General features: G+C 34.4%; 110 protein-coding genes, 4 pseudogenes, 1 riboswitch and 1 other annotated feature (1 of these 116 only partly in view). Of the genes and pseudogenes, 20 read left to right on the top strand and 94 right to left on the bottom strand.

What is annotated here, in order from left to right; translation table 11 throughout:
* On the top strand, positions 1-434 hold the final stretch of the coding sequence (locus EB239_RS04380; protein WP_003870851.1) for an NADP-dependent isocitrate dehydrogenase. The gene continues 778 nt to the left of window position 1, outside the view; the window shows 434 of its 1,212 coding nt (coding positions 779-1,212); the start codon falls outside the window, past its left edge; the stop codon is at positions 432-434.
* Between the two features lie 30 nt (positions 435-464).
* Here the strand turns inward: EB239_RS04380 and EB239_RS04375 are convergent, their stop codons facing one another.
* Both EB239_RS04375 and EB239_RS04370 read right to left on the bottom strand, forming a co-directional pair.
* On the bottom strand, positions 465-983 hold the full coding sequence (locus EB239_RS04375; RefSeq protein WP_003870852.1) for a GrpB family protein: 519 nt from the start codon (positions 981-983) through the stop codon (positions 465-467).
* Between the two features lie 100 nt (positions 984-1,083).
* Positions 1,084-1,794 carry a YIP1 family protein gene (locus EB239_RS04370; protein ID WP_003870854.1) on the bottom strand — a complete coding sequence of 237 codons (711 nt, stop codon included), beginning with the start codon at positions 1,792-1,794 and terminating at the stop codon, positions 1,084-1,086.
* Positions 1,795-1,986: 192 nt separating this feature from the next.
* Between EB239_RS04370 and EB239_RS04365 the strand changes: the two genes are divergently transcribed.
* On the top strand, positions 1,987-3,315 hold the full coding sequence (locus tag EB239_RS04365; RefSeq protein ID WP_003870855.1) for an NfeD family protein: 1,329 nt from the start codon (positions 1,987-1,989) through the stop codon (positions 3,313-3,315).
* The gene (locus tag EB239_RS04360) at positions 3,308-4,081 is read left to right on the top strand and encodes a slipin family protein (protein ID WP_003870856.1); all 774 of its coding nucleotides are present in this window, start codon (positions 3,308-3,310) and stop codon (positions 4,079-4,081) included. Before EB239_RS04365 ends, EB239_RS04360 begins: the two co-directional genes overlap by 8 nt.
* A 328-nt stretch (positions 4,082-4,409) precedes the next feature.
* On the opposite strand, the gene hemL is transcribed toward EB239_RS04360, so the two are convergent.
* Complete coding sequence (gene hemL / locus EB239_RS04355; protein WP_003870857.1) at positions 4,410-5,699, bottom strand: glutamate-1-semialdehyde 2,1-aminomutase; 1,290 nt, start codon at positions 5,697-5,699, stop codon at positions 4,410-4,412.
* Positions 5,700-5,821: 122 nt separating this feature from the next.
* Here hemL and EB239_RS04350 point away from each other — a divergent pair, with 122 nt between their 5' ends.
* Together EB239_RS04350 and EB239_RS04345 are read left to right on the top strand one after the other, a co-directional pair.
* On the top strand, positions 5,822-6,106 hold the full coding sequence (locus EB239_RS04350) for an AbrB/MazE/SpoVT family DNA-binding domain-containing protein (RefSeq protein WP_003867142.1): 285 nt from the start codon (positions 5,822-5,824) through the stop codon (positions 6,104-6,106).
* Positions 6,087-6,488 (top strand): PIN domain-containing protein, encoded by a 402-nt coding sequence (locus tag EB239_RS04345; RefSeq protein ID WP_003870858.1) that lies wholly within the window; start codon positions 6,087-6,089, stop codon positions 6,486-6,488. Before EB239_RS04350 ends, EB239_RS04345 begins: the two co-directional genes overlap by 20 nt.
* Here the strand turns inward: EB239_RS04345 and EB239_RS04340 are convergent.
* From EB239_RS04340 to EB239_RS04225, 26 genes and pseudogenes are all read right to left on the bottom strand, one after another.
* Positions 6,480-7,052, bottom strand: coding sequence for a precorrin-2 dehydrogenase/sirohydrochlorin ferrochelatase family protein (locus tag EB239_RS04340; RefSeq protein WP_003870859.1), 573 nt, complete (start codon positions 7,050-7,052; stop codon positions 6,480-6,482). The genes EB239_RS04345 and EB239_RS04340 overlap by 9 nt on opposite strands.
* Positions 7,034-8,008, bottom strand: coding sequence for a porphobilinogen synthase (hemB, locus tag EB239_RS04335; RefSeq protein ID WP_003870860.1), 975 nt, complete (start codon positions 8,006-8,008; stop codon positions 7,034-7,036). Before hemB ends, EB239_RS04340 begins: the two co-directional genes overlap by 19 nt.
* A gap of 14 nt (positions 8,009-8,022) precedes the next feature.
* Positions 8,023-9,516, bottom strand: a complete 1,494-nt coding sequence (gene cobA / locus EB239_RS04330) for a uroporphyrinogen-III C-methyltransferase (protein WP_003870861.1) — start codon at positions 9,514-9,516, stop codon at positions 8,023-8,025.
* Positions 9,516-10,415 carry a hydroxymethylbilane synthase gene (hemC, locus tag EB239_RS04325; protein ID WP_003870862.1) on the bottom strand — a complete coding sequence of 300 codons (900 nt, stop codon included), beginning with the start codon at positions 10,413-10,415 and terminating at the stop codon, positions 9,516-9,518. Before hemC ends, cobA begins: the two co-directional genes overlap by 1 nt.
* A gap of 15 nt (positions 10,416-10,430) precedes the next feature.
* Positions 10,431-11,618 (bottom strand): glutamyl-tRNA reductase, encoded by a 1,188-nt coding sequence (gene hemA, locus EB239_RS04320; RefSeq protein ID WP_003870863.1) that lies wholly within the window; start codon positions 11,616-11,618, stop codon positions 10,431-10,433.
* The gene (locus EB239_RS14890) at positions 11,599-11,979 is read right to left on the bottom strand and encodes a precorrin-6A/cobalt-precorrin-6A reductase (protein ID WP_003870864.1); all 381 of its coding nucleotides are present in this window, start codon (positions 11,977-11,979) and stop codon (positions 11,599-11,601) included. The genes hemA and EB239_RS14890 overlap by 20 nt, the downstream gene beginning before the upstream one ends.
* Positions 11,976-12,176, bottom strand: coding sequence for a precorrin-6A/cobalt-precorrin-6A reductase (locus EB239_RS14885; RefSeq protein ID WP_318261459.1), 201 nt, complete (start codon positions 12,174-12,176; stop codon positions 11,976-11,978). The genes EB239_RS14890 and EB239_RS14885 overlap by 4 nt, the downstream gene beginning before the upstream one ends.
* Positions 12,177-12,190: 14 nt before the next feature.
* The gene (locus tag EB239_RS14880) at positions 12,191-12,439 is read right to left on the bottom strand and encodes a hypothetical protein (protein ID WP_244262782.1); all 249 of its coding nucleotides are present in this window, start codon (positions 12,437-12,439) and stop codon (positions 12,191-12,193) included.
* A 34-nt stretch (positions 12,440-12,473) separates the two neighbouring features.
* A pseudogene (locus EB239_RS14875) lies at positions 12,474-12,754 on the bottom strand (hypothetical protein).
* Between the two features lie 182 nt (positions 12,755-12,936).
* Positions 12,937-13,692, bottom strand: a complete 756-nt coding sequence (gene cobM, locus EB239_RS04305; protein WP_003870867.1) for a precorrin-4 C(11)-methyltransferase — start codon at positions 13,690-13,692, stop codon at positions 12,937-12,939.
* 2 nt (positions 13,693-13,694) lie between these two features.
* Entirely contained in the window at positions 13,695-14,219 is a 525-nt protein-coding gene (locus tag EB239_RS04300; RefSeq protein ID WP_318261458.1) for a precorrin-2 C(20)-methyltransferase, read from the bottom strand.
* Positions 14,216-14,602 carry a sirohydrochlorin chelatase gene (locus EB239_RS04295; RefSeq protein ID WP_003870869.1) on the bottom strand — a complete coding sequence of 129 codons (387 nt, stop codon included), beginning with the start codon at positions 14,600-14,602 and terminating at the stop codon, positions 14,216-14,218. Before EB239_RS04295 ends, EB239_RS04300 begins: the two co-directional genes overlap by 4 nt.
* Before the next feature lie 16 nt (positions 14,603-14,618).
* Positions 14,619-15,371, bottom strand: a complete 753-nt coding sequence (cobS, locus tag EB239_RS04290) for an adenosylcobinamide-GDP ribazoletransferase (RefSeq protein WP_003870870.1) — start codon at positions 15,369-15,371, stop codon at positions 14,619-14,621.
* A 22-nt stretch (positions 15,372-15,393) separates the two neighbouring features.
* Positions 15,394-15,948: a bifunctional adenosylcobinamide kinase/adenosylcobinamide-phosphate guanylyltransferase gene (gene cobU / locus EB239_RS04285; protein WP_003870871.1), complete on the bottom strand. Its 555-nt coding sequence runs from the start codon at positions 15,946-15,948 to the stop codon at positions 15,394-15,396.
* Positions 15,948-17,033 carry a threonine-phosphate decarboxylase CobD gene (cobD, locus tag EB239_RS04280; protein WP_003870872.1) on the bottom strand — a complete coding sequence of 362 codons (1,086 nt, stop codon included), beginning with the start codon at positions 17,031-17,033 and terminating at the stop codon, positions 15,948-15,950. The genes cobU and cobD overlap by 1 nt, the downstream gene beginning before the upstream one ends.
* Before the next feature lie 23 nt (positions 17,034-17,056).
* Complete coding sequence (locus EB239_RS04275; RefSeq protein ID WP_003870873.1) at positions 17,057-17,788, bottom strand: AIR synthase related protein; 732 nt, start codon at positions 17,786-17,788, stop codon at positions 17,057-17,059.
* A gap of 3 nt (positions 17,789-17,791) precedes the next feature.
* A complete protein-coding gene (locus EB239_RS04270) occupies positions 17,792-18,277 on the bottom strand; it encodes an ECF transporter S component (RefSeq protein ID WP_003870874.1) in 486 nt (161 codons plus the stop codon).
* A complete protein-coding gene (gene cbiB, locus EB239_RS04265; RefSeq protein ID WP_129545093.1) occupies positions 18,274-19,212 on the bottom strand; it encodes an adenosylcobinamide-phosphate synthase CbiB in 939 nt (312 codons plus the stop codon). Before cbiB ends, EB239_RS04270 begins: the two co-directional genes overlap by 4 nt.
* Positions 19,212-20,735: a cobyric acid synthase gene (locus EB239_RS04260; protein ID WP_003871446.1), complete on the bottom strand. Its 1,524-nt coding sequence runs from the start codon at positions 20,733-20,735 to the stop codon at positions 19,212-19,214. The genes cbiB and EB239_RS04260 overlap by 1 nt, the downstream gene beginning before the upstream one ends.
* Before the next feature lies 1 nt (position 20,736).
* On the bottom strand, positions 20,737-22,119 hold the full coding sequence (locus EB239_RS04255) for a cobyrinate a,c-diamide synthase (protein ID WP_129545092.1): 1,383 nt from the start codon (positions 22,117-22,119) through the stop codon (positions 20,737-20,739).
* On the bottom strand, positions 22,112-22,912 hold the full coding sequence (locus tag EB239_RS04250) for an ABC transporter ATP-binding protein (protein ID WP_003871448.1): 801 nt from the start codon (positions 22,910-22,912) through the stop codon (positions 22,112-22,114). Before EB239_RS04250 ends, EB239_RS04255 begins: the two co-directional genes overlap by 8 nt.
* A gap of 4 nt (positions 22,913-22,916) precedes the next feature.
* Positions 22,917-23,909 carry a FecCD family ABC transporter permease gene (locus tag EB239_RS04245; RefSeq protein ID WP_003871449.1) on the bottom strand — a complete coding sequence of 331 codons (993 nt, stop codon included), beginning with the start codon at positions 23,907-23,909 and terminating at the stop codon, positions 22,917-22,919.
* A 1-nt stretch (position 23,910) separates the two neighbouring features.
* Positions 23,911-24,858: an ABC transporter substrate-binding protein gene (locus tag EB239_RS04240; RefSeq protein ID WP_129545091.1), complete on the bottom strand. Its 948-nt coding sequence runs from the start codon at positions 24,856-24,858 to the stop codon at positions 23,911-23,913.
* A 116-nt stretch (positions 24,859-24,974) separates the two neighbouring features.
* Positions 24,975-25,167, bottom strand: a riboswitch (cobalamin riboswitch).
* A 62-nt stretch (positions 25,168-25,229) separates the two neighbouring features.
* Positions 25,230-25,598 carry a type II toxin-antitoxin system PemK/MazF family toxin gene (locus EB239_RS04235; RefSeq protein ID WP_003871620.1) on the bottom strand — a complete coding sequence of 123 codons (369 nt, stop codon included), beginning with the start codon at positions 25,596-25,598 and terminating at the stop codon, positions 25,230-25,232.
* Complete coding sequence (locus tag EB239_RS04230) at positions 25,585-25,854, bottom strand: DUF2281 domain-containing protein (RefSeq protein ID WP_003871621.1); 270 nt, start codon at positions 25,852-25,854, stop codon at positions 25,585-25,587. Before EB239_RS04230 ends, EB239_RS04235 begins: the two co-directional genes overlap by 14 nt.
* A 73-nt stretch (positions 25,855-25,927) precedes the next feature.
* Positions 25,928-26,152: pseudogene (locus tag EB239_RS04225) on the bottom strand (class I SAM-dependent RNA methyltransferase); the annotation flags it as partial.
* Between the two features lie 96 nt (positions 26,153-26,248).
* Here EB239_RS04225 and EB239_RS04220 point away from each other — a divergent pair.
* The 3 genes and pseudogenes from EB239_RS04220 to EB239_RS04205 all read left to right on the top strand — a co-directional run bounded on the left by EB239_RS04220 (position 26,249) and on the right by EB239_RS04205 (position 28,941).
* Positions 26,249-26,803 (top strand): IS607 family transposase, encoded by a 555-nt coding sequence (locus EB239_RS04220; RefSeq protein WP_318261457.1) that lies wholly within the window; start codon positions 26,249-26,251, stop codon positions 26,801-26,803.
* Positions 26,784-28,221, top strand: a pseudogene (locus tag EB239_RS04210) (IS200/IS605 family accessory protein TnpB-related protein). Before EB239_RS04220 ends, EB239_RS04210 begins: the two are co-directional and overlap by 20 nt.
* A gap of 147 nt (positions 28,222-28,368) precedes the next feature.
* A complete protein-coding gene (locus tag EB239_RS04205) occupies positions 28,369-28,941 on the top strand; it encodes a Uma2 family endonuclease (protein ID WP_003869852.1) in 573 nt (190 codons plus the stop codon).
* Positions 28,942-29,001: 60 nt separating this feature from the next.
* On the opposite strand, the gene EB239_RS04200 is transcribed toward EB239_RS04205, so the two are convergent.
* From EB239_RS04200 to asrA, 8 genes and pseudogenes are all read right to left on the bottom strand, one after another.
* On the bottom strand, positions 29,002-29,799 hold the full coding sequence (locus EB239_RS04200; RefSeq protein ID WP_003869853.1) for a TPM domain-containing protein: 798 nt from the start codon (positions 29,797-29,799) through the stop codon (positions 29,002-29,004).
* 276 nt (positions 29,800-30,075) lie between these two features.
* Positions 30,076-30,489 (bottom strand): Fe-S cluster assembly sulfur transfer protein SufU, encoded by a 414-nt coding sequence (gene sufU, locus EB239_RS04195; protein WP_003869854.1) that lies wholly within the window; start codon positions 30,487-30,489, stop codon positions 30,076-30,078.
* Complete coding sequence (locus tag EB239_RS04190; protein WP_003869855.1) at positions 30,486-31,715, bottom strand: cysteine desulfurase; 1,230 nt, start codon at positions 31,713-31,715, stop codon at positions 30,486-30,488. The genes sufU and EB239_RS04190 overlap by 4 nt, the downstream gene beginning before the upstream one ends.
* 170 nt (positions 31,716-31,885) lie before the next feature.
* A complete protein-coding gene (locus EB239_RS04185) occupies positions 31,886-32,212 on the bottom strand; it encodes a DUF2250 domain-containing protein (protein WP_003867166.1) in 327 nt (108 codons plus the stop codon).
* Between the two features lie 88 nt (positions 32,213-32,300).
* On the bottom strand, positions 32,301-33,062 hold the full coding sequence (locus EB239_RS04180) for a TatD family hydrolase (protein WP_003869856.1): 762 nt from the start codon (positions 33,060-33,062) through the stop codon (positions 32,301-32,303).
* A gap of 158 nt (positions 33,063-33,220) precedes the next feature.
* Complete coding sequence (asrC, locus tag EB239_RS04170) at positions 33,221-34,228, bottom strand: sulfite reductase subunit C (RefSeq protein ID WP_003869857.1); 1,008 nt, start codon at positions 34,226-34,228, stop codon at positions 33,221-33,223.
* A 16-nt stretch (positions 34,229-34,244) separates the two neighbouring features.
* Positions 34,245-35,036 carry an anaerobic sulfite reductase subunit AsrB gene (asrB, locus tag EB239_RS04165; RefSeq protein ID WP_003869858.1) on the bottom strand — a complete coding sequence of 264 codons (792 nt, stop codon included), beginning with the start codon at positions 35,034-35,036 and terminating at the stop codon, positions 34,245-34,247.
* 27 nt (positions 35,037-35,063) lie between these two features.
* A pseudogene (asrA, locus tag EB239_RS04160) lies at positions 35,064-36,115 on the bottom strand (anaerobic sulfite reductase subunit AsrA).
* Between the two features lie 395 nt (positions 36,116-36,510).
* On the opposite strand from asrA, the gene EB239_RS04155 reads away from it, so the two are divergent.
* Complete coding sequence (locus tag EB239_RS04155; protein WP_003869861.1) at positions 36,511-37,395, top strand: selenium metabolism-associated LysR family transcriptional regulator; 885 nt, start codon at positions 36,511-36,513, stop codon at positions 37,393-37,395.
* A 119-nt stretch (positions 37,396-37,514) separates the two neighbouring features.
* Here EB239_RS04155 and EB239_RS04150 read toward each other — a convergent pair whose 3' ends face one another.
* The 4 genes from EB239_RS04150 to EB239_RS04135 all read right to left on the bottom strand — a co-directional run bounded on the left by EB239_RS04150 (position 37,515) and on the right by EB239_RS04135 (position 41,572).
* A complete protein-coding gene (locus EB239_RS04150) occupies positions 37,515-38,087 on the bottom strand; it encodes a LemA family protein (RefSeq protein WP_003869862.1) in 573 nt (190 codons plus the stop codon).
* 75 nt (positions 38,088-38,162) lie between these two features.
* Positions 38,163-39,488, bottom strand: coding sequence for a DUF4129 domain-containing protein (locus EB239_RS04145; protein ID WP_003869863.1), 1,326 nt, complete (start codon positions 39,486-39,488; stop codon positions 38,163-38,165).
* Entirely contained in the window at positions 39,472-40,614 is a 1,143-nt protein-coding gene (locus tag EB239_RS04140) for a DUF58 domain-containing protein (RefSeq protein ID WP_003869864.1), read from the bottom strand. The genes EB239_RS04145 and EB239_RS04140 overlap by 17 nt, the downstream gene beginning before the upstream one ends.
* A gap of 19 nt (positions 40,615-40,633) precedes the next feature.
* Positions 40,634-41,572, bottom strand: coding sequence for an AAA family ATPase (locus tag EB239_RS04135; RefSeq protein WP_003869865.1), 939 nt, complete (start codon positions 41,570-41,572; stop codon positions 40,634-40,636).
* Between the two features lie 192 nt (positions 41,573-41,764).
* Here EB239_RS04135 and EB239_RS04130 point away from each other — a divergent pair, with 192 nt between their 5' ends.
* From EB239_RS04130 to EB239_RS04115, 4 genes are read left to right on the top strand one after another with little or no spacing between them, the layout of a single operon-like run.
* Positions 41,765-42,181 carry a Fur family transcriptional regulator gene (locus EB239_RS04130; protein ID WP_003869866.1) on the top strand — a complete coding sequence of 139 codons (417 nt, stop codon included), beginning with the start codon at positions 41,765-41,767 and terminating at the stop codon, positions 42,179-42,181.
* An 18-nt stretch (positions 42,182-42,199) separates the two neighbouring features.
* A complete protein-coding gene (locus EB239_RS04125) occupies positions 42,200-43,081 on the top strand; it encodes a metal ABC transporter substrate-binding protein (RefSeq protein ID WP_003869867.1) in 882 nt (293 codons plus the stop codon).
* Between the two features lie 6 nt (positions 43,082-43,087).
* Positions 43,088-43,852, top strand: a complete 765-nt coding sequence (locus EB239_RS04120; protein WP_003869868.1) for a metal ABC transporter ATP-binding protein — start codon at positions 43,088-43,090, stop codon at positions 43,850-43,852.
* Positions 43,845-44,639: a metal ABC transporter permease gene (locus EB239_RS04115; RefSeq protein ID WP_003869869.1), complete on the top strand. Its 795-nt coding sequence runs from the start codon at positions 43,845-43,847 to the stop codon at positions 44,637-44,639. The genes EB239_RS04120 and EB239_RS04115 overlap by 8 nt, the downstream gene beginning before the upstream one ends.
* 66 nt (positions 44,640-44,705) lie before the next feature.
* On the opposite strand, the gene EB239_RS04110 is transcribed toward EB239_RS04115, so the two are convergent.
* From EB239_RS04110 to EB239_RS03985, 26 genes are all read right to left on the bottom strand, one after another.
* A complete protein-coding gene (locus EB239_RS04110) occupies positions 44,706-46,046 on the bottom strand; it encodes a GH1 family beta-glucosidase (RefSeq protein WP_003869870.1) in 1,341 nt (446 codons plus the stop codon).
* 46 nt (positions 46,047-46,092) lie between these two features.
* A complete protein-coding gene (locus tag EB239_RS04105) occupies positions 46,093-48,564 on the bottom strand; it encodes a beta-mannosidase (protein ID WP_003869871.1) in 2,472 nt (823 codons plus the stop codon).
* A 67-nt stretch (positions 48,565-48,631) separates the two neighbouring features.
* Positions 48,632-49,570 (bottom strand): ABC transporter ATP-binding protein, encoded by a 939-nt coding sequence (locus tag EB239_RS04100; RefSeq protein ID WP_003869872.1) that lies wholly within the window; start codon positions 49,568-49,570, stop codon positions 48,632-48,634.
* Positions 49,567-50,520, bottom strand: a complete 954-nt coding sequence (locus EB239_RS04095; protein WP_003869873.1) for an ABC transporter ATP-binding protein — start codon at positions 50,518-50,520, stop codon at positions 49,567-49,569. Before EB239_RS04095 ends, EB239_RS04100 begins: the two co-directional genes overlap by 4 nt.
* A 5-nt stretch (positions 50,521-50,525) precedes the next feature.
* Positions 50,526-51,368, bottom strand: a complete 843-nt coding sequence (locus tag EB239_RS04090; RefSeq protein WP_003869874.1) for an ABC transporter permease — start codon at positions 51,366-51,368, stop codon at positions 50,526-50,528.
* A complete protein-coding gene (locus EB239_RS04085) occupies positions 51,365-52,357 on the bottom strand; it encodes an ABC transporter permease (protein ID WP_003869875.1) in 993 nt (330 codons plus the stop codon). Before EB239_RS04085 ends, EB239_RS04090 begins: the two co-directional genes overlap by 4 nt.
* A gap of 17 nt (positions 52,358-52,374) precedes the next feature.
* Positions 52,375-54,132 carry an ABC transporter substrate-binding protein gene (locus tag EB239_RS04080; protein WP_003869876.1) on the bottom strand — a complete coding sequence of 586 codons (1,758 nt, stop codon included), beginning with the start codon at positions 54,130-54,132 and terminating at the stop codon, positions 52,375-52,377.
* Positions 54,133-54,437: 305 nt separating this feature from the next.
* Positions 54,438-55,040, bottom strand: coding sequence for a substrate-binding domain-containing protein (locus EB239_RS04075; protein WP_003869877.1), 603 nt, complete (start codon positions 55,038-55,040; stop codon positions 54,438-54,440).
* 19 nt (positions 55,041-55,059) lie between these two features.
* Positions 55,060-56,145 (bottom strand): LacI family DNA-binding transcriptional regulator, encoded by a 1,086-nt coding sequence (locus EB239_RS04070; RefSeq protein WP_003869878.1) that lies wholly within the window; start codon positions 56,143-56,145, stop codon positions 55,060-55,062.
* Positions 56,146-56,623: 478 nt separating this feature from the next.
* The gene (locus EB239_RS04065; RefSeq protein WP_003869879.1) at positions 56,624-57,394 is read right to left on the bottom strand and encodes a hypothetical protein; all 771 of its coding nucleotides are present in this window, start codon (positions 57,392-57,394) and stop codon (positions 56,624-56,626) included.
* A 38-nt stretch (positions 57,395-57,432) separates the two neighbouring features.
* Positions 57,433-58,194 carry a TSUP family transporter gene (locus EB239_RS04060; protein ID WP_003869880.1) on the bottom strand — a complete coding sequence of 254 codons (762 nt, stop codon included), beginning with the start codon at positions 58,192-58,194 and terminating at the stop codon, positions 57,433-57,435.
* 274 nt (positions 58,195-58,468) lie between these two features.
* Entirely contained in the window at positions 58,469-59,434 is a 966-nt protein-coding gene (gene dusB / locus EB239_RS04055) for a tRNA dihydrouridine synthase DusB (RefSeq protein ID WP_042835457.1), read from the bottom strand.
* A gap of 61 nt (positions 59,435-59,495) precedes the next feature.
* Entirely contained in the window at positions 59,496-61,031 is a 1,536-nt protein-coding gene (locus EB239_RS04050) for an IS1182 family transposase (protein WP_003869882.1), read from the bottom strand.
* Between the two features lie 131 nt (positions 61,032-61,162).
* Positions 61,163-64,927: a 5'-nucleotidase C-terminal domain-containing protein gene (locus EB239_RS04045; RefSeq protein ID WP_003869883.1), complete on the bottom strand. Its 3,765-nt coding sequence runs from the start codon at positions 64,925-64,927 to the stop codon at positions 61,163-61,165.
* A gap of 543 nt (positions 64,928-65,470) precedes the next feature.
* Positions 65,471-66,748, bottom strand: coding sequence for a transposase (locus EB239_RS04040; protein WP_003869069.1), 1,278 nt, complete (start codon positions 66,746-66,748; stop codon positions 65,471-65,473).
* Between the two features lie 214 nt (positions 66,749-66,962).
* Positions 66,963-68,129 carry a mannitol-1-phosphate 5-dehydrogenase gene (locus tag EB239_RS04035; protein ID WP_003869884.1) on the bottom strand — a complete coding sequence of 389 codons (1,167 nt, stop codon included), beginning with the start codon at positions 68,127-68,129 and terminating at the stop codon, positions 66,963-66,965.
* Between the two features lies 1 nt (position 68,130).
* Positions 68,131-68,571, bottom strand: coding sequence for a PTS sugar transporter subunit IIA (locus tag EB239_RS04030; protein WP_003869885.1), 441 nt, complete (start codon positions 68,569-68,571; stop codon positions 68,131-68,133).
* The gene (locus EB239_RS04025) at positions 68,564-70,618 is read right to left on the bottom strand and encodes a BglG family transcription antiterminator (RefSeq protein WP_003869886.1); all 2,055 of its coding nucleotides are present in this window, start codon (positions 70,616-70,618) and stop codon (positions 68,564-68,566) included. The genes EB239_RS04030 and EB239_RS04025 overlap by 8 nt, the downstream gene beginning before the upstream one ends.
* An 11-nt stretch (positions 70,619-70,629) precedes the next feature.
* On the bottom strand, positions 70,630-72,066 hold the full coding sequence (locus EB239_RS04020) for a PTS mannitol transporter subunit IICB (RefSeq protein WP_003869887.1): 1,437 nt from the start codon (positions 72,064-72,066) through the stop codon (positions 70,630-70,632).
* A 148-nt stretch (positions 72,067-72,214) separates the two neighbouring features.
* Positions 72,215-73,609: a glycoside hydrolase family 1 protein gene (locus EB239_RS04015; RefSeq protein ID WP_003869888.1), complete on the bottom strand. Its 1,395-nt coding sequence runs from the start codon at positions 73,607-73,609 to the stop codon at positions 72,215-72,217.
* A gap of 97 nt (positions 73,610-73,706) precedes the next feature.
* Positions 73,707-75,017, bottom strand: coding sequence for a 6-phospho-beta-glucosidase (locus tag EB239_RS04010; RefSeq protein ID WP_003869889.1), 1,311 nt, complete (start codon positions 75,015-75,017; stop codon positions 73,707-73,709).
* Entirely contained in the window at positions 75,010-75,342 is a 333-nt protein-coding gene (locus EB239_RS04005; protein ID WP_003869890.1) for a PTS lactose/cellobiose transporter subunit IIA, read from the bottom strand. The genes EB239_RS04010 and EB239_RS04005 overlap by 8 nt, the downstream gene beginning before the upstream one ends.
* An 18-nt stretch (positions 75,343-75,360) precedes the next feature.
* Complete coding sequence (locus EB239_RS04000) at positions 75,361-75,672, bottom strand: PTS sugar transporter subunit IIB (protein WP_003869891.1); 312 nt, start codon at positions 75,670-75,672, stop codon at positions 75,361-75,363.
* A 27-nt stretch (positions 75,673-75,699) separates the two neighbouring features.
* Positions 75,700-76,449, bottom strand: coding sequence for a chitin disaccharide deacetylase (gene chbG / locus EB239_RS03995; protein WP_003869892.1), 750 nt, complete (start codon positions 76,447-76,449; stop codon positions 75,700-75,702).
* A gap of 61 nt (positions 76,450-76,510) precedes the next feature.
* A complete protein-coding gene (locus EB239_RS03990; RefSeq protein WP_003869893.1) occupies positions 76,511-77,800 on the bottom strand; it encodes a PTS sugar transporter subunit IIC in 1,290 nt (429 codons plus the stop codon).
* Between the two features lie 164 nt (positions 77,801-77,964).
* Entirely contained in the window at positions 77,965-80,670 is a 2,706-nt protein-coding gene (locus EB239_RS03985) for a sigma 54-interacting transcriptional regulator (RefSeq protein WP_003869894.1), read from the bottom strand.
* A 156-nt stretch (positions 80,671-80,826) separates the two neighbouring features.
* On the opposite strand from EB239_RS03985, the gene tlp reads away from it, so the two are divergent.
* Positions 80,827-81,084: a small acid-soluble spore protein Tlp gene (gene tlp / locus EB239_RS03980; RefSeq protein ID WP_003869895.1), complete on the top strand. Its 258-nt coding sequence runs from the start codon at positions 80,827-80,829 to the stop codon at positions 81,082-81,084.
* 14 nt (positions 81,085-81,098) lie between these two features.
* Here the strand turns inward: tlp and EB239_RS03975 are convergent, their stop codons facing one another.
* From EB239_RS03975 to leuS, 5 genes are all read right to left on the bottom strand, one after another.
* A complete protein-coding gene (locus EB239_RS03975; protein ID WP_003869896.1) occupies positions 81,099-82,022 on the bottom strand; it encodes a pseudouridine-5'-phosphate glycosidase in 924 nt (307 codons plus the stop codon).
* Positions 82,019-83,122: a PfkB family carbohydrate kinase gene (locus tag EB239_RS03970; RefSeq protein ID WP_003869897.1), complete on the bottom strand. Its 1,104-nt coding sequence runs from the start codon at positions 83,120-83,122 to the stop codon at positions 82,019-82,021. Before EB239_RS03970 ends, EB239_RS03975 begins: the two co-directional genes overlap by 4 nt.
* Before the next feature lie 130 nt (positions 83,123-83,252).
* Positions 83,253-83,576 carry an AzlD domain-containing protein gene (locus tag EB239_RS03965; RefSeq protein WP_003869898.1) on the bottom strand — a complete coding sequence of 108 codons (324 nt, stop codon included), beginning with the start codon at positions 83,574-83,576 and terminating at the stop codon, positions 83,253-83,255.
* The gene (locus EB239_RS03960; protein ID WP_003869899.1) at positions 83,558-84,259 is read right to left on the bottom strand and encodes an AzlC family ABC transporter permease; all 702 of its coding nucleotides are present in this window, start codon (positions 84,257-84,259) and stop codon (positions 83,558-83,560) included. The genes EB239_RS03965 and EB239_RS03960 overlap by 19 nt, the downstream gene beginning before the upstream one ends.
* 65 nt (positions 84,260-84,324) lie before the next feature.
* Complete coding sequence (gene leuS / locus EB239_RS03955) at positions 84,325-86,775, bottom strand: leucine--tRNA ligase (protein WP_003869900.1); 2,451 nt, start codon at positions 86,773-86,775, stop codon at positions 84,325-84,327.
* Positions 86,776-86,839: 64 nt separating this feature from the next.
* Positions 86,840-87,047 (bottom strand) — a binding site (T-box leader).
* Positions 87,048-87,245: 198 nt separating this feature from the next.
* Between leuS and EB239_RS03950 the strand changes: the two genes are divergently transcribed.
* Positions 87,246-87,734, top strand: a complete 489-nt coding sequence (locus tag EB239_RS03950; RefSeq protein WP_003869901.1) for an RNA polymerase sigma factor — start codon at positions 87,246-87,248, stop codon at positions 87,732-87,734.
* Between the two features lie 3 nt (positions 87,735-87,737).
* Positions 87,738-89,741: a TolB family protein gene (locus EB239_RS03945; RefSeq protein ID WP_003869902.1), complete on the top strand. Its 2,004-nt coding sequence runs from the start codon at positions 87,738-87,740 to the stop codon at positions 89,739-89,741.
* A gap of 41 nt (positions 89,742-89,782) precedes the next feature.
* Here the strand turns inward: EB239_RS03945 and EB239_RS03940 are convergent, their stop codons facing one another.
* A complete protein-coding gene (locus EB239_RS03940; protein ID WP_003869903.1) occupies positions 89,783-90,538 on the bottom strand; it encodes an ABC transporter permease in 756 nt (251 codons plus the stop codon).
* Entirely contained in the window at positions 90,535-91,260 is a 726-nt protein-coding gene (locus EB239_RS03935; protein ID WP_042835458.1) for an ABC transporter ATP-binding protein, read from the bottom strand. The genes EB239_RS03940 and EB239_RS03935 overlap by 4 nt, the downstream gene beginning before the upstream one ends.
* Before the next feature lie 169 nt (positions 91,261-91,429).
* Here EB239_RS03935 and EB239_RS03930 point away from each other — a divergent pair, with 169 nt between their 5' ends.
* Entirely contained in the window at positions 91,430-91,918 is a 489-nt protein-coding gene (locus tag EB239_RS03930; protein WP_003869905.1) for an ECF transporter S component, read from the top strand.
* Between the two features lie 68 nt (positions 91,919-91,986).
* On the opposite strand, the gene EB239_RS03925 is transcribed toward EB239_RS03930, so the two are convergent.
* The 14 genes from EB239_RS03925 to EB239_RS03860 all read right to left on the bottom strand — a co-directional run bounded on the left by EB239_RS03925 (position 91,987) and on the right by EB239_RS03860 (position 103,507).
* On the bottom strand, positions 91,987-92,889 hold the full coding sequence (locus EB239_RS03925; RefSeq protein ID WP_003869906.1) for a cation diffusion facilitator family transporter: 903 nt from the start codon (positions 92,887-92,889) through the stop codon (positions 91,987-91,989).
* 18 nt (positions 92,890-92,907) lie between these two features.
* Positions 92,908-93,870 (bottom strand): acyl-CoA dehydratase activase, encoded by a 963-nt coding sequence (locus EB239_RS03920; protein WP_003869907.1) that lies wholly within the window; start codon positions 93,868-93,870, stop codon positions 92,908-92,910.
* 6 nt (positions 93,871-93,876) lie between these two features.
* The gene (locus EB239_RS03915) at positions 93,877-94,974 is read right to left on the bottom strand and encodes an acyl-CoA dehydratase activase-related protein (RefSeq protein WP_003869908.1); all 1,098 of its coding nucleotides are present in this window, start codon (positions 94,972-94,974) and stop codon (positions 93,877-93,879) included.
* Positions 94,975-95,958 (bottom strand): acyl-CoA dehydratase activase-related protein, encoded by a 984-nt coding sequence (locus EB239_RS03910; RefSeq protein ID WP_003869909.1) that lies wholly within the window; start codon positions 95,956-95,958, stop codon positions 94,975-94,977. It lies immediately after the preceding gene.
* Between the two features lie 51 nt (positions 95,959-96,009).
* On the bottom strand, positions 96,010-96,594 hold the full coding sequence (locus tag EB239_RS03905; protein WP_003869910.1) for a TetR/AcrR family transcriptional regulator: 585 nt from the start codon (positions 96,592-96,594) through the stop codon (positions 96,010-96,012).
* Positions 96,595-96,676: 82 nt separating this feature from the next.
* On the bottom strand, positions 96,677-97,216 hold the full coding sequence (locus tag EB239_RS03900) for a flavodoxin family protein (protein WP_003869911.1): 540 nt from the start codon (positions 97,214-97,216) through the stop codon (positions 96,677-96,679).
* Positions 97,217-97,311: 95 nt separating this feature from the next.
* Complete coding sequence (gene lpdA / locus EB239_RS03895) at positions 97,312-98,700, bottom strand: dihydrolipoyl dehydrogenase (RefSeq protein ID WP_003869912.1); 1,389 nt, start codon at positions 98,698-98,700, stop codon at positions 97,312-97,314.
* 98 nt (positions 98,701-98,798) lie between these two features.
* Entirely contained in the window at positions 98,799-99,818 is a 1,020-nt protein-coding gene (locus tag EB239_RS03890; RefSeq protein ID WP_003869913.1) for an arsenic resistance protein, read from the bottom strand.
* Positions 99,819-99,915: 97 nt separating this feature from the next.
* Positions 99,916-101,010 (bottom strand): TDT family transporter, encoded by a 1,095-nt coding sequence (locus EB239_RS03885; protein ID WP_003869914.1) that lies wholly within the window; start codon positions 101,008-101,010, stop codon positions 99,916-99,918.
* Positions 101,011-101,260: 250 nt separating this feature from the next.
* On the bottom strand, positions 101,261-101,635 hold the full coding sequence (locus EB239_RS03880) for a hypothetical protein (RefSeq protein WP_003869915.1): 375 nt from the start codon (positions 101,633-101,635) through the stop codon (positions 101,261-101,263).
* Positions 101,636-101,640: 5 nt separating this feature from the next.
* Positions 101,641-101,847, bottom strand: a complete 207-nt coding sequence (locus EB239_RS03875; RefSeq protein WP_003869916.1) for a 4Fe-4S dicluster domain-containing protein — start codon at positions 101,845-101,847, stop codon at positions 101,641-101,643.
* Positions 101,848-101,870: 23 nt separating this feature from the next.
* Positions 101,871-102,191, bottom strand: coding sequence for a NifB/NifX family molybdenum-iron cluster-binding protein (locus EB239_RS03870; RefSeq protein WP_003869917.1), 321 nt, complete (start codon positions 102,189-102,191; stop codon positions 101,871-101,873).
* Between the two features lie 60 nt (positions 102,192-102,251).
* Positions 102,252-102,539, bottom strand: coding sequence for an ArsR/SmtB family transcription factor (locus EB239_RS03865; RefSeq protein ID WP_003869918.1), 288 nt, complete (start codon positions 102,537-102,539; stop codon positions 102,252-102,254).
* 89 nt (positions 102,540-102,628) lie between these two features.
* Entirely contained in the window at positions 102,629-103,507 is an 879-nt protein-coding gene (locus EB239_RS03860) for a damage-control phosphatase ARMT1 family protein (RefSeq protein ID WP_003869919.1), read from the bottom strand.
* A 196-nt stretch (positions 103,508-103,703) separates the two neighbouring features.
* Between EB239_RS03860 and EB239_RS03855 the strand changes: the two genes are divergently transcribed.
* Positions 103,704-104,981, top strand: a complete 1,278-nt coding sequence (locus tag EB239_RS03855; RefSeq protein ID WP_003869920.1) for a transposase — start codon at positions 103,704-103,706, stop codon at positions 104,979-104,981.
* Between the two features lie 204 nt (positions 104,982-105,185).
* Here the strand turns inward: EB239_RS03855 and EB239_RS03850 are convergent, their stop codons facing one another.
* Both EB239_RS03850 and EB239_RS03845 read right to left on the bottom strand, forming a co-directional pair.
* Positions 105,186-106,358 (bottom strand): M20/M25/M40 family metallo-hydrolase, encoded by a 1,173-nt coding sequence (locus EB239_RS03850; RefSeq protein WP_003869921.1) that lies wholly within the window; start codon positions 106,356-106,358, stop codon positions 105,186-105,188.
* Positions 106,359-106,382: 24 nt separating this feature from the next.
* On the bottom strand, positions 106,383-106,880 hold the full coding sequence (locus EB239_RS03845; RefSeq protein ID WP_318261435.1) for a WD40 repeat domain-containing protein: 498 nt from the start codon (positions 106,878-106,880) through the stop codon (positions 106,383-106,385).
* 19 nt (positions 106,881-106,899) lie between these two features.
* Here EB239_RS03845 and EB239_RS14870 point away from each other — a divergent pair, with 19 nt between their 5' ends.
* Entirely contained in the window at positions 106,900-107,031 is a 132-nt protein-coding gene (locus EB239_RS14870; protein WP_318261434.1) for a hypothetical protein, read from the top strand.
* A gap of 217 nt (positions 107,032-107,248) precedes the next feature.
* Positions 107,249-108,469 carry an IS110 family RNA-guided transposase gene (locus EB239_RS03840; protein WP_006570329.1) on the top strand — a complete coding sequence of 407 codons (1,221 nt, stop codon included), beginning with the start codon at positions 107,249-107,251 and terminating at the stop codon, positions 108,467-108,469.
* 58 nt (positions 108,470-108,527) lie between these two features.
* Here the strand turns inward: EB239_RS03840 and EB239_RS03835 are convergent, their stop codons facing one another.
* The 4 genes from EB239_RS03835 to EB239_RS03820 all read right to left on the bottom strand — a co-directional run bounded on the left by EB239_RS03835 (position 108,528) and on the right by EB239_RS03820 (position 115,253).
* The gene (locus EB239_RS03835) at positions 108,528-110,324 is read right to left on the bottom strand and encodes a WD40 repeat domain-containing protein (protein WP_003869924.1); all 1,797 of its coding nucleotides are present in this window, start codon (positions 110,322-110,324) and stop codon (positions 108,528-108,530) included.
* Positions 110,325-110,416: 92 nt separating this feature from the next.
* On the bottom strand, positions 110,417-112,891 hold the full coding sequence (locus EB239_RS03830; RefSeq protein ID WP_003869925.1) for a transglycosylase domain-containing protein: 2,475 nt from the start codon (positions 112,889-112,891) through the stop codon (positions 110,417-110,419).
* 175 nt (positions 112,892-113,066) lie between these two features.
* Positions 113,067-114,236, bottom strand: coding sequence for an iron-containing alcohol dehydrogenase (locus EB239_RS03825; protein WP_003869926.1), 1,170 nt, complete (start codon positions 114,234-114,236; stop codon positions 113,067-113,069).
* 189 nt (positions 114,237-114,425) lie between these two features.
* Positions 114,426-115,253: a BglG family transcription antiterminator gene (locus EB239_RS03820; RefSeq protein WP_003869927.1), complete on the bottom strand. Its 828-nt coding sequence runs from the start codon at positions 115,251-115,253 to the stop codon at positions 114,426-114,428.
* Between the last annotated feature and the right edge of the window lie 90 nt (positions 115,254-115,343).

Below are 115,343 nucleotides of genomic sequence, written 5' to 3'. Positions count from 1 at the left end.
CTGAAGGCGGAATGATTTGGGCATGCAAAAATTATGACGGCGATGTGATGTCAGATATGGTAGCAACAGCATTTGGAAGCCTCGCCATGATGACTTCTGTACTGGTATCTCCTGATGGTAAATACGAATTTGAAGCAGCTCATGGAACAGTTACAAGGCATTATTATAAATACCTTAAAGGAGAAGAAACTTCTACAAATTCTATTGCTACAATTTTCGCATGGACAGGTGCTTTGAAAAAGAGAGGAGAACTTGACGGAATAGAAGACCTTGTAAACTTCGCAGATAAACTTGAAAAAGCATCCCTTCAGACAATTGAAAAGGGCATAATGACAAAAGACTTAGCTATGCTTTCTGACTTGCCAAATAAAACTGTTGTAAATACAGAAAGTTTCCTCATTGAAATTAAAAAGACATTAGAAGAAATATTATAAAAAGGATAGACAAGGGAACCGTCCCCTTGTCTATCGTTCTTTCGTTGCCTTTTGATCAATCTCTTTGATAAAGTGATCCTTCCCTTTAATATATTCCTCAATATTATAGGGATACTTTTTGGCTAATTCGTCTTTCAAGTCAGAATAGGCTTTTGCCTCATCTGGATGATTTATTAGATAATCCCTAAATCGAATATGACGTGCAATTTCGGGATTTCCAGTTTGAAAAATATGAACATGATGTGTACGATTAATCTCATCCCCTTTTATGAAAAATCTCCGATTTGGGATTCCGTTTTCTCCTAAAGGAATATAGCCTTGTTGAATTAGCTTGTCATTAAATTGGTCTACTTTATCTATTTCTTTAACCTCAATTAAAATATCAATTATCGGTTTAGCTTTTATATTCGGAATAGCTGTACTACCAATATGGTGAATATCAACGATTATATCTTTCAATATTTCCCTTAATATTTCTGCTTCATCTTCAAATTTTTTCTTCCAATCTGATTGATAATCAATAACTTCTACTTTTCTCTTATTTTTCATTTAAGTTTCTTCACCCCTAAGAATAAATTTGTTAGCATGCTGCGTAAAAATAGGGCTTTTGTCAGTGATTTCGAGCTTTCCTCCTGTCATTTCTTGCATATCAATCCAGCAGTTTATAATAATCAATATTTATAAATATACTAATTAGAAACACAAAAACAGTTACCCAATATACATCACTTTTTTTAAGTTCACTTGTCATCTTGATTCCTATACCTATGATTATAAACTGCCACACCATGAAGGGATCAATACTTCTCAAAAAGCCATATATTGTAGTTCCTTTTAACGAAGGAAACAACAATGCAGGTGACATATCCACTAAAAGCTGTCCTGTAAAAAAGGATGCAATAAAGCATATTAGAAAATATATTAAAACAGGAGTATAGGCATAACCAGTAATTGAAAATAATTGTACTACATCCGCTTTTCCTCTAAATACCCATTTGATTACAGCATAAAGAGCTAACACGATAAAAATCCACGAAAGTGTATTATTTATAAGCGTAGAAGTTATTACAGATCTTGGCGCCAACTTAATAGCTAAATCTATTTCCTGTGGCGTAAATCCTGCGTCTGGTTGCGATAACCTCATTTTTAAAAGTTCACGTATATGTCTTTCATATACAGGATAACGTAAGATATAAAGAAACACTATCCCGACAATTTTAACTATAGCTGGATAAACTAATTTAGGTTGATACATTAAGTTTTTTATTGTAATAGAAGGTTTAAATAGAATTCCGTAAATTCTTTCGAGAAAATTTAAATTTTTTATGTCTTCTTCTGTTTCAACTCTAAAAAACGCCATTAAATTTCCTCCTTTTAGGTTAAAAATAAAAAAGGTTTTTGAGTTTTTTGTCGAATATATAAATCAATAAACACATAAATTAAATTCTACATTTTTATAAAAAATCCTTCAAAAAAATTTCTGCCAATCACATAAAATACTATATAAAATTTTTCAGTTATGTTAAAATGTTATTAAAGGGGGGAACAAAAAGTGTTTAAATTAAGGAAAATTTTACTATTTATAATCTTGTTAATTTTTGTTATACTGCCACTTTCTTCTTTAAAAGCAGTTCCGCCCCAAAGCCCCGTTTATGTACTATCCATTGATGGCCCTATTGTACCAGTTGTCGCAGATTACATTGAAAGTGGCTTGCAGGAAGCAGAAAAAAATGGTGCAAGTTGTATAGTCATAGAACTTTCTACTCCTGGCGGTTTGTATTCTACTACTCAAAAAATCGTCACAAAAATACTAAATTCTCATATTCCTGTGGTAGTATATGTCTCCCCCGCAGGAGCTTGGGCGGGCTCTGCTGGTACTTTCATAACACTTTCAGCAAATGTCGCTGCAATGGCTCCTGGAAGTAGAATAGGCGCCGCCCATCCTGTGTCAATGGAAGACGACTCTGCTTTATCAGATGTACAAAGGCAAAAACTCACTCATGACGCTGCTGCCTGGATAAGAAGCATCGCAGAAAACAGAGGGAGAGACCCCAAAAATGCTGAAATGGCAGTTATTGAAAGCAAATCTTTTACTGACACAGAAGCATTAAATGCCCATTTAGTCGATTTTAAAGCTACTAATTTAAATGACCTTCTAAAAAAAATAAACGGCCTTACAGTCAAAAATTTTGACGGCACAATTACAACTTTGCAAACTGATGGTCCAATCAAATACTTCCCAATGTCTTCAGCTCAAAAATTTCTCTTTGCAATAAGCGATCCAAATATTGCTTATCTTCTCATGAGCGCTGGTATCTTGGGCATTGTATTGGAGCTTTATCATCCTGGGGCTATCTTTCCCGGTGTGGCAGGAGGAATAAGCTTACTTTTAGGCCTCTACACACTTGGAACATTAAATGCTCAATTAAGTGGAATGCTTCTTGTCATATTAGGGCTTGTGCTTTTGGCATCTGAGGCCTTTGTGGTAAGCCATGGAATTTTAGCAGTGGGCGGTATAACTTCCTTCGTACTTGGCTCTTTAATGTTATTTAGTGGAAACCAAATGGGACTCACTATAAACAAAGGAGTAGTTTTCGCAACAGCCTTTTTCATGGCAGCTTTTGTTTCTTTCCTCTTAGCTGCTGTTATAAAAGCTCAAAAGAGAAAAGTAGTCACAGGAGTAGAAGGTCTAATTGGTGAAATAGGTATTGCAGTAAGTGATATTAATCCAAATGGCATAGTCTTGGTAGAAGGAGAAAGGTGGCAGGCAGAATCTAAAGAGTATATTGCAAAAGGCGAAAAGGTGGTCATTACAGCAGTAGAGGGTTTGACAGTTAAAGTTGAAAAAATAAAAGAGGGAGGCAGTAAAAAAAATGATTGAGAGTTTTGCATTTCTATTCACCTTATTAATAATCCTTATAAGTTTAATTTCCGCATCCATTAGAATAGTACAGGAATACGAAAGGGGCGTAATTTTTCGTCTCGGGCGCTACGTAGGTGTAAGAGGACCAGGAATATTTTTCTTGATTCCTATAATAGAGAGAATGCAAAAAGTAGATTTGAGAGTCATAACAATGGAAGTACCAACACAAGAGGCAATTACAAGAGACAACGTTACTGTTAAAGTAAATGCAGTAGTATACTTCAGAGTAATAGACCCTGCCAACGCTGTTATAAAAGTTTTAGACCACATAAGAGCAACATCTCAGCTGGCACAAACTACACTAAGAAGCGTTTTAGGTCAGTCTGACTTAGACGAATTATTATCTCACAGAGAAGAAATAAACAAGAGGCTTCGCGAGATTATAGATGAGGGAACAGAGCCATGGGGAGTAAAAGTGAATCTTGTGGAAATAAGGGATGTAGAACTACCACAAAGCATGCAAAGGGCCATGGCAGCACAAGCAGAAGCAGAAAGGGAACGCCGTGCTAAAATTATAAATGCTGATGGAGAATATCAAGCAGCGGCAAAACTTGCTGAAGCTGCCCGCATCATAGCCTCACAACCCGTTTCTCTGCAACTTAGGTATCTTCAAACTTTAAGAGAAATAGCTAATGACAGGTCAAACATAGTAGTTTTCCCAATGTCTTTAGATATTTTTCAGCAATTTTTCCCTCAAGGACAAAAAGAAAGTAAAAATGAATAGTTTTAAGCTGCTGAGTTTTCAGCAGCTTAAAACTGTAAACAAACTATTTTGCAAGATTGGCATTTTGTGAAGTAATGCGACTCGCGACAAAGCAGCCCGGCACTCAAGTAAGAAAGTTTATAAAGCAAAAATAGAAAAACAATCATACTTACTTGAGTGCCGGGAAACTTAGCAAGCTCGAAAGACGTAGGCGAGGCTGGAGCCACGGATGGCGGAAGCGGCCACCTGAGACAAGGATGTCGAATGTGGCCGGAACCCCGCCGGAGTCTGAGAGCGAGCATTTTGCAAATAGTTGTCAATAAATGTGAAGATGCCTTTATTCTAATTGCTAACTTATAATTTTCGCCACTTCAAAACTTGTTTCAATCGTTTTTTCAATGTCTTCATCTGTGTGAGCAGTTGACAAAAAGAAGGTTTCAAATTGCGAAGGCGGCATGTATATTCCCCTTTTAAGCATCTCTCTAAAATATTTAGCGTACAAAGTAGTATTTGATTTTAGCGCAGACTCATAGTCTTTTACTTCGTGTTTATTAAAAAACATGCACATCATGCTGCCTATTCTATTTATTGTAACATCAATTCCATTTTGAACCATGCTTTCTTTTAGCCCTTTACACAATTTTTCTGCTTTCTTGTCTAACTCTTCATAAATATCGGAAGTTTCAGATAATATTTTTAAAGTCTCAAAGCCTGCTATCATTGCTAGAGGATTGCCAGACAAAGTCCCTGCTTGATACACCGGTCCATCAGGAGAAACCATTCTCATAATCTCTTCTCTTCCTCCATAGGCACCAACAGGAAGACCTCCACCAATAATTTTACCAAGCGTAGTAATATCAGGCATAATGTTGTAAAGTCCTTGTGCCCCTGAATAAGACACTCTAAAACCTGTCATCACTTCATCAAAAATTAAAAGTGATTTATACTTTGTAGTAATCTCTCTCAATCCCTTTAAAAACTCTTCATCAGGCAAAACAGTACCCATGTTTCCGGCAACAGGTTCTACAATGACACCAGCGATATTTTCACCATAAACTTTAAAAATATCTTCTACCATTTTGATGTCATTGTATCTCGCTATAATTGTGTTTTTTGCTACCTCTTTTGTCACGCCCTTTGAATCAGGCATTCCAAAAGTAAGTGCCCCTGAGCCTGCTTTTATAAGTAAGCTGTCAGAATGTCCGTGATAACATCCTTCAAATTTTACAATGATGTCTCTGCCCGTATATCCCCTTGCCAATCTTATAGCACTCATAGTGGCTTCTGTGCCTGAATTTACCATTCTGACAACTTCTACAGATGGAACAGCCTCAATTACTTTTTCTGCCATCTTAACTTCTAACTCTGTGCAGGCTCCAAAACTGGTCCCAAGTTGTGCCTGCTTTTTAATAGCTTCTACCACCTGTGGATGTGAATGCCCAAGTATTAGCGGTCCCCATGAAAGAACGTAGTCTATGTATTCATTGCCATCTTCATCCCAAATATGACTTCCTTGCCCCTTTTTTATAAAAACAGGAGTAGCTCCTACTGATTTAAAAGCCCTTACAGGGCTATTGACACCACCCGGCATAAGTTTTTTAGCCTTTTCAAAAAGCTTTTGCGATTTATCAGTTTTCACAGAATCACCTCTTCCTAAATTTTTATCATTCTCTGTTTAAATTTCATGAATAAATCATAAGTAATTGAAAAATAATAAATCATGTATTATAATCTAAGTAAAAGATATGTGGAGGTGAAAAAATGATACATGCTACGTCTACAATTACAGGCAAAGGGCAAATTCAATTGCCTGCAGAAATCAGAAAAGCAATTGGCGCTGATATAGGAGATAACGTCATCTTTATAGTACAAGACAACAAAGAAATAGTGTTGAAATTAATAAAAAAGAAAAAACTTTCACAATTAGGTGGAACGTTAAAATCTCAAGTAAAATTCAAAAGCATTGATGAAGAAACAGAAAATACAAAAGAAATTTGGGTAAATAAAAGAGTAAGGAGAAATAACAATGGAGAAAATATGGATTGACGCCAATGTCATTTTGAGATACCTTTTAAAGGACAATGAAGAATTTTATGCAAAAGCGTATGAAATTATGAAAAAAGCGGACAGCGGAGAATTAAAACTTCTCGTATCTCCTCTCACTATTGCAGAAGTAGTATGGACACTTGAGTCTTTCTACAAGATATCAAAGGATCAAATATCTGATACGCTTATTACCTTTATATGTTCTGAAGCTGTGGAAGCAGAAGAACGGGACACATTAATTCTATCTCTAAACAGCTATAAAGAAAATAATGTTGATTTTATTGATGCGTATATAGCTGCCCATGCGATAAATTCAGGAGACAAAAAAGTATTTACTTTTGATAAAAAACATTTCTCAAGGCTTAACGTAAAATTATTTTAACAGCCCGCTTTTTTCAATAATTTTTCTGTAAATAGCCATTTTCTCTTCTTCAGCAAAATCTTTTTCCTTTAATTCCATCCTCTTCTGATATAGTTTTTGTAATAGTTTTTCATAGTCATCATTGAAAATTGACTCCAATTTTTCTTTTATCATTCTCGAAAGAAGTGGACTTTTGCCACTTGTAGATATAGAAATAATTAAGTCTCCCCTTTTTACAATGGCAGGTACAATAAAAGAAGAAAGGTCTTTATCATCAACCACATTTACAAGCACATTGTATTTTTCTCCATCTGACGCCACAAGTTTATTTACCTTCTCATCATCTGTAGCAGCAATCGCAACACAAAATCCCCTTACATCCCCTTGTTGATACTCACGTCTTATAAGTTCCACTTTTTCTTTTGCTGCAAGCTCAATTATTCCTTCATCAAAAGAAGGAGAAATGGCAGTAACTAAAGCTTCTCCTTCAACAAGAGATAAAATTTTTCTAAGAGCAACTTTGCCACCACCTACAACAAGGCATTTTTTGTTTTTTATATTAAGCATTACAGGGTAATAAGCCATTTTGCAACATCCTTTGCAAAGTAGGTTATAACTATGTCTGCCCCTGCTCTTTTAATTGAAGTGAGTATTTCTAAGACTGTAGATTTTTCATCAATCCAACCCATCTTAGCTGCCGCCTTTACCATTGAATATTCTCCACTTACATTATAAGCAGCAATAGGAATGTTGAAATTATCCTTTACCCGCCTTATAATGTCAAGATAAGAAAGTGCCGGCTTTACCATGACAATATCTGCTCCTTCTTCAATGTCAAGAGCTATTTCTCTTAAGGCTTCATTGGAGTTTCCATAGTCCATTTGATAAGACTTTCTGTCGCCAAATTGTGGAGCAGAATGGGCTGCTTCTCTAAAAGGTCCATAAAAAGAGGAAGCGTATTTAGCACTGTAAGCCATAATAGGTGTATTTACAAATCCTTTACTATCTAAAAGCTTTCTTATGGCAGCTACTCTTCCATCCATCATGTCAGAAGGCGCTACAATATCCGCCCCTGCCTCAACATGGGACAAGGCTATTTTAGCAATGTAGTCCACTGTTTTGTCATTTAGAACTTGGCCATTTTCAACAATGCCACAGTGTCCATGAATTGTATACCCACACATACATACATCTGTTATTACTACAATTTCTGGCACTTTTTCTTTTATTTCTCTTACGGCTTTTTGAACGATACCTTCCTCGCTGTAAGCCTCTGACCCCAATTCATCTTTATATGAAGGCACACCAAAAAGTAAAATAGCAGGAATTCCAACGTCACGCACTTCTTTAACTTCTTCTATAAGCAAATCTATAGAAAAATGGTAAACACCCGGCATTGAATCTATCTCTTCTTTTATATTATCTCCTGGCACAACAAAAAGAGGATATATAAGGTCACCTACATCTAAAGAAGTTTCTCTTATCATATCCCTTAAAATGCTGTTCATCCTAAGCCTTCTTGGCCTTTTTACCAAATCCATTTTATCTCCTCTTTCTATTGGTTTTGATAGTTTTTTAATATTTCTTCAATAAGTTTTTCCGTTGTGTATTCACTTGGCATTATGTCTACATTAAATCCTTTATCCTCTATAGCTTTCTTTGTTACAGGTCCTATTGCAGCTATTTTAGAGTTTTTTAGAAGATTTATTTCGTCTCCTATTAATTGATGCATATAATTAAAAGTAGAGGAACTTGTAAATACAGCAATATCTATTCCTTTGCGGAGTTTACTTATAAGATTTCCCTTTATTTCATAATTTGGTTCATTTTTATATGCGACAATTTTTTGTACGTTAGCACAATTTTCTAGACTTTCCATTAATATATCCCCGCCTATCTGAGAAGTCAAAAGCGCTATGTTTTTTCCTTCAACATGTTTTTTAAGTGCATTTGCTAAAGAGTATGAGGTGTACTCCTCAGGAATTATATCTGGATATATAAAAATATTTTCTAAAGCTTCCGCAGTCTTACTTCCTATCGCTACTACTTTAATACTTAAATTTCTTAAATCAAACCTTTTTTCTCGGGAAGCTTCAATAAAACTCCAAACGCCATTTACACTTGTAAATACAGCATAATCGAATTTATGTATTTCTTCTAAAAACTTTACTATATTATCTAAAAACGGCGTGATTTTAATAGTAGGACAAACAACAACATCTGCTCCCTCTTCACTCAAAATTTTTTTCATCTGCTGTGACTGTTCATAGGTCCTTGTAAGCAAAATCCTTTTTCCAAAAAGCTTTTTGTTTTCGTACCATTTTAATCTATCCCTTAATGCCACAACATCTCCTACAGCAAAAACTCCCGGATTTTTTATTCCTTCTTTTCGGACGAGACTTGGAATATCAATGAGTTTCCCAGTTACAACTTTTTGCTTTGGAGTAGTGCCTTCCATTACTACTGCTGCTGGTGTATGAGGATCTTTGCCGTAATTGAGAAGTTTTTGCACAATTTTTTCTATATTTTTTATCCCCATGAGAAATACAAGTGTCCCCTTGAGTTTTGATATAACCTCCCAATCGAGGTTTTTATCTTTCCCTTCCCATTCATGACCCGTTATTACGTGAAATGAAGAGCTTAAATCTCTATGAGTTACAGGAATTCCTGCATAGGATAGGACAGCCACTGCAGATGTTATGCCTGGCACTACCTCATAAGGTATTCTTTTTTGTGAAAGATATTCGGCCTCTTCGCCACCTCTTCCGAATACAAATGGGTCTCCTCCTTTAATTCTCGCTACTTTTTTGCCAGAAAGGGCCTTTTCCGCAATTATTTCGTTTATTTTACTTTGAGGTACTTTGTGATTATCCGGAAACTTCCCAACATCAATAAGCTCTGCATCCTTTTTTGCCATTTTTAAAATATCTTCATTAATGAGCCTATCATACACCAGCACATCTGCATTTTTTATTAGTTCGACTGCTCTCAATGTTAAAAGCCCAATATCTCCAGGTCCTGCTCCGATCAAATATACAATCCCTGACATCATATACCTCCAAATTCTTCAATAAGCTTTTCTATCATTTTATCGGTTTCTTCAATTAAGCCAGTCGCTTCACTTTTTAAAAGCTTATTCTCTTTTTGATAAGCAACTTTTATGTTTATTTTTTCTTCGTCTTCCTCTTTTCTGTATTGGGCATAGGCACCAAAAGGCTGTCTACAATTAACTCCAAAGGCTTTTAGAAGTTCCCTTTCAACAGAAGCCTCAAAAAATGTTTTTCTATCAACAATGTAGGGATAAAACTCTTGAAATATATTATCAAAACTTTCTGCAATTTCTACTGAAAGAATTCCCTGACAAGGTGCTGGTACAACTACATCAGGTGGAAAATACTCAGTAATAATATTCTCCAATCCTAACCTGTGCAAACCCGCCGCTGACAAAACAATGCCGTCAAGGTTTAGTTCTTCCATTTTTTTGAGCCTCGTCCTCACATTACCTCTTATTGGAACAATCTGTATGTCTGGCTTTAAAGCTTTAAGCTGCACTTGCCTTCTTAAACTGCTGGTCCCAATTTTAGCCCCTTCTTTTAAATCCATAAATTGCGTACCATCTCTTGAAACAAACACATCCTTTGGGTCTTCTCTTTTTAAAACTGCCATGAGTTTGAGCCCTTTAGGTATTTCATAAGGCATGTCCTTCATGCTGTGGACTGCCATGTCAATTTCGCCTTTGAGCAATGCACTTTCTATTTCTTTTACAAAAACCCCTTTTCCCCCTATTTCACTAACAGGTTTGTCAATTAATGCATCCCCTTGTGTGGTTATCTTTACTATTTCAAATTCAAAATCCTGCCTAAACTTTTTTATTTCATTTATAACCATTGCAGTTTGCTTTAAAGCCAATTCACTTGACCTTGTGCCGACTTTTATAACTTTTTTCATCTTTACCTCCAGATTCTAATAGGCGTTTTCTTTAAGGTACGTTATCATTTTATTAGCCATTTTATTTGCAACTCTTTTTAAAGCGATTTTTATATTTTCCTTGTCTTTTTCAGATACGTCAGTCAATTTATTTACAATTCTTTGAAATTCTGTGTTATAAACTTCATTGGCATATCTACTTACTTCTTTTATATAAGGCTCTATTTCAAGTGTTTTGTACCATTTTTCAAATTTATCCACTTCCTCTTTCACCATTTTTTCAATAACGGGAATGAGTAAAAGCCTCTCTTTTTTGTTTTCCTCCGCTGTCTTTTTTAAATCGTCAATAGTATAAAGACTTACCCCTTCTATTTGTCCTATTCTTGGGTCTATATCCCTAGGAAGAGCTATATCTACCATGCAAATTTTTCTTCCATTGTAAACTTCTTTGAACTTTTCATAACTTATCGTATAATGAGGAGCATTTGTGGCACTTATTACAATATCACTACTGGCAATGTAAAGATATTTTTGTTCATAAGGCACAACATGTATCTCTGGAATTTGCTCCTTTAATTGGATGGTTTTTGAAAAAGTCCTGTTTGTAACAAATACATCAGCACCCTTATCTATGAGATTTTTCATAGCATTTTGCCCCATCTCGCCAAGACCTATCACAAAAGCCTTTTTGCCTTTTATATCCTCAAATACTTCTTGAACAAATTTAACTGCAATATAGCTTATAGACAAAGCCAGATCTTTTATACCCGTATCTGTACGAGCTTTTTTCCCAAGAGTTACTGCATCTCTAAAGAGTTTAAAAAGTATCTTTCCGGAAGAGTTGAAAGTCTGTGCGGTATCTATAGCCTCCTTCACCTGTGACAATATTTGGTCTTCACCTACTACCATAGATTCAAGTCCACAGGCAACTCTAAAAATGTGTTCCACTGCATCAAGTCCGTAAATTTGCCTTAAATATTTTATGAAATCTTCTTTTAAGCCAAAGTAATTTATGAAAAAATCTTTTACTTCATCCGTGGATATTTTTTGTGAATAGAAGTAAATTTCACTTCTGTGACAGGTGGAAAGTATTACAACCTCCTCCAGTCCCAACTCTTTTAATTTTATTAATGCCTCTCCAATATCTTTAAAAGAAACTTTTTCTCTCAATTCTAAAGGAGTATCCTTATCTACTCCCACCATTTTAATATTGTTTATGTCCACTTTTTGTCACCTCATTTATGAGACTATCAACATCTGTTACTACAACAGGATAATTTATATCAGGCCTTTTTATTAAAATTACAGGAATACCCAGCATTTTAGCAGCTTCAAATTTTTCTAATACTCCTTCCACAATGCCACTTTCTTTTGCCACAACCACTTCCGCATTTCTTTCTTTAAACATTTGATAATTAAGCTCTTTGGTAAAAGGGCCTTCCATCGCTATTATATCTTTGGGTTTTAATCCCAAATCTTCACACTTTTTTATGACGCTACTTAAAGGAAGCACTCTTGCCGTCACCTTTTTTCCTATTTCCCAGAGAACCCTAAATTTTTCGAGGTTTTTACTACCTACAGTCAAAAAAATGCTGCCGTATTTTCTTCTGCTGCCTCTTCAAAACTTTCAACTACAATGGCATTGTAGTAATATAGGTTTTTTCTTTCATACCTTATATACTTGATGCCAGTTTTGTTATAGGCATTTATAGCATTTATGCTTATATCTTTTGCAAAAAGATGCGTTGCATCAACTACAATGTCTATGTTGTTTTTATAAATAAAATCAATGAGGCTTAGTTCATCCAGTGCCCCTTTGTGAACTTTAATTCCCCCACTAAGAGGAACAAATTCTCAAAAGCTATTCCTTTTTTGCATCCTAAACCAATAACTATATTTTTAGGCCTTAATATGACATAAGGTTTTTCTAACGGTTTTTTTATTTCTTTGTCAGTTATGTAAACAAAAGCGTCAACTTGACGGTCATCTTCGTTTTTTACATAATCTTTTAGCAAAGGTATTTTCTCTACATCTTCATCAAGGATAAAACGTACATTTTCTCCATTTACAAAGGCGGCGCTAACCTTTTTTTAAATCTTCTTTATTTTCAATTTGGTACCCGTAGTCCTTAGCAATAACGTCAAGGGATATGACTCCCTCTACATCTGTTGCAGTTGTTATGACAGGCTGCGCTCCAATTATAGAAGCCACTTTGAGCGCAAGCCTGTTTGCACCTCTCACATGTCCGGACAAAAGGCTTATGGCAAACTTCCCTTTTCGTCTACTACCACAACAGCAGGGTCAGTAAATTTATCCTTCACAACCCCTGCAATTGCCCTTACCACAATCCCTGTAGCCATTGCAAAGACCAACCCTTGATATTTTCTGAATATTTTATGGACAAAGTCTATAAAATCTCCTTCTATTGCGTAGCCTTCAGGGATTGTGTATTTTTCTTTTACATACACATCCCCTTTTAATTTTTGGCCAATCTCATTTGCCAACTTTGATGCGTTTTTTGTAAGAGCGATTATCGCTATTCTCATAAATCTTCCTTCTTCCTGAAGCTATGAGAAAATTCCTTATCATAAAGCTTTGAATAAGACGTTACATCTTTTAAAAAATCTCCTACAAGTATCATGGCTGTTTTATTTATTCCCTTTGATTTGACCTTTTGTGAAATGTCATTGAGAGTACCTGTAACAATCACTTGGTCTTCCCAAGTAGCTTTGTACACAACTGATACAGGTGTAGTCTCTTCATAACCCTCTTTCAACTCTAAAACAACTTTGTCAATGTCCTGCACGCTTAAAAATATCGCCATTGTAGCTTTGTGGCGGGATAAATCTTTTAAGTCTTCTTTTGGAGGTACTTTTGTCCTTCCGCCTATTCGTGTTATAATAACCGTCTGGGTTATTTCAGGAATCGTCAGCTCTTTTTTCAAAACTGCCGCTGCTGCCAAAAAAGAACTAACACCGGGAATTACTTCATAATCTATATTTTCTTCTTCCAGCCTTCTAATCTGTTCATGTATGGCACCGTAAATAGCAGGGTCTCCTGTGTGTATTCTCGCTACATCTTTCCCCTCATTATAAGATTTTACCATAAGCTCAATTATTTCATCAAGATTCACTAAAGCGCTATCGTAAATTTCAGCCTCTGGTTTTGCGTATTTCAATATCTCTTTATTGACAAGTGACCCTGCGTATATGATGACATCACAAGCCTGTATTATTTTCATCCCCTTTAATGTTATAAGTTCAGGGTCACCTGGTCCTGCACCAATAAAATAAACCACAGCTACTTCACCTTCTTTGCAATAATGAGTGACAAATAATCTATCTTTTTCCCTATATATCTATCAAGGTGGTAGGATATTTTTTCCTCTTTATGGCCGCACTTTATCACAAGGTATCCTTTGAAGCTTTTTTCTTTTAGAAGATTTACTATTTCCTCGTATCTTCTCGAAATTTTCATTAATACCACGTTATCAAACATATCAAGAGCTTTTGAAATTTCCGTTACATCTCCTGATGAAATCACTGCAAAAGTCTCGTTTCCCTCCGCAATTGGGATATTTAACCTTGAGGCGGCTGCACTATAGGAGGTAATTCCAGGAATCGTCTCTACTTCGTAATCCTCAATTCCTTTTAAAATGTATATGTAGGTACTGTAAATCATGGGGTCTCCTATTGTTATAAAAGCTACGTCTTTCCCCTCATCAAGCAACTCTTTGATTTTTTTAACATTTTCTTCCCACTTTGTTTTGAGGTCTTCTTTTGAGTAGGTCATGGGAAATTCCATAAATACTACATCGCCTTTTATATAAGGCTTTGCAATCTCATAAGCAATACTTCCTTCTCCTTTGCTTGTGGGCCTACGATCCTGTCATCATACCCTATAGACCTTGCAAACTTAATCTTTAAACCCGGATATTTTTCTTTTTCTTTTCCAAAAACCTCAGGTATATCATGTAACACATGGTTTCCTTCAAATAAAAACATAGGAACTGCTATGATATCGTAAATTCCTTCTTCGACAAATTCTCTTATGGAAGTAGATATATCAGGCTCGTTAAATTCCATAAAACCTGCCTTTACATCTTTGGTATTTTTTAGGCTCTTTATTTTTTCTACAACCATAGTAACTACATCTTTAGTCTCTTCAACACGACTTCCATGTGCTATTATTAATAATCCTTTTCCCATAAAAATCTCTCCTTTTTTATAATGACACACTTACAAAGCAAATGAGTGCAGTAAGCTCTGCCAATTCATTTACTGCACCTAAAGTATCCCCAGTCATACCACCTATTCTCAGCGAAATATACTTTGATACAATATAAGTAACAAAAAGCGATATAGTAAGTATTTTTACAAAAACCGCTAAAGGCAGTATAAAATAGCTTGTAGCAATTGAAATAACAAAAGCAATGGCAAATTCCCTTATCCCTACTTTACCCAGCATGAGTCCTCCAAGGCCTTCTCCACCTCTTGCAGATTTACTTATCATCATAGAAAACACAATTGACAATCTCCCAATAATTGGGGTAATTAAAAGTGCTGTTAAAGTAATATTTTCGTGTATATTGGTGAGAAATAATATTTTTAAAACAACCATAAAAATTGCAGCTAAGACTCCATTAGTGCCAAGTCTCGAGTCTCTCATTATCTCCAGCATTTTACTTTTATCCTTATTGCTAAAAAGTCCATCAAAAGTATCTGCAAGCCCGTCAATATGCATTGCTCCTATTAAAACATAAGAAAAAGCTACAATAAAAGTCATTACAATTTCCCGGGAAAAGAAATCCTTTAAAGCAATATACAAAAGTGAAAGGATACCTCCTATAACAATTCCGACTATTGGAAAATAAGATGCTATTCTATAAAACTCTCTTTTTTCAACATCAATTTCTATTGGTATAGGAAGGCGTGTCATAAATTGCATCGCAAGTACCAATCTTTTAATTTCTTCCATAAAGATATTGCATCCCTTTCAATTATCCCTTTATTTTAAGAGGTATTCCTGAAACCATTAAATAAACTTCATCTGCAGCATCTGCCACTTTTTTATTCATCCTGCCTGCTATATCTCTAAATATCCTGCCCAGTTTGTATTCGGGCACTAATCCCATTCCCACTTCATTTGTCACAAGAATTATATCCCCCTTAAAATCTTTCTTAGCAGTCAATATTTCATCTACTTCATCAGCAATCTGATTTTCTATATTATCAATCTCCTCCATTCCTGCATTCTCCCATGTTAAGTCAACTTCCATTAATAGGTTTGTAATCATAACTGTAAGGCAGTCAATCAATGCGACTTTCGCACTGCTTTCTGCAATTACACTGTATAGATTTTTATAGACCTCTTTCGTCTGCCAAGCAGAAGATCTTCTCTCTTTATGCCTTTTGACTCTTTCCTTCATTTCTTCGTCAAAAGGAATAGAAGTAGCTATATAAAGGACACTGTTTCCTCCTTTTTCTAAAGCCAATTTTTCAGCAAATTCACTTTTGCCAGACCTTGCACCACCTGTGATCATAACAAGGCTCATTATATTACAACCCTTTCTTTATCTTCTACTAAATCTTTTATATCTATTTCTTTCAAAGCCTGTATCAATTTTTCATTGTCTTCATGTCTTTTTATAGCAACTCTAAAAAAGCTTTTATCAAGATACCTAAAATTAGAAGCATCTCTTATGAGAATTCCTTTTTTTAAAAGTATTTGTTTAAGGTCATTTACCCTTCCTGTTCTTAACTTTAACAATATAAAATTTACTTTTGTATCAAAAGCAACTAAATAATCAATTTTTCTTAAAGCATAAAGCATATACTCTATTTCTTTATTTACATATTCCCTTGTTTTTTCTATATAAGCTTCATCTTTAAATATTTCTCTCCCCACAGCATCTGCAAGAGCATTGACTGTCCAAGGCTCTTTGTATTCTTCTAACTTTTGTATCAAAGAAGGACTTCCAATCCCATACCCCAATCTCAACCCTGGCATGCCAAAAAATTTTGTAACAGCTCTTACAACAAACAATTTATCATGCTCTTTTGCAAGAGGTAAAGCTTCATAATTTTTATAGTCTTTCATAAATTCAATAAAAGCTTCATCTATCATGACAGGTATATTCAAAATCTCCGCTTTTTTTAATAAAATTCCTATTTCCTCTCTAATTATGGCTTGTCCTGTAGGATTGTTAGGATTCCCAATGATTAAAGAATCCGCCTCTTCCATTTGTGAAAGAAGCTTTGCGAGATTTACTTTAAACCCATAGTCTTCTTCCAGCCTGAAATATATCGGTTCACCACCGTTTATGTAGACTACCCTTTCATATTCCAAAAAAGCAGGAGACGGAATGAGGGGTCTTTTCACCTTAAATGCTCTCACAAAAAGATGTATGAGCTCTGTCGCACCATTCCCAACAATTATATTTTCTTGTGAATACCCCACATGCTGTGAAATAGCCTCTTTAAGTTTTCGATATTTTATATCCGGATATTTTGTTAAATCAACTTTTTTGATAATATCAAAAATCCATTCCGGAACCCCAAGAGGATTTATATTTGAACTAAAATCAATTATTTCTCCTTCATAGTCATAAACATTTCCGCCATGCTCATAAGGCTTCATTGAAACACCTTCTTTCATTTACGCTAAATCAGCACTCCGACATATGTTAAGGGTTTATCTGTCAGTCCTTTAATAGAGGCTGTATCTTCCTCACTGTGGACTACAAGGCAGCAGGTAGAAGGCCCCCCTGATTTTAATACATCAAGATGTTGTGGAAAATTCGCCTCCACCTTTAATCCTGATATCTTCTCTAATATGCCAATTTCATATTTTATCCCTTTTGAACCCACAGGTATTGCTTCCACTATTTCTTTTGAGTTGGAAATTTTTACGTAGTCTTTCAATGTAAGCACATCGTTTGAGCTTAAAACTTCATTTCCTACACGTGGATAACCTAAAATAGAAACATGCATACCTGTTTTGACTTTTTTTATTTTTAAGTCTCCAATATTTGCTTTTGCTATTACAGTGATTCCTATACCTGTCATAGATGTGGGAAAATTTTCTTCAGTACTTCCTGTAAAAACTACGTCTGAAAGTCCGTTCTCTTCAAGCTCGCTTTTTATGCCTCTTAAAATTTTTTGCCCTGTTGGATTCATTTCAACGGATAAAGTATCGGATATGACTAAGGGTTTTGCTCCTACACATAGTACTTCCGAAAGAGCCACTTTTACAGTAGTCCTTCCTACAATCTCTTCATCAACTTTTAACACATCATGCTCTTTATTCCCTATTGCTCCAAGGCTGTCACAAGATATCACATATGCTGCATCATTTTCATAAATTATCACTAAATCTCTGTATCTTTCAATCACTTTTTATTCTCTACTCCTTTTCGGTATCGCTTTGTAAATTAACGCTGCAAGAAATACATTTGCAAATGACGCAATTGTTAGGGGAAGTACCCATGCCGCAAAAAATCCCCCTCCGAATATGGGCACAAACAAAAGGGTTGCAACAGTTCCATTTAAGATGGTAGCAACAATTACTGCAATATAGATGTTAAATTTTCGATAAAAAAATCTAAACAAATAGGCATATAATGCCATTTGCACTGCTATGTATATGTGATTTGTAAGCCCTAAAGGAAATCCAGAAGTAATTGCTGTAAGCATATGCCCTAAACTTATCACAAGGGCTCCATACCAACCTCCAAGGTATAATGCGGCAAAGTATCCTGGCATTGAATCGAAAGCAACTGTGTTAAAAACTTTTATGAGAGCACCTACTGCACTTAAGGCTATAAGCATAGCAACAAGAGTAAGAGTCTTTACATTTTTTAATGTATTTGCTTTTTCTTTCACATCAATCTCCTCCCTATATAAAATACTACAAGCCCCAAAAATGAAGTCATGTACATTATTTTGATGCTGTCTTTTATATGTTGGGGGGTAATTTTTTCTTTTCCATCCCCAAGAGTTGGTTTAATTTCAGGCTTTCCAAAATAATAATTAAGACCTCCCAGTTGTATATTTAAAGCACCGGCAACTGCTGCTTCTCCGTGAGCACTGTTTGGACTTTGATGTTTCAACCTATCTCTTAAAAAAATCCTCCAACTATTTTTATAATCATAGCCTAAGAGAAAAGCAGCTATAACAATCAAAAAACCTGTTATGCGAGCAGGGATAAAATTTAATATGTCGTCAAGTTTTGCAGAAGCAAATCCTAAATCGAGGTACTTTTCATTTCTATAGCCTACCATAGAATCAAGAGTGCTTGCTGCCTTATAAAAGATAGCCAGCGGCGCACCTCCTATAAACGCGTAAAACATAGAGGCTATTATACCGTCTGATATATTCTCTGCAACTGTTTCTATCGCTCCTCTGGAGATATTCTCAACATCAAGCCTATCTGTATCCCTACTGACTATATAAGATAATCTTTTTCTTGCTTCAACTATATCACCCTTTATCAACGCTTCGTATACTCTTCCAGCAGCTTTACCAAGGTCTTTTGTAGCAAGGCAGGTATATATAATTAAAACATCTAAAGCATACTTTAAATATGGATGTATAAGTCCTGCAATATAAAGTAGTACATATGTTGCTGCAAATGCCAAAGTTACTGTAAGTCCACACAGTATAAAACCTGCTATTTTTAAATCTCTGTCACTTTTAGCATATTTTCTAAGTATACTCTCTAAATGTGATACCACTCTCCCTATAATTCTTACAGGATGAGGATATCCTTCAGGGTCTCCTATCAACAAATCCAATAAGTAGGCTAATACCACTTCCATTAATCTTTATACCTCTCCATAATTTCATAGACTTCTTTCATGTCGATACTTTTTCTCACAATATCTGCAAGCTTATCATATTCTCTTTCTTTAAATTCTTTGTAATCAATAATTTCCTTTATAGGAGAAAGTCCTTTTGATTTTCTCACAATATTTATAAATTCCCTGACAAACTCTCTGTTTTCAAAAATTCCGTGTATGTAAGTTCCAAACACTTTTCCATCATCGCTTATACAACCGTCATAGACTTCGATTTTTTCTCCATTTCTATGAGTTATTACTGAAAAAGGCTGACAATCTCCCAAAATTCGACTTTGCCCCATGTGTATTTCATATCCCTCTACAGCAATATTTCTAAGAGGTGATAATATTGATGGTAAATTATTGCGAATAACCGCCTTAATTTGGGTTGTTGTCTTTTCATTTTCAATTACAGTCTCTATATCCAAAAGTCCCAGTCCCTCAATTTCTGAAGTTGTACTTTCAATTCTTCCCGGGTCTTTAATGACTTTTCCCAGCATTTGGTATCCTCCACAAATGCCGACTATAAATTTACCTTTTTTTCTCATTTCAAAAATTTCCTTATCAATCCTATATTCTTTTAATGCTTGCAAATCTCCAATTGTGTTTTTTGTTCCCGGAATTATAACAACATCACAATCTCCAATCCTTTCCCCTTTATTCACATAGCGAAGCTTTATTCCGGGAACTTTAGCAAGAGGTTCAAAATCCGTAAAATTCGATATGTGGGGAAGATTTATAACTGCAATCTCTATATCTCCTTCTGTATTCCTACGATAAAATCTCTCCGTCGCCCCATCCTCTTCATCAATGTGCACATCCATATAAGGGACAACACCTAAAACCTTTTTGTGTACAATGTTTTCTAACATCTCCAAACCCGGCTTTAATATTTCAATGTCTCCTCTAAACTTGTTTATAAGTACACCTTCAATGCGATTTCTCTCATTTTCTTTTAAAAGGAGCAAAGTGCCAGCTATTGAAGCAAATACACCGCCTTTATCAATATCTCCTACAAGAAGTACTGGTGCATTTACCATCTCTGCCATACCCATGTTTACGACATCTCTATCCCTTAAATTTATTTCTGCAGGACTTCCAGCTCCTTCTATTACAACAATGTCATTTTGACTTGCAAGAAAATCAAAGTCCTCTTTAATAAACTTTAAAAGCTGTGGCTTAAATTGGTGGTATTCGGCTGCAGACATGTTTTTATAAACTTTGCCTCTTAAAACAACTTGGCTTTTTTTATCAGAACTGGGCTTTAGAAGTATTGGATTCATGTGATAAGAAGGCTTAACTCCTGCCGCTTCCGCCTGCATAGCTTGTGCTCTTCCTATTTCTAGTCCTTCATCGGTTATATAGGAATTCAAAGCCATATTTTGAGACTTAAAAGGGGCTACTCTGTAACCATCCTGCTTGAAAATTCTGCAAAAAGCGGCAACCAACAAGCTTTTGCCAACAGACGATGCGGTCCCTTGTATCATCAATTTAAGTGCCATATTAATCCTCCTGAAAAGCATTTGAGTTTCGGTATTGAACACATTTGTCAACAAACCTCTTGACAGCCTCTTTATATGTGTATAAATTTATGTGAACATACGTCGCCAGGCAATTTTTATGCACAAATCCACATTCCCAAGCATTTTCTTTTCCCGGTTTATGCACAACGTATGAGGTTTTCTGTGAAAAACCTTTTATTATTGAGTGGTGAAACTCATGCCCTTTTATTTTATCCCCTTTTCTAAAAAGGATGTTATCTTCAATAACTTCTGCCTCAACATAGCCAAATCTCTGAAGCCTTTTTGTCATGACAGTTTCAAAATCGTAAATTCCTGCCATTTCAAAAGTATTTCCTTGTAAATCTGTTATGCTTTTTGTGAGATACATAAAGCCGCCACACTCTGCATATGCAGGCATACCTGAATCTATTGCATCTTTAACCGATTTCAACATTTTTTTGTTTTTATTAAGCCTCTCCGCGAAAACCTCTGGAAATCCTCCCCCTATGTACAAACCCGATATTTCATCTGGTAATTTATAATCTTTAAGAGGACTAAAGGGTACAAGCTCTGCTCCCATTTCTTCAAAAAATTCCAAACTCTCTTTGTAATAAAAATTAAAAGCCTCATCAAACGCATACCCTATTTTTACCCTTTTTAAATCATGGCCCTCACCAATCGTGTTTCTAAATGTATTTGAACAGTCAATTACACTTACATTAAGAATTTTTTCTATATCAATGTATTTTTCAATATAATCATATAAGGTATCAAACTTGTGTTTAATTTCTGGCATCTCATATATCGGTACAAGGCCTAAGTGTCTTTCTGGCAAATCTAATTTTGGATCCTTTGGAAGATAGCCAAAAACCTCAATACCTAAATCTCTTGTTATGCATTCTTTCAAAAGGGCATAGTGTTTTTCACTTCCAACTTTATTTAATATCACCCCTTTAATTTTTACTTCCCTGTCATAGTGCATATAACCCATTATTAAAGCTGATACACTTGTCGCCATAGAAGAAGCATCTACAACTAAAATCACAGGAATATCTAAAATTTTCGCAATGTCAGCACTGCTCCCCTTTTTTGTAGTATCAATCCCATCGTACATTCCCATAACACCTTCAATTATAGAAATGTCAGCATTGCAGGCATTTTTGTAAAAAAGCGATTTAAGGTTTTGTTCCCCCAACATGTACAAGTCGAGATTGCAGGAAAAATTCCCTGTGACATATCGCTGATAAGCAGCATCTATATAATCTGGACCTACTTTAAAAGGCTGAACTTTATACCTTTTTGACAGCACTCCCATAAGCCCAAGGCTTACAGTAGTTTTACCGGCCCCTGAATGGGTGCCTGCAATCATTACAGCTTTACACAACTTTGAGTTGCTCCTTTCCATTTAGCGATGGAATGACGTAAGGAGTATGGGTGATGGGATTTTCAAACACTTCCACATCTATTGAAAAGGCTGATTTTATGTTGTTCAATGTTAAAACATTTCCGGGAGACCCAGATGCTATTATTTTGCCTTCTTTCATTATGAAAATCTCATCACAAAACTGTGAAGCGAGGTTAATATCGTGAAGCACAATAATTACAAGTATCCCTTTTAAGGATAAATCTTTTACAAGAGACAGTATTTCAACTTGGTATTTTATATCAAGGTGAGAAACTGGCTCATCCATGAGTAAAATTCGAGCTTTTTGTGCTAATGCCCTCGCTATATACACTCTTTGCCTTTCACCGCCGCTTAACTCTTTTATGCTTTTGTCTTTAAACTGCCATGTATTTGTAATTTCCATGCACTCTCTTACAATATCTCTGTCCTCTTTTTTCTCCGACTGAAACCTTTTAAGATAAGGAATTCTTCCCATCATTACTACGTCATAACAGCTAAATTCAAAGTCGTAAACTATATCTTGAGGCACATAACCTATATATTTTGCCTTTTCTTTTATAGTAAAGTCTTTGATATTTTTCCCTAACACAAAGACATTACCATAAGTTGACGTCAAATACCCTGATATATTTTTTAAAAGAGTAGTCTTGCCACTTCCATTTGCACCAATTATCCCTATCACCATATTTTTATTTATGGTGAAATCTATCCCTCTTAAAACTTCCCTTTCTCCATAAGAAAAATGTAATTTATCTACCTGTAAAATGGCCATATCATCACATTCCTTCACTTTTTTGTTTGCTCTTTATTAACAGATATAAAAAGAATGGTCCTCCAAATGCTGCTGTAATTATCCCAATTGGAATTTCCATTGGCTTTAAAATAATTCGTGCTAATAAGTCTGCAAAAGTTAAAAATATCGCTCCTGATATAGCACTAAAAGGTACAAGAATTCTATTGTCAGGTCCTACAATAAGCCTTGATATATGAGGCACAATAAGTCCCACAAAACCTATAATTCCACCAACTGACACAGCAGTTGCAGTCACCAAAGACCCTGTAATAAGAATTATTTTCTTGACTAGTTCTGTGTTGACACCTAAATGTTCGGCAACTTCTTCTCCTGTCAATATCGCATTTACATCCCTTGAAAATACATACATCACAAAAGAGCCAATTACTATTATAGGAGTAGTAAAGACCACACTATTCCAATTTATGAGGCTAAATCCTCCCATAGTCCAAAAAACAATTCGAGAAAACTCATCATGGTTTAAAAGCATCATGAGAGATATAATTGCAGACATAAAAGCACTTATAGCTATACCTGCCAATAACATTGTGGTCATGGATACTCTTGTGCCAGTTCTAGAGATAGTGTACACAAAAAACACAGTCATTAAAGAAGTAATAAATGCCATAAAACTCAGTCCAAATATTCCAAACCCTAATATTATCGCAATAGTAGCTCCAAAAGCCGCTCCTGATGATACACCCAATACATAAGGGTCTGCCATTGGATTTCTCAAAAGTCCTTGAAAAAATGTCCCAACAACAGAAAGTCCCATACCTACAATCGCAGATTCAATAGCTCTTGGAAGTCTTAAATTAAGGATTATTGTCCTAGAGGTTTCACTGCCACCGCCCAAAAAAACATTTAAAATCTCCTGCAGGGGTATTTTTACCGCCCCTGCAGAAATTGATAAAATCATGGTAAAGACAAGCAGTGAAAAGGCTGTACCAAAATATATCCCTTTTTTTACTCCCACTTTACTTAAATGCCTCCGGATGTAAGAATTTTGCGATTTCTTCAAGTCCTAAAACAATTCTATTAGAAGCTCTTGATATTATGTCGTCATTGCTTATCACAAATACTTTGTCATTTTTAACAGCGTTTGTATCTTTGTATCCTGCCATATTTTTGATGTCTTTTACATCCCCTGCATGAGGAGATGTTATTATCACATCAGGATTTTTCTTGACTAATTCTTCTACGCTGTACTGCGCCCAACCATTTACATCCTCTGCAACATTTTTGCCACCTGCAAGGTTTATGAGCTCATCAATAAAAGTCCCTTTTCCAGATGTCCAGTTTCCGTCAAGAGAGACAAGATAAAATACGCTGACTTTCGGAAGGTTTTTGACTTTGTCGTTTATTTCTTTTATTTTGTCCTGCATTTCTTTGATTATTTCTTCACCTTTTTTCTCAGTACCTGTTATTTGGCCTATTATTTTTATAGATTGGTATATCTGGTCAATGTCTTTAGCCTCTAGCATCACGACGGGTATACCCATTTTTTCTAAAGATTCCATTTGCTCTTTACCGGAAAGAGTGGAAGCAAATATTATATCAGGCTTTTGAGCAGTAATCGCTTCTACATTTGGCCCTTTAAACCCCCCCACTTTGGGTACATCCTTGACCTCAGGTGGATAATTGTCAAAGTCTGTAACACCCACTACTTTATTTCCTGCTCCTAAAGCATATATAAGCTCTGTTGTAGAAGGTGCAAGAGAAACTATCCTTTGGGGTTCTTTCTCTATAGTTACTTCTCTTCCTAAAAAGTCTGTAACTTTTAAAGGAAACTGTGTTTTTACAGTTTCAGTTGCTGTTTGAGATGTATCTTGTGGCTTTGTAGCATTGTTTGTTGAACAAGCAGCCAGTGAAAACATTAAAGCAAAGACTACCAATAAAGCAAGTAAACCTTTAAATCTTCTCATAAGTACCCTCCTAATTTAAATTTTTCAAGTATCAAAAAAAGACCTACCCCACGGAGGTAGACCTTTTTTGCCAAAATTAAGCATAAAAATTCCATTCCACCTTCCCTCCGAAGGCGAACTTCCGAAATCTTATGGCAGGTCTCCTGGCTCGCGATTCATCTTCCACCCTGCCTTCCCACCCGGCACATCTCTTGAGTGCCAAGCAGTGGCTTTATTAGGGCTTCATCCTCGCTCACAGTAGCGGGGGCTGCAGCGGATTTTCACCGCTTTCCCTTTTAACTTCTCAAGACCATAAGATTTTTTGTATTCACTTGTACACTTATATATTACATCTACTTATCATTTAAGTCAATTCCCTTATTCATGGCTACCTATTTGCCTTGAAAAATATGTATCAAGTTTCTTATAATAGAGTCAAGGATATCTCCTCTAAGAGAACCAATGAGCGATTCAATGCGCTCAACATCTACAGCACGTATTTGGTCTAATAATGCAATTGAATCTTTTGGCAATCCACCATTTCCTGCCGGTATCCTATAGTACAAATTAAGATTTTGATTTGCCCATTCTCCATCTCGTGTCGTTAATGGAACTACTATTATAAGCGGATACCTCATAGGTCCTTTTGGTACTGCTACTACAACAACCGGCCTTTTGCCTTCCTGTTCATGCCCTTTTGGAATATGAGTAGGAAAAGAAAGAAGGAGGACGTCTCCCGGTTTTATATCATTTTTCATCATCAGGTCTTCCTCCTTCAATAATTAGCCCTACTCCTTCTATATATTTGACGGGACGACCCTGTGGTGGACCTTCAGTTCCCCAGTCATACTCCGGAAGTTCTGTTAATTCCGCATTTAACCATTCTTTGTCTTCTTTTTCCATTTCTTTTTTGTTTTTTTCATTTAAATATTCTATAAAATCAATAATTTCCTTTACTTTGTCTTCTGGTAATCTATCTATATATTCTTTTGCTTTCTTCCTCACTGCATTATCCATAACTCCACCACCAATTTTTATCGATAATCTTATATTTTATTATAACCCTCACATAGAAAAAACTCAATAAAAATTAGTTTTCTGGTTTTGGTCCATAATACTGATAATAGTAAGCTTTTAACATGCCATTGTAAAGCTTTCTTTTTTTAGAAGCCTCTCTTCCAAAGAGTTTCTCAAATCTTTCATGGGAAGTCAGTATATAAAAAGACCACGTATCAAGTTTTTTGAAAACTTTTCCCATTTCTTTATAAAGTTTTTCTACTTCCTTTAATTCCCCCATCCTTTCACCATAAGGAGGTCAAAACAGTTGGAATTAGTAGTAAAAAATGATATAATTTTAATTGGGTGATGATGAATGTTATTAACTATAAAAAAGGTTAAATAGCTATATGATATAAGCAGAATTACATTAATAAACTGGGAAAAGGAAGGATTAATAACCCCAGTTGGAACACCAAAAGGAAGAAGAAGGTACAAAAAAGAAGATATAGAGAAGTTATTAGGCATGCTGGAAGAAAAACCGAAACCTAAAGTAATTTTGTATGCAAGAGTGTCCACAAAGAAACAAGAAGAATATCTTAAGAATCAAATTAGAAGGCTTGAAGAATACGCTAATTCCCAAGGATGGCAGTATGAAGTCATACATGAGATAGCAAGTGGGGTAAATGAAAACAGGAGAGGTTTATTAAAGCTTTTGAACAAGATAAAAAGAGGAGAAGTTGAAAAAGTTGTAATAGAATATCCTGATAGACTTGCGAGGTTTGGTTTTGAATATCTCAAATTTTTCATGGAAAGCTTTGGAGTGGAGCTTATAGTTTTAAATGGGAAAGAAAACGAAGAAGATGCAAATAAAGAACTAGCAGAAGACTTAATAGCAATAGTAACATCTTTCGCAGCAAGAATTTACGGACAACGGGGTGGCAAAAAGCATGATAGTAATACAGGCTAAACTCATTTTTCTAAATCAAGAAGACAAACAAATAGTATTAGACTTAATGAGAAGATGGTCTTCTTGTATGAGATTTGCATATAAGAGACTCTTAGAAGGCTATGATAGAAACACATTAAAAAGAGACCTTCAGGGAACATTTAACTTAAACTCAAGATATGCAGATGATGCAATAATGAAAGCAAGAAGCACATTAGAATCCTCTAAAGAATTAGGGAGTAATCCGAAGAAAGTAATCTTTGGAGGAAGAAAATTATTTAAAAAACTACAAAAACGCCATATAAACGGGAAAGCATATAAAAAATTAAAAATTAGGTGGCATGAGAAAAGAAAAGGGAATCTCTATTCAAGAGGGGATAAAAGCAAAAAAGGAAATCTCAACACAAGAATAGAAGTAAGAAAAAATGGCACTTTTTTAAGGATAAATGTAGGGGAAAGAAAGTACGTATATGCGAAGATACAGGTGGGATGGAAGAAGAATAAAAACAGAGAAGAGATACTTCAGGAAATTGCCAAATCAAACATGCCATACTCTGTAGAATTAAAACTTAAAAATGGCAATATATACGCTTATTTTGCTATTGAAGAAGAATATCCAGAAATAAAAATAACAAAAGAAAAAGGAGCAATAGGGATAGATATAAATGCATATCCAGACAACATATCATGGGCAGAGACAAATGAAAAAGGGAATCTAATAAGCTATGGGAATATGTCAATGCCAGAGCTTGCAAGTGGAAATAAAGACAAAAGAGAATATTTCAGATGGCAGTATGCTCATGAAATAGTAAAAATAGCAAAAGAGAAAGGAAAAGCAATTGTAATTGAAGAATTAGAAATAAAAGACAAAGGCAAAAGAGGGGACTTTTCAGGGAGAAAATCAAGAAGGATAAGACATAATTTTAGCTATAAATCACTTCTTTCAAAAATAAAAACATTAGCAAGAAGAGAAAGGATAGAAGTAATAGAAGTCAATCCTTCTTACACCTCAATAATAGGGATGTTAAAATATGCACCGCAATACATGATAACGAAAGATATAGCAGCAGCCTATGTAATAGCAAGAAGAGGGTTGGGACTGCAAGAAAAGATACCAGATAATTATATAAAGTTTCTCAACGCATTGACTGTAGATGAATTAGAAGAATTAAAAGAACATGTAAAGAAAACAGTTAGAAATAAGCATTTAAAGAAAAAACATTTAAGAGAAATAAACAAAGCAATAGAATTTTTACAAAGCCTTGAGAGTAAGCCAGGAAGGGTGCTAGAACCTCTGGATGGAACAAGTTTTAGTACCTATGATTTCTGGCGAGTTCTCAAGGTAGCGGTGGTAACGCCACTCTCCCCTGAGAGGGTATTAAGAGATGTCTCTGCCCTGAAGGGTGTATTACATTCGGGGCAAGTGGGGAGACCCGTAAGGACGTGAGTTCCTGCTTCTTGGGGCAGGGGCTATGGCTTTCCCAAATACCGCCTGCTGGGGCTGGGAAAGCCTGAAAGGCGGACTATAAATACCCCAGCTATCTAAACTGTACACTTTTGTACAGTTTGGGTAACCAGGGTATTTTATGCCATTGCCCGAAAAAAATAAAAAATATACTTATGCCGACTATTTAACCTGGTCTGAAGAAGAAAGATGGGAAATTATTAATGGTGTTCCCTATCTACAAGCAGCTCCAACATGGCAACATCAAGCAGTATTGTTAGAACTAGCAAGGCAATTTGCAAACTATCTGCAGGATAAATCTTGCAGAGTATTTACTGCTCCTTTCGATTTGCGAATACCAGAAGCAAATGAAAAAGATGAAGAAACTACCAATGTAGTACAGCCTGATATAATCATTATATGTGATAATTCAAGACTTAAAAAGACAGGTTATTATGGAGTTCCAGAATTGATTATAGAAGTAGTTTCTCCTTCAACTGGTCAAAAAGATAAAATAGAAAAGTTTAATTTATACGAAAAAGCAGGGGTAAAAGAATATTGGATTGTAGAACCCGATGAAAAGGTGGTTATGGTATTCACACTTGAAGAAGGACGTTATGGAAGGCCTCAAATGTATTCTGAAGAGGATAAAGTAAAAGTTAGTATATTTGATAACCTTGTAATTGAGTTAAAACCTGTATTTGAGAGAATTTAAAAAACAAACTGAGGGTGTTTCTAAAGTTCCCTCAGTTTGATAAAAACTAAGATATCTAGTTTAGCGGCTAGCTCCTCCGCCTCCGGCAGAACCTCCGCCGAAGCCTCCCCCGCCACCAAAACCTCCACCGCCGAAGCCACCACCTCTAAAGCCTCCAAATCCTCCTGAGCCAAAGCTTCCTGGACCCCACCAGTCCCTTCTTATATTTCTTCCTCCTCTTCCAAAGATAATAAATATTAAAATAAGTATAATCACTACAGCAATATCTTCCCATGATATACCACTATCATTGCTACTTGTATTGACACTGTATTTGGAAGCATCCAATCCCTGAAGGTCTATATTGTACTCTTTTGCAACCCTTGAGACTATAGCCATATAACCGGCGTATATGCCTTTAGAGTACTCGCCTTTTGCCCAAGAAGTTAAAACAAAATCGTCTAAAATCCTTCCTGCAACAGAATCCGGTATTGCCCCTTCCAAGCCATAACCTACATCAATTCTCACTTTTCCAGCCTGACCTTTTAAAAGTCTGTCTTTTACCACTAAAAGGAGAACACCGTTGTTTTTCTCCTTGTCTCCTATTCCCCATTTTCTAAAAAGGCTAAGAGAATATTCCTCAATTGGGTAATCTCCAATGCTGTCAACTGTAACAACTATTATTTGTGCCTTTGTGGCATCATCTAAAGCTTTCCCTACTTTTTCGATCTCTTCTATATCATTTTGAGACATAAGCCCCGCATAATCATATACATATTTAAACTGAATAGGTTTAGATGGAACATCAGGTGCAGAAAAAGCTATGGAATTAAATAATAATAAAAAGGCAATTGCAATTAAAAAAATTCCCTTTTTCATTTTGCCTCTCCCTATCTTAATATTTTGTAATTAACTTAATGCTTTAAAAATATCATTCTTTCGCTAAATTTAAACTATTTTAATGTATTACTGTTCATGTCTAGTATATTAGCATAGATAATAATAAGTATCAACACAAATTTTTAAAATATGCTGGCTTTTTAAAAAAAGTTATACTATTATCCTGAGAATCGTTAGACTTCAAATAGGAAGAGGCATATTTTAAAAATATTCGCATTCATGTCAAAAGAACATTATCAAACTTTTATCTCTTTTTTACAAAATTTCCTGAAGCGTTTTCCACGCAAGTAAAGCACATTTTACGCGGGCAGGAAAGTCAGATACTCCCTGCAGTACTTGAGCATCACCTAATTCATCAAGATTTACATCTTTTTTGTGCATCATGTCTATAAATTGTTGCACAAGCCTTAAAGCTTCTTTTTTGTCTTTCCCTTTTATAAGGTCTATCATCATAGAGGTTGAGGCTTGGCTTATGGCACACCCATGGCCCGTGAAAGAAGCATCTTCTATAATGTCACCATTCATTTTTAAATAAAGAGTAATATTGTCGCCGCAAAGAGGATTGTAACCTCTTTCTTTGTGGGTAGCATCTTTAAGTTCTTTTTCATGGGGAGAGTTTTCGTAATGTTCCATTATAACCTCAGAATAAAGCTGATTCAAATCGCTCATTTAAACCACTTCCTAACTTTTTTAAGTCCTTCAACAAGTGCGTCAATATCGTCAAAGTCGTTGTAGAGGTAAAAGCTTGCTCTTACAGTGGCAGGAACACCTAAGTACCTCATTAAAGGCAGACAACAGTGGTGCCCACTTCTTACAGCAATTCCTTCTTCGTCTAGTATTGTAGCAACGTCGTGAGGATGGACACCTTCTACATTGAAGGAAATTAAGCCTCCCCTTTCCTTCGCATCGTTGGGGCCATACAATTTTACAAAGTCTAATTCTTTCATTTTCTGAAGGCCATACTCCAAAAGCTCGCCTTCGTGATTATGAATATTGGAAAGCCCAATTTTTTCTATATAATCTATTGCAGAAACAAGCACACAAGCCCCTTTTACGTTGGGAGTACCTGCTTCAAATTTAAGAGGTGGGGGAGGAAAAGTTGCACGGTCTTCAAAGACTTCGTCTATCATCTCTCCACCTCTTAAAAAAGGAGGCACATCAGAAAGCAAGTCCTCTTTTATATAAAGTACACCGATTCCCATAGGTCCGAGCATCTTGTGACCAGAAAAAGCAAAAAAGTCACAGCCTATTCTTTGTACATCAATCGGCATATGAGGTACACTTTGTGCTCCATCTATTAACACTTTTGCGCCGTATTTGTGGGCAATATGTGTAATCTCCTCCACAGGATTTATTATGCCCAAAACATTTGACATATGCTGCACAGCAACTAATTTTACTTTGTCAGACATTTTTTCTTTAAAGTCTTTCATAGAAAGCCTAAAATTCTCATCAAGGTGGACATATTTGAGTCTCGCCTTTTTAGCTTCCGCTACCATTTGCCATGGAAGCATATTGCTGTGGTGCTCGGCTATTGTCAGTATTATTTCGTCCCCTTCGTTTATATATTTCATTCCCCACGTATATGCTATAAAGTTTATTGATTCTGTAGTATTTCTCGTAAATATTATGGATTCTTCTCTTTTTGCGTTAATAAATTTTTTTACTCTTTCTCTTGCCTCTTCATAAGCCTGTGTGGAAAGAGCGCTTAAATAGTGTGGGCTTCTGTATACATTGGCGTTTAATTCTTCATAATATTTATCCATAGCTTTTATGACTTCAATTGGCTTTTGAGTTGTGGCAGCATTGTCAAGGTAAATAAGCTTTTTACCATGAGGTTTAACATTCAATATAGGAAAGTCTTTTTTAATCTTTTCTACATCAACATATTTCACTTTAAAATCCTCCTCCATATATGACCCTTTTAGGTTAATTTATTGTGAAACAAATTATTTTTAGAGCCTTTTGAGGTTTCACAATAACATAGAGAAATTTTATCATATTGTGCATTTTAGTCCACTTCGCTTGAGGGCCAACAAGCTTTAACAAACACAAATAAGTCATTTTATCTGTTAGGGTATTCGATGTCAAAATTAATATCAATTTCCTTCCTCGCCTGTCTTAGAAAAAGTTCCCCTTCCCTAGTGAGCTCATAATATGTGTGATTGCGATGCTTAACACTTTTTCGTCGTCGATGGTAATATTTAACTATTCTTCTTTCCACTCGCTTGATTAGTCCTCTCTCCTCCAAACTTTGAAGTCGCTTTCTGCTTTCTTCTAATGATAAACCTAGGCGCCTCGCCAAAAGTTTCGCATATTCCGGCCCAAGCTTTTTGAGGTAGGTGAGGATTGTTAAATCAAGAAATTCATCTTGGTCATTGTTGAGTGGCATACTCTTCTCTCCTTTATTATGGATTTACCACTAAGTAGGTTGGTTTTTAAATACTATGACTTAGCAATAAATCATATTACTGAACAGTTTAAATACCAAAAACTTCTTCAGCATTGTATCTCGCAATTCGAGCAATGACTTCAGGAGAAGCTCCGTTCAATTCTAAGTACCACACGGTCTTGGGTACGCTCAGCAGATCATTGGGTTTTAGATTGCTGTAATCGCTATTTAGTACACCTCGCTGAAAGCGTTCCAGATTATTCAGCAATAGTTGAGAAGTGAGCCCCTCCTGGCGAATAGTAAGACCGGGAACAGCCCCAAAGTCTTCGATTAAGTCAATAATATCTAAATTAGCATGGTCTATAATCATTTTTCCTGGTTCCATCCCCACAGTAGCAGCAATTTCAATTATTTTTTCGGTAATTTCCACTCTATTCTGTGGCGGAGTATGAATAATTACTGGAACCCTGTATTCCTTGGCAATCTTCAATTGCTCACGGAAAACCTCCTCTTCCCGCTTGTTTCCCTCATGTAGGCCGATCTCACCAAGCCCAATGACACCACTCATTTTAAGGTAGGATGGAAGAGCGTCGATCACTCTGGGCCAGTCATCCGGTATTCCCATAGGGTGAATGCCAATGGTTACATAAAGTTTAATATCTTTTTTAACAGCATTGCTTACAGAAAGAGTTAACATCTGATGGAAATGATCAAAGAGTGTTTCTGCATGTTTTGCCCCAAAAAATAGGGAGCAGCCAATAATTTTCTTTACTCCGGCTAGTGCCATGCTCTCCCATCCTTCGAAGGGAAGTAATGAAACATGTACATGAGAATCTACAATTTCTTTCATCAATCTTATTCACCTGCCTTTATATTTCCTTGTAAATTGCCTAAGGATACTATATGCTTGGCTGCTCGGCCATAACATGGACATCACCAACACCATTTTTGCAATAACGTGCACCTATACACGTCTTGATTCCTTCACTATTCCATGCCAATTTAACGTTAGGTTACAGGTTTTACATTAAAATTAGACCTGTATTCGGTTTCTGTCCATAATACCCTTTCAGCCACCATAGCTTCTGGGTTAAGTTTGACATCTTTTAATATCATTTCTTTAAATTTGTTATATCCCACTCTGTCAATAAGGTGTCCACCATGAATGTATTCAGGTTTGTTATTCATAACATAAGCAGAAAATGTCTCCCAGTTTTTAAGTACACCTAAAACCACATCTTCTGTAACCCAGTTTAAAAAGATTTTTCCCATACGAGGTGTTTGTTTTCCTGTTCTGCCGCCGATCAATACTCTGTAGAATTTTTTAGGGTTCCTGGTCCAAGCACCAGTTGGACACACTAGGACGCATTCGCCACAGCCGACGCAGCAGCAGGTATCTTTCACGATTTTTCCTTTTTCTACAGATAAAACACGCGTTGCATGATGAGCACACGCTTCTACACACTTTTTACACCCTATACAGCGCTCATAATCGTATTCCGGCTTTGTAATACCAATTATACCGATATCACTAACGTGAGCTTTAGCACAGTCGTTAGGACATCCTGATATATTTAATTTTATATGATAATCGCTGGGGAATATAATCTTTTCTATTTTTCTGGCCAGGTCGGTTGTATCAATGTTAGCATATATGCAATGACGATTACCTATGCAAGCCATTATATTACGAGCTCCTATGGTCGGATACCCGTTGTCATCAACTGCCATATCAACGCCGCATAAATTTACTTCAATTTCTTCGATATATGGTCTTATATATTTGTTAACCTCATCTATATATTCATATTTGATCCCTGGTATTGAAATTGTCTGTCTGACTCCCAGGTGAAATTCTCCGTTTCCCCAAGTTTCCGCAATATGCTGAAAAAATGACAGATATTTGGCATCTATAACACCGCCGGGAACGCGTATCTGGAGCATGAACTCCCCCCGCACTTTTGACTGACGATAACAATTTCTTCGAACCTTTTTTACATCTATATCGTAACTCATATAATTATCCCTCCGATTAATCCAACAGATTTTTTGCTTTAGTATAATTAAAGACAGGCCCTTCCAGACAAACATATGTCTCATTTATCTTGCAATGGCCACACTTGCCGACGCCACAAGACATTTTCCTTTCAAAAGATAACCAAATTTTATCTTCGGCTACACCGTTCTTTAAACATTCTAAAGCGGCAAAGTGCATCATAACAGGAGGACCTACAATTACTACATTGTAATTTTCAAAGCTGTCAAATGGTATTTTCTTAATGTGTTCTGTAACAAGGCCGACCTCAAAGCCTTCTATCTTATCTTTATCAAGAGTATAAATTGTGTTAAACCTGCTTCTAAAATTATTTAAATCCTCTTTGAACAGTATACTCTTTTCGTCCTTAAATCCCGCAATGAAATACAGAGAGTGTATTTCATCTGGATGTTCATAAAAATACTTTAAAAGGCTTCTAACAGGAGAAACCCCAGTTCCACCGGCGATGACAACTAGATCCTTACCCTTAAAATCATCTACAGGGAATGAATTACCATAAGGGCCTCGCATAAATATCTTATCACCGGGTTTTAAATTAAATATTTCATTGGTAAGTTTTCCTACCTTCCGTATGGTGAGTTCTACCCAATTATCTCCCATCGAACTTACCGATATAGGGCCTTCTCCGATTTTAGGTAAAGACACCTGAAAGAATTGTCCATGTTTTACCTTTGCATTGGTTTCTATTCTGAAAGTATATTCATTTTCTGTTTCGTGTATAATATCGATTATTTTATGGGGAACTGGAAGCATTATATTTTCACTCATTTACTTTACCTCCTCAATTGATGCTGTTTACCTTATATCTTTATTTGTTGTCTCCGCTTTTTTGAGTTTTTCCACTTCATCATACAGGCGATTAATGGTAGCCGGAAAAGATATTAGTTCAGGACATCTTTCATCACATCGCCCGCATCCTACACACATGTGCTCGTCTTTGAAACGAAGTTTATAGTCATAAATTTTATGCAGAGTTCTGAACCTCATCCGCTCTCCCGCGGTTTTCCTGAAACTCAGTCCACCTGCCATTGTCGTGAAATCTTCGTGCATAAGCTAGCCTGAACCCTTCTCCTCTCACCAACTTTTCCGTTTTCTGTGTATATTACGTCTAATGTGTTAAAACAGCTGCAGGTTATGCACACAGCGGTACAGGCTCCACAGCTTATACATCTTGAATTATAACTTTTCCACATATCGAGATCGTAAATTTTTTCTAATAATTCATGGCTATCAATTTCAGGGATGTTAACTTTTGTCGGGTTAGAGGTAACGAATTCAGGGGTAAATTCTACTTCTCTTTCATCGGCAAATAAATTGGTAAATTCATCGTCTTTTATTTCTACCAATATCTTATCATCGCCAAATCTAACTGCTAAACTGTAGTCGTCGGTTTTATTGGAGCCCATTGAGACGCAGAAACAACTATCCCAACCTCCTTCTTTGCATTCCATTAAAATAAACTTTACTTTTTCCCGTAAACGCTTGTAGTAAATATCTTCTGTTCCTCCGTTTTTGAGAAAGATAGTATCAAGTCGTCTAAAGCCATTTATATCACAGGGGCGTGCAAATATCAGAATCTTTTTGTCATCTACCTTGCTTTCCATATATTCATATTCGGTAAAGTAGAATAGCGCCTGGGTAATCGGATAAATCACTTCTTTTGGTGAAAAATCTGATTTCTCATCGTAGACTACATCCTCAATTGAGTTAATTTCTGCATATCGAATCAAATCAGTGTCTGAATAACGACCACGCTTTTCAAAGCGCACAGGAGCATATACCTTATACTCTTTTTGCAATTCTTTTAAGATTTCATTCATCCTTTTAATGTTTACACAATAACTCATCTTCTTCCTCCTCAATATACATCATTTGATATTCTTTATAATCCAGATACAAAAAGATTGACAAAAACCATCAATCTTAGAACTCGACAAATAAAAAAGGCAGATTGAATAACTGGAACAGTACCTCAAGTCCAAACAGAATGTTCAGAATTTTCTTTTTAAATTTTTATGTTAAATAATTAACGTTAAATAATTAACTTTGATATAAGTATAACACCCATAAAAATTTTAGTCTAATAATAAATAGTTATATCAATGATAATAATAATTTATACAAGGCCAACAACACACAAGACTTGAGAAAGTTTAAGAATGCCGAGTTTTTTATCTTTTCATTAGTAAAGTATTATGATATTATGAAAATGATAATTTTATGGTTATATGAGGTGATCGTTGTGACCCTCAGGGATATAGAGATTTTCGTAACCGTTTGCGAGTTAAAGAGCATGTCTGCTGCCGCAAAAAAACTTTATATGTCCCAACCTGCTATCAGCCAGGCCATATCGCAGATGGAGGGAGAACTCCAAGTTAGACTCTTTGACAGGATAGGTAGGAATCTCAGTCTCACGTATGCTGGAGAAATCCTGTATAGTTACGGAAAGCGGATACTCAATCTTGTCAAGGAAGCAGAGAGTACTCTTGATGATGTGAAGAACATGAGGATGGGAAGGCTGAGAGTGGGAACCAGTACAACGGTGGGAATTTACCTGCTACCGGAGATAATCGGCGAGTTCAGGAAAAAGTTCAGTATCGACGTCTACTTTACGATTGGCAACACGGCAGAGATAGAAAAGCTGATATTTAACAATTCTATAGACCTTGGCATTGTCGAAGGTCCGGTCCATTCAAGGGACATTGTTGTAACACCCTATATAGATGATGAGTTATATCTTGTATGCTCAAAAAGCCACAGGTGGGCAGAGAAAAAAAGCATCAGCCCCGCAGAGATTGAAAATGAGGATATAATCATGCGAGAAAAGGGAAGTGGGACGAGGGAGATCTTTGAGGAGACCATGGCGAGAAATAACGTGAGGTACAGAATAAAATACGTTCTTAACAATACGGAGGCCATAAAAAAGGCCGTCGAAGCTAATATAGGTGTTTCGGTCATATCCAGGCTGGCAGTGAAAAAGGAGATAAGAGGCGGTAGGCTCGTAAAAGTTGACATTGAAAATATAAGGTTTGAAAGGAAGTTTAGCATTATTTATCATAAAGATAAGTTCAAGTCGAATCTGTTCGAAGAGTTTATAAGACACCTTTATAATTACAGCATAAGGTAGCGCCGCGAAGCACAGCCTGCAGCCACACCGATTAAAATGCACCCATCAGCTTCAACATTTTGACAAAGTAAAATATTAACCATTTTTGCAAAGGCTATTTTAATTTATTGCAGGAATGCTTATTTGGAAAAATCTACTTTAAGCACAGTTTTTGCTGCTTCATCTGCTTTAAAATATTCTCTTTCCTTAAACCCAAACATATTGGCGATGATAGAGGTTGGAAAAGACCTTATCTTGGTGTTATAAGCTTGAACAGCATTGTTATAATCCATTCTCGCTACAGCTATTCTGTTTTCAGTTCCTGCTAGTTCGTCGCTTAACTGCCTGAAATTTGCATCAGCTTTTAAATTAGGATAATTTTCTGCAATAGCAAGAAGCCTCCCCAATGCTGTATTTAATTCATCATTTGAAGCTGCTTTTTCAGCAACAGTGTTGGCACTTAAAAGTTTTTCTCTCGCTTTATTTACACTATCAAAAATCTCTTTTTCATGTGCTGCATATCCTTTAACAGTCTCTACTAAATTAGGAATTAAATTAGCCCTTCTTTGAAGCTGATTATCAATCTGACTCCATTTACTATTTACATTTTCATCTAACGCCACTAATTGGTTATAAGTTCCATAAATTGTCCCAAATACTAATACAGCTATTACAGCCAAAACAATCAATGTAATAATTAGCGGATTTTTCACTGCCATTCCCCTCTCACTATTTTCTAAATACTTTCTATAGTACTATTATATACGATTTATTCCAACAAAGTAAATCTAAATTTGTTTCAAATTTTTTATAATTTCTCTTAACTTTATTTCAAATTCCTTTACTTCCTCATATTGAGGATAATAATTTCCATATCTTACTTTTTCGTAAAGAGCTGTAATTTCCTCCATTGCAGAATGCACAAGAGGAAAAACTTCCACCACTTTTTTATAAACATCTTCACTAGAATGGTTGCCTTTTACAAGAATTTTGTTTTCGTATAAGTGTTTTAAAAATCTTTTATAATAATACCTTACCCTTTCCCTCGAATCCCTATAAATTTTTACTCGCTCTCGAACATTTTCAGCTATTTTCTGGCTTATGCCTTTTAATTTTTTATATGTTTGCAAATCCCCAATTTTTATATCAATCTCTTTTTCTTCTGTAAAATCCCTTTCATGCTTTTCTTTTTGTAGCTTTGTTATTGCTTTTACAATATATACTATCAAAGCAATTATTATGACAACAGCTAATAAAGTAGCTATTCCATTTATCATGTGGACAAGCCAAGCATAATCCTGAGGAATCTGCTCCTCAAACATATTTTCCTTACTATTATCTTGTTTTAAGGCTTCCTCCATCGCCTTTTTAAAATACTCTTCGTCTATATGCAGCAGGCTAAAAAGCCTTGACAACATTAAAAACAAACCATAAGCTAAATAAGAAGCGCCATAAACAAAAATTTTTACAATGCCTTCATACAAATAATGATAGACAAATCCTCTCACAGCAGGAGAAGAAAGTAAAATCATAGTTAAAATTATAAGGCTTACTGCTGCCCACTCAAAAGTTGAAACTCTTTTATTTGACCTATTATCGGAGAATCTGAGATTTTTAACTTCTAAAAGCAAAAAAATGCTCAACAGAATATAAATAATGCTATATTTAGGAATTATCAATATCCCCTCAAGAGGCATAAAATAGTTCGCAATATTTATGACAAATAGACCTATTAACTGCTTATAAAATTGTTCTACATTTAACATATCATTAACGAATATTCCTCTGTTTTTTACTCCTCTTGACCAAATATACAAAAACACAATGAATATGGCCACCAGTTGATAATAATTTTCACTAATTATTGCGCTCAACAAAATGCTAATTACAACACCTATAGTTAAATTCAATTGTTTATAAGTTTTCTCTTTCATCTCAATTTCTGCATTGTTAAAAACCCCGCTTATTAAAGAAACTAGAAGGATTATTCCAAAGGAAATACCTTTTTCTCTAATAAAAAGCCCATTTAATAGGGTGTAAATTAAAAATACCATCATGCCGTCTAAAACTGTCAAAAACGTCCTCACAAACTTTTCTCTATCCCACAGTTTCAAGTTGCTTCCCCTCTTCATTATAAAAGAATAACTTAATATTTGTTGGCAAATGACCAATTTCATTAGGCTTTATTGAAACAATTGAAATTTTTGTATTTCCTATGTCAGAAAGAGCATTTACAACTTTATCATCTACAAAAGGCGTTACAACCACTAAATCTGTGCCCCATGACAAATGATTTGTCATAACCCTTAAAATTTCTTCAAGGTCATATCTCTTAAAAAAAGACAAACCTGCAAAAACCTCAAGAAGCTTTGAAATCTGAGATTCTCCTGCAGAAGGCTCTATAATACTGTAATCCCCCTCAAAAAGGCAGATAGCATTTGTAGAAAATCCAACAGGAATGCCTTTTTTTAATAAATCCACTGATAAAGAAGCTGCTACTTCCACTGCCTTTTCAAACTCTTGTAGGTCAATAGTCTTAAACAGATACCTGTGAAAATCAATGTTAAACAATATCATTATTTTTTTATCTGCTGTATAATCATATTTATTCACTTTTAATGTCTGATTTTTGGCAGTGGCTTTCCAATTTATGTCTTTATAATTGTCAGAAGGAGTATAATCTCTGATTCCACTTATCATAATAGGGTCTTCTATTATCCATCTTCTTACAAACACGTCTCCTTGAAGAGAATCAGCCACAACAAAAGAACTATTCAAATCTATTAGATTAGGATAAACCACCAGTCTCGCATAAGCCAATATTTCACTTTCATATTCCTCACTGCCAAATAAATCGGTAGAAAAAACTTTAACAGGGTCAAAAAGATTGTATACTCCCCTTTTTATACCTACAATTTCAAATTTCCTTGTAATCCTCTGAAAAGGCATCATAGAAAGCACTGTAGTGTGAAAATACTTAACTTTATCATTATTTTCCACCATAGATGATTTTACCATTTGAAGTTCCACAGGAATCTTTTGCTGTAACTTCAAATAAGTAATAGGGAAAATTTTTTTATTTACAAGTGTAACCTTAAGCGTTGTCTTTTCTCCAGGAAAAATAGCTGGATTTTCAAATTTCCGTTCTATTTTCAAATCCTTAAAAATGTATTTTTTATAAAGATTAGCTTGCATGGCTAATACAAAAGCCACAACAAGAATAAACCACAAAGCATTCATTTTCAAAACCACCTAATTTCTATTTTTCAAGAGGGATTGGAACTTCTTCTAAGATTCTTTTCACTACATCTTCCGCCTTTAAATTTTTAAGTTTACCTACCCCTTTTAAAATAATTCTGTGAGAAAGCACAAATGGTGCAATATACCTTACATCGTCTGGTGTCACAAAGTCTCTTCCTTTTATATAAGCATAAGCTTGAGAAGATTTATAAAAAGCCAATGTAGCCCTTGGGCTTGCTCCCAATTCTATCTCCCTATCTTCTCTTGTCCTTTCAATTATATCTAAAATATAATTGGCAACATCTTTTTCCACATACACATTGGTATACTCTTTTTGCATTTTTATTATATCCTCTTTGCTGCAAACTGGCTGAATATTCTCTAAGGGACTACCTTTATCAAAAAGGTCTATTATTCTCTGCTCTTCCTCTCTTTTGGGATATCCCATTTTTATTTTCATCAAAAACCTATCTATTTGAGCCTCGGGAAGAGGAAAAGTGCCGTAACTTTCTATAGGATTTTGCGTAGCAATAACAAAAAAGGGTTTGTCTAAAGGATAAGTGATACCGTCTACAGTTACCTGCCTTTCTTCCATACATTCAAGAAGGCTAGACTGAGTCCTGGGTGTCGCTCTATTTATCTCATCAGCTAACAATATATTGGTAAACAAAGGGCCTTTTTTAAACTCAAATTCATTGAGTTTTTGATTGTAAACATTTATCCCTGTCAAATCGCTAGGAAGTAAATCGGGAGTAAATTGCACCCTCTTAAACTCACAACTAATAGATTTAGCTAATGCTTTGGCAATAGTAGTTTTACCAACTCCTGGCACATCCTCTAAAAGAATATGTCCTGAAGATATTAAAGCTGTAAGCATTAAATCAATTACTTCTCTTTTCCCTACTATCACTTTTTCAATGTTATTCCTTACGTCTTCTAATATTTTTGCATATTCCATCCTATCACCTTTTTCCAAATAAATTTTACCTTATTTTTTTATTATAGAAAACATTTTCTGAAATTTCAATAGTATATGTAAAAGTTAACATTTAATTTAAATTTATGCAAATTTCCTATTGACTTTTTTGCTAAATTGTAATATCATATTAATTAAGAAATATTTCTTATTTAATAAAGGGTTGTGATTAAAATGCATAAGCAAGAGGCAATAAAAAAATTAAAAGAGCACAATTACAAATTAACTCCTCAAAGGGAATTAATACTGGATATCATGTTAAATCAGCAGGGGTATCTTTCTGTGAGACAAATCTATGAAAAAGTAAAAGAAGTCTTTCCTCAAGTAAGTATTGACACAGTTTATCGCAATTTAAGCCTTTTGAAAGATATAAATATTTTAAATGAAACGACAATTGGCAATAATATTATGTATGTAATGCGAAAAGAAATACACAGTCATACCATGAGATGTTTAAAATGCGGCAAAATCTTTGAACTAGACATATGCCCTCTCGAACTTTGGATAAACCAGATAAAAGACTTTGAAATTGTAGACCACAAAATAGAAATCGTTGGTTATTGCAAAGATTGCAGGAGCAACAAAAACTAACTATAGGAGGTAATATTTATGAAAAAAACTTTAATCGCTATACTGCTTATCATGGCTTTAATTTTAGGTATAACCTCTTGTGGCACAAAAACAGTAGAATCTTCAAAACCTGTAGTATATGCATCTTTTTACCCAATTTATGACCTTGCATCAAAAATTGGTGGTGACAAAATAACAGTAAGAACTATAATACCGCCAGGAGTCGAACCCCACGATTGGGAACCTACCACAAAAGACGTGGCTGAAATGACAAAGGCAAAAACTATCCTTTACTTAGGTTTGGGAATGGACTCTTGGATTGACAAAATAAAAACCAATGCTCCAAATGTAACATTTTATGAAGTATCAAAAGGCATAACTCCAATTGTTGAAGGCAATCGAACAAATCCTCATATATGGCTTTCACCAAAAGAAGCCTTGACAATGGCTAAAAACATAAATGAAGCTTTGCAAAAAAGTTTCCCTAATGATAAAGATTATTTTGAAAAAAATTATCAAAATTTAAAAACTACATTAGAAACTCTTGATAAAGAGTACACTGAGACTCTTTCACAAACAAAGCACAAAACCTTTATTGTATACCACCGCGCTTTTGATTATTTAGCAAGAGACTATGGCTTAAAGCAAGAAGCATTAGTAGGTTCAGATGAAGAAGCAGAGGTAAGCCCTGCTAGAATGACAGAAATTATAAATCTTATAAAAAGTAAAAATATAAAATACATTTTCACAGAGCCCTTGACCTCTCCAAAGCCTATACAGACTATAGCAAAAGAGACAGGAGTACAAGTTTTGCCTCTTAGCACAATCGAAGGGCTTACTAAAGAAGATATAAAGAAAAAAGGAGATTACATCTCTTTAATGAAACAAAACCTTGAAAACTTAAAAAAAGGATTGGAGTAGGTGAAAATGAACTTGGTTGAACTTAAGAATGTCAGCTTTGCTTATGACACTAAAAAAATATTAAATAATATCTCTTTAAAAATAAATAAAGGAGAATTTGTTGCAATCATCGGACCTAATGGGTCCGGAAAAAGCACTTTAGTCAACATTATGGTAGGAAATCTCATTCCCACTTCTGGTGAAGTTTTGTACGATGGAGTAAAGCTGCAAAATATAAAAAATAGGTCTTTTATAAGTTATGTACCCCAAAAGTCTTATTCCTTTAATGCCTCTTTTCCTGCCAGTGTAGAAGAAGTAGTATCAATGGGATTATACGCAAAGAAAGGAATATTTAAAAGACTTTCTAAAAAAGATTGGGAAGAAGTATATGAAGCTTTAAGAATTGTAGACATGCTCGATTATAAGCACAGTTTAATAGGAAGACTATCGGGGGGACAACTACAAAGGGTTTTCATAGCTCGCTCTTTAGTTGTAAAACCAGAAATACTTTTTTTGGATGAGCCTACAACGGGAATTGATGCAAAGTCTGAAAAGGCTTTATACACTATCCTTGAAAAATTAAATAAAGAAAAAGGTATAACTATAGTAATGGTAACCCATGACGTTTGGGCAATTACTGATAAAGTATCAAGGATAATATGCATGAGTGAAGGTAAAATAAATGAAAAATGTGAAGCCGTCGACCTTACAGCAGGAGAATTAGCTGAAGTATATGGATATCCAGTAAAAATAGCAAAACATCATCACAATGGGAGTGTTAACAATGATTGATATTTTTTCCTATGAATTTATGAGAAGAGCATTTATAGCCGGAAGCATTATTTCAATAATTGCACCTTTAACAGGTAGCTTTCTTGTCCTAAGACGGCTTTCACAAATAGGAGACACCCTTTCTCACGTTGCTTTAGCAGGAGTGGCAGCAGGTATTTTACTTGGAATAAATCCTACATTAGGTTCCATAATTGTAGTACTTTTAGCTTCTTTTGGAATAGAAAGACTGAGGAAGACATATTTCAGGTATTCAGAAATATCAATAGCCATAGTAATGTCTGCAGGAATGGCAATTGCCATAATTCTTTTGAGCTTATCTCGTGGCGGCGCAGCCAACATAATGAATTATCTGTTTGGAAGTATTGTGTCTGTAACAAACACTGACGTCCTTTTGATTTCAACTCTCGGTATCGTTGTAGTGGCGTCAATTATGTTGCTGTACAAAGAGTTATTGTACATCACTTTCGATGAAGAAGCCGCAAAAATTTCAGGGATACCCGTAAGCTATATCAATTTCTTCTTTACAATACTAGTAGCTTTAACTGTTGCCCTCGCCATGAGAATTGTAGGTGCGCTTTTAGTCTCAGCCCTAATGGTAATACCGGCTGCCGCAAGTTTAAGAATCGCCAAAAGCTTTAAACAGACAATATTTTATGCAATACTCTTTTCCTTTATATCAGTTTTTTCAGGAATATTTCTATCCTTTTACTTAAACTTATCCCCCGGTGGAAGTATAGTTCTCGTCTCGCTTTTAATAATGGGACTCGTTTCATTAAAGAAGAGGTAAATAAAAGAAGAAGAGGCTGTTTGACAATCAAATTTTTAACAGCCTCTTCTTGCTTTTTATCATTTACTACTCAATAGAATTTTTCTGTATTACCTCTTTATACCACAATGCACTGTCTTTTAATATTCTCTTTTGCGTCTCATAATCCACATAAACTATCCCAAATCTTTTTGAATATCCATGGGCCCATTCAAAATTGTCCATCAGCGACCATACGAAATATCCTTTTAAGTTACCTCTTTCTCCTATAAATTTTGCTGCTGCTTTTAAGTGCTCTTTAATGTATTCTATTCTTTCATCGTCGTGTACTCGTCCATCCTCTGTCACTTCATCTTTAAATGCTGCTCCATTCTCTGTGATATACATAGGCAGTTTTGTATATTCTCTATCTAGCCTTTTTAAAAGGTCATACAAAGACTCTGGGCTTATCTCCCATCCCATCTCCGTCCTCTTACCTGGACCCGGTACATTCTCTGCCTTTAGCATGGAATCTTCGTTGTATTTTACAATACTTCTTGTATAATAATTGACTCCAAGAAAATCTATCGGAACACTTATAGTCTTTAAATCTCCTTCTTTTATAAAGTCAAATTCTCCAATTATTTTACTATATAATTCCATCATATCCTCTGGATAATTGCCTTTGAATATTGGATCTAAAAACCATCTGTTAGCAAATCCGTCAGCATATTGGGCTGCTAATTTGTCTTCTTCTTTTTCACTGGCAGGATATGCAGGGGTTAAGTTTAGTGTTATACCAATTTTACTCCCTTTTATATTCATTTCTCTGAAGGCTTTTACTGCTTCTCCATGGGAAAGTAGTATATGATGAGCTGCTATTAGTGCTTCTCTGTAGTTTTTGTGCCCTGGCGCATGTTCTCCTATCCCATAGCTTAATATTGATGCACACCATGGTTCGTTATGGGTTATCCATAAGGGTATTACATCCCCTAATTCTTCAAATAGTTTCGTGGCATATTCTACATACCATTTTACACTGTCCCTATTTAGCCACCCCCCTCCTTTGTCATACGCCCATTGTGGTAAATCCCAATGATAAATTGTCGCGGTTGGCATTATGTCCTTCTTCAATAACTCATCTACTAATCTTTTGTAAAAGTCCATCCCTTTTGAATTGTATTTCCCTTCTTCAGGGAAAATCCTTGGCCATGCAATTGAAAATCTGTAAGCTTTTACTCCTATTTCTTTTAATATTTCTACATCTTCCTTATAGCGGTGGTAATGGTCACAGGCTACATCTCCTGTGTGGCCATTATAGGTTTTCCCTTCTGTCTTTGAAAATGTATCCCATATGGAAGGAGTCCTCCCATCTTCATTTACAGCTCCTTCAATTTGGTATGATGATGTAGCAGTTCCCCAAAGAAAATCTTTTGGAAATTTTATCAATATTATCACTCCTATCTTTAATGGTAATTGTTGAAACTTTTTTACTTTATATATTTGCTACTAATTGAGTAATGTCAAAAACTTCAACACTCTCGGGTTTTTGTGAAAATTTTACTTCATATTGTTTACCTGGCATCATATTTAAACAACTGTCAGATAAATCTATATCATTTTCGGGCTCTATAAACACTCCAAATGCTGGAACATCTGTTGTTAAGACTATTAAATCATTTTTTATTTGATAATTAATTTTGGGTTCTATTAAACTTAAATTTCTAAATTTATCAAACACTTTATAATTCTCATAAGTCTTGCCATCAGCAATTATTTCTACATATATAACACTATCTAGTAGTTCTCCATTTTTCTCTACTGGCAATGTACACCCCGGTATTGCTATAGGCATTTCCTTTACACTGTACCCAATATTTAATTCCTCAATTTTATAGTGAGCTATTTTTGTAACGTCATTTGCTATTAATCTCGTTTTTAACTGTTTCTCTGCAATTTTTTCACCATTTAGTTTGAAAACTTTTATAGTTACCTCTACTTCTTTATCATGCACCAAATCACTTATGCCATAGATTGTGATACCCCCATCTTCCTCTTTTATGTATGGTAAAATTTCTGCATAAAATTTCTTTGAATAGTGATACAATGCTTTTTTCCTCTTGTAATAATCAATACAAGACCAGCTAGCTACAGGCCAGCAGTCATTAAACTGCCAGTACAATGTCCCTGCTGTCTTAAATTTTCTTGACCTCCAATGTTCTACACCTGTTTTTATAGCCTCTGCTTGGTTAAATTGACTTAAGTAAACAAAGCTTTTAAGGTCTTTAGGAAATCCTAAGTGTCCTACCATAAACCTTACTAATCTTTCCATTCCTTCAACCATTTTGTTGTGAGAAATCATAACTGGACTCAGTATTGTCCTATCTTCAGGAGATGTGTAAGAAAGTACTGTTTTCCAATCTGGCATTGATTGGAATCCAAATTCACTAAGAAATCTGCCCTTATCTTTTGTGTACTCTTCATAGTCTACCCATCCACTCCACACATTCCATTGATGCCTATCGCCTTCAGTTTCTCTATTTGGATCTTCTCCTCCATAAGGACTTGATACCCAATAAGGCCTTGACGGATCTAATTTTGCACACACTTTAGGTAATATTTCCTTATAAATGTAATTGCCCAAATATTTTGGATCTCCATTATCCCACCAGGAGTGAAATCCCCAATTGTTTTCATTATTCCCACACCACAATACAATTGAAGGATGATTTCTAAGACTTAATATGACTTTCTCGGATTCTTCTTTTGCTAATTTTTGAAACCATTCAAGTTGGTCAGGGTATTGGGCACAGGCATACATAAAATCCTGCCATACCATTATGCCCATCTCATCACAGGCATTATAAAATGCTGGATCTTCATATATCCCTCCTCCCCATACTCGTAGCATGTTCATATTCGCTTCTTTTGCAAGTCTTATATATTCGTAATAATCTTCTTTGGTCAATCTAGGTAATAAGTTGTCAGCTGGTATCCAATTGGCTCCTTTTGCAAAAACTTTTACACCGTTTATTTCAAAAATAAAACTTTCTCCTTCTTCATCTTTTTCTCTTATTAATCTAACTGTCCTTATTCCGCTTTTAAAACTTTTTTCATCTATTATTTCTTCATCCGCTAAAAGTGTTATTTTCACTTCATAAAGAGGCTGTTCTCCAAATCCATTTGGGTACCACAATTTAGGATTGTCTATAATCATTGAGGCTTTTATCTTGCCCTTCTGAATTTTTACTCGCTTCTTCCCATATGAAATGTCTTTATGCATTATTTCTATTTTAGCTTCAAGATCTTTTTGCGTATAACTTTCAACTTCTGCATTTATTGCCACGTAAGCTTTGTTTTGCTCAATTTTTTCTGTATGGAAATATGGATTTTTTATCTCTGCATATTTTACTAAAGACAAATACACGCCTCTCCAAAGGCCTACCTGGACTATCCTTGGACCCCAATCCCATCCGAATGAATATTGTGCTTTTCTCACATAAGGCCTGCCACTTTCTCCTGACCATTCAAGTTTTACAGAACTTGTTTGTTCCACAGCTTTTATCGTCTTTATAGGTGAATCAAAATGTACCTCTAATATATTTTCCCCATATCTTATAGCATCCTTAACGTTGAATTCATGTGGTATAAACATATTTTGTGTTCTTCCTAAGTGTATGTCATTTAAATAAATATCAGCAAAAGTATCTATTCCCTCAAAAATTAACTTTATTGCGTCAAATTCATCCTTGTTTTTTACATCAAAGTCAAATTCTTTCCTATAAACCCATTCTTTTTCTTCTAATTTATGAAACTTTATTTCATTCATGCGATAATAAGGATCTTCTATTTTCCCTAGTCTTATTAAATCTAGCTGAACACATCCTGGAACTTCTCCTTCATACCATTCACTAGCATTTGCCTCTCTAAAATGCCATGTTCCATTTAAAGAAATTCGCTTTTCCATAATTAAATCACCTTTTTTAAATTTTCTTGCCTTACCATTTTTACTGTAATTTAATTTCTATTTTTAATCAAAGTTTTACACAAGCAACATAATGGTCTTCCTCTACTAATTTAAGTGTAGGTTTAAAGCAACTTGTATCTGCTATAGGGCATCTATCTATATACTTACATAGTCCCTCTTTCCATATAGCCTGCTTTTTGTCCGAATCTTCAATATCAATTCTGTCAGTTTCCCATTTTCTGTCTAATTGTGGTATTGAGTCTAATAGCATCTGTGTATAAGGATGTCTCGGATTAGAAAAGACTTTTTCTATTGAGCCCATCTCTACAACTGACCCTCTATACAAAACCACTATCTTATCGCTTATATAATACGCCTGCGAAAGGTCATGGGTAATAAACATTATAGCAGCTCCTATTTCTTTTAAGCTAAGCAATGCTTCTAAAACATCTACACGAGTTGAAGCATCTAACATACTAGTAATTTCATCTGCTACTAATACCTCTACATCCATCAGTAGCGCCCTTGCTATTAATAATCTTTGAAGCTGTCCTCCACTCAATTGGTGTATATACTTGTTTAACACATCTCCAGCATTCAGTCCCACTTTCTTTAATACATTTTCTACTCTATCATTCCATTCTGATGCAGGCACTTCTTTTTTAAAGGATTGTCTTACTAATTTAAATATTCTATTTACTTTAAATATAGGATTAAAAGAGGAATATGGGTCTTGAAAAATTCCTTGAACTTTTGAGTAAAACTCTTTGTTATTTGATATGCTAAAGATATCCTTGTCCTCAAGTAAAATTTGGCCACCACTTGGTTTTAGCAATTTTAACATCATTTTACCTATTGTAGACTTTCCACTGCCACTTTCACCTACTAAAGCTAAAATCTCTCCTTTGCCTATTTCAAAATTTACTTCATCTACTGCTGTTATTGTGTTTTTACTAAACAAAAACCCTGAATTAAAAACCTTTGTAAGATTCTTTGCTTTGATCATAAATCCTTCACCTTCCAACAAGCCACAAGGCGGCCTTTATTGATTTCTTTAAGTGGTGGCTCTTCTAAACAGTTTTCATCTGCAAATGGACATCTATCTCTAAATCTACATCCTGCTGGAGGATTTATGAGATTGGGAGGATGACCAGGGATACCCTCTAATTTTTCTTTTGTATGACGTATTCCTGCATTAGGCAATGATTTAATCAGAGCTTTTGTATAGGGATGCAAAGGATTCGCTATTATTTCTTCTGTCGGACCAATTTCCGCTACTTTCCCTGCATACATTATAACTATCCTATCCGCTATTTGGTATAAAACTGCTATATCATGGGTAATAAATATTATTGAGTTTACTATCTCCCTATCTCTAAACTCCTTAAACATCAGCGAAACTGCTTTCTGAGAAGATACATCAAGGGCTGATGTGACTTCGTCTGCTATTAAGAGGTCGGGATTTAATAAAGTCGATATTACCAATACTAGCCTCTGCTTCATCCCACCTGAGAGTTCAAAAGGATACATATTAAGAACATCTTTTGAAAGTTTTACCATATTTAAACGTTCATGTAGCCTTTTTTCTATTCCCTCATATTTTATTTTGTGTTGCCCTACTAAGTCCCTTATTATCCTCCCTATTTTGCGGGTGGGATTTAAAGCATCCATAGCATATTGAGGAATAAGAGAAATTTTCTTATAACGATACCTCCTCATTTCAGTATTATTGTCTATTGGCAATTTTTCTCCGTTAATCTTTACCTCTCCTGATACATATTTCATTGGCGGCTTTAAAAGTATCAATGAATTACCCAGGGTTGACTTACCACAGCCTGATTCCCCTGCTATACCTAATATTTCTTTGTCATTTATTGTAAAAGTTACATCATCTAATGCTTTGGCGTCACCATGCAATGTTTTGTAATAAATTCGTAATCCTTCTATTTGTATCAATTCGGTCACTCCTCCCTCAGCCTTGGATTAAATATTTCGTCAAGACCTATATTGAGAAAATATAAGGAACTGACTATCATTGTGATTGCCAACCCTGGAGGAACAAACCACCACCACATTCCTAGTTGGATTGCGTTCCATAATACTGAGTACTGCATCATTAAGCCTAATGAAATTCCCCTTGTTGGTCCCAATCCTATAAAATCCAATCCTACTGCTGCTAATATTGCTCCTGCAAACTGCAATATGAATACCATTACTACATAAGACATCATGTTTGGCGCTATTTCTTCTAAAACTATTTTTAATGGTCTCAATGCTGTTATTTTAGCTAAATTCACAAACTCTCTTGACCTTAAAGAAAGTGTTTGGGCACGTACAGCCCTTGCTGTCCATGGCCATGCTGTCAAACCTATTATCACGCTTTGTATCCCTATTCCTCTATAGGGTAAATAGGCTGCTATGATTATGAGTAAAGCTAAGGTAGGTATTACTATTAATATGTTCGTCAACATCATTAAAAGGTCGTCTAATAATCCGCCTTTGTATCCTGCTATAAAACCAATTAAAAGCCCTATTATTGTGGCAAGTCCTCCTCCAAATAACCCAATAAAAAATGTCGACCTGAGTCCGTATACAAACTGGGTAAAGACATCTTGCCCAAAGGTTGTTGTCCCTAACCAGTTTTCTCTGCTTGGAGGAAGATTGCTCATACTGACATACTCCAATGGATCTTTATAGTGAGAAATATAAGGTCCAATTATAGCCAATATCAGAAAAAATAGTAATATTGTCAAGCCTATCTTAAATTTCGTGTTTTTAAACGCAAAATATATAAACTCTTTCATACATTTTCTCCTCCAAGTCCTAGTCTAATTCTTGGATCAACAATCATGTATAGTATATCAACTAAGAAATTCGCAAGTAATACCCCTATGATTATAAACAAGAAGACTCCTTGTACCAAAAAATAATCCTGATTTAATATACCTTGCAATAACATATATCCCATTCCTGGATAAGAAAATACTACTTCTGTTGCTATGGACCCTGCTACGATTGTACCTAATTGTAAGGCTAAACCTGTAATCTGTGGAAGTATAGCATTTTTAAAGGCATATCGCCTAATAAGCCCTTCTGATGCTCCTAACGCTTCTAAATATCTTGAATAATTGGCTTCAAGTTCATATATTATCAAATTCCTCATACCTATCGCCCAACCACCAATTTGCACTATAAAGAGAGACAAAAAAGGCAATATCCAATGTCTTAAAAAGTCCACTACAAATTGCCATGACCAATTCGGTCTCATACTAAAACTATAAGCTCCTGCAATAGGGAAAATCCCAAAAACAACTCCTAATGCCCATGCTAATAGTATTCCTAACCACATGTATGGTATAGATGTAATTATATAAAAAATTGGTAACATTCTGGAATCTAAGCTTCTATGTCTCGCTGCTACTGCTCCTATATAGTTCCCTACTATCCAACTTAGTAAAATTGATGGCAATAACACTACTAATGTGTAAGGTATAGCTTGTGCTATAACATCTAGAACCGGTTTAGGATACATATAAATGCTAATTCCTAAATCACCTTTAAACAATGCTATCCAAAAGTTAAGGTATTGTTTCCATAAAGGTAGATCTAAGCCAAAAGCTTTGATTAGATACCCATACATTACTTTTGCTGACTCTGGTAGCCCCGAAAATCTTGAAACTAATACAAGAATGGGGTCCCCAGGCATAAACCTGGGGATTAGCCAGTCAATAGTTACTGCAAAAAAGAAAGTCAAAATGTAAATGTACAACTTCTTTATTAAATACCGTAACATTTATATACCCCCATTTATTATTGCGAAGCTTTCGGTTTTATCTTCATCAACATCATTGTCCCACCTGTTTGCCATCTGCCACCCCAAGTAACTGGATAAGCATATGGGTCATGTTCTGTTGGCCAATTCTCCCATGCTGCATTTGATGCTTGGAACCAGAGACCATTGTACCAAAGTGGTATAGCTGGCATATTCTTTAAGAAAATCTCTTCAAGTTGTGCAGCTGCTTGCTTGGCTTCTGGACTTCCTAGCTTTGTTTGGTTAAATTTTGCTATTAAGTCTTGTAATCCTGGCACATCAAAGCGCCCAAAGTTTCCATTATTCTGAGGACCGTTTTCTTGAACTTTGTTAAATAGCCAATTATACAAAGTCCATGGAGTTGACGTGACTTGGCTGCCAAAGTTATTAAATGATAAATCAAATGTTCCTTTCGTTAAATCCTCATAATATTTACTATAATCTGGAAATTTAGCTTCTGCATCGATTCCTACTACCTTTAATTGATCTGCAACAATTTTAGCTGCTTCCATCCAATCTGTCCAACCATATGGCACACTAATCTCTAACTTAAATCTTTTTCCATCGGGTGCTGTCCTTACTCCATCACTTCCTAATTTAAATCCTGCTGCATCCAAAATTGATTTCGCTTTTTCTGGATCATAGGTATAGCCATATTTATTAACTACATTTTTATCATAATATTCTTCCCAAGCCTTAGCCGGCACAAATCCTAATGGATTTGCTGGTTCTACTTGATTTTCATATACTTTTTCTGCTATTACCTTAGGATTGATCGCATATGCCATTGCTTTCCTTAATTCAACATTGTTTAATGGAGATTTAGTGGTATTGATAAACATAAACACAGTATTATCTGGAATCATATATGGCGGATTATCATAAAAAGTCGTTATACCGTAGTTAGCTTTCAAAGTCTTTATACCTGGAAGGAAAAAGTTACTTAAATCTAATTCACCTTTCATTAGCATTCCCAATGCAACGTTGTTACTAGGCACAATTAAATAAACTATTCTCTTTGGTGCTGGGGTCATATTCATTGCTTTTATGCCCCACCAGTTGTCATTCCTCTTGTAAACCATACGATCATTGCTATAAGTGTCAAATAAATAGGGTCCTGAACCTATAGCCTTTTCATTTGCACCATTTAACATATCATCTTTTGACTTATCTGCCCATATATGCTTTGGAATAATAGGTATTTGATATAAGTTATATGCCCATTCATGATAGTTTACAGTTGAGAACTTAAATATTACTGTTTTGTTGTCCGGTGTCTCTATAGATTGCAACCATTGCCACATTGGGCTATAATAAATCTCAGAATATTGTTTTGCTATTTCAAAGGTGAATTTTACGTCCTCTGATGTTAAAGGTTTTCCATCTTGCCATGTGAGCCCGTCTCTTAAAGTGATTTGATAAGTATTATCAGAGGTCCATTCACCTTTCTCTGCTAACCATGGTATGAATTCGTTTTTAAGCGGGTCATAGTTGAATAGTGTTTCATAAATTAATCCAACTGTACCTGTTACAGCATTCCATGGTGTTAGCGGATTCCAGTTGCTGGGCGGGCTCCATAATCCACCTCCAAAGTATACTGTTTCGTTTCTTTGATATGTTGTCTCCTGTGCAACTTGCTGTGTATTTGCATTTTGCTGGTTCGATTTATCGCTTGTTTCTTGACTCTTTTGTCCACAGCCTGCTAATGCGCCCATTATTAGCATTAACACTAATAATAGACTTAACAGCCTTCTCATCCTAAAAATCCCCCTTTTTGGTTTGTTGTTTCCTTTTATTTTAAAAAATTTTATTTTACTCCTCATATTCCCCCTTTCATTGAATTTTTTAAAACAAAAGGCCTCTCAGCCTCTTGTTTTAGGCTATCGTAAAATTGGTTTTGTATTAAATTTATAAAAACGTGTTTATTATTTGATGGATTCTTTAATATTCTACATTCTAATATCACGCATATCACTATTTAACACTACAAAAACTATATTCTAATATTTTCAAAAGAAATAAAGTTTTTAATGAACACGTTATTATTCACTTTAAAAATTTTTTACGTAATTTTTTTTACCGAACCACGAACAATTAGATTCGTGTTTAACCTAATATCCTCATATATTTTCTCTGGATTATTTATTCGATATACAAGTTGTTGAATAGCTTTTACGCCTAATTGTTGTTTAGGAACATTTATAGTAGTTAAAGGAGGATAAGAAATCGCTCCCATCTCAATATTATCAAAGCCAATCACAGAAACGTCTTCAGGAACTTTTATATTTAATTCAGACAAAGACCTCATAAATGCCAATGCAATTTTATCATTGGCACATATCCAAGCGGTTGGAAAATCAGTATCATTTACATTTATTTTCTTTTTAAAATAATCCATGTCTTCTAAAAAATTTGGCCCTTTTAAATTTATATCAAGCCACACAAATTTGTCGTCGATTTGTATCTTAAATTCTTCCATATACATAATATACGCTTGATAACGTTTTTTAAAACTATATGACCATTCGTTATTACCAATAAATCCTATTTTTTTATGCCCATTTTGAATTAAGTAATTTATTGCATCATAAATCCCTTTTTCATTCGCCGAATTGATATAGTCATTTTTCTTATTGTTACTTAACACGTGTTTACAAATATTCATAAATAAAGGCGTAACGCCTTTATTTCATAGTTAGTGCATATTTATCATTTATTTTTTCTCTTTGCATTTCAATTCTTTTACAGGATTCTCTTTCTACAAGTTTTACAGGAACAACAAATTTAGCTGTAATAGCTATTTCTTCTTCAATAGACTTAATCAAATTTTCTACCGCCAATTCCGCCATTTGCAATAAAGATGCACTCATGGTCGTCAAAGCAGGTTTTAAATAACGAGATATTGTAATATCATCAAATCCGATTATAGAAACATCTTCAGGCACTTTATATCCCATCTCTTCTAAAGCCTGCATAGCTCCTATAGCCATTTGATCGTTTGATGCAAAAATTGCAGTCGGTTTTGCTTTTTTAAATAATTTATATGCAGCTTTATAACCGCTTTCTTCAACAAAATCTCCTTTTACAATTAAATTATTTTTAAAGGGAATACCCGCTTCTTTCAATGCTTTTTTATATCCTTCTAATCTTGCAAATCCAGAAAGTTTTTCCATATCACCTGTTATATGAGCAATTTCCGTATGCCCTAAATTGATTAGATATTTTGTCGCTTCATACGCACCATTTACATTATCCATGTTCACTATAATGCTTTTGTTAAAAGCGTCATCTTCATCTTCCCTAATTTCCTGGTCGATTACAGCAGTCTTCAATCCAGCCTCAATTAAATTTTTTATATCTGGATCATCATTTTTTACTCCAATAAAGATTGCCCCATTTATAGTCTTGTTATAAAAGACTTCTCTTATTTTCTTATAATCTCTTGTTTTGTAAACAGTTATCACAAGCACGTTATAGCCTAATTGATTCGCAAAATCAATAACCGCCGTCGTAAAAGGCCCAAAGTAAACATTATCATACACCTTATGAATATCACTATTTTTCTTTAAATCAACTATCACCAATCCAATAGTTTTTGAACTTTTTCCTCTAAGCATCCTTGCTGAAGCGTGAGGAACATAATTATATTCCCTGATAACTTTTAAGACCTTTTCTTTAGTCTCAGGCGGAACATTCGGATAATTATTTATTACTCTTGAAACTGTACTACGTGAAACACCTGCAATCCTTGCAATATCCTTGCTATTCATGCACCTTACTCCTTATTAAGAGATAATTATAAATTCGTGTTTCTCTAATTATAATACAAATTTCCTTATATTTCAACAAAAGAAGCCCTCACCTGCTACAAAAAATTATTTTATTCTGTTCTCTATTTTTCAAGTCATATCTCGGTATTACGCCTGTACTTTTTTTAAATCTTACCATGCAAAGAAGTGCCATATTTTTTAACACTATATTATGCTATTATTTTTAAAAGCAATATGTTATTAAGAATCTTTATAACACAATCTTATAAACACGTGTTTACGGAATTATTATATAATATAACATTTACAAAAGTCAATATGACTTTTGATTTTCTTTTTGTTTTCAAATTATCAGACATCTTACAACAGCCTGAAGGTCGAGCTTTAGTTTTGTCGCTTTGGAACATCGGAGCGACGATGCAAAATATCTCCTTTGAAAATTTTTTAACTTTGTCAACAAACTGAGGGATAGTACATACTATCCCCTTGAATACTCAAAAACTTCAGTATATTCACTCATAAAAATGTCAATAGGTAAAACCCAATATCCGTCATTATAGTCAATATCAATACCTGTAATTTTATAATATCCTCTCCAAGGAGCCAATGAACAATACCAAACTTTTGAGTTGCTTTTATGAGCACTCCAATAATATCTCTCTCCTATATGTTTTGCTATTTCATCGACAACTGCAATTCTTTGTTGTAAAGTGGTATTGGGCACATAAAGTCCCCATGCTTCTCCAAAGTTTTCATGATAAAATCGAATAGACTCGTATATTACTCCTTTATTTGGTTCTGCAGTGAGTAAGCATTCATCATCAACGCTCCCATGATATCTTCTGCTATCGAATATAGCAGCATGTCTAATAGCACCTTGTATGTGAAATCCCGGGCTTGTGGCTAAAACAATATCGCCTATAGTAAAATTTTCAAAAGAGATATTGTTGCGATAGACTTCTTTTTTTCTTTTGGAAGAAATGTTTATCCCAAATACTTCTTCATAATATACGTTTTTTAACAGTTCATAAAGGCTGATTTTATATCTTTTCTCTTCAAACTTTTCCTCATAGGGTTTTGATATCATTATGTGGTCTCCAATTTTCAAAAATCTATTATAAAAAGTTTTTTTGGGTATTGTGTTTTTCCTTTTAATTGCCTCTTTTTGATAGAATTCTATAATGTCAATTCCTTTATATTTTTTTGTTCTATTTTCCTCCCACATATATGCATCATCTCCATGATACATATATGTGGTTAATCCCTTTTATTTGTGCATGTCTTACTTTAATGATTTGTTATATCAAAAATCATTTTCACTGCATACAACAAAGTGACAGAAATCAATATAGGCCTTATAAGCCGAGCTCCATTTTTTATAGCCAGCTTTGTCCCCAATCTTGCCCCCAGTATCATTGCTAACGCCATGGGAATTGCAATAGAATACAATATCTTACCATGTAACGCAAACATAATTAGTGAAGTTATATTGCTTACAAAATTCAGTATTTTCCCATTTCCTGCACTTATTTTAAAATCATAATTCAAAAGTGTTAAGAATAAAAAAATGTAAAATGAACCTGTTCCCGGTCCAAAAAAGCCATCATAAAAGCCAAGAATTATAGAAATTATAAGGCCTATTGCAATAGTCTTTTTATTAACGCCTTCAAATTTGTTTTCATTGCCTATATTTTTAACAAACAAGGTATATATTGCAACAAACATCATTAGAATAATTATAATTATCCTTAATTGCGAGCTATCTAACAAAAGTACAGTTTTGACTCCAAGAATTGCACCTAATAAAGTCCCAAATACCAAGTATTTTAACAAATCTCCATCATACACTCTATACTTTATAAAAGTTAAAGAACTAGTAAAAGAAGCACAAGAAGCAGCAAATTTGTTAGTTCCAAGCGCAAAAGCTGGAGGTACTCCAAGTACTAAAAGCCCTGGAAGGCTTATTATACCGCCTCCACCCGCTATAGAATCAATAAAAGCAGCTGCAAATCCTATACCGCAAAGTGCTACAATATATTCAATTGACAACGTTACCACCTCAAGGTAAATAAAATACTCCTCAATTTATAATAGCATCTCTTTTACATTTTGTCACTTATCTTTTAAAAGTCCTGCTAAAATCGCTGCAGGACTCAGGCTGTAGACAAGTTTTTTAATAAGCTTCCTCTTTTTTGCGCAAAGTGCATTTCGAAGTATCTTAGTGTGTCCCCTCTGCTCAAAGCAAGCCTTAGGCATACTTAGATACTTAAAATGCACTTAAGGATATAAGCAGGAGACTTTTAATACAATAAAAAGTTAGTCTTCAATCTGCATAGGTCTTTGCTATATTTAATAAAAACTCTTTTATTTGCTCATATTTTTCCATTTTAAATACTGCTTCCCTGAGTTTAGCGCTGCCATATAATCCCTTTAAATACCAAGCAATATGTTTTCTCATTTCAAGAATACCTGTACGTTCACCTTTGTATTCTATCATCATTTCCAAATGCCTGATAATCACTTCTATTTTTTCTTGTATTGTCGGCTCGGGAAGTAATTCTCCGGTATTTAAAAAATGTACAGTTCTTTTAAATATCCAGGGATTACCCTGCGCCCCTCGTCCTATTAAAATTGCATCGCATCCCGTTTCCTCCAACATTCTTTTTGCATCTTCTGGTGTAAATATATCGCCATTACCTATAACAGGTATTTTTACACTTTCTTTGACTTTTTTTATTATACTCCAGTCAGCTTTTCCAGAATAAAATTGTTCTCTCGTCCTTCCATGTACTGCTACTGCTTTAACGCCAACCTTTTCAGCAATTTGTGCTATCTCTACTGCATTTACATGATTATCATCCCACCCTTTTCTTATTTTAACTGTCACAGGTTTATTTGATGCTTTCACAACAGATTCCATTACTTTTTCTGCTAATTCTGGTTTCAGCATAAGTGCCGCTCCATCACCATTTTTAACTATTTTAGGGGTAGGACATCCCATGTTTATATCGAGAATTAAAGCTTTGCTATCATTTAGCCTTCTTGCTATCTCCCCCATAATATCTGGATCAGAACCAAATATTTGAAGAGCCACCTTCTCTTCCTCATCAATATCTGTCAACACTTTTGTATTTTCACTGCCATAATAAAGGCCTTTGGCACTAACCATTTCTGTGTATGCAAGGCCACAACCCATTTCTTGGCAAATCACTCTAAAAGGCTTATCTGTAACCCCTGCCATAGGAGATAAAAATACGTTATTTTTTAAAACTACATCGCCTATTTTCAAACTTATTTCATCCCTTTCGCTGTAAATCTCCTGTATATAATCCACTTACCTATATATTTTATCACATATTTTCTTCTCTCCAACAGTTTTTGCAAAAGAGAAAAGCTGCGGTTTCCCACAGCTTCAGTTTGTTGACAAAGTAAAATTTTAGCCCCTGTTTTCTTAGTACCGAAAACAGGGGCTGTATATATCTGGATAAAATTTTCTTTAAAACTCCAAATAATGGATAAAGTTTTGAAATGTCAAAGGGCCCTTTGCCCTTCCTCCATAACCATAAGGCCATTTTCTTTAAATTCATGGCAGCAAAAACAAGCATCGCTTGCATGGACAATTTTTCTTTCCCTCTTAATGTTGTCCATCGCAAACCATGCTTCTCCTTTAAATCTGCAAACACTCTCTCTATTGTCTCTTTCCTTCTCTCATATACTTCTTTACAGTAAGGTGTATGCCTTAGGTGTTCTGCTTCTTCTACATATCCTTCCCATATGTGCCTGAATATCCTCTTTGTGTAGTCTTTACTTTGGGTACACTTTTCTCTTAAAGGACAGTTTTTACATTTTTCTGGGTTTGATTTGTATTCTCTATATCCTTCTCTATTGGTTGTAACATATGTTAGTATTTCATTCTGCGGGCATATGTAACAGTCATAATATTCATCATACACAAACTCATGTTTCTTCATAAAACCGTCTTTTGTTTTTGGTCTTGTGTATGGCACTGCTGGTATTATTTCTCTATCAAATATTGTCTTTAATATGTACGGATTTTTGTATCCTGCATCTACTGCTATTGCTTTCGGTTTTCCTACCCTATTTTCAACTTCTTTTAGTACTTCTTCAAACATTACGCTGTCGTGTACATTCGCTGCTTCAACTTTTACTCCTAATACAAATCCGTTTTTATCGCAGGCTGTGTGAAAGGAATATGCAAAACATTTTTCTTTTTCATTTTTGTTTAACATTCCACTATCTGGGTCTGTTTTGCTTACTTTTACTTCTTTCGTCTTTATCGTCTTGATTTTCTTTAATGGCTTTTTTCCATGAGCTTCTCTATCTTTGTTTATTTCTTCTTCTAGTTTTTCTTGGTAAGTCTTGGCTTCTTGTTCTATTATTTCTTTTGTATATTTTTTCTTATTGGCACTTGCTTTTACGTGAGTGGAATCTATGAATACTTCCTCTGCATTTACTAACCCATGCCTTATTGCTTCTTCTAAAATCTTCGTAAATATTTTCTCAAATATGTCTGTCCCTTTGAATCTTCTTATGTAGTTCTGGCTAAATGTTGAAAAATGAGGTATTTCTTCTGTTAGTCCATACCCTAAAAACCATCTATATGCAACGTTTGTTTTTATTTCTGCTATTGTTCTTCTTATCGACGGTATACCAAAAAGATATTGAATGAACAGTATTTTTATCAATACTACTGGATCTATACTTGGTCTGCCGTGATCTTCGGAATATTTGTCCTTTACTAAATCGTATATGAAGCTAAAGTCTATGACTTTTTCTATCTTTCTTAAAAGGTGGTCTTTTGGTACTAATTGATCTATGCTTACAAATTCTATTTGATGTCTTGCATCCTGTTTCTTTGTTAACATCTTCCTTCTCCTCTCCTCTTTTGCTTTATACCACTAAAATAACAAGGAACCCTTCTCATCATAACGGGTTCCCGATATTTTGTCAACAGTCTGAAGCTGCGGTTTCCCACAGCTTTTCTCTTCTTTAGCTCCTATTTTGTATATTTTGCGTATACATATCCAAATCCGCCATTATACTGTATCTGATACCATCCATTATATTCTCCAACTACTTTTAGTTCTGTACCATATGGTACTGCTCCTATCTTCTTTGCATTTATAGAATTCCCTACTCTTACATTTAATCCGCTCTTAGCAGTGACTTTTACAGCTTTCAAAACAGTTACCTTTGACGGATTTGGCGTTGCAGCAACGTATTTGCCGTAAATGTATCCTGTTTTGCCATTGTAGTCAATCTTGTACCAGCCGTTGACTTCTTCAAGCAATGTCACAACTTTTCCGGCAGGAAGTACTCCTATAATTTTGCTTGAAGTACTTGCGCCTGCCCTCACATTAAGCGCTGATGCAGTTACAATGCCATAGTTGTATACAGGTTGTGGTGCAGGTTGTGGTTGCGGAGTTGGAGCAGGCGTTGGTTGTGGTGCTGGTGTCGGTTGTGGAGTTGGAGCAGGCGTTGGTTGTGGTGCAGGTTGTGGTTGCGGAGTTGGAGCAGGTGTTGGCTGTGTTACTGGTGATGGTGTTTCTTCTGCCACAGGAGTTGTTGATACATACCAGTAATTTTCAACAGTTGGTGTAATTGTACCATGCTCTTGAATATATCTAATCATCAAATTCCTTACCTGTCCGTCATCGCCATAAGCTTTTGCAGAATCAAATACAATTTCTGGATTTGTTATTCCAGCAGCTTGCATGAATCCGCCACCACCATTGAATCTATAGTTGTTTATTGCTACTGTGAATACATCGTCATCTTTTACAAGTTTGCCATTGACTTTGAGATTCTTAATTCTATGTCCTGCTGGTTGTGTTAAATCTATTACATAGCTTGCACCGTACAATTGGTCAAGATTGTAATCAGGTATATTCAAAGTAGGATCTTTTGTTATAGGATCATTTGGCGAGGAAACTTGTTTGTAATATCTTGCTGACCATTCCATCCAGTCCTTTAACTGTTTCCCAGTCATCTTTATTCCATACAAATAGTTTTCATATACATATACACCCATGATGTCTTGAATTGTTATATCGCCTTTCAATATCTTCGCTGAGCTGCTAAGTGGTGCAGCAATTGACAGATCAGTTTTTGCATAATATTTTTGAACTTTATTGATAAGGTCCATTATAGCTGTCTCTTTTACTGTCTGTTCAGTACCTAAGAAGTCACCTGTTGCAACACCGATTTTTGTTCCTATATATTTAAGTGTTGCATCTTGATATGGTTGTGCAAGGTTTAAAATATCTGAATCTGCTTGTACAGAATCATCCATTTTTATAGTTGCACTCCATTTGCTATCTATTTCCCATTTTCCATCAGCATTTTTGCTTATATTAAAGTTTATCTGTGATACATATTGTCCCCATCTACCAGGTTCTGTCACTATCACTGTTTCGCCTGCTGGGTTTTTATACGTATGCTGTGATATAATAGCATGTGTATGTCCTGCAACTATTGCATCAATGCCATTTACTTGCGTTGCTACAGCAATAACTTGATTTTCTGGTATTATATCTGTTGGTGACTCTTCACCAGAATGAATTGTAGCAACTATTATATCTGCTCCTGCTTCTCTTAACTTGGGTACCCACTTATTTGCTTCCTCTACAAGGTCATTGAAGTGTAATCCTGCATAGTGGTCTTTATCTTCCCATGATGGTATAGTTTTAGTCGTAAGGCCTAATATACCCACTTTTACAGGTCCTTGTGGCGTATCAAATGTCTTAATATAGTAAGGGTCAACAAAGTTTGTTCCGTCATCTTTGTAAGTATTTGCTGAAAGCACATGTATGCCTTCATTTCTCATATCATTTATAACCCTATTCAAAACGTCAAGCCCATAATTGTATTCATGGTTGCCCAATGTCCAGGTATCGTATTTCATTGCTCCCATTACTTTTGCTAATGGATACTCTGTAGTGGTATCTATCTTGTCATAATAGTAAGAAAGTGGTGTTCCTTGTATTGTGTCTCCATTGTCTACTAATACCACATAAGGATATTGCGCTCTTACCTGTTTTACATAAGTAGATACCTTTGCAAGACCTTGATTTGCTGGTTTTGCAGTATTGTAGTCCCATGGGAATATATTGCCATGTATATCTGACGTAGCAAGTACTGCTATTGTCGCATCACTCATTTTAGCCGGTGCAATTCTATTATCTATTTTTGAAGTAACTGTCTTTTGGGCTTTAACTGCATCTATGAATGCATCTCTTACAAGCTTATATGTGTCAACATAAGTTTTTACAATATCAGGGTCTGTAAATCCTGTAAAGCCATCTCCGCCAGTGCCCATAAAGTTGTTTGTCGCAACAAGATAAGTTTTATCCATGAGTATTGGCGTTCCGTCGGACTTTCTCATGTCAAATACTCTATTCATGGTGGGTTTACTTGGATCATATTTAAAGGAAAGTCCTGCAACTTGTATGCCTTTTCCTCCATCTTGAACAGCCTGTTCAAGGATAGTTTTTACTTGCGCCCCTGTCATTTTCATTGTAACTATTGTGTTGTCAAAAGGCATCAGCTGATACATCATTCCAACAGTTATATCGCCTTTTGGAATATCTATCCTAAGCCCACCATTATTGGCAAATCCAAAATCTGCTCCAACTGCATCCTTTGTCACTTGTGCTGCCCAATTGCCTAAGAGAGAGTCTCCATAAGGTTGCGCACTTTGAGTCCTTGTCAAGTCAATTGCAGCTTGACCTATCACTTCGTTAAATATTGGTCCTACATCTTGAACAGCTTTATCAACAATGGCTTGTACTTCAGGATCCACTACAGGATTTTGTGTAGAATACAAACCTGTAATATCAATGTATTGCATATCGCCTGTTGTAACTGTGCCATCATCATTTAATGTTATCTTTAAATCGATGAATCCTCTGCCATAATAGTAAGCAACCCCTACAGGAATTCCATTTACTCTTGTAGTGACAATTGAATGTGTATGTCCACCAAATATCGCATCTACACCTTGAACTTGCTTTGCAAAGTCTATAAGATTGCCTGTTACATTACCTGACTTATCTTGATATGCGCCCATATGTGCCAGTACAACAACTATTTGCGCACCTTGTTGTCTTAACTGCTGTGCTAAGTCATTTACAATTGGAACAGGATCTTTAAAATCAACATTTTGTATATATGCAGGCATTATTATATTTGGAAATTCTTTATTGTCTACGATGCCAATTATGCCGATTTTTACTCCATCTTTTTCAATCATTACATAGGGTTTTACATAATTCACCAATTGCCCCGTTGTTTTATCATACACATTTGCTGCAAGAACAGGAATTGTAGAATTTTTCAATGTAGCATTTTGCGTATCAATTACCGAATCAATTCCCCAATCATATTCATGGTTTCCAAGAGTCATTGCATCAAAACCAATATTTTTCATCATTTCAATGACTGGTTGTCCTTTTAAGACGTTGGAAAGCGGCGTTCCCTGGAACATATCTCCGCCAGATAAAATTACAGTTCTGTCAGGATTTTGAGCTTTTATGTCTTTAATTTGTTTTGCCAAAACACCTGCTATTTGCTGCTTATAAATTGTTCCATCACTTAATTTACCGTCATTTTGTAAATAACCGTGAAAATCGGTGACTTCTATAAAGTCAAATGTTTTTGACGTTGCAGCAAAGGCTATCTGCGGTACCGCAGAGAAAAACATGCTAAATACCATTATTGCTGCAACAAATATTGCAAGTATCCTTGGCCTTGACCTAAACATTTACATCCTCCTTTTACTAGTATTTTTGTTCTTAGAAAACAAATAGATTTTCAACAACCACCTCCATAAAAATTACAGGAAAAATTTTAGACTTTTTAAGTATACCAGCGGAGTGTTAAATATAAGTTAAACTATTATTAATTTTGTGTAAAGTACATCATACATCAGATGTCAGACAAGTCTTAATATAATTATATAAAAGACTTTTTTGACCTTCAACAGCGATTTAGGGCAATATCACATGTTTATTCCCAATTTTACTCCCATTTGCTCTTTATTTTATACGTTTACTTAGTATTGTAAACATTTTTAAATTTATAACGATAGCTTTCATTACAATAGGGATGTGCAAAATTAATTAAAATAATCATAATCAAAAACCAAAATATGTATTACATACAATATATAGTAATCAACACTGACAATCAAACATAAAGGAAGTGGTAAGGGAAAAGAAAAGACAAAAAGAGGAGCTAAAAAAGGGCATAAATATCCTGTAGAAGTCAAATGTTAAAAAATGGCATGAAATAGATTCAATAAAAATTAGGCCGATTGCATCAAAGCAACAAGAGATCTAAACTCATCATATTTGCCCAATTTAATAGCTACAATAGCGACAGTAAGCAAAGTAATATGGCCAAAAGTATTAAGGTTGCTCACAGAATTAATATTTCTAACATAAGCCTTTTCAAAATCCAGAGCTTTAAAGCGGGAATTATATCTTTCTGATTCAATTCTCAATTTGTAGACGGCCTTAAAATATAGGGAGTCTCTATTAATAGAGGACCTATAATCAGAAGATATAATAGCATACTTAGTACAGCCTCTATGCTTTTTGCCATTAAAATATTTAGGATGATTTATAGGGCAGGCAGAATCATCCTTAGAATTACAGAACTTGCAAACAAATTTTTGCTTAATAAAACCATCAAAATATTGCTTGCCATCTTTAAGCATTTTAATACCCGCTTCACAGACCATATAACCATCATCAGTCAGAGGGGGATTTTTAGAATTACGCTTGTTAAGAGGAATAAAGCAATGACCGTGGAGAATATTTCTAACATAATTATAAAGTTTCTTAACATCATAGCCTTTATCAGCAATAAAATTAACATACTTAAGGTTAAACCACTTATTAGTCTTCTCAAGCAAAGATAAAGCGGCTTCAAAATCAGGGGCATCAGCGGGGGTAGTAGTTTCAGCGATGGGTAAACCAGAGATAGCATCAACAATAATGTGATTTTTATAGCCCCAATAAAACTTATAGCGTTTATTAGAAGAATCGTTAGAAGCAGAATAAACGCCTAATTTACAATCCTTATCTGACTTAGGCTGATTATCTTTAGAGAATTTATTTTTAGAAAAAGACTTAGGGTTATTTAACTTAGTGTTAGCTTTAATAGGGGTAGAATCCATGGAAATAAACTCACCGGAGATAATACCCATATTTTTGAGGATATTGACCTGATTTTGAAAAATAGAGGTCAAATAATCATGAGAGAAGTCATTAATAAAACGGCGAAAAGTCCAATAAGAAGGAAGAGGTTTAGAAATGTCGAAGCCACAAAGATGAGCAATGATAAGATTATTGCGGAGATAATCTAAAAGGTCAGAAATTGTGCCGAATCTTTCAGCTTTCATGACAATAAAAGCTCTAAAAAGTGCATGGTGAGAATAACCCTTACGGCCAGGACTAGAGGAAGGGAATTCAGGTATTGAAGACAGGTCAAGATTTTCAAACATAGAAGAATAGAAATCAATTTTAGACTGAGAGGTAAAGAGTTCAGGTATATTTAAAAGCAATTGAAGCTGGTACATGTAGGATTTCCTCCTTCTTAAAAAATTTTTTATAGTGTATATATAATAATTCGACAAATGGGAGGGGAAATCCTACATAAAAGATAAAAAATTCAAGAGTGATAGGAAAAAAGTATGTCTGTAGAATGGCTTAAATTAAGGCTTCTGAATTTTGCACAAGTCTATTCATTACAAAAGAAAAAAGTGAAAAAGACGATATAGAATCCAATCTATATCATCTTTTCCTAAAAGTTTCTTTTAATTCTTTATACTTCTTTACAATTTCATGTAATAAATCACTATTTTCTTCTAAACCTGTAATTTTGCTTATTGTTTTTTCTAAGCCAAAATTTTTAATGTCATCTTGAATTTTACAAGCTTGAGGGTCTTCCTTATAATCAAACAAAAACCCTGCAGCTATACCATATAGTATAAATTCAGGCGTAATTCCAATTTCATAACAAAGTTTGGCAGGCATCATTAACCGGTCATTTCCAGACAATTTCCTTGTAGGCTCTCTTCCCACTCTTACAACTTCGTCTTTTAAATAGGAGTTTTTGAACCTTTTTATTACTTTATTTGAATATTCTCTTAAATTATCAATTTTTATATTATGTTTCTTAGAAAGCGCGCTAGAAGCTTCCTCTTGCATTTTATAGACTATATTTCTTATAAAACCATCTTCAATCGCTTCATGTATATATTTATACCCTTTTAAATATCCTAAATATGCAGTGGTAGCATGGGCTCCATTTAATAAAAATAATTTTCTCTCTATATAAGGTTCAAGGTCAGCGACAAGTTCCACCCCTTTGATATTTAAATCCCCAATAATTGCTTTTTTGTCAATATCCCATTCATAAAAATCTTCAACTGCTACATCTATTGGCAGTTCTTTCTTTATATCTACATTCGGTACTATCCTGTCCACAGCCGTATTAGGAAAACCAATTTTTTGATTTACGTACTCAATAAAATCTTTATCCTCTTTTTCCAATATACTATTTTTTAGTATATTTGTTGCAAACAGTGCATTTTCGCATGCCATTATATTCAAAGGTTTATCAATGTTAGCTTTTCTTATCTTTAAATAATTTCTTAATTTTTCCCCTATGCTCTTAAGATTATTAGCTCCTACTGAAGTCGTAATTATATCTGCATCTACAATAGCCTTGGATAGATTTTCTTCATCTTCGATATGAATAGCTTTTATGTTTTTTACTTCTTCCTTTTCCACATTATCTTTTAAAATAATCACATTATATCTTTTATAATTATTTATGCTTTCTACTAATTCTTTTGATATATCAACAAAAGTTATTTCATATCCAGACTTATACAACAAATATCCTATAAATCCTCTGCCTATATTCCCTGCTCCAAAATGAACCGCTTTTAACATGTTATTCATCACCTTTTTGAAGTATTTCTATTATTTCCTGTTTTGCCCTTGCCTTCTTCAATTTCTCGACATTTTCTTCATACTGGCAGGTAAGCGCTATTTTTGATAATATCTCTAAATGTTCATCTCCCTTACCTGCAATTCCTATGACAATATAGGCAATATTTCCATCTCCAAAATCTACTCCTTTAGGATATTGCGCTATAACTATTCCAGATTTTTTTATATATTTTACATACTCAGAAACTCCGTGAGGAATAGCAATACCATTACCTATATAAGTCGTTACATCTTCTTCTCTTTTCTTCATACCTTCTATATATTCTTTTTCAACATAGCCATTTTTAAAAAGCAAATTCCCTACTCTTTCAATAGCTTGTATTTTAGACTCTGATGGCACATCTAATACAATATTATTTTCGTTTAGTATTTCTTTATTCATCCTCCAAAGCCTCCTGTGTATCATTTAGTATTGTAACTAAGCTATTTCTAATATCTTTGATATCGCCAAGCCTCAATATTTCATTAAAGGCTTTATCCTCTATAAGCGAAATACTTATTTTACCTAACATCTCTAATATTTCACTGCTTTCTGTTTTCCTTGCTAACATCACAAGAAAAGTATCTACTTCTTCATAAGAAAAACCAGCACTTTTCATCTTTAATGGAGTTTTTAGTTTATACACACCGACAAAAGGCATTACCATTTTGTCACTTCTTGTATGAATTAAAGCAATGTGGGTGGTTGGTATGACAACATTGCCCATGGCTTCCCTTTTAAAGATTAGCTCTTCTATTTCTTTTGCATCTTCAGTAAGCATTAAATCATATAAATCCTTTGCTATGAATTTTATTAAATCTGCAATAGTTTTTGTTTCCACGTATTTTAATTGCAAATTTCGAAGTATTTCATCTGCTATTTCAAAATTTCGTCTTCTCTCCACCGTCGGCAAATTCCCTGTCAATTCTCTTTCTTTCTTGACTACATATTTCTCTATAAACTCTTCTACCTTTTTAATATCTTCTTCTGGCAAAAAAGGCGATACCACAATTACATTATCTTTTAATTCTTCAAGCTTTACTGTAGAAATTATTAGATCATAGTTATCACCTTTTTTCTTATACTCCCATATTGCCCCAATGTCAATAGCATCAACTTCTCTAAAAAGAGTTTTTAATTTAGCTGATAATATTCTCGCCGTGCCAATCCCATTTGGACATATAATAAAAACTCTTAATTTTTTTGATAAAGCTTGCTGTCTTTCAATTGCAGCTCCAATATGCATTGTGATATATCCAATCTCTTCTGCCGGTATCATGAGATTATATTTAGAAAAAATTAACTTGCAAGCTTTATTTACTGCTTTAAACAAATCACCATAATAATTTTTAATTTCTTCTACTAATGGATTGGTAGTCTGAAGTCCCATTGTCAATCTATAAAGAGCAGGTTCAAAGTGCTGTGACAGCCCTACAATAAGTTGTTCGTCATAATTTATCTTTATATTTAAAAGCCGAGAAACTTCTTCCACAACCTCTTTTGATAAATCTTGTAAGGAAATACCAAGTTCTTCAAATCTATTTTGTTTATAGACGTATTTTTTGGGACTTAAATGAAGAGCCAAATATGCCAATTCAGTATCTGGCAAATATACTTCATTTTCTTTCAATATTTTCTCTACATCTTTCATGAAAATAAATTCATTAGAAAGTAAAATGTCTTTTACAAATTCATCGTTAAGCTGTATTGGCTTGTCTATTTTTGTTCTGTAAATAGAAACAAGTAAATGTACAAACATCCCAAAGTAATTTAAGTCGGATAAGTTATCATGTATAACATTCTTAATTTGTTGTGCAATTCTTTTCACTAATTGAACTAACTCATTGTCAAAAATTGTACTAAAAAATGTGTATACATATTTGTCTTTTTCATCATTATAGACAAAAGCTAAAAGTTCTTCTATGGGTTTATAGTTATAAAACAGCTCCACAATTGCATTTCTTTTATCTAATTCACTTCCTTCTACTTTAATCCCATAACCTCTTCTTCTGATAAGAGATAAGTTTCTCATTTTCAGCCATTCCTCTATTTTGTCTAGATAGAGACTTATAGTTCCTTCTACAACATTAAATTGATAACTAAAATAAGCAGCTTTTATGGGTTCCTCTGAAAGTAACAATTGTATTGTCATCAATATTTGTCTTTGCTCTGGAGTTAAAAGCCATTGGAGAGGAATGGCGCCTAAAGAAGCATGGATTTTATCTAACGCTTCTTCCTCTCCTTTTAATATGATTTGTCCATTGTCCTCTATAATAACAGCTTTATATTTTTTTAAATTATTGTTTATAGAGGCTATTTCTCTCATAATAGTTCTTCCACTTACATCCATAAGCTTGGAAAGGTCCTCTATATTAGAAGGACCTTTCTCTATCAAAGTTTTTAATATAAATTTTTGTCTTACAGTTAGATCTTCCATACCCTTCACCATAAATTTTTATTTTATTTTTTAAGGTTCTTTACAAATTCATCATAGACTGTATTGTCTAAAAAGTTTTTGACCGTTACAATTTTAGCATTTGGCACAACTTGAGAAGCTCTTTCTGCAAGGTTTTCCTGTGTAAATACAACATCGGCCTCTTTTGGTATTTGATTTACAGCAGAATGCTTAACTACAATATCCAATCCTGCTTCTTTTAATTTTTTCTTTAAAATAGTTTCTCCCATCGCTGACGAACCCATACCAGCATCGCAAGCAAAAACAATCATTTTAGGCATACTTTCTATTTTTTGTACATTTGGCTTTATTTCTTCAACTTTTTGTCCTTTGCTTTGCGCTTTAAGTCCACTGACTACTGAACGTGCAAATGTCATACTTTCGGCAGACATACTCTCTTCACTAGCTCTCTTAACAATCACTGATGCTATAAGGAAAGATACAACTGCTCCAACTGTAATACCTGCAAGTACAGGAAGTAATCCGCCTTTTGGTGCCATAGCTATTTCTGCAAATATACTACCAGGTGAAGGTGTAGCTACCAAGCCCGCTTTTGTCAAAACAAATGTCGCATCTGCAGCCATTCCACCGCCTATAACTGCCAAGAGTAGTGATGGATTCATTAAAACATAGGGGAAATATATTTCATGTATTCCGCCAAAGAAGTGTATTATGATAGCACCTGGAGCTGATTGTTTTGCATCGCCTTTTCCAAAGAACCAATATGCCAGTAAAACCCCCAAACCTGGACCTGGATCTGTCTCTAGCAAGAAGAATATTGACTTTCCAAGTTCTTTAACTTGTGCTACTCCAAGAGGAGCTAATATACCATGGTTAATAGCGTTATTTAAAAACAATATCTTCCCTGGTTCTATAAAAATTGCTATTAAAGGTAATAAGCCTTTGTTTGTAACCCATTGAGCTGCTGCACCTAATCCTACTGAAATTCCATTTACCACTGGTTCAATGAAAAGAAATGCTAAAATTGCTAATAAACCACCTAAAATGCCTGCTGAGAAATTGTTGACAAGCATTTCAAAACCTGCTGGGATTTTTCCCTCTACAATCTCGTCAAATTTTTTAATGACATAGCCTCCCAAAGGACCCATCAGCATGGCACCAAGAAACATCGGTATAGATGAACCGATTATAATACCTGCTGTTGCAATAGCACCAACTACTCCACCTCTTATATCGTATACAAGCCTACCACCAGTATAGCCAATTAAAATTGGTAAAAGATACGTTATCATAGGTCCAACAAGTTTAGCCAAATGTTCATTTGGAATCCACCCTGTTGGAATAAAGAAAGCAGTAATAAGTCCCCATGCTATGAAAGCACCAATGTTAGGTATTACCATGCCAGCCAAGAAGCCACCAAGCCTTTGCAACTTCGCTTTTACACTTCCGCCGCCAGTTATGAAAGCATTAGTGTTTTGCATAAATTTTACCTCCTTCTTGCATTTATTCTTCTATAATTATTGTAAACCCCTATATGCATTTATGCAATTCAAAGAAAATCAGTTTTGTCATTCGTTTTCTTTGACAAAATTGAAGATAAAAAAATAACCGGCGAAAAGCCGGTTATAATTAATCAACAAATCCATTGTTTTCGGACAATTCTTTATACCAATATCCACTTTTCTTTATAGTTCTTTTTTGTGTTTTTAGATCGACAGATACAAGACCGTAACGGTTTTTATAAGCATTTAAGAAAGACCAATTGTCCATAAAAGTCCATAAATGATATCCTTTAACATTACATCCTTCTTCAATTGCTTTATGGAGCCACTTTAGATGTTCTTTTATAAACTCTATCCTGTAATCATCTTGGATAATTCCATCTTTTGTAAAACGCTCTTCTCCTTCAACTCCCATTCCATTTTCCGAAATAAAAGACTCTATATTGCTATAATTATCTCTTAAATTTATCATTATGTCATATATTCCTCTTTCATATATCTCCCATCCTCTATAAGGATTCATTCTTCTTCCTGGCATAATATACTCATCATAAAACCAATTAGGTGTAAATACTCCATATGGATTTGGCATATTTTCCCTAGCTTTAACTCTAATTGGTTGATAATAATTTACTCCTAAATATTCCACAGTGTTATTTTTAATTAATTCTAAGTCGTTATCCAAATACTCTGGCAGATGATTGTATGATTTTAAAAGTTCAATAAGTTCTTTAGGATATTCTCCTTTGACAGATGGATCTAAAAAACTTCTATTATGGAATAAATCTGCAATCTCTGCGGCTTTTAAATCCGCTGGATGGCTGCTCCTAGGATATACAGGGCTTAAGTTTAAAACAATACCTATTTTAGCTCCTTCTATTTGTAACTTTTTAAATTCCTCTATTGCCCTCGCACTTGCCAATACTGTGCCATATGCAAATTGTAACGCTCTTTTGAAGTCTACTATATCTGGATAATGGAAATTATACAAATACCCACCTAATACAGGAACTATTGGTTCATTAAATGTAATCCACCTTTTGACTCTATCTCCAAACAACTCAAAACATGTTTTAGCATATTCAGCAAAATATTCTACTACTTGTCTATTTTCAAAACCTCCTATATTTTGCATTTCTATAGGCATGTCAAAGTGAAATAGCGTAACAAACGGTGCTATATCATTTTTTATAAGCTCATCAATGACATTGTTATAAAACTCTACGGCTTTTTTATTGACTTCACCAACACCACCAGGTATCAATCGCGACCATGAAATAGAAAATCTAAAAGAGTTATGTCCAAGTTCTTTCATCAGTTTTATATCGTCTTTGTATCTGTGGTAAAAATCAGATGTCAAATCTGGACCTACTCTATCGAAAAAGCGATTTGGCTCTTTTTTATACCAATAATCCCATACATTCATTCCCTTTCCATCTTCATATGCAGCTCCCTCTATTTGTACTGCTGACGTTGCAGACCCCCACCAGAATCCTTCAGGAAATTTATATTCTTTAGCCATAATTATTTTCCTCCTTGCGCAAGATAATCCAAAATATTATTTAAAAAGGAAAAAGTAATTTAACGGAAAAAATTATTTTGTAAAATCAGCAATATTTCTATTTATACTGTGGCAGATATTCTTTATTTTGCTCAAGTATATCATCAAGAATTTTTTTAGCAACAGTCGCAGAAGGTACTAATGGATGAATTGTCAACGCCTGTAAAGCTGTATAATAGTCCCCTTTTACCCCTGCTTCTATAGTAAGTTCTTCATAGGCTTTTACTGCTTGCATTAAACCCCTTATTTTCGCTGGCACATGTCCAATATTTATCGGATGAGCCCCATTTCTATCTATTATTGCATTTGTTTCTATCACCACATTATCTGGCAAATCTGCGATTGTAGCATTGTTTCTCACATTGACCACATGTATGTCTTTTTTGTCATTATATATTGAACTTATCAGGGAGCAAGCAGCATCAGAATAATGAGCTCCTCCCCTTTTTTCTAATTGCGGCGGTTTTATATTTAAATTTGGATCTTTATATAATTCAAATAATTCTTGCTCTAATTTTTTAACAACTTCTCCTCTTGTACCTACTGTGGCAACTTCTCTTTTTTGTTCCTCAAGCATTTGGTCAGTCAAATAATAATATCTGTGATATGGACAAGGATACATACCAAGTGATTTTATAAATTCAGGATCCCAAGGTAATTCAGGAATATTCTTCATTGTTAAAGATTTTGCAGTAGCATAAGTATCAATTAGTTTATCAGTTTTTTCTATACCATCTAAATATACATGAGTACCCCATACTAAATGATTCAAACCAGCAAAATTTATATAAATTCTCGTTGGATCAACATTCAAAAGTTGCGCAACACCATATACCATGCCTATCGGTACATTGCATAAGCCAATAGCTTTTACATTTGTATGTTTTAAAACCGTTTCTGTTATAACTCCTGAAGGATTCGTAAAGTTAATAAGCCATGCGTTCGGCGCAAGTTCTTCTATATCTCTGCATATATCCAGTATAACGGGTATTGTCCTCTGGGCTTTTGCAAAACCACCGGGTCCAGTTGTTTCCTGACCTATAACATCATACTTTAGAGGAATTTTTTCATCTCGGATTCTGGCATCTATTCCTCCTACTCTAAACTGAGTAACGACAAAATCTGCACCTTTTATGGCTTCACGCCTGTCAAGAGTCAGATGAATGTTTATCCCTATGCCGGCTTTTTCTACCATCCTTTTTGCAAGGCCACCAACAATTTCAAGTTTTTCTTTCCCTTCTTCTATATCTACTAAATATAAGTCTTTAACTGGTAGTTCATTATACCTCTTGATAAAGCCCTCGATAAGTTCGGGGGTATAACTAGAACCCCCTCCAATTACAGCAATTTTCAAATCCTTTTTAAACATTAAAAGTTGCCCCCTTTGTTTGATAAATAACTTTATACAAGTCAATCATTTCCGTTATCAATTCCTTTGCAAGAATTGCATTCATAAGATGGTCTTCTGCATGTACTAAAAGAAGTGTAACTTCCTGTTTTTCTCCCGCCGCTTCTTTGTGTATCATATCCGTTTGAACGTGATGAGCTTCTAAAAGCTCTTCACTTGCTTTATTTAACCACTTTTCGGCCTCCTCAAAATTACCCTCACGCGCATGCTTTAATGCTTCAAAAGAATTGCTTCGTGCATTCCCTGCATGAGATATGATAGTAAAAACAATTTGTTCAAGATCCATTTTTCTGCCTCCTAAACTTTATTTGTTTTTCAGCGCCTCAATTGCTAAATCCAATGTTTTGGCTCCATCTATCATCCCATATATGTTTGGTGGAATTACTCTATATACTTTGTTTTTCTCTTTTGCAAGTTCTGAAACATACTTTTCTTTATACCTAATTTGAGGACCTAATAATATAACATCGTAATCATCTATTACTTTTTCTAAATTATCTGCTGCTTCTGCAAAAATGTATAAGTCTTTCATCCCTCTTTTTTCTCCCTCTTTTTTCATCTTTTCAACTAACAAACTTGTAGACATTCCTGCACCACAGATTAATAGAATCCTCATTGTATATACCCTCCTTTTAGTTTAAACTTATTTTAATATCGAATAGTTAACTAATAAAATGTTATTATTCAGAATAAATTGTAAAACATCTTTATCAGTCAATATTGTTCTTTCAATTTCTCTTTTTGTATTATAAGACGAAATATTCATTAATTCGTTGTCTACATACGCTGGATGGCTCATTATTTCTGTTATACCTTCCTCTATACTACCTAATATAGACAATAAATTTTCTTTTTTAACACCTTCATCATAGAAATTATAAATAAAATTATCAACTGTTTTTAAACCAGCTTTAATAATTATTTCCCTATCCAATGGAGTAGATCGTACAGGTAAGTTATATTTGTGAGCCATTTCTATAAATACATCTATTACCTTGGGATGACTTTGCACATGATGATGGCTATCCATATGAGTGATAGAAACCCCTAAAGAAAAAGCTTTTTTAATCTGCTCTTCTATTTCTGTTCTGATTTGATCCACATCAGCATCATCTAAAGAATGTGGAAAGCCTCTTTTAAAATACCCTCTTTCATCTATCAAGGTATTTACTTTTCCAGCACTACTCAACGGTTTACCAGCATCTAGAGTTATGTGTATTCCAAAACCCAAATCTGGACATAATTCTTTTATTTGTAAAGCTTCATTAGCATAAGGCATATTACACATTATAGAAGTACTTCTTAAAATACCGTTTTTATAGCATTCAACAACTCCTTTATTAACTCCTTTTGTCAGCCCAAAATCATCAGCATTTACAATTAGATATTTCATCTGTACCACTCCTTTTTATGGAATATATATCCTGAGAGGCAACGCCTCTCAGGATATATCATTATGCCTTCGTCTCAGCTAATTTTTCTTCTTCTTTTTTCAATTGCTGCTCTTCTTCATATTTCTTATTGTCCCATAGTTTCAAGAAAGGATAATAAATTGCTCCAGCTACAGCAAAATTTATAATCTGTAAAATAATAGCTTTCCAATCTCCCGTTGTTAAGAAACCACTAATTAATACAGGAGTCGTCCAAGGAATTAAAGCATAAGGTCTTGCCACTAAATTCAACGCCATCGCTATGTATGTGATAAGTCCTGCAGAAATAGGAGCTAATATAAACGGCACAATCATGACTGGATTCATAACTATTGGCATACCAAATGTTATAGGTTCATTTATATTGAATATACCAGGTCCAATAGCAGCCTTACCTACTGCTTTTAATTGTTCTGATTTTGTTGCAAATAGTAAGAGCAAAGCCAACGCAAGAGTTGTTCCAGAACCACCTATATAAACGAATATATCAAAAAATTGTTGACATACAATATTAGGCAAGATTTTTTCTCCAGCAATTTTAGCAGCTGAATTTTGTTGAGTAAAAGTAAGCCATATCGGTCCCAAAATTCCTCCTACTAATGCAGCTCCATGAATACCTACGCTCCACAAGAATTGAATTGCTAATATGGCAAGTATTACCGCAGGAAGTGTAGAACCCAGCTTCATAAGAGGTATAGCAATTAATTTATTAATAGCTTCCGGTATTGTTAAATGGATTGTTTTAATTAGTATCATGTGTATTATCCAAATAGAGGTAATAATTACAGCACCAGGAATTAATGCCGCAAAAGCCCTACCGACAGAGGGTGGAACTCCTTCAGGCATACGAATAATCAAATTTTTCTCTACAAATTTCCTTTGGACTTCTACTGTAAAAATTGCTATGATCATTGCAACAAACAACCCTTGGCTTCCCATCCAACTCAGAGGAATGTTACCATCTTGTGTTAAAGGTACTGACAACATAAAAGTCGACAAACTCAATACTCCAGAAGCTACAGGATCTATTTTATATGTTCCTGCCAGTGAATAAGCTATTGTAAAAGATGCAACCATAGCAATTATCCCAAATGTTGCATTGACTATTTTTAACAAATCATTGACATAAGGTTTAACAAGGGCTTCAAGAGCAGGTATAGGCGGAAAAGCTATAATTAAGAAGAATGACCCAATGAGAAGTAATGGCATTGTTGCAACTATTCCGTCACGAATCGATTTTAAGTGTCTTTGTTCAGCAAGTCTACCTGCTACAGGCATAAAATATCTGTCAAGAAAATTAATAAATGTATCCATTAGACCAACTCCTTTTTTAAATTTTTGCACTATATTTTATGCAGAAGTCATGCCAAATAGCACTTGCCCCGCGGACTCTTGCTTTTCCGCCTTGAATGATGATATCATATCAAATCCGTTTCAATGTGTATCGTTTAAAAACGTATTCAATACACATATGTGTATTAAAGTGAATAGATTATTTTCATCATATTTACACATTCTTCGTCTGAAATTTTTACACTACATCCTTCTTCGATAATCCTTATAACTTTTTTTATAATATCAAACTCTTTTGGATAATTCTTAATGTATTCTTGTGTATCCTTAATGTGTATTAATTGTTTCCCTTGTAATATACGCTCAATTACACAAGCAAGATGAAGTATTAATCCTATTGTAATCTCTTCATTTAAATTTATTCCTTCTCTTATTAAAGCTGCGTAAAATCTTTTAAAAGAAGATATATACTTTTCTGAATCTATCTTTATATTTTCTCTTATGACCTCCTTCATGTTATCAATTACCTCAATTTGCGAAAGAGCTTCAATTTTATTTTTCAATACAGATAATTTATCATTATCAAACACATCTGATGTAGAAATATACAATATAGAATCATCCTGTGGATTTATAGCACTTACAACAGCTAAAATATTTTTTTCTTCTTTGATGTTGAGTAGTTTTCTTCTAAATTCTCTTTTATTTTCAATTTCAATTGGAATAATATGAATATCTTTCTCTTTTAAGTCAAGGTTTTTTTCAAGTATTGATTTAAGTTTAACTGCTGTCCCTTCACCAGTTATACAAGCAGTTATGATAACATTCTTTTTAAGAGAATCTTCAAATTTAACGCTGTCTTTATAGATTTTTCCCACATAAGGACTAAAATTGACAACTGCATCATACACTTCCTCTAAAGATGCGTTAAGGATTGCCTTTCTTGCTGCCTCTAAAACCATAGGAGTAGAAACCATTTCAATTGTTTTGACGGGTATTCCTGTTCTTTCGTATATCATGTCACCAAATAATACTAGGGAACCCATGTCAACAAGGAGTAATACGCCTCTTCCTTTGTCAGCTCTCTTTACAATATTAGTTAAATTATTTAACGCAACTTCTGGTTTTTGATCAAGTGGCATATTATAACCAATTACATAATTATCACCTAAAAGCCTGTTGGAAACCTCCGCAATGGAAGTAGCAGCGGCTTCTCCATGCATTGCAACAATAATGCCTACTCTTTCGTCTTTTTCTTTTGTTTCCTCCTCAAGACATAAAAACATTGTAACAAAACCCACTTCATCATCAGGTACTTTTATGTTAAACTCTTTTTGGACCCTTTCTCTCAAAACATTTGCCACTTCAAATTCTTTCTCATACACCTTCTTTATATTTTCCAGCTGATGATTTACAATATCTTTGCCACTTAGTATTCTTTCAACAGAACTGGCTACATGCATAGAAAGGCCGTATAAGGTTTTATCACTGAACTGTCTATTGAGTCTTTTACTAGCGTAATTCAAAAAATCGTTTACTATATTGACAATCTTTTTATCTACTACTTTATATAATTCCTCCAAATTATTTTTATCCAGATTTAAGAGATACTTTTTCAAATATGTTTCTATATCAATACTCATGATGAGTTTTATATCACTTTCGTTAAGTCCTTTTTGCTCCAAAGCTTTCCTTTTTTCTTCTAGCGCCTCATAAAAATTGAATATCTGATTATTCTGTTGGATAACAGGAGTAGCATTATCGGATGAAAACTTTATTATATCTCCTGTCATAAATTTATCAATCTCATCTTTTGACTCTTTATACCTAAACAATCCTCTTCTAACATACTCAGGTAAATCTTCAGTATGCACGCATACTCCTTTATCTCTTTTCATCATGTATCCAAGATAAGCTTTTGCAATTGAAAGTTTTATATCACTTTTCAGTTGACCTATATTATTAGGACACTCATAAAGCAAAAGAGCTTTTAGAGCATTTGAAGTGATCATAATATCAGTGTTAATAATAGCTGCTTCTTCTCTAAAGAAATTTTTAATAAGTTCAAATCTTTCTTCATATGTTCTTTCTGCTAAAGCCGGCAATTTAATCACCATTGGTATCCGCCTTATAAAAGTCCTAAGAAGAGTAGACTCAATGTTCTCTGTTGTAGCGCATATTATTAAAACATTTGCTTTATGTTGTGTTTCAGATTCTCCAAGCCTCCTATAAAGTCCTTTATCAATCAGGTAAAAAAGCATTTCTTGTCCTTCTGGAGGAAGTCTATGGACTTCATCAAGAAAAAGTATGCCACCATCTGCTTTTTCAACAAGGCCCATTCTATCCTTATCGGCACCTGTATACGCTCCTTTTTTCACTCCAAACAGTTGTGACATTAAAAGTTGCGGATTATTAGCATAGTCAGCACAGTTAAAAGTCACAAAAGGAGCGTTTCTTTTTATTCTCCCAATTTCTTTTGCGAAACTATACATGACTTCTGCAAACATGGATTTGCCAGTACCCGTCTCCCCAAGCAAAAGCGTATGAAGACCATTAGGTGGGTAAATTATAGCAGCCTTTGCTTGCTGTACGGCATTTTTAAGGCTTAAATTAGCTCCTATTATGCTGTCAAATACATCTTTCACTACTATATCACTTTCATCAGAAACCATATCAAGTTCTTTAACCTTATACAAAACTGGTTTACCTTCAACTTTTATAACTTTTCCTTCTCTAAAAAGGGTATTTAAATCGCTGGAAGCATTTGTTCTTTGTATATTAAGGGCATGTGCAATTTCCATAGCTGAAACTCCCACTACTTCTCCTCTTTCAGCCAATTGCTTATTGCACAATTCCTTTAGACAATTATAAACTTTATCAATTCTTTTCACATCCTTCGCCCCCTTTTATGATACATTTTATCATAAAAGACAAAAAAATAATACACTTTAAAACACTTAACCTTAAAAATATGCTTTTTTGCAATACATATAAATGTTGCTACTGAACAAAATAAATATAAGAAATTTTAAAATTGGGGTGATGTTATGGCAAAGGAAAATGATAAATACACAAAACCTCCAAAGCCGGATGACCGCTCAGACAATGTAGAGAAATTACAACAGATGATACACGATACTATAGAAAATTATAGAGAAGCAGAAGATTACTTAAAATTACACGCAGAAGAACTTTCTCCTGAAGAAATAGAAAGGATTAAACAGAAAAACAAAAATAGGCTCACAAGTATACAAAACATGAGAGAAGAAATAATAGATGAAGTACACGACAACGACAGAAAGTAGGTATAAGAGGCGGATTACGCCTCTTTATACAATTTATTTAATTCAATGGCAATTTTAGCACCTACATGGGTATTATTTTTGACAAGTTCAATATTAGCTTTTAAACTTTCACCTTGTGTCAAATCTTTTATTTTATCCAACAAAAAAGGTGTTATTTCTTTACCTTTTATTTTTCGCTTTTCTGCCTCATAAAGAGCATCTTCTATAGCTTTATCTATATAAGCTTTATCCAAGGCATATTCTTCTGGAATAGGATTTGCAATTAAAATTCCACCTTTGAGGCCTAAATCCCATTTTGTCTTTATAATTTTTGCAGCCTCTATTTCGTCATCAACTTTATAATCAACTTTAAGTCCGCTTTCTCTTGTATAAAAAGCTGGAAACTCTGAAGTTTTAAACCCTACCACAGGAACCCCAAAGGTTTCAAGGTATTCAAGAGTGCGAGGAAGGTCAAGTATTGCCTTTGCACCTGCGCATACAACTGCTACGTCTGTATTTGCAAGTTCTTGTAAATCAGCTGATATATCAAATGTTTGTTCTGCTCCTCTGTGGACACCTCCTATACCTCCTGTAACAAACACTTTTATGCCTGCAAGATTTGCACAAATCATTGTTGCGGAAACTGTAGTCGCTGCACTAAGTCCTTTTGCTAAAACTACGGGTAAATCCCTTCTGCTAGCTTTTAATATTTCTTTTGAAGTTCCCATAAATTCGAGTTCTTCTTCGCTTAAACCAATTTTTATTCTTCCATTTATAATGGCAATTGTAGCAGGTATAGCTCCATGTTCTCTTACAATATTCTCCAAAGTTTTAGCCGTCTCAATATTTTCCGGATAAGGCATTCCGTGAGATATTATAGTGGACTCAAGTGCAACAACAGGCTTCCTTTCTTCCATTGCTTCTTTAACTTCTTTTGACAAATCAATAAACTTATTCATTTTACAATCTCCTTTACTATATTTTTTAATTGATTTTCATTTAAAAATGGATTTACTGTATAAGGTGAGGATATTGTAAGAGATGCCGCAGCAAGACCAAGTTTTGCCGATACATCCAGAGTATAGCCATTAAAAATACCATAGACCAAGCCAGCCGTCAAAGCATCTCCTGCACCTGTAGCATCAACAATTTCGGCTTGATATGGTTCTATAAATTTTTCAACTTCTTCTGAAGAAATATATACCCCTCTTTCTCCTAAAGTTACTATGACATTTTTGACACCTTTTTGTCTTAAATATTTAACTGCTTTTTTCATATCCTCATCATTTGCTATTTTAACTCCAGATATCGATTCAAGTTCTTCTTTATTTGGAGTTACATAATCGATTTTGTCAAGTACACCTATTAATTTTTTTGCTTTGTCGATGGAAACGGGCTCTGCCACTACAGGAATATTATTATTGTAGCAAAGCTCCACAATATATTTGATGCTGTCTTTGGGAATATTTGTATCAAAAACTACAATCTCACTATTTTTTATAACTTCCATCTTGGACTCAAGATATTGTATATTTAACTCTTCTAAAATGTCCATTCCCGAAAGAGCCACATCCATATCACCAATTGCATTAAGAATGGCAAGATATATACCTGTACGCCTTGTATTTGAAATTACAATCTGTTCAACATTTACCCCTGCTTGCCTTGTCTCCTCAAGAAGCCTTCTTCCTTCATCATCATTACCCACAACGCTCAAAAGCGTAACAGGTAAGCTAAGCTGTGCAAGGTTGTGAGCAATATTTCTTCCTACACCACCAGGTGCTATGTTTATGTGTCCCGGATTTGAAGTATGCTGCTTAAGCTCTGAATAGGGTTTACCTTTTATATCTATATTTGCTCCTCCAATTACAGTAATACCTTTAAAGTCCCTCACCACATAGCCTCTTCCTAATATAAAGCCCTTTTTCATGAGGTTTGCTATGTGCCCTGCAACAGCAGATCTACTAATACCCATAAGCTGTGCTAATTCTTCTTGAGAAATCATTGGATTTTTCTTTATAAATCTCAATATCTCTTTTTCCCTCTGTGTCAATGCCACATCAATACACTCCCAAACAATTATTTGTTTATCAAACATTTGCAAGTATATTATATCACAAAAACGCAAATAAAAAAACTGCTTATTTTAAAAAGCAGTAAAAACATTATTATCCAGAAAGCATACCAATCTACTTAATAATATATGATAAAATCACATAGCTAACAATACCAACAACAACAGGTGTAAATAGCTTCCTCGTAAAATATGCAGCTATAAATGTCGGTATTGCTGAAAATAAATATACATTTGATAAATCTAAAAATAATTTTCCATCTTTAATAAAAATTACCGGAAATAAAAGAGCTGAAAGAACTGCCACAGGTACATACTCAAGAAATGACTTTACAGCCTGAGGAAGTTCTATTTTAGTTAAGCCATAAACAGGCATAAATCGTGGAATATATGTAACTAAAAACATTCCAATAACACTTATTATAAATTTCGTACCCATTTGTCAAGCAATACCCCCATTCCTGCACCTATTAATGCGGCTACAATGACATTTGTATTTCCTGGTAATATAAACGTCAAAGTTATAGACAGCAAACCCGAAAATATACTTATAAAAACTTTTTTATACCCTGATATTTGCATTAACAGCAAAGCAATATACATTGCGGGAAGTGCAAAATCAAGCCCTACGTTTATAGAGCCTCCTATCAAACTTCCTGATACAGCACCTAAAAATGAAGAAAATACCCAGGCAGTATACGAGGTTAAAAATAGTTGGTAGAAATAACCTTCAGTATATTCAGAGTTACTTTGCAAATCTGTAATCGCAACAGCATATGTCTCATCAGTAATAAAAAAAGATAATATTGGTATATGTTTCCTCGATATGTGTTTCATATACTGCGATAGCGATGTGCTATATAAAAAGTGCCTCAAATTCACTATAAATATTGTAGATACCAGTGTAACGATACTTGTCCCTGCACTAAGCAAACTTATAGCAATAAATTGTGCTGAACCCGCATATACAAAAAGAGACAATGCCATCACTTGTGAAACAGTAAAACCGCTTTTCACGCCAACTAGTCCATAAGCAAAACCTATTGGCAAATATCCTAACACAATAGGTAGTGCACTTTTAACTCCATTTATACTCTTTTTAACATCACTATCTACTATCATAATTTACTCCCTCACCATCACTAAAAATATTTATTTAAAAGCAGGAGCATGCCTCCTGCTTTCGTTTATTTCACAACAATATTTACAAGCCTGTTTTTGACGACTATGACCTTCTTTATCTCTTTTCCATCCACATATGCTTTTACATTTTTATCAGAAAGGGCGAGCTTTTCTATTTCTTCGTCAGTAGCATTTGAAGGAACTTCAAGCCTTCCTCTTACCTTGCCGTTTACCTGGACAGCTATCTCTACAACATCTCTTTGTAGAGCTTTTTCATCCCACTTTGGCCATTTTTGATTGAAAACAGAATATTCATATCCAAGTTTTTCCCACATTTCTTCAGAAAAATGAGGGGCAAATGGCGCCAAAAGTTTTATTAAATCTGCCACCACTTCTTCATAAAATTTGATATTTTTAACTTCCACATCTGCCTCGTATTTATAAAGGGCATTTACCAGTTCCATTATCCTCGCTATTGCAGTATTAAACTGAAATCTCTCTGCATCTTCTGTCACACCTTTTATAGCATAATGTCTCACATAGTTTAATTCATTTTCATCTTTTCCCATTTCGTCTTTGGTCTTGCCAGGATTGTTTCTTGTCTCAATAAATTTATCTATAAACCTCTCCACTCTATTGACAAATCTGGAAATTGCCTTAATACCATCATCATTCCATGGCCCACCTTCAGAATAAGCAAATCCAAACATAAGGTAAAGCCTGAATACATCAGAACCGTATTCTTTAATGTATTCGTCAGGCGAAATGACATTTCCTTTAGATTTACTCATTCTGCTTCCATCAGGTCCCAATATTGTGCCTTGGTGGACTAATGATTTAAAAGGTTCATCAAAATCAAGATATCCCAAGTCTCTTAAGGCTTTTGTGACAAACCTTGCGTACAAAAGATGCATTGTCGCATGCTCTGCTCCACCTACGTACTTGTCAACAGGCAACATCTTATTTATCCATTCTTTATTGAAAGGCTCTTTGTCGTTTTTGTTGTCGGGATATCTTAAAAAGTACCAGGAAGAATCCACAAAAGTGTCCAAGGTATCGGGGTCTCTTAAGGCCTTACCACCACATTTAGGACAAGTTACATTCATAAAGCCCTCATGCTTTTTAAGTGGAGACTCACCTGTTGGAGCAAATTCCACATCATAAGGAAGTAACACTGGCAAATCTTCTTCTGGGACAGGGACTATGCCACAGCGTTCACAGTGAATGACAGGTATTGGAGCACCCCAGTATCTCTGCCTTGAAACAAGCCAATCCCTCAATCTGTAATTTACTTTAAACTCTGCTCTACCTTCTTGCTTTAATTTTTCTACAATTTTTATCCTCGCTTCTTCTGATTTCATGCCTGTAAATTCTCCACTGTCTATAAGCACTCCATACTCAACAAAGGGTAGACTGTCGTCTATATCTCCAATTCCTTTTATCACTCTTTTTATAGGAAGGTTGTATTTTGTTGCAAATTCATAATCTCTTTCATCATGGGCAGGAACAGCCATGACACATCCTGTTCCATATGTTGCAAGGACGTAATCTGCTATCCAAATAGGAAGTTTTTCTCCCGTCAGAGGGTGTATAGCATAGGCCCCTGTAAATACCCCTGTCTTTTCTTTTTCAGTAGACAACCTTTCAATTTCACTTTGTTTTCTCGCGTATTCTTTATACTCTTCAACAGCTTGTTTATATTCTTCTGTAGTAATTAAATCTACAATTTCGTGTTCTGGCGCGATGACTACATACGTCGCTCCGTACAACGTGTCAGCTCTTGTAGTAAATACCTTAAATGTCAGGTCTTTTCCGTCTACTTTAAATTCTATCTCTGCTCCATCCGATTTTCCAATCCAATTTCTTTGCATTATTTTTGTTTTCTCAGGCCAATCAAGTTCATCCAGTTTTTCAAGGAGTTCTTCTGCATAAGCAGTTATCTTAAAAAACCACTGAGTCAAATCTTTCTTTGTAACTTCAGTGCCGCACCTTTCACATTTTCCGTCTATAACTTGCTCGTTTGCAAGAACAGTTTGACAGCTTGGGCACCAATTCACTGGAGCTTTCTTTCTATAGGCAAGGCCTGCCTCAAAAAGCTTAAGGAAAATCCACTGTGTCCATTTGTAGTACTCCGGCAAGCAAGTTATTACTTCATAGTCCCAATCAAAAGTTGCCCCCATTTCCCGTAGCTGCTTTTCCATCGTTCTTATGTTTTCCATGGTGGAATCATAAGGATGTATTCCCGTTTTTATCGCGTAATTTTCTGCAGGAAGTCCAAATGCATCAAATCCCATTGGGTGGAAAACCTCATAGCCTTGCATTTTTTTCATCCGTGCCCAGGAATCAGTAGGTCCGTAATTGTACCAATGTCCTACGTGAAGCTTTGCACCCGAAGGATAAGAAAACATCTCAAGGCAATAAAGCTTTTTATCTACATTTTCAGGATTAAACTTGTAAAGTTTTGTCTCTTCCCATCTTTTTTGCCATTTTCTATCAACATCCACTGAGTAAGCCATAAACCTCCACTCCTATCTATGATTTTTTAGCAAACTCGATTTTATTAAAAAAAGTCTTTCATCCGTAAGAGACGAAAGACTTACACTTCCGTGGTACCACTCTTTTTGGCATAATGCCCACTTAAACCTGTAACGGCAGTAACCGTGCATACCTACTACACTTCAGTATGCCTGCTCCATGGCGAGTTTCGGCATCTTAGGCTACCGTTTTGCACCCACCAACGGCTCTCTTAAAGCTTACAATGCCTACTACTCCACTTCATCGCATTTACAAATAGATTTGTACATTATTTTATTACAAAAGAAAAATAAATGCAATATCTTTTGAAAATCTTTATAATTAAAGTAATTAAAACTGTTACTTTGCGCCTTATAATTCGTCTATGATTGTGGAAATTAAAAACAGCCAAGTTCCAAAAAGTTACTTATAAAATTTTGATGCGTCTATATAAGTGAAAGGAGGCCCATGGGTGAAAGATGGTTTTTTAAGCTTTTATGAAACTTTTTTTGACGATGTGTACCGGTACGTGTATTTTAAAGTAGGTAATAGCTGGGATGCCGATGACATCGTAAGTGAAATTTTTAAAAAAGCCTATGAAAATTATAGTACAATAAGAACCAATCCAAAGTCTTGGCTTTTCTCGATTGCAAGAAATACTGTCACAGACTTTTATAGAAAGAAGAAAGAAATTGTAACAAATGATGAACTTGAAAAATACTATTATCCGGATATTTGGGAGGACAAATTTAACAAAGAAGTAGAACTTAATTGCTTAAAAAAATCAATTTACAGCCTTCCAAAAAATGAAATTGAAATAATAAACTTAAAGTATTTTTCGGGAATGACCCATAAAGAAATATCACAGTTAATTGAAAAAACTGAAGATGCAGTAAAAATGAAAGCCCATAGGATTATTCAAAAATTAAAAAATCTTGTTATTAAATGTTTGGAGGGATGAATAATGAAAGAGAAAGATATAGAAAAAAATCTAGAAAAACTAAAAGAACACATCCCTGTAAATTATCAATTAAAAGAAAAATTAAAAAAAGAGTTTAAGAAAAATACTAAAAAAAGTTACAAGTTTATAGCCATTGCCGCTTCTTTACTTTTAATCGTAGGATTTGCCCTTGCAAGCTTTTTATCCCACAACAATTACAGTCCAAATTATATAACAAGCCCCAGTCCTTTCATCTCAAAAGCAAACGCTGCAGATTTAAAAATTGCCAATCAAATCTCCTTTTTTGACATTGGCAAGGGTAACACGGGAAGAATTGCTGAATACAATGGCACCCTTTATATAGCCATCCCCGAAAAAGGGCTTTTTGAATATAATAAAAACGGCTTTAGACAGATAGTGGGTGAAAAAAGCAAAAACGTGCCCATTGGAGTAGGAGACGTAGCTGTATCTCCAGATGGAAAAAAACTTTTATATTCTTTAAACTACCAATACTATATAAAAGACCTTTCAACAGATAAAACAGAAAAAATTCGTGTAACAGGCAATGGTTTAGACATTTTCTATGAAAGCCCTTCTTTTTCTCCTGATGGAAATAAGATAATTTTTACTAAAAATGTATACACTCCAAGAGAAGGAGGTCATGGTTTTGAAAAAAAAGCAACTTTATGGGAGTATGACCTCAAAACTTCACAGCTTACAGAAATAGCCGAAGGCTCTTATGGAAGCTATGTAAAAAATCAAAATGCCATTGTTTTTGAAAAAGACAATAAGATCATTTACAAAGACCTAAAGACAGGAGAAGAAAAAACAGTAGATGAAGGCAGATTTCCTTCTGTATCTCCTGATGGAAACTATATAGCATATGTAAAATCAGAGATAAAAAACTCTACCATTGACGGAGTAGAGGTAAAAGAGGATATAAGCAATGTGTGGGTCACTGATGCCGTAGGCTTTGCCACTAAAAAACAGGTTACAGAGAACTTTTCAAAGCCAAATTTGAAAAGTCTTGTAGAAAGTGTGAAAGAAAAAAATAAAAATTCGCCAATAAAATCCGACTTAGTTACAGGAGGAGAGTATGATTATTATCTGCCTTCCTGGAGCAATGATTCTAACAGTATATATGTTTTGAAAAATTTAAATGAAGATGTAAGAGGAAATATGATGACTCTTATGAAAATAGACCTTTCAAAAGAAAAATTATCAGCTGACTACACTGTAAGAAGATTTTTACAGGCTTTAATAGCAAGGGATGACGATTTTGCAAAAATGCTTATGAAAAATCCTCCTTCTTTCCTGACAATATCAAATCCTCACCCTGTAGGATATAATATATTAGGGACTGGCAAAGAAGGTGAAAAGACATATGTGGATGCAGAGCTATACATGGGATATTGGGGAGATACCTATTATTCCATAGAAAAACAAAGATATTACCTTACACCCAGTGAAAATGGTTATATAATTGACAGCATAAAAGGCTTGGAAACATTAGAGTTTTATGATAAAAATAATACCTTTTATGAACGCATTAATGGAGAAAAAGGAAAGTCTCTTTTTAGAGAAACTGACATTCCAAAAGAATACCTTCCTGAAGGAAATTTTAGATTTACAGCTTCTGCTTTTGACGCCAAGACAAACACGCTATACTTTACAGTTTTGGGACTGGATAACCGCCAGTCAAAACTTTTAAGCTATAACTTAGACACAAAAACTTTTAAACTTGTTAACAGCATTGACAATGGAGCTTTTGCTGAACTTAAGCTTGATGGAAACGGGAACTTTTTGGCAGCGAACTTTTTCTCCGATGATGGAAAGCAAAAAGTGTACCTGTACAATCTAAAAACAGGAGAAAAAACTGATTTAGAAACATTATTTAAAGATACAAAAATTGATGAAATAGAGGCAAACTTCTGGAATCAAGATAAGCTAATGTTCAAAATCTCCACTTATGGAATATCATTAATGTATGAATACAACCCAGTTAAATCACAAATATCTATTCCATAAAAAGGCAGGGTAATCCTGCCTTTTCTTTCCCATCTCGCCACTTAATTCCCTACCTCTTTTAACTGATGATTACTTGTAAAAAATTCTCTATATGTTAAGAAAGTTACACTAAAACAGGATATAGCAACAGTTGATGCCAGCATAAAAGCAACCATTATCTGGTATTTAACTGCATCAATAGGGTCTACTCCACCCAATATTAGCCCTGTCATCATTCCTGGAAGTTGAACGATGCCTAGAGTTTTCATGCTGTCAACTGTTGGAATCATCCCTGTCTTTATCGCTGTCTTTATCACTTTTTGAGCTGCTTGCCTTGAAGTTGCACCAAGTGACAAATACGCCTCTATTTCCTCTGACTTATTTTTTATTTCGTCTTTTAGCCTTGAAACAGCAAGTCCTGAGGCTACCATTGAATTTCCTACTATCATTCCTGATACAGGTATAACTTCCTGGGGTCTAAAATGTATATTTCCAAACAAAATGAGCAGAGAAATTGTAATCGCGGCACTTAAGGCAATTGAAAAAGTGATAAAATAAAAAACATTTGGTATTCCCTTCCCTCTCTTTGAAGCATTATTTCCAGCAACTACTATCATTAAAGTCACCATAGCCAAGGTAAATAAAGCACTGTTTGCAGCAAATATATAGTGTAAAATGTATCCCACTATTGTAAGCTGCACAACCGCTCTTATAGTACCTATGACTATTTCCTTTTCAATCCCCAGCTTTTGGTAATAAGAAACAAAAATTGATATTAGCACAAGACTTGACGCCAATGTCAAAGACAATACACTCATTTAACTTCCTCCTTTAACTTGCCTTGTATAAACAATTTTGTAATTTCATTTTGGGGATTTGTAAAAAAATCATAAGTTTTAGCATATTCTATTAATTGCCCTTTGTTAAGCAGTACTGTATAATCTCCAATGCGCTTAGCCTGTTCCATGTTGTGAGTTATCCAAATAATCGTCAAATTCATTTTTTCTTTTAGGTTAAATATTAATTTCTCTACTATTTCTGTAGAAGTAGGGTCAAGGGCTGAAGTAGGTTCATCAAGTAAAAGAGTTTCAGGATTATTTGCAAGAGTTCTAGCTATAGAAACTCTTTGCTGTTCCCCTCCTGATAAACTTTTCACATCCCTTGTAGCATACTCACTATTCAATCCTGCAATGCTCAAATAATATTCCACATTGATATTTTTTTCGCCTTTAAGCATTGGACCATACTCAATATTCTCTTTTACTGTTCCTTCAAAAAGATGAGGCTGCTGAAAAACCATTCCAATTCTCCTTCTTAAATCTATCACATCTATTGTTTTAACATCCACGCCGTCTATTAAAATACTGCCATGGGTTGGATCTATCAATCGGTTTATCAGTTTAATCAAAGTCGATTTTCCAGCTCCAGAAGGGCCAACAATAGTATGTATTGCTCCACCTTCAAACTTTACAGAAATGTTTTTTAATATCTCTTTTCCAAAACTACTGTAACTTACCTCTTTAAATTCTATTTCATTCACATAAATCACCTCTATTGTAACAACTGTTACATTTATATTTAAATTGTATCCTTTCTTTGTGCGAAAGTCAACAAAACTAAAAATTTCTTTCCAGCTTTGATATTTATTTGACATTCTTTTGCTAAAGTAATAAAATATAATTGACAATAAGAGGAAAGGAGGCGATTCTATGGATACAAAATTCATCACAAGAACTGCTATTTTACTCGCCATCACTCTAATATTTCAGTTTTTAAAAATGCCCCAACTTATAACAGGTTCTATCGTTAATGCAATGCTTTTAATCGCAGCTGGAACTGTTGGAATGTGGTCAGGAGTGACAATAGGACTTTTAACACCGGTAATTGCATTTTTAGTAGGCATAATGGGATTTCCTTTAATGATTCCTTTTATAATGATAGGTAACGGATTATACGTGATACTTTTTTCTACACAAAAAAACAAAGTAATAGGAATGATAGTGGGTGCTGTAGTTAAGTTTATATGGCTTGCTTTATCAGTAAAATATATAATGCAGCTTTTTAATGTAAAAGTTCCCCTAAAAATTGTACAGGCTTTTACAACACCTCAGCTTATAACAGCTATAATAGGAGGTATACTGGGAATTATAGTAATTGCATTGCTCGAAAACTACTTCAAAAATGTGAAAGAGCAATAATAAAAACAAGGGGAGACGGTTTTCTTCTCTCCTTGTTTTTAAACTTAGCTAAAGACTTTTTTATATTACTAACCCCTTCTATTTATCAGCCCAACATTCTCACAACATTCATATTCCATCTGCAAAGTAACATGATGTATGCCAAAAGTTTCATCGAGAATAGTTTCAATCTGATCCATTAATAATTTTGCTTGACTTAATTTAATGTCATCTCTTGTGTTGACATGGCACTCAAAATGTATATCTTTATCATTAGTTTGCCACACGTGTACATGGTGTATATTTTTTACGTCTGGAAGTTTCTCAATTTCCTTTTTTATGATGTCAAGATTTATATTCTCGGGTGTTTTTTGCATCAATATTCCTATCGTTTCATCTATTATTTCAAAGCTTTCTTTTATTATATAAGCTCCTATTAAAACTGTTAGCAGCGGATCAATCCAGTAAATATTGTATGCATAGATAAATATACCTCCAATAACTACACCAAGCGATGACAAAGCATCAGAAAGCAGATGTATATATGTTGATTTTATATTTAAATTCTTTTGAGCGTTTTCCTTCAGTAAAAACACTGATAACGTATTTGCCGCAAGTCCTATAACAGCAACTACTATCATTAAGGAACCATTAATCGGTTCTGGTTTAAAAAATTTTATATATGCTTCTTTAAAAAGATATAAAGATATAACTACCAAAACCACCGAATTAAATAGCGCTGCAAGTATCTCTGCCCGTTTATAGCCAAATGTCATTTTTTCATTGTTCTCTTTTTTGGATATTTTTATTGCAACGTAACTTACAATTATTGAGATTCCATCATTAAAATTGTGAAGTGCATCTGATATAAGAGATAAACTGCCTGACAATATACCTCCTATTATTTCAACTATTGTTATCACAAAATTTAGTATCATCGCAATAACTAAGTTATTTTTGCTTATCTCACCATGATCATGATGATGGGCCATATCTAAGCCTCCTTATGCTTATATAATAGAATTTGAATACCTTCCACATCTATCACCTGTCATCGCTATTACTTTGCCGTTTGCTTTAATTTGTATTATTTCACATTCGTTAGGACAAGCTTTGCAAATAAAGCTCGTCGTTTCAAACTTCTCCTCTGAAACCTCAAACCCTTTAAACTTAGTAGAATTGCCTGTCCGTTCCATTTCATCTTTTGCCAACATCGCTATTCCTATTGCTCCCATGATGTCATAATACTTTGGCACAATTACTTCGTGTCCCACCTCTTCTTCAAACGCTTTTTTTATCGCAATATTTGCCGCCACACCGCCTTGGAATACAAAAATTGGCTTCAATTTTCTTCCTCTTACAAGATTGTTCATATAATTTCTCACTAAGGCCTTAGAAAGACCTTTTAATATTTCAGCTTTGCTAAAGCCATATTGTTGTTTCGATATCATATCAGATTCGGCAAAGACTGTGCATCTACCTGCAATTCTCACATCTCGCTTTGCAGTCAATGCAATTTCACCAAATTCTTCAATCTTTATACCCAGCCTTTGTGCCTGATGGTCAAGAAATGATCCTGTACCAGCAGCACAAACCGTATTCATAGCAAAGTCAGCTATCGTACCATCATTTATAATAATAAGTTTTGAGTCCTGTCCGCCAATTTCAAAAATAGTACTAGCATCTGGATGAAAGTGTAATGTAGCAGTAGCATGGGCCGTAATCTCATTTTTTATTACATCTGCACCAAGAACGTATCCAAGAAGCTGTCTGCCACTTCCCGTTACGCCAACCCCACCTATTTCTTTAGTTGCCAATTCATTGTGTAATTTGGCTAGTTCATCCTTTACAGTATCAATTGGTTGCCCAACATTTCTTACGTACGAATTGAATAATACCTCATTATTTTCATCAATGGCTACAACCTTTATACTTACTGATCCTACATCAACACCAATATATATTTTCTCCACTTTTGTCTACCTCGCTATCCTTTTTCTGTGTTTTTTTTGTTTTATAACATCTAAAAAAGCTTCTATTCTCGTTAATACATTGGCAATAGCCATTTGTTCATCTACAGAAAGTGACAAAATTGGATAATCATATTCTCTCATTATTTTATCTATCACACTTTGAGAAACAAGTTCTGGTAAACATCCAAAGGGTTTTAAATGAACAACTCCATCAAATCCTCTTTCCATAAAATCAATTATTGCACCCACAGACTGTTTTGCATGCCCACCAATTATTATCTCTATGTATTTCTCACCTTTTTTCAATATTTGATGTTCCTTCTCTTTGTAAGAAGGCAAAGGTATTAGATTAAAGTCAATCCATTCGGAAATGTAATGAGACCTTTCTACTTCTGCACCATAAGCATTTAAAACTTCTTCTATATTACCATTTATTGAAGGCTCCATTACAACATATATTTCTCCTACTATTCCAATCCTTATTTTTTCTTCTTCCGGTACTTCACAAATTTTTATACTATTCAACCTCTCAATTGCCTTTCTTTCAATCTTCTTTACATCTTCAGAGGACTCTATTCTTCTATACTCTTCTGTAATTTCATGCCACGCCTTAGTAAACTCTCCCTTATTACACTCATAAGCTCTCTTGCACTCTACAATTTTCTCTACTTTATCCATCGATTTTGCCATGTCATATACAGTTTTTACAGTTTTAATAACCTGCCGCCATGAATTATTTCCTTTTATCTTTTTTACATTTTCCAAAAAAGTTTTCAAATCTCTTTTCGGCTCATCAAATATTATAAATTCTACATCATAACCCATGTTTTGAAGTATTTTTTTCTGAGCCTCTCCATAGTAACCGGCCCTGCAGGGACCATTCCCACCAGAAGTCACTATAGTATCCGCTCCTAATTCTAAAGCCTCAAGATAAGTCCCTAAAATAACCTTTAAAGGAAAACAAGCAAATTCAGGGCTATATTTTACGCCATAATCTACAGTTTTTTGTGAAGGCTTCGGGGGAGTTATCACTTCATGCCCTAATAATGTAAAAAGTTTTTCATACATATAAGGAGAACCCATATAAGGAAATGTTATCTTCACTTAAATCACGCCTTCCACAGTTTTTTCAGCTTTATATTTTTTAATCCTTATGAGGTCCGTAAATGCCTCAACTCGTGTAATTACGTGACTTTCACCAGTTTGTTCGTCAATTCTTAAAGTCATAAAAGGTTTTTTATGTTTTTCAGAATCTATAGTTAAAAAAGGCTCAAGAATTGAATCAGGACCGCATCCAAAGGCAGTAATATGAATAATGCCGTCAATGTCATCTCTTTCCATAAACTCATAAGCTGTGCCTAAAAGCATATTAGTAAATTCCCAAAACATATTTTTTTTAAATTTTTTCAATTGACGTTGTATTATCCTTTCTTCCATCATATCAAAAGTCACAACTTTTATGTTGAGCTTGCGAAAAACATTAAGCAAGTCCATATTAACAAATCTATCATAAACATTATATACATAACCAATTAGACCTATTGTAATATCGCCATCATATTTTTTTGGTTTATCACTCGTCAAAAGCTCATTTATATCATATCCTTGCCTATTCAAAGTTCTAAACTCAAGCCATTTGTCTCGTGCTTTCTTTAAAGCATTTTTTAAATCTTTTCTACTTACACCCAATTTATCGATAAAAACTGTATAATTGTGAAACTCTGATATGTCAGTACTTTTTGACACTATGTTATGAGTCAAAATTTTATTCTCAATGCCATCAAAAAGGCCTTTTATCATGTCAGGCAACCCCATAAATTTAGGGCACATAAATATACCTTTCCTTAAGCTTACAAACCTAGGAATATATATGTAATCGACACTCTTATCCAGCAAATTTAAAACATGTCCTGTATATACCTTCATAGGTACACATATTTCCGCAACTGCTTCTTTTACCCCTATGTCTAAAATACTTTTTGAAGTATCGTCAGAGGTGACCACTTCAAAACCAAGGCTTTCGAAAAGAGTTTTCCAGAATGGATAATAAAAATAATACATTAAAGCTTTTGGAATACCTATTTTCATTATTTGCTCTCCTCTCCTCCAAGTACATCATATATCATATTTTACACTACTTCAATCACTTTTTTCTATTGCTTTTACAAAAATTTCTATGCTTTTTTTAACAAATTCTCTATCGCTAAAGCCAATTAGCTTGTTACCATAGGAGGCATTCATTAAAACAAAACCGAAATTCAATGATATAAAAGCAAAGGCTAAAAGTTCAAAATCATCAGTATTTAATAATCCCTTCTCATACATTTTTTCAAAATACTTTATCAAAACTTCTTTAAAGCCTTTTGGAATCCTGATCAGATATTCTTTTACCTCTTCAAAAATCTCTGGACTTCTCAAACCTATCATGATTTTCGCTTTTTCTTCTGTAAAATTTTTATGATATTCATGAGCCAACATGAATAGGTCTTCTTTTAAATCCCATGTACATTTGTCTAATATTCTTTCATTTACAGGCTTTAATAATTCCAGCTCTTTTAATGCATAAAGCACTATATCTTTTTTGCTTCCAAAACATCTAAAAATTGTAACTTCATTTACTCCTGCCTCTTCTGCAATATTTCTTGTAGTTGTAGACTTATATCCTTTTTCAGAAATTAGTTTTAAAGTAGACATAACTATCTTTTCCTTCACCGAATCGCCCATTAAAACACCTCACAATATGTATGCAAGTAATTGCTTGCATACATATTATAACATATTTAAGCAAAAAACAAAATATACCTTGCTATTTAATTCCTAATATTTCTCCAAGTTCTAATATACGCTTTCCCAATCTTTTCGTCGCCTCTATTGCTTCCGTATCATTTAAAATTTCTCTTTCTCTATAAGCAATGCCACAAACGCCTCTATTTGCAGGAATCATATCATGCTTAAGGAAAAACGCATTTATAGCCGTTATAGCACTTTCTTCCCCATATTTTCTACCCACTACAATAGCACCGCCAATTTTGTTTCTTAACTGTCCTTTTATACACCAAGTTCTATCTATAAAAGCCTTAAGTTGAGCAGAAATGTTGTTAAAAAAAACTGGACTTCCTATTACAATTGCATCACTTTTTAAAAGCATTGGTATAAGTTTTTCTGTCATCTCATCTTCTATAGGGCACTCCCCATCCTTTTGGCAGGCCCAACAAGCCAGACATGGCTTTATATTATACTCTATAAGTTTTATAAATTCTCCTCCCGTAATTGACATAGTCAATTTTAAAAGAATGTCAGTGTTGCTCTTTTTCCGTGGACTTCCGGAAATATATAAAATATTCATCTCCTCACCCTTTTCGTGTCTTTTAACATTTTATACCAATTTTCCAACTTGTTTGACAGCATTCTTTTATAGAAATAATATTTACTGGAAAAACATTAAAAGCTACTTAACGCTTTTTCTGCTGCTTCTGCTATTATTTCGCTTAATGTTGGATGTGTGTGTATGGTTGCCGTAATATCTTCAACTTTTCCGTTCATTCTGATAACTTGCGTTGCTTCTGCAATCAACTCTCCTGCCCCTTTGCCAACTATCTGCATTCCATATAATTTATGTGTCTTGGGATCGGCAATTATTTGAACAAATCCTTTTTTATCTCCTACAATAAGAGCTCTAGCATCTTCAGCATAAGAATATCGCACAACTTTATAACCAAGTTCATGAGCCTTTGTTGTATCAATACCAACACTTGCAGCTTCTGGTTCAGAAAATATCGCATGTGGAATTGCATTATATGTCATGGGCACTTTTTCTCCCAGTATCGCTTTTGCCGCAATAATAGACTCTCTCGTTGCTGCATGTGCAAGCATTATTCTGCCATTTACATCCCCTGTAGCATATACGTTTATATTTTCCGTTTGCATGTATTCATTTACCGGAATCTCTCCATGATTTCCCAACTTAATATTTAGCACATCGAGATTTAATTCTTTTGTACGTGGTCTTCTTCCAACAGCAACAAGAACTTTTTCAGCCTGAACAGTTTTATCTTCACCATTTTGTTTATAATTTACTTTCAGCAGTTCTCCTTCTTTTTCAATAACAGAAACTTTCGCATCTGTATACATATCTACATTAACATTTTTCAATCCTTCTGTAACCGCCTCGCTTATTGAAACATCCTCAGTTGCAAGAATCCTTGGTAATGCTTCAATAATGATTACCTTTGTATCTACTCTTGCAAACATAGAAGCTATCTCAACCCCTATATATCCTCCCCCTATAATAGCAATTGAATCAGGCTTAGCTTCCAGTTTAAATATATCTTCGCTAAAAATAACACCAGGCAAATTAATTCCTGAAATAGGAGGTTTAACTGTCTCAGAGCCAGTTGCTATAATAAGTTTGTCAAATAATAATTTTACTTTTTCGTCTCTCGTATCAACTTCTACAGAATTTTTATCCGTAATCTGTGCCACCCCATAGTAGATATCAAGTTTATTCATTTTAGCAATTTTTTCTGCTCTTTCGACTCTCGCTTTCAATATCGCTTCTTTCCTCTCTTTCAGAGCACCAAAATCCACACTGATATTATCATAAGATAATGTTATTCCAAACTTGCTTGAATTTTTTATTTCTGAATATCTTGTGGCAGTTTCAATATAAATTTTTGAAGGAATACATCCTTCAAACAAACATGTTCCACCAAGGCCTACTCCTTTTTCTACAAGTGCTACCTTTAGTCCTTTTTTAGCTAACATATTCGCTCCTGGTGTACCACCAGGGCCACCACCTATCACTACCACATCATACTTTAACTCTCTCATAATTTATCCTTCCTTTCTTTTGTATGTTTTTTATATGTTTTAATATTATGCAAGTTTATATCTTAATTTAGCATATCCATGTTCTAAGTAGTAATTGATTATTCTTCTGAGATTCTTTTATTTACGGGTTCATAATACTTCTTTATCCAAGGCCCTAATTTAAGATATAAAATCAGTAAAATAATCTGAAAGATAGGCATAGTAGCTGCTGGTATAGCAACCATAGGAGAAAAAGCAGCAGTAGCTAGTGCAACAGCAGTCCCATTATTTTTTCCTGTGCTAGCAAATACAATTGCCATATGTTCTTTATACGAAAAGTGCAATACTTTATTAAGCCACGTAACAAATATCAGTGTAACTGCAATAAAGATAGCATTTGGAACAAGCAAAAACAATATTAATCCTATTTTATCAACAACCATACCAGCTTTACTAAAGAATATCAAGAAAATTAAAATGTACATTGAAATTATAGATATAGATGGAAAAATTGGTTGTATATTTTTAAATTTCTCTTCTCCAAAAGCTTTCACTAACAAAGTCCTTGTTAAATAACCTAACACCATTGGCAAAATAAGAACTTCTAATATAGACATAAGTAGTTGACCTGTCGGTACAGGAACATTCGTATGAGAAGCAAAAATCCTCATCCAAAATGGAACTGCAAAAATTGCCGCAATAAAACTTAAAGCCACAATCATAGTGCTTAATTCAACATCTCCTTCAGCAAGGCCTGTATAAGTAATGCTCATACTTGAGCAAGGAACCACCATAACTAATAAAAATCCAATTGACAAAGTAGGATCTTTAATCATATATGTCGCAATAAAATATCCAAAAATCGGCGCCCACACAAAATTATATATCAAGCTTAATAGCAATGCCTTCCAATTTTTTATTGACTTTAAAAGCAATTCAAGTTTAACATTTACCATCATCGGATAGATAATAAAGAAAACTGCAACAGTATTTAAAAGAGTTAAAAACTGCTGATTTGCTTTTACCCATAAAGTAGCGTTATGCCCATAGCCTATCCATACACCAGCAATAATTAATATCAAGGTATAAACAAGCATCCAATTATTGAGATGGTTTTGCAATTTTTTAAGATTATTCATTTTTTATACTCCTTTCTGGCTTAAAAAGAACTTTTGAATATTCGATTTATCAAATATTTAAGTTAAAATATTTTGGCCTACTGGCCAAAATATCCAACTATTTTTTATTACTTTCTGGTGGAACCAATAGTGTACCATTAAGCGTTCCAATCAAAGACTTTATAAAAGTGCTTATCCACAATATAGCGAGTAAAATTGCTAATAATACTGTATACCAGTATATAAGCTGTATTTTTGTATACATGAATACATTAAAAGCTGACAAAGTATATGCTGACAGTGGAAATATAAATGCCCACCACGAAAGTGAAAAAGGTATTCCACCTTCCATAAGATATTTAATTGTTATTATAACAGTAAGCACAAATGCCCAAAGTCCAAAACCCCATAAAATTAGTGAAAGCATCTTTAAAGAATCTGCCACCAAAATTAACCCTATTTCCTTCGAAGCGTCAGCAATACCCATCAAACTTACAGTTCCTACACCAATAGGACCAAGTATAATCCAGAAAGTTGGCGTTGCCATAGCATGCGGCATTGCATGATTTATAAATCTATTCAAAATAATACTACTAAGTATAACAAAGAGCATTAATCCAATTCCATAAAAAACTATATCTGTAATATTTATTAATTTTGCCAATTCCATATTTTTAGCAGCATAAACCTTAACTAAAAGATTCCCTAATAAAGGCACTACAATACTTGCAACAGGAGTTATATACCATGAGTAATTTGTAAGCTCAGGACCTATACCCTCTGTTATCATCATATTGTATGTTACAAAAACTCCAAAAATTAAGGCAAGAGCTACACCATATATCCACAAAATTGTGCTCAATGTTACAATAAATGCCATACTAAAATATTCCTTGCCTATCATAAAAAAGTTTGTTCCAAGAATTAAACCTCCCACCGGCATAGTAACAAAAAAGTTAGACATAACAGGATGCTTTAAATCCTCTATTAATTTATCAAAATGTAAAAACCATCTTCCTACCCACGGAATTATAAATATTAAAAACAAAAATATATTTAAAAAGAAAAGTGCTATAGCTACTGGTTTTAAAAAAGGCATTTCTGCACTTAACAAATAGAGAACATTAGCAAATCCACCAGTACCCATAACGGATGCATACCATGCTGGTGAAAAGTGCCTTATAATGCAGTTAAAGCATATTCTGTGTTCCATTGACCGTACCTCCATTAATATATTCGAATTAACGAATATATTATATCAGCATAATTAACATATGTCAATAAATCGTGTAAAGATACTCGAATCACATAATTAATCTGCCTTAATATTCTCTACAACATTCTTATTATATCTCAGGATAAAAAAATAATTCAAAATAGACTTGATAATTTAAAAAAGGAGGTTTTGATTATTGCTAAATCTTTTTCTATTTCTCTTAATAATCAAAACCTCCTTTAAATAATTATTTATCTTGAGATTGTTCTCTTTGAGTAACAGCTTTCTTTATTTCCTCAATAACCTGCTGTGTATTCATGTTTCTTATTTCGATTCCAATATGCTTATCTCTAGGAAAGCCTACATCATCAAAAGCATCTCTGTACATTTTCTTCTGCATTGTAGGGTCACAGGCAGCGACATAAAGTTCATCTATTTGCGCTCCTCTTAATAATTCCCTTAAATACCTATCTCCATCATCTGCACAAAGTTGAGGATGTAATCCTACCCATTCAAAAATACCCTCTCTTCTTAGAGTGTTCAAAACTTCAAATGTATCCATCTCTTGAAATGATGGACATGTGCCTTGGCAAACACATAAAAGTAATCCTTTTTTACTCATAAAAATTACCTCCTATCCCCAAAATATGTTATAGCTTCATTATCACAAACTTTTGAACAGCCACGGCAAAATTCTACGCAGTTGTCTGGATTTACAACATCCGGATACCCATCGTCACCGATGGTATAAACGTCGTGTGGACAAAAGTTCACACATTGATAGCACTGAATGCATTTATCCTTATCTATTATAGGATACCAATTTTTTGCCACATATTTCACCTCCTCTCCAGCGTTTAAAGCTCTTTTAATATATCAGCTATCCTTCCATTTACATTTTTTATAACTTCTATATGATTTAATAAGAGCTCATTTTCTATGTCAGCATTATCTACAGCTGAAACTACGATTTTTTGTGCATTGGTATTTTTGATAAAATCAATAAATTTTTGTGTATTTATTTTCTCTTCTTTAAAAAATGGATTTTCTACGTTTTTAACTTTCTTTAACTTTCCATTTTCAATTTCTGCAACAGTAAAGTATTCTGATGAAACAATACTACTTCCTATATCGCTATTTAAACCAAGATGGTTTTTTGATGCAAAAACAATTATCATTTATATTAACCTCCTTGTATATTTTTATATTCGAATATTCGAATATAGCAAGTAAAAAAATTATTTTGTGACAAGAAAAATATTTTTCACTTCATCGATAATGTTTATGATATTTTCATCTGTTAAAGAATAATAAATTATAGTCCCTTCTCTTCTTGTTTTTACCATTTTATTTGCTCTTAATACCATTAAATGCCTTGATACATGAGATTGGTCTAAATTTAGTGCTGCCATCATTTGACATACGCACATTTCTTTTTTGCTTAAAAGCTCTATTATTTTTATTCTTGTAGGATGTGATAATGCTTTAAAGTATTCGGCAGCTTTATTATATACGTCAGCTTCCACTTCTTTTCACCCTTTCATATAAATTATATTCGATTTTTCAAATATAGTCAAGTTAATTTTTTGTCAATTCGGTAATAATAAAGGTCAAATTACTCTATATTTAAAAAAGCGATATCAAGGCTTTTGAGATTAGTCTTTTTCATAATAAGATCACATTTGCACAAAAAAATAAAATAAATATTATGCCCACAAGCATCATTTAAAGTCTCAAAATTCCCTTGCCCTTTTGATATAATGATATCTGCTTTTTCAAACCACTTCATAAACTCTTCTGAGACTTCTTCTAAATCTGTGCCAGGTATATTTGTACCATTGTTAATAACATGGGCAAATTTATCTATCCCTACCATATAGGCATCTTCTTTTGTTACATCATTTAGTATATACCCTCCTCTTGTGACAAAAATTATTTGCAATTTAGGATTATAATTCTTTATCTCCTTTATTAAAAGCATATCCAAAACAATTTCTCCTGCATTATCACCTAAATAAAGAAGATATTTACTCTTTTTGAGGTCTTTTTTAAATTTATTGTAGACTTCCATAGGAAACTCTTTTTTCAGAGTAGGTATAATTGCTTTCTCCATTACATTTTTTTCGACATTATCAAAAACTCCAAAATCTATGATATTCCCCGCTGCAGCAATTTTTACAGCTGTTAAAAGCCTGTCCGATGAGTTTTTTATAAGCTGCTCTAACTCTTCTCCCAGATTTAACAATTTTTCATTAAAATATTTTCTCTCCTCCGAATAAAAGTCGTAATTTTCATCCAAGCCAAGATAACTTTTTAGAAGCTTATACGAAATGCCTGTTATATAAGGAGAAGCTTTAGAAGATGGTGTATTTATTATGCTTTCCATCACATCTTTCAAATAGGTCACCTTTTCCTCATCACTTTTAAGATATCTATCAGCCATTTTGTAAGCGTGGTTTAATACACAAGGAATACATTGTGGATCTAATTTCATCTATTATCACCTCAAATATTTTAGTTTTTATTTAGACTTGTGCAAAATTCAGAAGCCTTAATTTAAGCCATTCTACAGACATACTTTTTTCCTATCACTCTTGAATTTTTTATCTTTTATGTAGGATTTCCCCTCCCATTTGTCGAATTATTATATATACACTATAAAAAATTTTTTAAGAAGGAGGAAATTCTACATGTACCAGCTTCAATTGCTTTTAAATATACCTGAACTCTTTACCTCTCAGTCTAAAATTGATTTCTATTCTTCTATGTTTGAAAATCTTGACCTGTCTTCAATACCTGAATTCCCTTCCTCTAGTCCTGGCCGTAAGGGTTATTCTCACCATGCACTTTTTAGAGCTTTTATTGTCATGAAAGCTGAAAGATTCGGCACAATTTCTGACCTTTTAGATTATCTCCGCAATAATCTTATCATTGCTCATCTTTGTGGCTTCGACATTTCTAAACCTCTTCCTTCTTATTGGACTTTTCGCCGTTTTATTAATGACTTCTCTCATGATTATTTGACCTCTATTTTTCAAAATCAGGTCAATATCCTCAAAAATATGGGTATTATCTCCGGTGAGTTTATTTCCATGGATTCTACCCCTATTAAAGCTAACACTAAGTTAAATAACCCTAAGTCTTTTTCTAAAAATAAATTCTCTAAAGATAATCAGCCTAAGTCAGATAAGGATTGTAAATTAGGCGTTTATTCTGCTTCTAACGATTCTTCTAATAAACGCTATAAGTTTTATTGGGGCTATAAAAATCACATTATTGTTGATGCTATCTCTGGTTTACCCATCGCTGAAACTACTACCCCCGCTGATGCCCCTGATTTTGAAGCCGCTTTATCTTTGCTTGAGAAGACTAATAAGTGGTTTAACCTTAAGTATGTTAATTTTATTGCCGATAAGGGGTATGATGTTAAGAGAGTTTATAATTTTGTTAGAGATACTCTCCATGGTCATTGTTTTATTCCTCTTAACAAGCGTAATTCTAAAAATCCCCCACTGACTGATGATGGTTATATGGTTTGTGAAGCAGGTATTAAAATGCTCAAAGATGGCAAGCAATATTTTGATGGTTTTATTAAGCAAAAATTTGTTTGCAAGTTCTGTAATTCTAAAGATGACTCTGCCTGCCCTATTCAGCATCCTAAATATTTTAATGGCAAAAAGCATAGAGGCTGTACTAAGTATGCTATTATATCTTCTGATTATAGGTCCTCTATTAATAGAGACTCCCTATATTTTAAGGCTGTCTATAAATTGAGGATTGAATCAGAAAGATATAATTCCCGCTTTAAAGCTCTAGATTTTGAAAAAGCTTATGTTAGAAATATTAATTCTGTCAGCAACCTTAATACTTTTGGCCATATTACTTTGCTTACTGTCGCTATTGTAGCTATTAAACTGGGTAAATTTGATGAGTTTAGATCTCTTGTTGCTTTGATGCAATCGGCCTAATTTTTATTGAATCTATTTCATGCCATTTTTTAACATTTGACTTCTACAGGATATTTATGCCCTTTTTTAGCTCCTCTTTTTGTCTTTTCTTTTCCCTTACCACTTCCTTTATGTTTGATTGTCAGTGTTGATTACTATATATTGTATGTAATACATATTTTGGTTTTTGATTATGATTATTTTAATTAATTTTGCACATCCCTATTAGTTTTTATTACTTAATCTTTCCGCTACTTTAACTAAATACTCTTTAAAAAACTCTTCTTCATAACTTAATAGCTGTGTGTCAACATTTTCTATTGTATCTGTATGCCAGTGATAGTTCCCCAATCTTTCCTTTTCATCTTTTCCAAGAAACGCTATTGCATCAAATCCAGCGGCCATTGCTGGAAGAGCATCTGTAGGGAGGAGCAAATTTTTCATTTTTTGAACTCTTCCAGCATGACCTTTTACCATCTCCTCTGCTATATCAAGTAACATTTTCCCAGCTTTTTTATAAAATATCATGCCTTCTCCTTCAAGATACGTAATCTTGCCTGTTCCAAGATTGTCAAGTATTATAAATTTGGTATCTAAAGCAAATTTTTTTCTATATTTTTTTATGAAATTTTTCATCCCTCTTTCTCCTGTTTCTTCACTGCCAGTAAATAAAAATATCACATCAGCATTATCTGGAAATTTGTCTTTATGGTTTATATAGTAATTTGCCAATGCTAAAGTTAAAGCTACTCCTGTGCCATTATCATTTGCTCCTTGTGTGTACCTACCTGTTACTTCACATATAGCCATAAAAACTATATCAGTAAAAACAATAACAAGTCCAATATACAATATTACAGAGGCTATAAATTTTAAATTGAAAATATTAAACAAAATTCCGATTGGTATAAGCCCAAACCCCACATATGAAATATTGTAAATTAAATTGAGATTATCTACAATCTTGGGATGAAACATTATACTGCCTCTTTGCGTATCATAATGAGCTGATACAATTATTCTTCTGCTGCGGCTTTCATCAAAACTTGTAAAAACATTTTGAGATAAAAACTTTGGCATTATACTTGTTTCAACTGGCTTACCACTTACTTCTAATAACAAAAGACTTATCGCAAATAAACTGAGTAAAAATAGTACTATTTCTAAAGGTCCGCCGTACATCAATGAGAAAAAACCGCAAATAAATAGCAAAACACCCACTTGTAAAGGAAGCATATATAGATTGTCTCTTGTAGTTTTAAAAGTCTGCTTCTCTACTTTATACCCCATCCTCTTCAATTCCTGCAAAATATACTCCGCGGCTTGCCTTTCATTTTTTGTCGCAGAGCCCCTGTGTTCAAACTTAGTCAATTCCTTTAAATAGTCAATGCTCTTCAAATTAAAAGCCCCCTCTCAGTAAAACTATTTATTGCGATACTTATATACGTAACCATCTGCGGAATATATGTACAAGTTCGAACCATCCTCCGTAATAGCAATATCATAAATACCGCTTTTATGATAATAACTATATAAAGTATTTCCTTGTTTGTCGTACATAGTTATTTTATTAGCATTGTTTATGGTATTGTCATATTCTTGAGATAAAATTACTATATAATTTCCATCAGGTGTCATAACTGCTTTTTTAACTTTCCAACTAGAAGTTATAGTTTTTGTCATATTAAAATTGTTAAAAAATGTAATATAATATTCTTTATAATCTTTGCTGAAAGATATTAGAACCGCTGCTTTCCCATCTTTAGACATTAAAGCTTGTTGTATAACTCCTTTTTTTGTATAGTTTTCACTTAAAAGCGCCTTTTCTCTATTATAAAATCCAATACTACCGTCAAAACCTAAGAGTAAAAACGCTTTTCCATCCTCTGAAGCTGTTATAAAAGGTTCATTGCTTTTCATGTCTTTATTATAAAAAACTTTGCCGCTAAAATCCATCGCTAAAATTCCAGAAGAATTACCATCATCAAAAGAAGCAGTTACTATATCTTTATTTATAGACTCCCATGCCGCAAATGCGGCACCAGCAGAGGATGAAAATGTCCTTTTTTGATGATATAATCAGTACAGCGGCTGGTGAAGAAAGGTCGTTCTTACCTTGGTGCTTTGAGCCCGACTCATAGACAGACTCCAACGACCAGGTGCACCACAGATTGTTGCTCCCTTTACGGGAAGCACGCAGGATAGAATAACCCCTTATGGTTGTTGCACCAGCTCTTCAATTTTACAGTCGCTATCGTTCAAATTTTAAAAAAGGAGTTGGCTCTTTCATGGATTTAGTTTACTCTCACGTTTGCGGATTAGATGTCCATAAAAAGAATGTCGTAGCTTGTATAATAACACCAGAAGGTAAAGAAATCCGCACTTTTTCAACTATGACCGATGACCTTATTGCATTAAAAGAATTTATTAAAGCTAAAGGTTGTTCTGTTGTTGCTATGGAAAGTACCGGCTCTTATTGGAAACCTATTTACAATCTACTTGAGCTTGAGAGCATTAAAATCCTACTCGTCAATGCTAAGCATATTAAAAATGTCCCTGGTAGAAAAACCGATGTAAAAGATGCTGAGTGGATAGCAAGTCTTTTGCAACATGGCCTTTTGCAAGGCAGCTTTGTCCCAGACAGAGAACAAAGAGAGCTTCGCGAACTTGTCCGCTATAGAAAAAGCCTCATTGAAGAAAAATCAAGAGAACTTAATCGCATACAAAAGGTTTTAGAAGGAGCTAATATCAAACTGTCTTCGGTAGTCTCTGATATCAACGGGGCATCCAGTCGTTCTATACTTGAGGCTATTATAAATGGTGAAGAAAATCCCGAAATCCTGGCTGAGCTTTCTCAAGGCAAGCTAAAAAATAAAATGGATGAACTAAAACGCGCTTTAAAAGGCTTGATCAATCATCACCAAAGGATGCTTCTGGAAATACAGCTTAGACATATTGATTACCTTGATGAAGAAATAGCAAAATTAGACGAAGAAATTAAAAATCGAATGCTCCCTTTTGAAAAAGACCTGGCACTGCTGGATACAATCCCTGGAGTCGGAAGAAGAACTGCAGAACAAATAATAGCCGAAATCGGCACGAATATGGAACAGTTCCCCTCTGCTGCCCATTTGTGTTCTTGGGCAGGGTTGTGTCCAGGTCATAATGAAAGTGCTGGTAAACAAAAGTCTGCAAGAACTCGAAAAGGTAACCAAAAATTGCGAAGCTCTCTTATTGAAGCTGCCAGAGCTGCCTCAAGGGCAAAAGGTACTTATCTTTCAAGTCAGTACCACCGCATCGCTGCTCGAAGAGGAGCAAACCGTGCAGCAGTTGCAGTGGCACATAGCATTTTAATTATAGTTTATCATATTCTCAAGCAAAAGCAACCATATATTGAATTAGGTCCTACTTATTATGAAGAGAAAAAGCGTAATATGATTATTCGTCAATCTTTAAAAAAGCTAGAGTCTTTAGGCCTTAAGGTCACGGTCGAATCTGCAGTGTCTTAACTTTTAATTTAACTTTATTAACCATTTATTTATCCCATATTTTTACATCGGTATGGGCTTAGTTTTTTATTGCCTTTTTGAGGATCATTATTTTCAGGATAGATAAGTCATAAACAAAAGTAGATTTTATTTTTTGCTCCCATATCATATACCCTTTATCATTAAAAAAATCAATAAAAGAGCCATATTCCTCATTTTCAGGCGTTGATACTGCATAGGAAAAATATTCTCCATCAGGAGATACAGAAACGGAAGTTACTTCGTGCCCTTTTATTATGTATTTGTGGGAAATCACCATGCCTGACTTATCATAAACTATCACTTCACTGCCTTTTTCATCTTCTATGACTAAAGCAATTAACTCTCCATTGCGAGATAAATCCAAAAATTTGATAGGTTTACTTGTACCTACCATCCAAAACTGATTGCCATTTTTTGTAGCCTTTATCAAATTAGTATTTTTAGCTATATAAATATTTTCTAATTCATCTGTAAATATAAAAGCATTTTCTCCTTCAATGTCTTCATTTAATAACCTTTTCCAGACAAACTCAGGATATTTTCCGTTTATAGGGCGAGGTATAATGTCCATTTTCCCATTGTGATAGTCATATACTGATATAGATTTAGAAGACTGTGCCATAATTCTTTTGCCATCTGGAGAAAATTTAAGCATTGCTATAGTATCATAGACTTTGGCAGTCCAAATCATATTTCCACTTTCATCCATGACCCCTATGTAATCTTTAGTTTTCGCGTTAGGAATTGTTGTGCCATTTATAGCAAAATAAGTATTATTCCCTTCAAAACGCACATCATTTATAAGTCCGTAATTTACTACAATATAGTCTACAAGCTTTCCACAACTATCATAAATTTTAGAAACTCCATAATTGCCTATAACAAACTTAGTAGCATCTTTATTAGTGTAAAACCTCTCTGCTATCGTTGGGATCTCTGCTTTGTCGCCATTTAATTTTTCTATATAAAGTTTTTTGTCAAAATAACTGGAAAATAAAATTGTATTGCCATCAGCAGATAATAAAGCCGAAATTTTTGTCATGCCAGAAGTTCCTTCTACCTTTGATGGGCTGAGCGGCATCTTTATTCTTTTTATCATTTTCCCATTTCTATTATACACATAAATGTTATATTGTAGCAAATCACTAGAGGAAAGATAAAGAACGTCATTTTCTTTCTCTTTCATCAAATTATTGTTGTTATTTCTATTGCTTAAATCAATAAACAAAAATTTTTCGCTATTATCGCTAAAATTTTCAAGTTTCGGTATTACATGATTTATCTTTTTGACAATTTTATTTTGATTGAACAATATTAATTCGCCATCAGCTGGATAATTATCCTTATAGTATACATTGGAAATAACAACAGCTTCTCCATCAGGAGACACCATAGCATCTAACACATTCTTTTGATAATCAATCTTTTTAGCCTCCACATTATAATTTAAAATTTCAGTTAACTTATCATCATAAAGTGCTATTTCCGTTTCTCCTTTTTTAACCACAAATTTATTTAAAGAGGTATTTAATATTCTATAATCTGCTTTTGTCCCCAAAAGTTTTTCTTCAATCATTTTATCTTTGTCATAACTTCTCAAATATATGTTGCCATCTTTATACACTAAAGTAACGATTTCATCTTCTGATATAAATGTCGTATCAAAAAATCTTTCTCCATTACTTTGAATTGTCCACAAAGGCACATTGCCGTCTTGCAAGGCGGCATTTGCAATATTTTTCGGAGGTTTTATAGCTTCCCCTGGGGTTTTTAAATTGTCACACCCTGATAAAAATAACACTAAAACCATCATTAATAAAACAATCTTTTTCAAATTTAACCCCTCCAACTGTACCTTAAGTTAATAATAGCACATTTTATAAAAAAAGCATACTTGAAAGCTATGCTTTCAAGTATGCTTTTTTCTCATGGTGTTGGATTTGTTGTGGAAGGAGAGTTATTACTAGGCGGAGTAGTTTGAGAATTACCATTGTTAGGAGGCGGATTGGTCGTTTCTCCTCCAGGAGGTTGCTCTGTACCACCGTTATTAGCGGGCGGTGGTTGAGTATTATCCCTTGGAGCATTACCATTAGTAGAATTCTGTGGTGGCGGAACAATATCGTCGTATTCTTTTGGAACCACATATTTTCCATCTAGTGCAACTGCATTCTGCGCTGGTGTTCTACCCGGTGGATCTATAAACACAGCTTCTTTTACCAAATCAGGAGGAGTTAAATCCGTTGCTAGTTTACCATTTTGAGAATTTATTTTAACCATTACGTGAACAGTACAATAAGTTGTGGGTTGGGTACCTTGTGCAAAAATTTCAGTATAGGTTCTGTCACCCCGAGGATCTAAGTGACACAAATCTGTAGGAAGTTCTCCTGAATCGCGACATACTGTCGCAGAAATAATTCCTGATGGCCTTACAAAATCTTTATATGGTAAATCTTTGTGTATCTGAAGCATCACTGTCTTCCACAACTGAGCAGGGTAACTGCCACCTACTACCTTAGTACCTGTTCTGGTATCGTATAATGAAATAGAATTATTATCATAGCCCATCCACACAGTAGCAACATAATAAGGAGTAAAACCTGAAAACCATGCATTACTGTAATTATCAGTAGTTCCAGTTTTACCAGCAACAGGCATATTAGGAATCCTCGCACGAGTACCTGTGCCGTATTTTACAACGTCTTGCATCATGTTCATTAATATATAAGCATTTTGCTCGCTTAAAACTACATGTCTTAACGGTTTATTTTCTAAAATCAAATTCCCTTCAGAATCTGTGACTTTAGTAAAAGTAATAGGTGTTGTATAAACTCCTCCATTTGCAATTGCTCCATAAGCAGCAGCTTCTTGAAGAGGCGTAACCCCCTTGTAAAGTCCCCCAAGAGCAAGAGCAGGTAAATACATATCATTCTTGGTTATATCAAGTCCAAATTTTTTGCCATAATTTGCAGAAGTAGCTACCCCTATCCTATCAACAACTTTGACAGCAGGGATGTTTAATGAATGAGTCAAAGCTTCTCTCAGCGTTACAAGTCCCCTATAAGTAGAACTTTCGTAATTGTGAGGAGTCCAATTGCCAAAAGTTGTTGGAACATCATCAACAACTGTCGCTGCTGTGAGCCCGCTTTCTAAAGCCGGTCCATAAACCGTAAGAGGTTTTATTGAAGAGCCCGGTTGTCTATAAGCTTGAGTTGCCCTATTGAATCCTCTAACTATATTAGAAGTATCACGTCCCCCAACAAGTCCCTTAACTTCTCCTGTTCTCCAATCCATTACAACCATTGCACCCTGAACTTCGTCTTTAATCTTTGAATTCATAGGAAAAAGTTCTGGGTTTTTGAAAGCCTCTTCAACATAACTTTGTATTTTCAAATCCATTGTCGAATAAATTCTGAGTCCGCCATTATATATTTTGTTTATTGCTTCGTCATGAGAGATATTGAGTTTTTTAGACAATTCATCTGCTACATCATTTATGACTTGGTCTATAAAATATTTATGGTCATATGTGGTAAAATTCGTCTTTTTAAATACCAATTTCTCTGCTATTGCTTTATCGTACTGCTCTTTAGTAATATACCCTTGTTCGAGCATTTTTTTTAAAACAAGGTGTTGTCTTTGTGTAGCAGCTTCTAAATTGGCATAAGGTGAATATACAGACGGATTATTAGTAATACCAGCAATCATAGCAGATTCGGCTAAGTCTAACTGGCTTACGTCTTTGCCAAAGTAAGCCAAAGCTGCCGCCTGGACTCCATAAGCATTTACATTAGGTCCTCCAAGATATATTGTATTAAGGTATGCTTCAAGTATTTGCTCTTTTGTATACTTTTGTTCTAATCTCCACGCAAGTACAGCCTCTTGTATTTTTCTGGTAAGTGTTTTTTCATTGGAAAGCATGGTATTTTTTACAAGCTGTTGCGTTATAGTACTTGCACCCTGAACGGGTTTACCTCCTGCTTTAATATCTGCAATAAGAGCTCCAATGATTCTTTTGGGGTCAATCCCTAAATTATTTTTATAAAACCTTTGGTCTTCTATAGCAACAAAAGCATTTTGCAAATCTTTGGGTATTTTTTCTATAGGAACCCACAGCCTATTGTCAGCCCCATGAAGTATTGCTACTCTTTGCCACTGACCATTGCTGTCTTTTGCATATACAATGGAGGATTGGCTTTGTGCTGTCAAAGCCTCCTGCGAAATCGGTGGAGTATTTTTAATTATTGCCCAAACTTTGCCTCCTATTACCCCAACTCCTATAAAAATCAAAATCAATATTGCATATCCTAAAAATTTTAATATATTTCTAATGGTACTGTTGTTTTCATTTTTTCTTTTATGCTTTCTCCTTTCACTTCGCTTTAAATTTGCATTATTTTCCATATCGATCCCCCATATTAAAAATACTCGGTTCACACGTCACATTTTGTCAATATAGATTATATCATAAATTATATCAGTTTTTATGTCCAATTTGTAACAAATTATTAATTAATTATTAAAAAAATATAAAATCACAGCAAAAAAGTCAGCCAATAATGACTGACTTTTAGAAATTCTACTTTGCTAATTTATAGATATTAATGACATCTTCCTTTCCTAACTTTACAAAACTGCCGAGTTTTTTGTTGCCATTGTCTGTACATTTATTGGCCATCTCTTCAAATCTGTCATCAGAAATGCCTGCTTCTTTAAGGGTAACAGGAAGACCAATCTCTTTAAAAAATTCTGTCATTCGTCTTATACCCTCTAATGCTATGTCTTCGAGGTTTTCATAAGGTAGGTCCACATCCCATACTCTTACAGCAAATTGTACAAAGCGATTTATATCATGCTTGTATACATATTTCATCCAGGCTGGAAAGATAATTGCAAGTCCTGCTCCATGAGCAATATCGTAAATAGCGCTTAGTTCATGTTCAATTCTATGGGAAGCCCAATCTCCTATCCTTCCTGTGCTTAATAAATCATTGTGTGCGATGGTACCCGCCCACATAATTTCTGCCCTTGCATTGTAATTTGCTGGGTCTTTTAGCACAATACGCACATTGTTTATAACAGTTTTTAAAGTAGCTTCACAAAGCCTATCAGTCAAATCAACATTTTTGACATTTGTAAAATATCTTTCCATGACGTGGGCCATAATATCTGCAACACCACAGGCCGTTTGATAATTGGGTAATGTATATGTAAGCTCTGGATTCATAATTGCAAACTTAGGCCTTATCAAGTCATGATGAAACCCTTTTTTAAACCATCCGTCTTCATTTGTAATAACTGTAGCATCGCTTGCCTCACTTCCTGTTGCAGGGATAGTTAAGATGACACCTACAGGTAAAGCCTCTTCAAGCTGCGCTTTTCCTGCAAAAAAGTCCCACACATTTCCCTCATAAGGCACACCCATTGCAATAGCCTTTGCAGTGTCAATAACGCTTCCTCCGCCAACAGCTAAAATAAAATCGATATTATTTTCTCGGCATAATTTTATTCCTTCCTGCACAAGGCTAAGCCTTGGATTAGGCTTTACACCTGATAGCTCTATAAACTCAACTCCAGCTTCTTTTAAAGAATCTACAACTTTATCATATAAACCAGTCTTTTTTATGCTTCCTCCACCATAACAAAGCAGCACTTTACTGCTATAATTTTTTACTTCCCTGCCAACCTGATATTCTGTTCCCTTGCCAAAAATAATTTTTGTAGGGCTTGAAAAAACAAAGTTTTCCATAAAATCACTCCCCCAAAAGTTTTTTATCATTTTATCCCTTGGAAGCTTACCAAGACGTCAAAATACATTAATAAAAATGTCCTTTAGAAATTATAACACAAAGGGAGAAAATAATGAAATGGGATAAAGGTAAAAGTCAACAGTAGCGCTGGACGCAAAACGAATACATCACAAAATTTCTTAGCTTTCTCATTTACAAATTCCACCTACGGGCATATTTATATCAAAATTCTTTTCTATGGCTTTAACTATTCCTTGTGCAATCTTATATTCTTTTTTATCTTTCATATTTTTAAAAGCTTCATTGGAAACGTTTATTGTTTTATTTTGCTTTATTCTCTTAATTGCAATTGCTATATGAATTAGTAAGTTATAAAATGCAATATTTGAAAGTTTATAATCCATATCTTTTTGAGCATCAATTATGATATTTTTTATTTTTTCAAGACTAATATCTTTAAACATCTCTTCAAAAGCAGACACATCATATAATGCCGATTTATTATTTTGTTCATTAAGGTAGTCAGATATTGCAAATCTTAGATTCATTTCATTCCCTTCGATTTTAATGCCATAATTAGGCTTTCTAAAAAGTTTAAGGTTATGCTTTGTAAGCCATTCTACTGCTTTATTTACATCATTTACTATCGTTGATTTACTTACATAAAGATCTCTCGCAATTTCCTCAAATGTAATAAAGCAATCAGTATATAAAAGTTTCTTAATTATATACCTTACCCTTTCCTCCGGCATGGTAGGAACGACGTAGTTATCATCATCCAGCACTTCTTTTATAATACCTTTTTCTTTATCACCTCCAGTGAATCTAATGAAATATCCTACTCCCGGGAGTGAAATTATTTCTATTGATTTACCTTTCAGCTCTTCGTTTAATTCTTTTATATCATTCCGTATTGTTTTTGAAGACACACCAAGTAATTTTGATAGATATTCACTTGTAATCGGCTTTTTATTTTCAAGTAGCTTCTTGAGAATCTTCTTTTTGCGCGCATCCATTTGATGATCAACCTCTTAAGAGCTTACCCATTGTTTACAGTTGTATTATAACAAGTAAGTGTCTAAATTAAAATTCATTACTTTTCCATA

It is taken from the genome of Thermoanaerobacter ethanolicus JW 200, assembly GCF_003722315.1.
GTDB classification, from domain to species: domain Bacteria; phylum Bacillota; class Thermoanaerobacteria; order Thermoanaerobacterales; family Thermoanaerobacteraceae; genus Thermoanaerobacter; species Thermoanaerobacter ethanolicus.
Note: the sequence above shows the minus strand (reverse complement) of the source record. Positions and strands in the feature narration are given on the sequence as shown.

What these genes read in the sequence shown, in the direction of transcription:
- EB239_RS04375 (WP_003870852.1), bottom strand. Translation starts at nt 983, where the DNA reads ATGAAAAATAAGAGAAAAGTAGAAGTTATTGATTATCAATCAGATTGG.
- EB239_RS04370 (WP_003870854.1), bottom strand. Translation starts at nt 1,794, where the DNA reads ATGGCGTTTTTTAGAGTTGAAACAGAAGAAGACATAAAAAATTTAAAT.
- EB239_RS04360 (WP_003870856.1), top strand. Translation starts at nt 3,308, where the DNA reads ATGATTGAGAGTTTTGCATTTCTATTCACCTTATTAATAATCCTTATA.
- EB239_RS04350 (WP_003867142.1), top strand. Translation starts at nt 5,822, where the DNA reads ATGATACATGCTACGTCTACAATTACAGGCAAAGGGCAAATTCAATTG.
- EB239_RS04345 (WP_003870858.1), top strand. Translation starts at nt 6,087, where the DNA reads ATGGAGAAAATATGGATTGACGCCAATGTCATTTTGAGATACCTTTTA.
- EB239_RS04340 (WP_003870859.1), bottom strand. Translation starts at nt 7,052, where the DNA reads ATGGCTTATTACCCTGTAATGCTTAATATAAAAAACAAAAAATGCCTT.
- hemB (WP_003870860.1), bottom strand. Translation starts at nt 8,008, where the DNA reads ATGGATTTGGTAAAAAGGCCAAGAAGGCTTAGGATGAACAGCATTTTA.
- cobA (WP_003870861.1), bottom strand. Translation starts at nt 9,516, where the DNA reads ATGTCAGGGATTGTATATTTGATCGGAGCAGGACCTGGAGATATTGGG.
- hemC (WP_003870862.1), bottom strand. Translation starts at nt 10,415, where the DNA reads ATGAAAAAAGTTATAAAAGTCGGCACAAGGTCAAGTGAATTGGCTTTA.
- EB239_RS04295 (WP_003870869.1), bottom strand. Translation starts at nt 14,602, where the DNA reads ATGGGAAAAGGATTATTAATAATAGCACATGGAAGTCGTGTTGAAGAG.
- cobS (WP_003870870.1), bottom strand. Translation starts at nt 15,371, where the DNA reads ATGGAAGAAATTAAAAGATTGGTACTTGCGATGCAATTTATGACACGC.
- cobU (WP_003870871.1), bottom strand. Translation starts at nt 15,948, where the DNA reads ATGAGCCTTGTTATGATCACAGGTGGTGCAAGGTCTGGCAAAAGTGAA.
- cobD (WP_003870872.1), bottom strand. Translation starts at nt 17,033, where the DNA reads ATGAAGCCTTATGAGCATGGCGGAAATGTTTATGACTATGAAGGAGAA.
- cbiB (WP_129545093.1), bottom strand. Translation starts at nt 19,212, where the DNA reads ATGGAAGTGGTATTAGCCTACTTATTGGATTTGTTGATAGGAGACCCT.
- EB239_RS04260 (WP_003871446.1), bottom strand. Translation starts at nt 20,735, where the DNA reads ATGGCACTTAAATTGATGATACAAGGGACCGCATCGTCTGTTGGCAAA.
- EB239_RS04250 (WP_003871448.1), bottom strand. Translation starts at nt 22,912, where the DNA reads ATGGCCATTTTACAGGTAGATAAATTACATTTTTCTTATGGAGAAAGG.
- EB239_RS04240 (WP_129545091.1), bottom strand. Translation starts at nt 24,858, where the DNA reads ATGAGAAGATTTAAAGGTTTACTTGCTTTATTGGTAGTCTTTGCTTTA.
- EB239_RS04235 (WP_003871620.1), bottom strand. Translation starts at nt 25,598, where the DNA reads ATGATGAAAAATGATATAAAACCGGGAGACGTCCTCCTTCTTTCTTTT.
- EB239_RS04230 (WP_003871621.1), bottom strand. Translation starts at nt 25,854, where the DNA reads ATGGATAATGCAGTGAGGAAGAAAGCAAAAGAATATATAGATAGATTA.
- EB239_RS04205 (WP_003869852.1), top strand. Translation starts at nt 28,369, where the DNA reads ATGCCATTGCCCGAAAAAAATAAAAAATATACTTATGCCGACTATTTA.
- EB239_RS04200 (WP_003869853.1), bottom strand. Translation starts at nt 29,799, where the DNA reads ATGAAAAAGGGAATTTTTTTAATTGCAATTGCCTTTTTATTATTATTT.
- sufU (WP_003869854.1), bottom strand. Translation starts at nt 30,489, where the DNA reads ATGAGCGATTTGAATCAGCTTTATTCTGAGGTTATAATGGAACATTAC.
- EB239_RS04185 (WP_003867166.1), bottom strand. Translation starts at nt 32,212, where the DNA reads ATGCCACTCAACAATGACCAAGATGAATTTCTTGATTTAACAATCCTC.
- EB239_RS04180 (WP_003869856.1), bottom strand. Translation starts at nt 33,062, where the DNA reads ATGAAAGAAATTGTAGATTCTCATGTACATGTTTCATTACTTCCCTTC.
- asrC (WP_003869857.1), bottom strand. Translation starts at nt 34,228, where the DNA reads ATGAGTTACGATATAGATGTAAAAAAGGTTCGAAGAAATTGTTATCGT.
- asrB (WP_003869858.1), bottom strand. Translation starts at nt 35,036, where the DNA reads ATGAGTGAAAATATAATGCTTCCAGTTCCCCATAAAATAATCGATATT.
- EB239_RS04140 (WP_003869864.1), bottom strand. Translation starts at nt 40,614, where the DNA reads ATGAATGCTTTGTGGTTTATTCTTGTTGTGGCTTTTGTATTAGCCATG.
- EB239_RS04135 (WP_003869865.1), bottom strand. Translation starts at nt 41,572, where the DNA reads ATGGAATATGCAAAAATATTAGAAGACGTAAGGAATAACATTGAAAAA.
- EB239_RS04130 (WP_003869866.1), top strand. Translation starts at nt 41,765, where the DNA reads ATGCATAAGCAAGAGGCAATAAAAAAATTAAAAGAGCACAATTACAAA.
- EB239_RS04125 (WP_003869867.1), top strand. Translation starts at nt 42,200, where the DNA reads ATGAAAAAAACTTTAATCGCTATACTGCTTATCATGGCTTTAATTTTA.
- EB239_RS04120 (WP_003869868.1), top strand. Translation starts at nt 43,088, where the DNA reads ATGAACTTGGTTGAACTTAAGAATGTCAGCTTTGCTTATGACACTAAA.
- EB239_RS04115 (WP_003869869.1), top strand. Translation starts at nt 43,845, where the DNA reads ATGATTGATATTTTTTCCTATGAATTTATGAGAAGAGCATTTATAGCC.
- EB239_RS04105 (WP_003869871.1), bottom strand. Translation starts at nt 48,564, where the DNA reads ATGGAAAAGCGAATTTCTTTAAATGGAACATGGCATTTTAGAGAGGCA.
- EB239_RS04100 (WP_003869872.1), bottom strand. Translation starts at nt 49,570, where the DNA reads ATGATCAAAGCAAAGAATCTTACAAAGGTTTTTAATTCAGGGTTTTTG.
- EB239_RS04090 (WP_003869874.1), bottom strand. Translation starts at nt 51,368, where the DNA reads ATGAAAGAGTTTATATATTTTGCGTTTAAAAACACGAAATTTAAGATA.
- EB239_RS04085 (WP_003869875.1), bottom strand. Translation starts at nt 52,357, where the DNA reads ATGTTACGGTATTTAATAAAGAAGTTGTACATTTACATTTTGACTTTC.
- EB239_RS04080 (WP_003869876.1), bottom strand. Translation starts at nt 54,132, where the DNA reads ATGAGAAGGCTGTTAAGTCTATTATTAGTGTTAATGCTAATAATGGGC.
- EB239_RS04075 (WP_003869877.1), bottom strand. Translation starts at nt 55,040, where the DNA reads ATGAATATTTGTAAACACGTGTTAAGTAACAATAAGAAAAATGACTAT.
- EB239_RS04070 (WP_003869878.1), bottom strand. Translation starts at nt 56,145, where the DNA reads ATGAATAGCAAGGATATTGCAAGGATTGCAGGTGTTTCACGTAGTACA.
- EB239_RS04065 (WP_003869879.1), bottom strand. Translation starts at nt 57,394, where the DNA reads ATGTATCATGGAGATGATGCATATATGTGGGAGGAAAATAGAACAAAA.
- EB239_RS04050 (WP_003869882.1), bottom strand. Translation starts at nt 61,031, where the DNA reads ATGTTAACAAAGAAACAGGATGCAAGACATCAAATAGAATTTGTAAGC.
- EB239_RS04045 (WP_003869883.1), bottom strand. Translation starts at nt 64,927, where the DNA reads ATGTTTAGGTCAAGGCCAAGGATACTTGCAATATTTGTTGCAGCAATA.
- EB239_RS04040 (WP_003869069.1), bottom strand. Translation starts at nt 66,748, where the DNA reads ATGTACCAGCTTCAATTGCTTTTAAATATACCTGAACTCTTTACCTCT.
- EB239_RS04035 (WP_003869884.1), bottom strand. Translation starts at nt 68,129, where the DNA reads ATGTTAAAAGCGGTTCATTTTGGAGCAGGGAATATAGGCAGAGGATTT.
- EB239_RS04030 (WP_003869885.1), bottom strand. Translation starts at nt 68,571, where the DNA reads ATGAATAAAGAAATACTAAACGAAAATAATATTGTATTAGATGTGCCA.
- EB239_RS04025 (WP_003869886.1), bottom strand. Translation starts at nt 70,618, where the DNA reads ATGGTGAAGGGTATGGAAGATCTAACTGTAAGACAAAAATTTATATTA.
- EB239_RS04020 (WP_003869887.1), bottom strand. Translation starts at nt 72,066, where the DNA reads ATGCAAAACACTAATGCTTTCATAACTGGCGGCGGAAGTGTAAAAGCG.
- EB239_RS04015 (WP_003869888.1), bottom strand. Translation starts at nt 73,609, where the DNA reads ATGGCTAAAGAATATAAATTTCCTGAAGGATTCTGGTGGGGGTCTGCA.
- EB239_RS04010 (WP_003869889.1), bottom strand. Translation starts at nt 75,017, where the DNA reads ATGTTTAAAAAGGATTTGAAAATTGCTGTAATTGGAGGGGGTTCTAGT.
- EB239_RS04005 (WP_003869890.1), bottom strand. Translation starts at nt 75,342, where the DNA reads ATGGATCTTGAACAAATTGTTTTTACTATCATATCTCATGCAGGGAAT.
- EB239_RS04000 (WP_003869891.1), bottom strand. Translation starts at nt 75,672, where the DNA reads ATGAGGATTCTATTAATCTGTGGTGCAGGAATGTCTACAAGTTTGTTA.
- chbG (WP_003869892.1), bottom strand. Translation starts at nt 76,449, where the DNA reads ATGAAATATCTAATTGTAAATGCTGATGATTTTGGGCTGACAAAAGGA.
- EB239_RS03990 (WP_003869893.1), bottom strand. Translation starts at nt 77,800, where the DNA reads ATGGATACATTTATTAATTTTCTTGACAGATATTTTATGCCTGTAGCA.
- tlp (WP_003869895.1), top strand. Translation starts at nt 80,827, where the DNA reads ATGGCAAAGGAAAATGATAAATACACAAAACCTCCAAAGCCGGATGAC.
- EB239_RS03975 (WP_003869896.1), bottom strand. Translation starts at nt 82,022, where the DNA reads ATGAATAAGTTTATTGATTTGTCAAAAGAAGTTAAAGAAGCAATGGAA.
- EB239_RS03965 (WP_003869898.1), bottom strand. Translation starts at nt 83,576, where the DNA reads ATGGGTACGAAATTTATAATAAGTGTTATTGGAATGTTTTTAGTTACA.
- EB239_RS03960 (WP_003869899.1), bottom strand. Translation starts at nt 84,259, where the DNA reads ATGATAGTAGATAGTGATGTTAAAAAGAGTATAAATGGAGTTAAAAGT.
- leuS (WP_003869900.1), bottom strand. Translation starts at nt 86,775, where the DNA reads ATGGCTTACTCAGTGGATGTTGATAGAAAATGGCAAAAAAGATGGGAA.
- EB239_RS03945 (WP_003869902.1), top strand. Translation starts at nt 87,738, where the DNA reads ATGAAAGAGAAAGATATAGAAAAAAATCTAGAAAAACTAAAAGAACAC.
- EB239_RS03940 (WP_003869903.1), bottom strand. Translation starts at nt 90,538, where the DNA reads ATGAGTGTATTGTCTTTGACATTGGCGTCAAGTCTTGTGCTAATATCA.
- EB239_RS03930 (WP_003869905.1), top strand. Translation starts at nt 91,430, where the DNA reads ATGGATACAAAATTCATCACAAGAACTGCTATTTTACTCGCCATCACT.
- EB239_RS03925 (WP_003869906.1), bottom strand. Translation starts at nt 92,889, where the DNA reads ATGGCCCATCATCATGATCATGGTGAGATAAGCAAAAATAACTTAGTT.
- EB239_RS03910 (WP_003869909.1), bottom strand. Translation starts at nt 95,958, where the DNA reads ATGAAAATAGGTATTCCAAAAGCTTTAATGTATTATTTTTATTATCCA.
- EB239_RS03905 (WP_003869910.1), bottom strand. Translation starts at nt 96,594, where the DNA reads ATGGGCGATTCGGTGAAGGAAAAGATAGTTATGTCTACTTTAAAACTA.
- EB239_RS03900 (WP_003869911.1), bottom strand. Translation starts at nt 97,216, where the DNA reads ATGAATATTTTATATATTTCCGGAAGTCCACGGAAAAAGAGCAACACT.
- lpdA (WP_003869912.1), bottom strand. Translation starts at nt 98,700, where the DNA reads ATGAGAGAGTTAAAGTATGATGTGGTAGTGATAGGTGGTGGCCCTGGT.
- EB239_RS03890 (WP_003869913.1), bottom strand. Translation starts at nt 99,818, where the DNA reads ATGAATAATCTTAAAAAATTGCAAAACCATCTCAATAATTGGATGCTT.
- EB239_RS03885 (WP_003869914.1), bottom strand. Translation starts at nt 101,010, where the DNA reads ATGGAACACAGAATATGCTTTAACTGCATTATAAGGCACTTTTCACCA.
- EB239_RS03880 (WP_003869915.1), bottom strand. Translation starts at nt 101,635, where the DNA reads ATGAGTAAAAAAGGATTACTTTTATGTGTTTGCCAAGGCACATGTCCA.
- EB239_RS03870 (WP_003869917.1), bottom strand. Translation starts at nt 102,191, where the DNA reads ATGATAATTGTTTTTGCATCAAAAAACCATCTTGGTTTAAATAGCGAT.
- EB239_RS03860 (WP_003869919.1), bottom strand. Translation starts at nt 103,507, where the DNA reads ATGAAATTAGATCCACAATGTATTCCTTGTGTATTAAACCACGCTTAC.
- EB239_RS03855 (WP_003869920.1), top strand. Translation starts at nt 103,704, where the DNA reads ATGTACCAGCTTCAATTGCTTTTAAATATACCTGAACTCTTTACCTCT.
- EB239_RS03845 (WP_318261435.1), bottom strand. Translation starts at nt 106,880, where the DNA reads ATGAAAAGCAATGAACCTTTTATAACAGCTTCAGAGGATGGAAAAGCG.
- EB239_RS03840 (WP_006570329.1), top strand. Translation starts at nt 107,249, where the DNA reads ATGGATTTAGTTTACTCTCACGTTTGCGGATTAGATGTCCATAAAAAG.
- EB239_RS03830 (WP_003869925.1), bottom strand. Translation starts at nt 112,891, where the DNA reads ATGGAAAATAATGCAAATTTAAAGCGAAGTGAAAGGAGAAAGCATAAA.
- EB239_RS03825 (WP_003869926.1), bottom strand. Translation starts at nt 114,236, where the DNA reads ATGGAAAACTTTGTTTTTTCAAGCCCTACAAAAATTATTTTTGGCAAG.
- EB239_RS03820 (WP_003869927.1), bottom strand. Translation starts at nt 115,253, where the DNA reads ATGGATGCGCGCAAAAAGAAGATTCTCAAGAAGCTACTTGAAAATAAA.